Below are 106,380 nucleotides of genomic sequence, written 5' to 3'. Positions count from 1 at the left end.
GGTGGGTGGTTCACAGAATGTAGACCACTGGCAACACCCAACCATGGTTTTGCTGGAGTGATGCGTACATGTTCTAAAACGCAAGTTTTGTGTTATAATCGTGGACAATGGGTTGTGTTGGGAGTGGGTTGACTGGGGTTGCATGGTTCGTGGGTTATGCTTGTTGGATGGTTAGATGTCGGCTTTGTGTTGCAGGTTCTCTCTTGGCGGTGCTGGTGCAGGAGTCTCTTGTTTTGGAGGTTCTCGGAGTGTGTAAGTGGTGTGCGGGTGCGCTGGTAGCCACACCAACTTCCTTAAAGGTGTGTTGATGATCAAAATCCTAATGATAGAAGATGATGTGGAGTTAGCGGAAATTTTAAGCGAGTTTTTCCTCCAGCATGGCATTGAAGTTGTGAATTACGACGAACCTTATACGGGCATTAGCGCAGCTACGACACAGCCCTACGACCTCTTACTCTTAGATTTGACTCTGCCTAATTTAGATGGCCTTGAAGTGTGTAAGAGAATTTCCAAGCAAAAAGACATTCCTATTATTATTTCTTCTGCCCGTAACGATATTGATGACAAGGTCAAGGCCCTAGAGTATGGGGCAGATGATTATATCCCTAAGCCTTATGATCCCAAGGAGCTGTTAGCGCGTATTCAATCTCTTCTACGCCGTTACAATAAAAAAGTTGCCCATGGAGGTATGGATACACCCAAGAATACCCTTTTTAAAATTGATAAAGACGCGCGTGAGGTTTATATGCGCAATAAAAAGCTCGATCTTACCCGTGCCGAATATGAAATTTTAACCTTGCTCATTAGTAAGAGGGGCTATGTTTTTTCCAGAGAATCCATCGCTATCGAATCAGAGTCGATCAATCCTGAAAGCTCTAATAAGAGCATTGATGTGATCATCGGGCGTTTGCGTGCTAAAATTGAAAAGGATCCTAAAAAACCTCAGCACATTATCTCTGTACGGGGGGTGGGCTACAAATTGGAATACTAGCCCACAATGCCCTTGTCCATTTTCAACAAGATTGTTTCTCTGTTTGTGGTTTCCCTAGCGAGCTTTGGGGCGTTTTCTTATTATTTTATCCGCTCGCAAATCGACCACGAGAACTTTCAAACTCAAATTCGCCACCAGCAATTTGTTACCACGATCAATCAGGTTTTAGCCGACAAACACAACCGCTATTCAGCGGAGGTGTATCTGCATGAATTGGGGTTTAAAGAAATTAGCTCTAAAGAGCTTCGCGAAGTGCTTGCGCCCCAGCAAAGTGAAGATATTGAACGGAATGACAACCCCTTGGCCAACATTCTCAAGGTAGGCAATAAGATTTTTATTTCTCTCAAAAGCAATGGGAATACCATTCTCTACAAAGAAATCCAAAAAACCTCTTATCACAACTATTATTTGGCCATTTTCATAGGGGGGCTTTTGATTGTGATGATCTTTGTCTTCGTGATTCGTGGCTTTATCCCCATTAATGAGCTACGCAAAAAGGTTCATCTTTTTTCCGGAGGTAAGATGGATATCGAATGCAAAATTGATCAACAAGATGAGATTGGGGATTTAGCTGCGGCCTTTGATTCTGCCATTAAAAAAATCAGAGGCTTGAATGAATCGCGTATCTTGTTCTTGCGCGCAATCATGCACGAACTGCGCACACCCATCACTAAGGGCATTATTGTTGCAGAAATGGTAGAAAATCAAATTCAAAAAGAGCGACTACTACGCACTTTTCAAAGACTAAATGCTCTCATCGAACAATTTGCCCGCATCGAGCAACTCTCCTCTAAAAACTACAAAATTGCCAAAGACATGTTCATGATGGATCAATTATTAGAACGCGTAAAAAACATGTTGTTACTAGAACATAACAGCACCTCCATCCATGCCGATGTTCCTAATTGCGCTTTCCATACGGATTTTGATCTCTTCGCCTTAGTGCTTAAAAATCTTCTGGATAACGCTCTCAAATACAGCCCAAACAAACAGGTCCATGTTGAAATCACAGGTAAAAATCTTGTGGTATCCAATCAAGGTGAACCCATGAGAGAAGACCTGGCGCATTATTTCAGACCCTACTTCCAAGATGAAAACCAAAGCGATGGGCATGGCTTTGGCTTGGGGATGTATATCATCAAGAGTGCGCTCGACACCCTGGGTTTTACGCTGGCTTACGCACACCATGACGGGGTGAATTTCTTTAGCATTGAAAATTGTGTTCTCAAAGAATTTTACCCTATATTTTCTACCAAGGACAGCTAAAGGATTTACATGTTTAAACGCCTTAGACGCTTGCGCTCCCATGAGATTTTGCGCGATCTCGTGCGTGAAACGCGCCTACACCCCCAAGATTTCATCGCTCCCCTCTTTGTGCGCGAAGGACAGGGGATTGAGTGCCCCATTGCCTCCATGCCCGGGGTGGCACAAATGAGTATCGATGTGCTCTTAAAAGAGTGTGCAACTCTGCAAAGTTTAGGTTTATCAGCCGTGTTATTATTTGGGATTCCCAGCCAAAAGGACGCACAGGGGAGCGCAGCCCTAGATGATAACCACCTCATCGCCCAAGCCGCACGCGCAATCAAGGACAAATTCCCCCACATGTGCGTGATCGCCGATCTGTGTTGCTGTGAATACACCGATCACGGACATTGTGGAGTGCTCAAAGGGGAAAGTGTGGATAACGATGCCACGCTAGAGTTACTCGGGCAACAAGCCCTAGTGCTAGCTCAAAGTGGGGTGGATATGCTCGCTCCTAGTGCCATGATGGATGGAATGGTAACTAGCTTGAGATATACCCTAGATACGCATGGCTTTAGCATGTTACCTATCATGAGCTATTCGAGCAAATTTGCTAGCCATTATTATGCTCCCTTTAGGGATGCAGCAGCTAGCGCACCCAGCTTTGGGGATCGCAAGGGGTATCAGATGGATTATGCTAACCGCAGGGAGGCAATTTTAGAGAGTTTAAACGACGCTTCTGAGGGCGCAGACATTCTCATGGTCAAGCCCGCTCTAGCTTACTTAGACATCGTGCGCGCGATCAAAGAGCGCACCCTTTTACCCCTTGCCCTTTACAATGTGAGCGGAGAATATGCCATGTTCAAGCTCGCCCAAGCCCATAACTTGATGGATTACGATCGCCTGCTTTTAGAAACCATGACAGGCTTTAAGCGCGCGGGGGCAGATATCATCATCAGTTACCACGCTAAAGAAGTCACACGACTTTTACACACCTAAAGGAGATACATGGGACGCGCTTTTGAATACCGCCGTGCCGCTAAAGAGAAACGCTGGGACAAAATGAGTAAGATTTTCCCCAAACTCGCCAAAGCCATCACCCTAGCAGCTAAAGCAGGGAGCGATCCAAGTAGTAATGCCAAATTGCGCACTGCCATTTTAAACGCCAAAGCCCAAAATATGCCCAAAGATAATATTGACGCGGCCATCAAGCGCGCCAGTAGTAAAGAGGGGCAACTGGTGGAGGTGAGCTATGAGGGTAAGGCTAACCATGGAGTGTTGCTCTTCATAGAATGTATGACAGACAACCCCACGCGCACTATCGCCAATTTGAAAAGCTATTTCAACAAGAGCCCGGGGGCTAGTATTGTGCAAAATGGATCGTTAGAATTCATGTTTACGCGCAAAAGCGTGCTAGAGGGCGTGCTAGCAGATTTGCAAGCTTTGGGCTTAAGTATAGAAGATGTGGAGTTAAGCTTGATTGACTATGGTTTAGAAAGCCTAGAGATGGATAGCGAGCGCTTTTTTGTTATTGGGGATTATCAAGATTTCAAACAACTCAGCGATGGGTTTGAGGCTCTCAAATTACCCCTTCACAAGGCTTGCTTGCAACGCCTGCCCACCACCCCTATCCGCTTAAGCCCAGAGGCTCTAGCGGAGACAGAGAAACTCCTCGATCGCATTGAAGAAGATGAAGACGTGATCGCGTTGTATAGCAATATCGAGGATTAAGACAGCTTTGCTATAGTCTGATATTTTAAATGAAGGAGCTAGTATGGAAGGATTGGCAGGTGTTGTAGCGGGGTCTTCAGCTATTTGTAGCGTGGGCAAGGGAGAGGGATTGTTGTATCGGGGCTATTCCATTGAAGAGCTCGCGCGTAGAGCGGAGTTTGAAGAGGTGGCGCATTTGCTGGTTGTAGGGCACTTACCTACAGAGCGCGAATTAGCCCATTTCAAACAAGCTTTACAGGTTTATAGAGAACTACCTCTGATCGTAAAACAGGTTTTGCAAGCTTTACCTGTCAGCACACACCCCATGGATGTGATGAAAGCGGGCGTGGTAGCTTTGGGCTGTGCGTATCCGGAGGAGTTGGATTTCTCCAACCAGGACACTTGTGCCTTGCGTCTATTGGGCGCGCTACCATCCATTCTGATTTATTGGCATAATCTTCATAAGTTGGGCAAGCATGCCGGCCTAAATTCAGACAAAAGCATGGCGCACTACCTTTTAGAAGGTTTACGTACGGGTACTCCTTTAGAAGAAGAAGTGAAAGCGATGGACGCGATGCTAACTCTCTATGCCGAGCACGAGTTCAACGCCTCCACCTACGCCAACCGCATTACGGCTAGCACACTCTCAGACCTGTATTCTTGCGTTTCCACGGGCATTAACACACTCAAGGGGCGTTTGCATGGGGGGGCTAATGAAGTGGCGATTGCTTTTGTCTTGCGTTTTCATAGTGTGCAAGAGGCCCTGCAAGAAGTCGACGCATTGTTTGCCAAGAAAGAGAAGATCATGGGCTTTGGACACCGCGTTTACAAGAAAGCCGATCCTAGGAGCGCGGTAGGTTTTGAACTTGCCGAACAACTCAAGCATTTAGGCGATCCTAAACTCTTTGAGATTGCCATAGCGATTCGCGACAAAGTCAAGCAAGAAAAAGGCTTGCCTGATAACATCGATTTCTTTGGTGGGTTAGTTTATCACTATATGCGCCTTGAGCGACTTTACTACACGCCTTTCTTCGTGATGTCCAGGGCTGTAGGCTGGATGGCACACGCCTTTGAGCAGCGCGCCCATAACCGTATTATCAGACCCACATCCACCTACACTGGCGCATCTAAACGCTCTTTTATCCCACTTCAAGATCGCTAGTTAACATCCAAAAGACCTACCTCTTGTGCGCTAGCATGCCTCAAAGAGGTATCTTAGCGCTCCACAAACAAAAGCACCATCTCTTCTATTGGAACTTCACAGGCGCTATTTATCCAGCCATTGATCAGCTTGTTTGACAGATAATTTTACCCACAGGTTTCTACATTGTGCTATGTAAAATGGAATTTTAAAGGTCTGTATCCATGGTAGTTTTATATTAATAATTGTCGCTGATAGCAAATTTTATTAGTTAAAAATCTTAGGTAAGTTTATGATACTTATATCAACTTTGGAATTTTTGAGGTAATAGAACCCCCTAAAATGCGTAAAATTTAGCAATATTTTATAAATATTGCTAAATTCTGTAAATTTTATGCTATCATGTGTTCAAATTCAGAGAAAGGATGGCGATGGGTTCTAAAACAGCATGGCTCTTGGAGACTTTGATCAAGACCTATTTGAGAAACCGCGCGCCTGTGGGCTCAGAGAGTTTGCGCCACGCCATCCAAGAGCACCATATGTTGGCTATCTCTTCAGCCACCATCCGCAATCATTTCAAGCGACTAACAGAGCAGGGAGTCTTGTGCCAAAGCCATAGCAGCGCGGGGCGTATACCCACCACCCAAGCTCTCAAGGATTATTGGCGCGCCAGGCTCAATCCCTATGATTGTTTGGAGATCGATTTAGAGCGTTTACAAGAGGCGAGCGCGCGTTATGGAATTTTCAGTGTGGTGGAGTTTTACCAAAGGGCGTGTTTGCAAGCTGTGCATAACCACGCACACAGGTGGCTCATTTTGGACTTTGGAGCACTCCAGATTGCCCTAGATTATCACAGGAAGCTGGAACGCTTTGTGGGGGAGCTGGTGGGGCTGGAATGTCGGGCGATCCGTCAAATAGCACTCTCTGTATGCGCGATGCGACTGGTTACGCAGATTGAGAATTTTTATCAAAAGCGTCTTTACTTTGGCTTGGAGTTTTTAACGCAATTGGGTGCACATTGTGATGAAACATTGCTATTAAACATCTTGGAGGGGCATATCTTTAGACATCTCAAGGAAGGCTTGTATTTTGAAAGTCTGTTTCCCTGGGGCTTTTTAGGAATTTTACAGCCTATTAAAGCCCAAGGGGAGGAGACTAAAATGCTGTGTGTAGGAGGCTTAGAGCAGAATTTTGAGGGCTTTTACCACGCGATTGCGCAAGCATCTTAAGAGAAGGGAAGACATGACGACAACTGAACAAGTGCAAGAAAATCCAGAGGAGCGGGGAGCAGAAACCCTCCCAGAGGAGGTAGGGAGCAAACCTGAAATCGATTATCAAATGAAGTTCAAGGAGGCCCAAGACCTCTATGTGCGCACCCATGCGGATTTTGAGAACGCCAAAAAGCGGCTGGAGAAAGACAAGGCTATGGCCTTAGAATACGCCTATGAGAAAATTGCCCAAGACCTTTTGCCTGTGATCGATGCCCTGCATGGAGCTTTAGAGAGCGCACAGAAGGAAGGTGCACAAGCTATTGCCAAAGGCTTAGAGCTCACTTTGCACAAAATGCATGAAGTGCTAGCAAAACACGGGATTGAGTGTGTGGAATGCGCTACAGAATTTGACCCCAATGTGCACAATGCGGTCATGCATGTGGCCACAGAACACAAGGAAGAAGGAGAAATTGTGGAGGTGTTTCAAAGAGGTTATAGGTATAAAGAGCGCTTGTTGCGCCCCGCGATGGTCAGCGTCGCTAAAAATAATTAAATTTAATACAAAGGATTCAGCATGGCAAAAGTAATTGGAATTGACTTAGGGACAACCAATTCAGCAATGGCAGTTTACGAGGGCAATGAGGCAAAGATCATTGCCAATAAAGAGGGTAAGAATACCACCCCCTCCATCGTTGCCTTCACGGATAAAGGTGAAATTCTTGTGGGTGAGAGCGCTAAACGCCAAGCGATCACCAATCCTGAGAAAACCATTTATTCCATTAAGCGCATCATGGGCTTGATGAACAATGAAGACAAGGCTCAGGAGGCTAAAAAACGCCTACCTTACAAAATTGTGGATCGCAATGGGGCATGTGCCATTGAGATTGCAGGCAAAGTCTATACCCCTCAAGAAATTTCGGCTAAGATTTTGATGAAGCTCAAAGAGGATGCGGAAAGCTATTTGGGCGAGGAAGTAAACGAGGCGGTGATCACCGTGCCTGCCTATTTCAATGATAGCCAGCGCAAAGCCACTAAAGAGGCAGGCACTATCGCGGGCCTAAATGTCTTGCGCATCATCAATGAACCCACCTCAGCAGCTCTTGCTTATGGATTGGACAAAAAAAGTTCTGAGAAAATCATGGTTTACGATCTAGGAGGAGGAACCTTTGATGTAACCGTGCTAGAAACTGGGGACAATGTGGTTGAGGTCTTGGCCACAGGCGGGGATGCTTTTCTAGGCGGAGATGACTTTGATAACCGCATCATCGACTTTATTGCCAAAGAATTTGAAGGCGAGAGTGGCATTGACATTAAAAAAGACATCATGGCCTTGCAACGCCTCAAAGAAGCCAGCGAAAATGCCAAAAAAGAATTGAGTTCTGCCAATGAAACAGAAATCAATTTGCCCTTTATCACTGCCGATGCCAGCGGACCTAAACACCTTGTTAGGAAGCTTACGCGCGCCAAATTTGAGAGCCTGATTGAGGACTTGGTGGAGGAAACCATTACCAAGATCGACAGCGTGATTGAAGATGCAGGCTTGCGCAGAGACGACATCGTTGAAGTGGTGTTAGTGGGCGGTTCAACTCGTATCCCCAAAGTACAAGAGAGGGTCAAAAGCTTCATCAACAAAGAGCTCAACAAATCTGTGAACCCTGATGAGGTGGTGGCTGTGGGCGCGAGTATCCAAGCGGGCGTACTCAAGGGAGATGTGAAAGATGTCTTGCTCTTAGATGTGATCCCTTTGAGTCTGGGCATCGAAACCCTTGGGGGTGTAATGACTAAAGTCATTGAAAAGGGGACCACTATCCCAGCCAAAAAAGCCCAAGTGTTTTCCACCGCTGAGGACAACCAACCCGCCGTGTCGATCTTGGTCTTGCAGGGTGAGCGCGAATTTGCTAGGGACAACAAGTCTTTAGGTAAATTTGATCTCACAGGCATTGCGCCTGCACCTCGTGGCATGCCCCAAATTGAGGTGACCTTTGACATCGATGCCAATGGGATTCTCACGGTTTCAGCCAAAGACAAGAACACGGGCAAATCTCAGGAAATCAAAATCTCTGGCTCTAGTGGCTTGAGTGAGAGTGAGATTGAAAAAATGGTCAAAGATGCGGAGTTGCATAAAGAGGAGGATACACGTCGCAAAGCGGTGGTAGAGGCTAAGAATCAGGCTGAGAGTTTAGCCCACCAAACTAAGAAGAGCTTAGAAGAACACAAGGCCAGTTTAGAGCCCAGCGAAGTGGAAAAAATCCAGCAGGCTTTGAGCGACTTAGAGGCCACTCTGAAAGATGAGAGCACCACAAAAGAAAACATCGAGGCAAAAATGAAAGCCTTGGCTGAGGTTTCTGGCAAATTAACCGAAGCCATGATGCAAAAGGATCAAAGTGCGCAACAAAAACAAAAAGACGAAGATGTAATCGACGCAGAGGTCGAAGAAACAGGCAAGTGACAATTATCTAAAGCCCTCTAAGAGGGGGCTAGAAACCCTATCTGCTACCATGGTGCTTTGGGTTGCTGATTTTGGTAGTGAGACGTTGTTGAGTTTATACTATCGTGAAACATTCCCCCTAAAGAGAACGACTTTCTAACTAAAGCGTCCCTAACGGACACCAACTCGAAAGGCTTTGTATTTTATAGCCCGCGTGGCTATGATGCACGTATCCAACTCTTACCACCCGGGTCTTCACCAGTCTCACTTACTTGTTGCCCTAAAGGACAGAGCTTCACGCGTTGGGGGATAAAAATGACTAGCTGCTTACGTCAATTGGATAAAATACACAAGGCGTTTCCCATATAGGGTGCATAAAGTTACTCTCGTGAAGCACCCAAATGCTAAAGACATTTGGGCTTCCTAGGCTGATGTTGCCCGTAGGGAGAGTTTGGTTTTCACTCTGTGCCCTATAGTAGGGATTTTACAGAGTTTGAGCTCCAACGCACTCCCTACAGGTCTCACACATCGTATCTCCAAAGGCGTAACTTTGCACACTTCCTGCGCTAGATACGAATGTATGGGGACACTATACCACAAATTAGTGGTATTCATCCCACCCGCTAAAGACGAGTGGGATTTCTGCCGGAGAGTCTTAAAGGTCATTCGATGAAAATGCGCATTTTTGCTTGTTTTTTGGCGACTTTTGTGGCTAATGGGTTGGCGCGTTTTGGATATGTGGTGCTTATTCCCATGCTCATTATCTCGGGCAGACTGAGCCAAGATCAAAGCATTCAACTAGGCATCGCAATTTTGGTGGGCTATATCTTTGGAAGCTTTTGGATTGGTATTTTGCAAAGATATATGAGTTTAGAGAATATCGCTAAAATCAGCCTTTTCTTGATTTCCTTGAGCTTTTTTGCCTGCTTCTTAGATTTTTTGCCCTTTATTTGGGCATGGATTTGGCGTTTTATTGCAGGATTAGCTGCTGCAGCATTAATGGTCTTAGCCGCACCCTTGTCTTTAGGTCTTGTACAAGAAAAACAGCGCTCCAGTGTGAGTGGGTTTATATTCAGTGGGATTGGAGTGGGAGCGGTCTTTAGTGGTTTTGTATTGCCCCTCTTTGCATCTTCAGTCCACTGGGCGTGGATTTTATTAGGGACTTTGAGTTTGATAGCTTTTGGCTTTGCATGCGCAACACTCAAAAACCTCCATCCGCCCCGCCCTAACCAAGATCAACAGAGGTTTAGACCTTCTTTTTTCTTTGTCTTATTGCTGGTTAACAACATGCTCAATGCCATCGGGTATTTACCCCACACCCTCTTTTGGGTGGATTATTTAGTGCGCACCCTACATTTTAGCAATGCAAAGGCAGGCGCTTCATGGGCATTTTTTGGATTTGGATCGGCCTGTGGTGCGCTTTTAAGCGGGTTATTGGCCAGGTGGATTGGCTTAAAACAAGCTTTTATCGCCGTGCTTGCGATCAAGACTATTGGGTGTCTAATGCCGGTGTATTCTTCTCATACTACTTGGCTCAATCTCTCTATTTTCTTGATGGGATGCACCACTACGGGCCATATCACACTCATTAATGCCATGGCTTTGCACCTAGTAGGCAAGGATTGCTTTGCGCGCGCCTCCGGCTGGCTCACCTTTAATTTTGCGATCGCTCAAGCTATTTTTTCCTTTGCTTTTAGCATCGCACTGCATCACATTAGTTTTACCAGTTTGTTTATTTTCTGTGGAATTGCCCTGTTTTTGAGTCTTGCCGTGTTGTTGCCCATTAAATAAAATGACTCATACATCTAAGTGTTTGACATCTTTAGCGTGTGCGTGGATATATTCGCGTCTAGGTTCCACCTCGTCGCCCATGAGCAAGTTAAAGGCTTCATCGGCTTTTACCTCATCTTCTAAAGACACTCGCAAAAGGGCGCGGTTTTCTAGTGCCATCGTGGTCTCCCAGAGTTGATCAGGGTTCATCTCGCCCAAGCCCTTATAGCGTTGAATATACGCCCCTGCCCTTGCACTTTGCTCGACCTTGTCCAAAAAGCCCAACGCATCCATGCCTAAAACCTCCGTATCGATCTCGCTAATGCGTGCAAAGAGAGCTTTAGCCTCTAAAAACAACGCATCTTTAAAAAGCGAATCATCGACCCCCACTTCTACAAGCCCCAAAGAAGTCTGCACAAAGAAATGCGCGCTTTGTTCTGAAACCTGCTGTGTGAGAATGCGATAATGCAAACTCTCTAAAAGCCCCTCAAGGCGTTCAGCTAGAGTGGGGAAACTCAAGCCCTCGATGTCGTGTTCGACTAAGTAGCGCAACACCTCCATTAAAAGGGGGCGTTTTTCTAGCTCCTGCAAGATAGAGCGATACGCGCTTAAAGTTTTAAGTAAATCTAGCAAGTCATTGCGCCCTATGCCCTCGATGTCCATGCTGTCGATCCCATGTTCGATCAAGAAGTGGTTGAGCTCCCGCTCATCACGCAGGTATCGCTCGATCTTCTTTTTCTTAAAGCGATACAAAGGAGGCTGGGCAATATAGACATGCCCATTTTCAATCAAGGGCTTTAAATGGCGAAAGAAAAAGGTCATTAACAAGGTTTGGATATGACTTCCATCCACATCCGCATCGGTCATGATGATAATCTTGTGGTAGCGTAACTTCTCTAAATTAAATTCCTTGCCCACCCCGCACCCAAAGGCGGTGATCATGTTCTTGATCTCCTCAGATTTGAGGATTTTGCCCAAATGCGCTTTTTCGACATTGAGGATTTTGCCCCGCAGAGGCAAAATCGCCTGAAAGGCGCGATCTCTGCCCTGTTTGGCTGACCCACCCGCGCTATCCCCTTCCACCAAATAAAGCTCAGATTCTCTGGGGTCCTTACTCTGACAATCGGCTAGTTTGCCCGGTAAAGTCCCCACACTCAAGGAATCTTTTTTACGCGTGATCTCGCGCGCCTTTTTGGCTGCCTCGCGTCCGCGTGCAGCTAAGAGCACTTTTTGCACAATCGCCTTAGCGATGCTAGGATTCTCCTCAAAGTATTTAGCCACCTTTTCATAGACAAGTTTAGCCACGATAGGACGCACAAAAGAGCTTCCTAGCTTAGACTTAGTCTGCCCCTCAAATTGAGGGTCTAAGAGTTTAAGGCTAATGATCGCGCTTAAGCCCTCCCTAACATCCTCTTGCACCACGCTAGCACTCTCTCTAGAAGAGCCACTCTCTTGGATATAGTTCAAAATAGCCTTGCTCAAACCCATCTTAAATCCGCTCTCATGCGTGCCCCCTTCGGTGGTGCGGATATTATTTACAAAGCTAAAGGTCTGTTCTTCATAACTCTCATTATAGGCCAAAGCCACCTCCACCTCCATGCCCTCGACCTGCGCGCTAAAAGCGATAATCTCAGAGATGAGCGGGGTTTTTTGACTATCTACAATGAATTGTTTCAGGCCGTCTTGATAGTGGTAGCTTTCATGCACTTGGGCGGGCTGGTCATGGAACTCTAGGGTGATTTTGTTGTTCAGATACGCCATTTCTTGAAAACGGCGTTTGAGTACCGCACTATCAAAAGCTACCACTTCCATGATTTGGGGATCGGGAAAAAACTCGATCGTGGTCCCGCGCTTTTTAGTTGTGCCCACCACTTCTAGGGGGGTGGTGGGGATTCCCTTTTCAAATTCTTGTCGGTAAATCTGTCCCTCTCGATAAATGGTCATAATAAGCTTGATAGAGAGCGCATTGACCACACTCACCCCCACGCCATGCAAGCCTCCAGAAACTTTATAGCTCTCTTGATCAAACTTACCCCCCGCGTGCAAGATAGTGAGCACCACCGTGGCGGCTGGAATGCCTTCTGTGGGGTGGATGTCCACAGGAATCCCCCGTCCATTGTCCTCTACAATGCACGAGCCATATTGACTTAAAGTTACTTTGATGTGATCGCAAAAGCCGGCCATACTCTCATCGACCGCATTGTCCACCACTTCATAGACCATGTGGTGTAAACCATTGACTCCCGTGTCGCCAATATACATGCCCGGGCGTTTTCTGACCGCTTCTAAACCTTTGAGAACCTTGATTTTATCGCCCATGTAAGAGTGCATCATCTGCCTTATTTGAGAATTAAAGATGAGAAAGCCTATTATAACATAGCTAGTTATGGGTTTGGAGCTTGTGTGCCATCTCTTCTAAGAGGAGTTTAATCTGTGTGTCTTCTAGCATAGCATCTTGGATGAGGCGCAGGGATTTGCTCACCGCGCTATGGTCTTTGAGTCCTAGAAACTGCGCGATCACGCTGGAGGAGTTGGGGGTAAGCTGGCGCGCTAGATAGATCACGCTTTTTTTAGCCAAACTGACCTGACGCGTGCGCGCGTTGCTTTGAATTTGAGAGGATTTGAGATTGAGAGTGGAGGCGACCACGCGTAAAATGCGCTCCAAACTGATCTCTTGGGCACGCTCCCTGGTAGTTTCTTGCACTATGCTTTGTGCCATTTGCAAGGTGATAGGCTGGTGGCTGAGGGTGGCAGTGGCACTCAGGCGTAAAAGCGTGCCCTCAATTTGGCGGATATTCTCATTTAAATGGCTAGCTAGATAGTGCAACACCTCTTGGGGGAGAGTGATACTATCTTGGGCGCATTTTTGTTCAATAATGGCGATCTTGGTCTCTAGGGTAGGGGGGTGCACGCTGGCCAACATGCCCATCTCAAAGCGCGAGAGGAGTCGCTCGGCTAGCCCCTTGATGTCTTTGGGGGGTTTGTCAGAGGTCATCACAATTTGCTTATTTTGGGCGTGCAGGGCGTTAAAGGTGTGAAAAAACTCCTCTTGAACTTTTTCCTTGCCCGCGAAAAATTGCACATCATCAATCAAGAGATAATCACAGGAGCGGTATTTTTCTTGGAATTTGTCCATGCTCCGACTATTAAGCCCAGACACATAGTCATTGAGAAATTGCTCGGCTGTAACATAGAGCACGCTTTTGAGCTGATCGCAGGCGTGGTTGCCTATGGCGTTGAGCAAATGGGTTTTGCCCAAGCCCACCCCCCCAAAGAAGAGCACAGGATTATATACACCTGCTTGGCGTGCCACTTGGGTGGCAATCTTGACTGCCATTTGGTTACACGCCCCCACTACTAAGGTATCAAAGCGGAAAACGGGGTTAAGGGTGGGGTTATTTTTGGCCAAAATGAGGGGCTTGGGAGGGGTAGTTTGTTGTTGGCTTTTAGGGCGCACCTGTACCTGCACCTTATAGCCCTTGTGCGCGCCGATGGTAGTTTCTAAAAGTGTGCGGTATTTGGCACTGATATAGTGGCATAGCAACACATTGGGCGCGTAAAAGACAAAAAGATCGGCTTTAGAGGCATGCGCGTCGTAGTGTAAAAGCTGCATGTAAGTCTTGAACTCATATTCGCTCATGTTCAATTTTACAGCCTCCCAAATCTGCTCGATCAAGCTCACTCTTTAAATACGCATGGTACGCATAGAATTAGCCAGCGCAATCAAAGTTACGCCCACATCCCCAAAAACTGCTTCCCAAAGGGTTGCAATCCCAAAAAAGCCCAGGACAATAAACATCGCTTTGATCCCCAGCGCAAAAACAATATTTTCAATGATGATTCGCTTGGTTTTCTTGGCGATCTTAAAGACTTTGAGCACGGATTCTAAAGAGTTATTGGTGATTACAATGTCCGCGCTCTCCTTGCTAATTTGGCTCGCCGAGCCCATGCTCATGCTCACATCTGCGCGCGCTAAAGTGGGCGCATCGTTGATTCCATCGCCCACAAACACGCTTTTATGCGCGTGTTTAGCTTGAAACTCTTCAAAAGCCTTGAGTTTGTCTTCAGGCAGGAGATTAGCGTAATAAGGGCAATCCAATTCTTCAGCCACGCGCTTGGTGCTGTATTCATTATCCCCGCTCAAAATACACATGTGCTCAACACCCGCATGTTTGAGTCCATCTAGGCATTCCTTGGCATTGTCTTTGAGCATGTCTGCCACCACAATATAGCCCACATGCTGCCCATTGGCAGCCACATGCACAACGGTGCCCTCTAAACTGCAGGTGTCATGAGGGATATTGTATTTGTGCAACATCTTATCATTGCCTGCAATGATGAGGTGAGAGTGGCAACTAGCCTGCACACCCAGCCCGCCGATCTCTTGATAGTCTTTGACCTCGTGTTGGCATTGGCGTTTGTAGGCTTTTTGGATGGAAATGGCGATGGGATGGGTGGAGAGAACTTGCGCACAAGCAGCGTGGGTGAGTACATCTTCTTTAGAAAAAGGGGCAATGGGCACAACATCCACAACATTAAACTCTCCCTTGCTCAAAGTGCCCGTCTTGTCAAAGGCGATATTTTTCACCTGACTAAGTGCCTCCAAAGTTTGCACGCTCTTAATCAAAATGCCCGCACGGCTAGCCGCCCCCACGCCCCCAAAATACCCCAAAGGCACAGAGATCACCAGCGCACAAGGGCAACTTACCATCAAGGCAAAGAGTCCGCGATAAATCCAAGTGTCAAAATCTCCATGTCCTAGCAGGGGGGGGACAAGGGCGATCAAAAGAGCGATCACGAAAACAGCAGGGGTGTAGTAGCGCGCAAAAGTGGTGATAAATTTCTCGGTTTGAGATTTCTGACTCACCGCATTAGAGACTAAATCCACGATCTTAGCCACCGAAGAGTCTGCGTAAAGCTTACTGACTTGGATTTCTAGCACGCCCTTAAGATTGATACTTCCCCCTAAAACGGGACTATGCTCCTTGACATTCACGGGCAAGGATTCGCCTGTGAGGGCTTTTTGATCTAGCAAGCTCTCCCCACTGAGCACCATGCCGTCCGTGGGGATTTTCTCCCCCACTTTGACAACGACTATATCCCCAATAGCTAACGCGTTAGGCTCGACCTCTTGCATTTCCTGCCCTACTTTGCGCACCGCGCGATTAGGCGCGACATCTAGGAGCGCGTGCAGGGATTGTTTGGAGCGCGCGATGGCCAGCTGCTGTAAAAACTCCCCTGCGGAGTAAAAAACCATGATGGAGACGGCCTCTTCATGTGCGCCCACACCAAAGGCGGCAATGGTGGCACTGAGCATGAGCGTGTTTTCATCAAAAAATTGCTTATTTTTAATGGCACGCAGTGCGCCCAAGAATACATCTTTGCCCGCAACTACATACACCCCGGCTAAAACCACATAGCTTAAATAAAGTGCCCAATTTTGGGTGCTAAAATGGATGGTGGCTATCGCTATTAAGTAGAGCGCGATGCTAACGAGTAAGGGTGTCGCGCTGGGTTTGGACTCGCTTTGAGCTTCAGCGGAGAGCTCCATCTCGGGTTCTAGTTGTTTGATGAGGGCTAGGGCTTTGGGCATGTCTTGGGTTTTAAGATAGAGCGTATTGGTGTTGAAAACCACACGCGCCTCTTGGACATAGCTTTGTTTGTTGAGTGCGCTCTCTAGTTTATTGGCGCAATCGGGGCAATCTAGCCCGGTGAAGTGGTATTTTTGCATCGCTCAAACCTTTCTAAATTGGAGTGCCTGTAAGATGTGCGCTTTTTGGATTGCCACACAGCTCGCTAAATCGGCGATGGTGCGCGCAACCTTTTTAGTGCGCTCAATCACACGCTCAGAGAATCCATAGCGTAAAATTGCTTGTTCTAAAATATGTTGCGCCTGTGAATCTAAAGGACAATATTGAGCGATCTCTTGCTCGGAGAGTTTGCCATTTAAGCAGGTTTGCCCTCTGGATTTTTGCATCTTAAAGGCTTCTAAGACTTGTTGGTGCATGTGTGCGGAAGTCTGCGTGCTTTTAGCTTGCACATCTGTAGGAGTCATCTGCACGAAGAGGTCGATGCGTTCTAAAAAAGGCGCGCTTAGGCGGTTTTTATACGCGATAATGTCTTTTTCTAAACAACGGCAGACCTTAAAACTATCCATCAAATTGCCACAAGGGCAGGGATTCATTGCCCCCACAAAGAGAAATGAAGTATCATAAGCGATCTTGCTAGCCACCCTAGAGATTACAAGCTGGTTATTTTCCATCGGCTCTCTTAGAGCTTCTAAAATGTCCTTTTTGAAATGGGGCAATTCATCAAAGAATAAAACCCCATTGTGGGCGAGCGCAATCTCCCCGGGTTTAGGGTTGTTGGCTTGTGTCGAGCCTAAAATGCTAGACTTAGACGCACTTTGGTGCGGGTTTCTAAAACTTCTTAAGGGCGTGTAGGTGCCCTCTTGGTGGCTCAAAATGCGCAATTTTGTAGAGGCGATCATTTCATCTAGGGTGCTGGGGGGTAAAATGTAGCGCATGCGCTTGGCAATCATGCTTTTTCCACAACCCGGGCTACCCTCAAAGATAATATTGTGCATCCCCGCAGCAGCAACAAGCGCGGCTTGTTTGGCGCGCTCTTGTCCCTTGACATCGCTAAAATCTAGGGAAAAATCTCGTGTATAGTAGTAAGGCATATCACCAATGTGCAAATACTCAAAGGGGAGTTTAGGGGTATGGGTACGCGGGACTTGGCTGTTCTGAGTGACAATTTCTAAAGCTTGCTTCAAGTGCTCTACAAAGTGCAAATGCAGGTTGGGGATCAAACTAAAGAGTTCTTGCCCAGCCTGGGGCAGGATCACATGGGCATTGGGGGCTTGCAGGGCAATATCCAAGAGCATGGGAAAAATTGCATCACTATGCTTGATTCTACCATCTAAACCTAATTCCCCAAAGGCAAACCAAGTATGTTTAAGGGGGTTTCTCTGTAAAGCGATCAAGAGCGCCATGGGTAGGTCAAAATGACTTCCACTTTTAGGCAGATCGGAGGGAGAAAGATTGATGGTGATTTTCAAGGGTGGGAAGGCAAAACCGTTATTTTGCAGCGCCCCCTGTACGCGCTGCCTAGATTCCTGGATTGCATTATTGGCAAGACCAGTAATCACAAAGGCAGGCAGGGCACGCGTAAAACTCCCCTCTACCTCTACAATTTTAGCGCTTGCGCCATGCATCGTAGAGCAATAAAGGGTATTGACATGCACTTGTGCGTGCATTAACTCTCGCTCTTGAGGGCTTTTTTAAATTCCTTTTCAAATTTTTTACGCTTGAGCATGGAGAGTTTATCCACAAATAAAACCCCATTGAGGTGATCCATCTCATGCTGAATTGCTACGCTTAAAAGCTCGCTGGCTTGCAACATTTTAGGCGTGCCGTGGCGATCTTGATAGGCTAGAGTGAGGTTAGCATGTCTTTCGATTTCCTCGTAAAATTCAGGTACGGACAAACACCCCTCCCGCCATAAAACACTCCCCTCTGTATGCGTGATCACGGGGTTGATGATCTCTAGGCAATCCTCGGGGTGCTGCGTCTCCTCCTCTCCCTGGGGTAAGTTGATGATGAGGATGCGCTTGGGCACACCTACCTGAATAGCTGCTAAACCAATGCCTTTACGGGCTAGCATGGTTTCGTGCATGTTGTCCAAGAGTGTATGCAACTCCGCATCAAACACACGCACCTCGCTAGAGCGCATACGCAACTTCTTATTAGGATATTGTAAAACTTCTAAAATCGCCATCTAAGCCTGCTTAGAACTTTTGACTAACACTTCATCTACAAGCCCATATTCCTTAGCTTCTAGCGCACTCATGAAAAAATCGCGATCGGTATCTTGTTCGATCTTTTCTAGGGGTTGTCCGGTGTTGGTTGCCATGATTTGATTGAGTAAATCTTTGAGGCGCAAAATCTCCTTGGTGTAAATGGCGATATTGGCAGCTTGACCGTGTGTACCCCCTAGGGGTTGGTGGATCATAATCCTAGAGTGGGGCAGAGAAAAGCGTTTGCCCTTAGCTCCACAACTGAGCAAGAACGCGCCCATCGAAGCAGCCTGACCAACGCAGATGGTGCAAATATCTGGATGGATGTAGTTCATGGTGTCATAAATACTAAAGCCACTGGTAACAGAACCCCCGGGGGAATTGATATAGAGATTAATATCTTTCTCAGGGTCTTCGGCCTCTAAAAAAAGCAACTGAGCGACAATTACCGACGCTACAGCATCATTGATTTCTCCGCTGAGCAAGACAATGCGATCTTTGAGAAGACGCGAATAAATGTCGTAACTGCGCTCCCCACGCCCTGTTTTTTCAACAACAATGGGAACATAATTCAAGAAACCCTCCTTTTTAAGCTTTGGCTAGATGCTTGTCGAGCAAGAAAGTGAGCACACGATCCTCGACCATCGCCATTTTAACAGCGGGAAGCATGTTGTTTTTTTGATAGTGTTCGATGAACTGCTGGGGGTTTTGATTAGTGGCCATCGCCTCATAATAGAGGGTTTGGAACACCTCATTGTCCTGCACCTCAATCTTTTCTTGTTTAGCCAAAGCATCGATGATGAAAGTTACCTTGACGCTTTTGAGTGCATTTTCTCTGAAACTCTCGCGTTTTTTTTGCACCTTGGCAGGATTTTCCTGAAGTCTTTTAATTTCTTCTGCAGGCATGCCCTGTAAAGACTGACGCAAAGACAGATCCATTTCCTGCTCTACAATTGTGCTGGGTAGATCAAAGGAGAGTGCATTATCCAAATTGTCGATGAGGCGTTCCTTCAACTCCTGATTATAGAGCTTGGTTTTAGCCTCTAAGAAAAGTTGATCTTTAATTCTTTGCTGGAGCAATTCTAAAGTGGGTTCCTTTTCTTGATTGAGCACGGCCTTGACAAACTCTTCATCAATTTCTGGAATTTTGCGCACTTGAATCTGGTGGAGCTTGACACGGAAAGAAACCTCCTTGTCTGCTAAAGTGGTGTTGGCATAATCTTTGGGAAAATGCACTGAAAAATATTTTTCATCCCCCACTTTCATCCCTACCAACTCTTTCTCAAAACCCTCTACAAGTCTACCTTCTCCCACGATGAGAGCAAAATTCTGTGCCCGATTGCCTTCAAAGGGCTGATTATCCAGTAGGCCCTCAAAATCTACAACTACCCCATGCCCTTTGCTTACAGCGCTCCCCTCTGGAGCATCTGAAAAAGTAGATCGCTCTTTGGCCAAGAGATCCAAACGCTCTTGCACCTGAGCTTGAGTAATCTCCTCTACGGAAAAACTGGGAATACACGCCTCTACGCCAGAAAGATCAATAGTGGGTCTAAGCCCAATGCCCAATTCAATTTCAAAGTGCGTGTCCTCCCTGCTAAATTTGAGAATAGCTGGATTCCCAATCATTTCTTGCGGAGCGAGTTCCAAGGCTTCCACACCCGCGCGCAAGACGGAATCGAGCAATTCTTTTTGCGATTCTTGTTCAATATGCCCTTGATAGCGCTGTCTGACAATGTCTAGAGGAACTTTACCTTTTCTAAAACCATCCAATTTAGTGCTTTTGGCGATTTTTTGGGCAATCTTTTTGGATTTTTCTTCAAAATCCTGCATAGAAGGCTTGGCATGGATGCGTGCGTTAGCTCCATCTAGCCTTTTAGTCTCTAAATCCATCCACAACTCCTTGAGGTTTGAGTATAATAAAGGGGTCATTCTAACTAAATATGCGTTAATCCACAATAAAATCTTGGGAGGATCATGTCTTCTTTAGAAGCACTTAAAGCCCGTCTACAACTCGCGCGCGATCTCTCACCTCGCTATGGCATGGTTTGCAAAATTTTGCCCAATATGGTGTTTGTGCAGGGGTTTTTACCTTCCGTGGGAGATGTGGTTAAAGTGGAACGGGGTGATGGCAAGGAATGCCTAGGAATGGTGGTGGTGGTTGAACAACATCAATTTGGCTTCACACCCTTTTCCTTTGTAGAGGGGTGTAAGGTGGGAGATCGGGTGCTCTTTGCCAAGGAGGGGTTGAGCTTTCCTGTGGGAGAGGGCTTACTAGGGCGCGTGCTCGATCCTTTGGGTAATCCCCTAGATGGACTAGGTTTTGTGCGCGCCACCAGCTTTGCACCCGTGATGGTAGAGCCGATGAAGCCTTTAGATCGAGGTGTGATCGATGAACCCTTTGGGGTAGGGGTTAAGAGCATTGATGCTTTGCTCACCTGTGGCAAGGGACAGAAATTAGGTATTTTTGCGGGGAGCGGAGTGGGTAAATCCACACTCATGGGCATGGTGGTGCGCGGATGCAACGCTCCCATTAAGGTTATCGCGCTCATTGGAGAGAGGGGGCGTGAAATTCCCGAATTTATCTACAAAAACTTACGGGGCAATTTGGATAACACCGTGCTTGTGGTTGCTACCAGCGACGATTCACCCTTGATGCGCAAATACGGCGCGTTCTGTGCGATGAGTGTAGCGGAGTATTTCAAAAATCAAGGCCATGATGTGCTATTTCTCATGGACTCCATTACCCGCTTTGCGATGGCCCAGCGCGAGATTGGACTGGCAATGGGCGAACCCCCCACGAGCAAAGGCTACCCTCCTTCTGCTCTCACCCTATTGCCCCAACTGATGGAGCGCGCGGGCAAGGAGAAAAACAAGGGGAGTATCACGGCATTTTTTACCGTGTTAGTAGAAGGTGATGATCTCTCTGACCCCATCGCTGATCAAGCGCGCAGTATCCTAGATGGGCATATTGTGCTCAGCCGTGAACTCACCGATCATGGTATTTACCCGCCCATCAATATCTTAAACTCTGCTTCTAGGGTGAGCAAGGAAGTGAGTGCGCCAGCACACATGCTAGCCGCGCGCAAATTTCGTAAACTTTACGCCTTGCTTAAGGAAAACGAAGTATTAGTCCGTATTGGCTCCTACCAACAGGGTTTTGATGCAGATTTAGACGAGGCGATCGCCAAAAAGGCAAGTATGGAAGCGTTCATGTTACAAGAAGAGGAGGAAATTGTGCATAGTAACACAAGTATCCAACAGTTAATCGCGCTCATGCAAGAATCTTAAGATTGGCTAAAGGATAGCGTGGTATACCATTTTCATCATGAAAATGACCATTATACATACAAACTCTACTTCAATTAGGATTTTTCGATGGAACGTATTTATTTAGACAACAATGCAACAACTAAAGTTGACCCTGCGGTTCAGGCCTTGATGCAGCCTTATTTTGGGGCACAGTATGGTAACCCAAATTCTCTGCATAAATTTGGGACAGAGACTCATCCGGCTATCTTAGAGGCATTCGACAAACTCTACGCGGGGGTGGGAGCGCGCAATGAAGATGACATTATCATCACTTCTTGTGCTACAGAGAGTAATAACTGGGTGCTCAAATCCATGTACTTTGATGCTTATCTCAAGCATGGGAAGAGCCACATTGTTACCACAGAGGTCGAGCACCCGGCCGTGCATGCTACATGCGAATTTCTGGAAAGTGTGGGGATGGAGGTTACCTATTTACCCATTAACGCACAGGGCACCATTAGCGCAGAACAGGTCAGAGAAGCCATCACCGATAAAACCGCTTTGGTGAGTGTGATGTGGGCAAACAATGAAACCGGGCTTATCTTCCCCATTGAAGAAATTGGAGCAGTGTGTAAAGAGAAGGGTGTATTGTTTCACAGCGATGCGGTGCAGGCTATTGGCAAGATTCCCGTGGATATGCGCCGAGTACATGTGGATTTTCTCTCCTTCTCGGCCCATAAATTTCATGGACCCAAGGGCATTGGGGGGCTTTACATCCGCTCTGGTGTGGAGCTCACTCCCCTGTTACACGGCGGAGAGCACATGCATGGACGGCGTAGTGGCACTCTGAATGTGCCCTACATCATAGGGATGGGTGAGGCGATGCGTCTAGCTCAAGAGCATTTAGAGTATGAAAAAAAGGTGGTTGGGGAATTGCGCGATAAGCTTGAGGATGCGTTGTTAGACATCCAAGATGTTTTTGTGATCGGGGATCGCACACACCGCGTGCCCAATACGACTTTAGTCAGTGTGCGTGGAATCGAAGGCGAGGCGATGCTTTGGGATTTGAATCGCGCCAATATTGCTGCTTCTACGGGGAGTGCGTGTGCGAGTGAGGATTTGCAGGCCAACCCAGTGATGGTAGCCATTGGTGCAGATAAGGAGCTTGCCCACACCGCAATTCGCTTTTCTCTGAGTCGTTTTAATAAGACGGAGGAGATTGATTATACCATCCAAGCTTTCCAAAAAGCGGTGAAGCGTTTGCGCAATATTTCTAGCTCTTATGGCTTATAAAAGAAAGGAGATCGCATGGCAAAGAAGAATTTACTCGGTGGCGCTTTGTGGGATGCTTATTCTAAAGAAGTGAGCAGACGCATGGATAACCCCACACATTTGGGGGTTATTACAGAGGAGGAGGCACAGGTTAAAGGGGGGAAGCTCATTGTTGCAGACTATGGTGCAGAGGCTTGCGGGGACGCGGTGCGCCTTTATTGGTTGGTAGACCCCAAGACGGACGTGATTGTGGATGCTAAGTTTAAAAGTTTTGGGTGTGGCACAGCCATTGCGAGCTCGGACATGATGGTTGAACTTTGCTTGGGTAAGCGGGTGCAGGATGCCGTCAAGATCACAAATTTGGATGTGGAGCATAGCCTGCGCGATCATCCCGATGTGCCTGCTGTGCCTGGGCAAAAAATGCACTGCTCTGTGATGGCTTACGATGTGATTAAACAAGCCGCCGGGCAGTATTTAGGCAAGAACCCCGAAGACTTTGAGAGCGAGATTATTGTGTGTGAATGTGCACGGGTAAGTTTGGGAACGCTCAAGGAGGTGATCGCACTCAATGATCTCAAGAGTGTGGAGGAGATCACCCAATATACTAAGGCGGGGGGTTTTTGCAAGAGTTGCGTACAGCCGGGCGGGCACGAAGCTAGGGAGCATTATTTAGTGGATATCTTAAGAGATGTGCACGCCGAAATGCAGACGGAAGCACTCAAGCAGAATGCACAAAAATCCTTGAGTGGGGATTTGGCTTTTGTAGACATGACGATGGTGCAAAAAGTCAAGGCCATCGACCAGACCATTGATGTGCATATTCGCCCCATGCTCATGATGGACGGAGGTAACTTGGAAATCTTAGATATTAAAGAGGGCGGAGGGTTTGTGGATGTGTATATCCGCTACATGGGTGCGTGTGATGGGTGCGCGAGCGCATCTACAGGAACCTTATATGCCATCGAAGGAGTGTTGCAACAGTATTTAGACGAACACATCCGCGTGTTGCCTATTTAAGTGAGAGGGGGGCCTGATTATCAATTTTGTGCTATAATGAGGCTTGCCAATTTCAACGATGTATTTGAGGTGTTTTTAGATGCAAAGAATGAAACAAGGGGTTATGCTTGTGGGAGCTACACTGACTTTTTCGGGCTGTCTCTTCATGGCCAAACAACCCTCAGAAACGCAAGTCCCAATGAACGAACCTAGCGCCGAGCCTGTCGCTAAATCCACGCAAAAATTCGCCAACAAAAATAAACTAGGTCGGACCACCGGCGATACTCTCCTAGATTTTAACTACCCAATCAATATCGTTCAAGAACCCATTAATAATCGTTTCGTCGGCATTCTTGCGCCACATATGCAGGTGAGTGATAATCTCAAACCCTATATTGCGCAGTTTCAGGAAGCACTGCTCAGTCAAATTCAAGAGATTTTCCAAAAACGAGGTTATCAGGTTCTGCATTTCACTACAAGAGAGGCACTAACACCGGCACAGAGACACAAAACATGGGCTGTTTTAGACTTGAATGCTTGGGTGGGTGTCTTAGAAGATATCAAAATGCAGACAAGCGATCCAGCTAAACAAAACCTAGATGTCATGGTGGATCAGAGCTCGGGTTCGCTTTGGTTTAATTTCTTTGAACCGGAAACGGGCAGGGTAATTCACAACTTTGGTGTCGATGTGAGCAATTATCAAGCAGTTACTCATACCTACAGCTACCGCAGCACTAACTCGGGGGGATTTTATGCTCCCGGTGTTACTAACAAAGTCCAACTCATTAAGGATAAGGACGATGCGATTCGCAGGATTCTCAATGAGATGTATGTGAAGGTGATACGATCGTTGGTGGCCGAGCTTACGGATTCCAATGTCAATCGCTATAGCAACGCCATAGAAAAAATTAAAAGGTAGGTTTCCGCCCTCGTAAGGTGTACTATGAACAAGCTGAGTATATCTCAGAAGCTCTATGGAGGTTTTGGGATTGTAATCATTCTAATGATAGTTCTGAGTATTGTGGGTGTGACTCGAGTGCGCACTATCAATGATATTTTAACTGAAATTACTAATTACAATGCTGTCAAACAGCGCTATGCCATCAATATGCGCGGGAGTGTGCACGATCGTTCTATTGCCGTGCGCGATGTGGTAATCACCCAAGATCCCCAAGTTTTGGAGTCCCGTGTCAAGATGATTGCCAAACTTTATGCAGACTACCAAGGTGCCAAAAAGTCCATGGACGATCTCTTTGCAAATCTGGGCGAGCGTTACATTAGTTCGGAGGAGCGCAGGCTATACGCTCAGATCAATACGATTGAAACAGCCACTGTCGCACAGATCAATCAGATTATCGCCTTGAAAGAGGAAAACACACAACGCGCAGCAGATTTTTTAAACCAGGGTCTAGCGCAGAATTTTGTCAAGTGGCTTGCAGCCATCAACGCCTTTATCGATCACGAAGAAGGTCTTAATAAGGAATTGACCTCGCTTGCCATGCACATTGCCGATGGTTTTAGTCGCCTCATGATCACCTTGACACTCATTGTGCTGGTCATTGGGGTTGTCGTGGCCATTGCTATTGTGCGTTACATACAGGCTTCTCTAGGTGCAGAACCCATTGCAATCAAAAAGGTTGTGTGCACCATTGCGGAAGGTAATCTCTCTAATACGATCCGAGCGAGCTCTGAGGGTAGCGCACTGGATGCCATTAGGGAGATGCAGACTTCTATGACGGATATTATCAGACAGATTAGCCAGTCTTCTGACGATGTTTCTGTGAAATCTGCCTTGGTATCTAATCTCTCGCGCATTTCTCAAGAAAATGCCAATAAGCAAGTGAACATGACCACAGAACTCATTAAAAATATGGGGCATGTACAAGATAGCATTCAGGGCGTGAGTAATATCATTGCCCAAACAGAGGAGAATTCCTTGCAAAGTGTAACATTGAGCCAAAGAGGCAAAGAGGCTGTGTATAATACCGCGCAGAGCATGGTAGGTATCACTCAAAGCGCGCGCGCTGGAGCAGCACAAATCCAATCTTTGGACAAATATGTCCAGAACATCGGCCAAAGTGCTGAGATCATTCAGGGTATTGCCGATCAAACCAATTTACTTGCGCTTAATGCAGCGATTGAAGCAGCCAGAGCGGGTGAACATGGGCGTGGTTTCGCCGTGGTAGCCGATGAAATCCGCAAATTAGCCGAACACACTAGCGGGGCCACTCAGGAGATCGGCTGTATTATCCAGATGATTCAAGAGGAAACCAAAAAGTCTGTGGCCAGCATAGAGAATATGGTGCTTGAGATTGCTAAGAGTCAAGAACATGCCAACCAAGCTTCTAATGCCTTAGAGGCCATTTACAATAAGGCTACCAGTTCCCTAGAAGATGCCAAGAATGTAGTGATGCACTCTGAAAACCAGTACCACAATATTGCCAACATTGCCAATCAAATCAGACAGATTGCTCAAATTGCCCGTGAGGTCGCTACCTCCATGAGTGGGAATACTCAAGAAATCCGTGTATTGGAGCGTACAGCGCAAGACCTGCAAAAAATCGTGCATAATTTTACACTTTAGTTGTGCTATAATCCCGCATATTTATACCAAGGAGTTTCGATGAAGATTTTAGTGATTCAAGGACCCAATTTGAACATGTTAGGACACCGCGATCCTAGACTTTATGGGCCTGTTACCCTTGATCAGATTCACGAGAACATGGAGAATCTCGCCAAGCAAAATAATGTGGAGCTGGAGTTCTTCCAAACCAATTTTGAAGGGGAAATCATCGATCGCATCCAGGAATGTGTAGGGAGTGATTTTGAGGGGATTATTATTAATCCCGGAGCGTTTTCGCACACTTCCATTGCGATTGCCGATGCCATCATGCTTGCGGACATACCCGTCATTGAAGTGCATTTGAGCAATATCTTTGCCCGCGAAGAGTTTAGGAAAACTAGCTACACAGGTGCGGCAAGCGCAGGTGTTGTAACTGGCTTTGGGGCTTTTGGTTACCATGTGGCACTGATTGCCATGATGCAGTTTGTAGCCGAAATCAAAGCCATGAAAGAGAATCAAGCGCAGGCGGGCTCTGCTCCCAAAGAGTTGGACGAGGTGAAGTCTTGAGTGTAACCTCCCATTTCACCACAGACGAGAACGCCCAATACTTTGCATGCGGTTATAGCTGCGATCATGGGGTGTTTTTGCAGTTAGAGGAAAGGGCATTTTTCATCACCGATGCACGCTATACTTTGGAGGCGCGTGAGGGAGTACGCGCGGGTGTAGAGGTGGTGGAAAGTGCTGATTTATGGGGCAAGGCGATTGAGCTGGCTCACAAGACTCCTCGACTTTATTTTGACAGTGCCCAGATCAGTGTGCAGGTTCATCAGCGGCTTTTGGCTGGTTTGAAAAGTTGTGAGCTAGTAGGGGAAGTGGATTATCACAGAAAGCAGCGCGTTACAAAGAGTGAAGAGGAGATTGCGCTACTCAAACGTGCGCAGGCGCTGAATGTAGAAGCGTTTGAAAGTTTTGCGCGGCATGTGGAAAGTGCGCAGGGGCATGTGGAGCAGGCCTTGCAGTTTAAGAGTAAGGAATTTTTAACGCATGGAGGGAGTTACGATCTGAGTTTCGAACCCATTGTAGCCATCAATGCCAATGCCGCTAAACCCCATGCGCTCCCCAGTCAAGAGCGTTTGCGAAAAGGTGATTTGCTCCTAGCTGATATGGGGATGAAATATCAACGCTATTGTGCTGATCGCACACGCACAGCCTTTTTCAATGGAGAAAACTTTAGTTTTGGTAGGGATCAGCGTTTCAAAGACCCGGAGTTGCAAAAGATTTACGATGTGGTGCGCAAGGCGCAGGAAAGCGTCATCGAAAACTTGCGTGCAGGCATGACGGGCAAAGAAATCGATGCGCTCGCCAGAGAGGTAATTACGGAGAACGGGTATGGAGCGTTTTTTGCGCACGGCACTGGGCATGGTATCGGGCTAGACATCCATGAATTACCCTTTATTTCGCCTAGAAGCGAGATGGTGATTGAAGATGGCATGGTGTTCTCTGTAGAACCCGGAATTTATATCCCAGGACGGTATGGGGTGCGTATCGAAGACTTGGTAGTGGTGAGGCATTCTAGGGCCGAGGTTCTTTGATGGGGTGATGTGCGCACTGGTCTGTACGCGTTTTTTTCCTTGTAGGGGTGTGCGCACGCACTCTTTGAGGAATGTAGCAACTTTGGGTATAGGGAGCAATGTGGGCGATTCTAAGAAAGTTTTTGAGGCGTTGTGGGTGTGGTTTACACGCCATAGCGCATTTTCACGAGTGTGTTCCTCACCTCTGTATATCAATCCCGCTTTTGGCTACACAGAACAGAGGGATTTTACAAACGCCACCTTGTCTTTTCACACAACTTTAAGTGTACTGGAACTCTTCGCACTCGTCTTTTATTTGGAAAGACGCTGGGGGAGAGAACGCAAGCGTTCTTTCAAGAATGCACCTAGAACACTTGATATCGACATCCTTTTTTTTAACAATGTCGTGTATAAACAGTCTTATTTGACATTACCCCATCCTAAGTGGGATCAGCGCACCTCCGTGCTTGTGCCTTTGATTTTGCAACATGCGGTATGGAGACAAATATGAAACTCTACACCTATAGCGGTGAGACAACCGCTGAGGCGCTCAAACGCGCCCAAAGTGAACACGGGCATAATGCTCTAGTGGTGAAGGCACAAGAAATCCGTAAGAAAAGTTTGACAGAACCCGGACTCTACGAAGTTGTGGTGGCGGTGGATAAACCCAAGGAAGACAGCAAACCTAAAAGCAATAATATGCAGGAACGCCTAGAAAGCGCGTTGCAGGCCGCTCCACGCTCTAAAGAACCCCCACCTCCTCCTGAAGAGGAGGTGAGCATTGACCTCTCAAAAACCTTGGAAGAGATGCGTAAGCTTGCTGGAGTGAGTCCTCTTCCCCCTCCTGCTCCTACCCAAGCAAGTGTGTCCGATGCAGATGCAAATGTTCCTAAAGAGGTCGCCTCTCCAAAGAAGGATGTGGATGGGGTAGGCCTGCATTCTATCAATGGTGAACTCAATAAAATCAACGATAATCTTAAACTCATCCAGAACATGGTGTGGAATGATAGCAAGGAACCCGACTTCATCATTCCTCAAGAGTTTGCCGAAATTTATCGTTTGGCGAAAAATAGTGGCATGCACAAGACACACCTAGATGAGATCATGCGTTTGAGTTTGGAACTCATGCCTGTGAAAATGCGTGAAAATTCGGTTACTGTGAAGCGTTATTTTAGAGAGGTCTTGCGCAAAATGATCTACTGTCGCCATGAGAGCTTAGATCCCAATTATAAGAAAATTCTCATGTTAGTAGGACCTACTGGTGTGGGCAAGACTACCACTCTAGCTAAATTGGCTGCACGTTATTCTAAGCTACTAGACAAAAAATACAAGGTGGGAATTTTGACCTTGGATACTTATCGTATCGGCGCTGTAGAGCAGTTAATGTGGTATGCCAAAAAGATGAAAATCAGCATTGAAACCGTGATGGACTCGGAGGACTTCACCAAGGAGATGAGCACATTGGAATATTGTGATGTGGTGCTCATCGACACAACGGGGCACTCTCAGCACGATAAAAAGAAAATCGAAGCCTTGAAGAAGTTCACTGCTAGTGGGTATAAGATTGACACAACTTTGGTGCTCTCACTCACTACAAAGTACGAGGATCTGAAGGACATTTATAACGCTTTTGGTCCCTTAGAGATTGATAGCCTGATTTTCACTAAACTAGATGAAAGTCGTGGGTTTGGAAATTTATTTTCTCTAGTTTATGAGAGTAAAAAACCCATTAGTTACCTATGCATCGGGCAGGAAGTACCCATGGACCTATTGGTAGCCAGTAATGATTACTTGGTGGATTGCATGCTCGATGGGTTTGTACACCCTGATAGGAAAAAAGCATGACGCATAACCAAGCAAGCGGTTTGGAACATATCATGGAGCCTAGAAGTATTTTTAATAAAAATGGCAAGACTAAATTCATCGCCATCACCAGTGGTAAGGGGGGCGTGGGTAAGTCGACCATCAGCGCTAATCTAGGCTATAGTCTATTCAAGAATGGGTATAAGGTGGGGGTATTGGATGCAGATATTGGGCTGGCTAATTTGGATATTATCTTTGGAATCAAGACCAATAAGAATATCTTGCACGCGCTCAGAGGTGAGGCGCGCTTTAATGATGTCATCTACCCCATTGAGGAAGGGTTTTATTTAGTGCCCGGGGATAGTGGAGAAGAGATTTTTAAATATGTAAGTCAAGAAATTTTAGATAGTTTCGTGGATGAAGAAAATGCGCTAGACGATCTAGATTACATGATTATTGACACGGGGGCGGGAATTGGGGAATTTACCCAGGCTTTCTTGCGCGCGAGCGATTGCGTGGTGGTGATCACCACTTCTGATCCAGCGGCTATTACCGATGCCTACACAACCATCAAAGTCAACTCTAAAACAAAAGATGATGTGTTTGTTTTGGTCAACATGGTAGACTCCGCAGACAAGGCTATGCAAATTTTTACGGGTATCCAACGCGTGGCCCGAGAAAATATCCCTCACATGACCTTGAATTATTTGGGCTATATCCAAAATAGCAATGCTCTCAAACAAGCCATTAAAAATCGTAAACTCTTGTGTAAGAGTGAACCTTTTAACACTTTTTCCTTCTCTATAGGTCAGGTTTCTAAAATTTTGACCATGAAGATGGAACACAATGTGATAGAAACGCCTAGAGATAATTTTGTCGGGTTTTTTAAGCGCTTACTAAAATATTTATGAGGTGGTGCCATGAGAGTGGATAACTTTGTAAACTTTGCCATCGTGGGAGGCTTTTTTATCGGGTTGATTCTTTCACTTATCAAATTTGACCAGCCTGAGTACATGCTTTTTGGGACTTTAGTAGCCACAGCGGGCTTTTACATGATCATGCTCTTGTTCGCGTCCATCTTCATGAATTTTGTCTACCCACGCAAGCGTTTCTTAAACAAGGTGGATTTGGAGCGCAAGTTGAGTTCTTTTAACAAAGAGTTTGTGGAAAGAGAGAGAGAGATAGATAGTCTTTTGAAGTACGTGCATAATTATGAATTCGATGAGAAATAAAGTGCTCAAAAAATCTAGTTACGACGCACAAATCCAAAGTTCTCAGGATGCCTTGGCGATTCAATACTTGCCCGCCGTGCGTGCCATGGCATTTCGTTTAAAAGAACGCTTGCCTAGTTGCGTTGATTCCAATGACCTAGTGTCCGTAGGCACTGAGGAGCTGATTAAGCTCGCACGCCGTTATGACACTGCGCTCAACGATTCCTTTTGGGGTTATGCTAAAACCCGAGTCAATGGTGCCATGCTGGATTATTTACGCTCACTGGATATAGTTTCGCGCACTTCTAGGAAGCTTATCAAGAGAATTGATCATGAGGTGTCTAAATATTATAATGAACATGGGCAGGAGCCCGATGATCTCTATTTGGCTCAGACTCTACAAGAGAGTATTGAAAAAATTAGAGAAGCCAAGGTGGCCTCTGACATCTATACTAATGTGCCCATAGATGAGCAATTTAACGCGATTGAACAGGACACTGTTGGTGTTAAGTTAGAGTTGGAAGAACTGATGGCGCACATCTACGATATCTTAAAGACTATGTCTGAGCGCGAACAATTAATCATCCAACTCTATTTTTTTGAAGAGCTTAACCTGAGTGAGATTAGAGAGGTTCTAGGGGTTACAGAATCTAGGATTTCCCAAATCATTAAGGAAGTAATCCGCAAAATCCGTATGAGCTTAGGAGGTGCGCATGGCTGATATTTTAAGCCAAGAAGAAATTGATGCGCTCCTAGAAGTAGTCGATGAATCTGAGGATGTCAACACACTTCAAAAAAAGGAGATCATGCCTCAAAAGCAGATCACCCTTTATGACTTCAAACGCCCTAATCGGGTCAGTAAGGAGCAATTGCGTTCTTTTAGAAGTATCCACGACAAAATGGCCCGCAGTCTTTCGAGCCAGATTTCAGCCATTATGCGCAGCATTGTAGAGATTCAATTGCACAGCGTGGATCAAATGACCTATGGGGAATTTTTGATGAGTTTGCCCAGCCCTACCAGCTTCAATGTGTTTTCCATGAAACCGGTTGGAGGCACGGGGGTTTTGGAGGTCAATCCTAGTATTGTGTTTCCAATGATTGATCGCTTGTTGGGAGGCAAGGGGAGTTCCTATGATCAAACTCGCGAATTTAGCGATATTGAACTCAATTTGCTAGATACAATTTTAAAGCAGGTGATGCAAATCCTCAAGGACATTTGGAATCCCGTCACTGAGTTTTTTCCCACCATTGATGCCAAAGAATCGAGCGCAAATGTGGTGCAAATTGTGGCGCAGAACGAAATCGTGATCATGGTAGTGATGGAGATTTTGATTGGACATAGCCGGGGCATGATGAATTTGTGCTACCCTGTGATCTCTATTGAGGGGATTTTATCCAAAATGGGTAATCGCGATGTTATGCTCACTGAAACAAGCTCCAAGAAGAGTCGTAATAAGGAACTCCAAGCCCTCGTGGGTGGGGCTAGTGTGGATGTGTCGGCATTTTTAGGAGGGGTCAAGCTCACACTTAAAGAGGTTTTGGATCTCGTGGTGGGAGATACAATTCGCCTTAATAAAGTCGCCAATGACACTGTGGTGGTCAACATCGACAAAAAAGAGCGCTATTTAGCTACAGTGGGCTATCAGGGCTATCGCAAAACCATTAAAATCAAGGAAGTCATCTATACGGAAAAAGATAGAGTGAAAGAGGTGTTAGAGGTATTAGAAAATCAGCGTAAAATCAAGATTGGTAATATCAAGAAGGAAGAAGAATGATTGAGGATTTTTTAAAACTCTTTGTCCAAGAATGCACTTCGACTTTGAGTGGACTGCTGGGCAAGAGTCCAGCTGTAGAACTCAAAAATGAAATTTCTGTGGGGGATTTCATTTTTATCGAGCATGCCTCTATTGTAACGCACGTCAAGCCTGAAACCAATGTTACAATTACCTTAGCTGTTCCTGTCCCTATGGCAAGTGCGCTAGCAGACCTGATGATAGGGGGTGAAGGAACTAGCAAAGAAACTTTAGAAACAGATGACTTAGATGCTGTTAAAGAAATCGGTTCTAATATCTTTGGGGCTCTTACCACTGCTTTGCAAGCTCAAGAGGTGCTTCCTAAGCTTTCTTTTGAAGTGAGTGAAGCAATTGATGCCCAGGATGCCTCTTTGCTCGATCCCTATAGCGATGGCTTTGAATTTGGTTTTGAGCTCGATACGATTAAATCCAGCTTCTTCATTTTCTGCGGAGGGGTCTTTTTAGACCTTTTCAAGAAAAAAGTTATTCCTCAAAATACTTCTAAAATTAGACATTCTCCCTCAATGCCTAATTTGCCCGTTGTACCCAAAAGTGAGCGTGCAGAGGGAGATAACCATCTTGAACAGCTGGAAGTGCGCAATATCAATATGCTCTTGGACATCAAGCTCAATGTGAAAGTGCGTATTGGACAAAAGAAAATGATCCTAAAAGATGTCGTTTCTATGGATATTGGAAGCGTCATTGAACTCAATCAGATGGTTAATGATCCACTAGAAATTTTAGTGGACGACAAGGTAATTGCCAAAGGAGAGGTTGTGATTGTGGATGGGAACTTTGGAATCCAGATCACAGACATTGGCACCAAAAAAGAGCGCTTAGAACAACTCAAAGATAGTTGATACGCACTCGCGTCCTCAAACCCCTTTTCAGATATCAAACTCACAAGGTGTCACAAGGAGGTTGCCTCGCGCGTCTAAAGCCCGCAAACAGCCAAACCACATGAGAAGTGTCAAAACCCCGCCGTACGCAGTGCACACGATCCAGACTGACTCAATGTGCAGAAATTTCTAAAAACCTTTGGGCAGCTCTGAGTTGGCGCATTTGCACGCCAAGGGCCTGCTGCTCGTCCTTAAGCTTCTGAAGGGTTTGCAAAATTAGTTCCCGGGCAACTTGAAGAGTTTCTAAATCCGTGCCATCCCCCTCCTCGAAAGGAAAAGCCTCCACTAGAACAGAAGCTTTGGGAAGATCGTCTTCCAAGAGTGCAATCTTAAGCTTATCGACCCAATTCGTGTTGGTGAATCTCACGCCACGCCTCCAAGAGTCCTCGAGCTACACGCATCACCAATCCAATTTTCTCACTATCATTTTCTAAATTCGCTTGAGTGAGCACTTTAATTTGGTGGGTGTAAAGTCCGGTTAGATAAACAGCCACTTCACCCCCGCGTTCATAATCCAAGACATTCAGGAGCTCGGTAAAGATGTCGGTCACTTTATTCAAGTAAAGAATCTTCTTTTCAATGTCTCCTGCTTCAATATAGCGCTGCGCCTGTGCGCAAAACTTCAAAATACCCTCATAGAGCATCTCAATGAGTCTAGCCGGAGACTCTACGGTCACAGAATTTTGTTGGTAAATATTGTATGCATTCGCCCTAAACATCTCTTCCCTTTTCAAGCGTGGTATTGGCGCTAATTCTTCTTAGCGGCAGCCTGATCAATCATCATCTGTACCGTGTTGAAAGACTTATTCGCCCTAGAAATCTGCTCATCATAGGCGGCAAAACGCTCCGCCATGGTGTCATAGCGCGTTTTTAAAAGCTCCATGGCGTTCTCCTTATCCTTTTTCAGGGCTCTGACATCCTGGTTTAAAGAGTCCTCATAGAGTTTCAAACGCGCATTACCACCATCGACTAAATTCGCCAAAACTTTATCTACGCGTTCAAAAATTCCATCTTGGTGAATTTCTTTACCTCCGATGGTCTTATTATCACTTCCATAGAAAAAGTCCTGTGTGCCTTGAGGATCAGCACTGATTGCACTAGAGAGGCGATTTTCATCAAGACTCATTTTGCCATGTTCATCGAGCATGATTCCGTATTTCATCAGGCTATCCACCCCTTTACTGGTAGTGAGCGTAAATGTAACTGCATTGGTTAAGGACGAGCGAATGGTGCGGATATCACTCACTCCATTGAAAATCCCCGCGATTTTAGTGTCGGGATCGTAACGGGTTGTCTCATCTAATTTAGGGATGAGTTCATTATAGGCTTTGACAAACTCTTTTACATTATCCACAATCGCCTTATCATCTCTAGTAATGCTCACAATGGCAGGCTTGCCCGCCTCCGTTGTGCCCAGCAAGCTTAAAGATACCCCATTGATCACATCATTCACTTCATTGGTGGGGCGGGTGATAGTCGCGCCATTATAGGTAAATCTAGCATCCTCAGCACTTTGGAGGTTTTTGATGGCGAAGAGTTCTTGCGCATTAGCATAGGAACGACTGAAACCCTCAGAAAGGCCCAAAGCGCTGAGTCCTAGCTTGCCCTGCGCATCTGCCCCATTCAGGCGCAACTGCCCACTAGCACTATTGAGAACAAGCTTGCCATCATTGCCCACGGAGGCACTGACACCTTCTAACTTACTCAGGGCCTGCGCGATAGCTTGGGCATTTTGCTCGCTAGAATTGCCAGACTTAGTGATCGCCCCCAAGTCCAGGCTTTGACCATTGACACTGATAGTCCCCTTGATTGTCCCTGATTTAGGAGCGGTTACTGCCTTGAGTAAATCCCCCTCCGCTTGGGATTTCTCTTGGATAAAACCCAGTTCACGCGCCTTGTCCCCTCCCACCTCCACAGCCAACCCTCTTTTATCGTTGATGACTAAAGACTTGCCATCATTAATCACCCCTACATTTAGCTGTCCATCCTCCACAAGAGCCTTCGTAGCAGGATTGTCCTCTAAGGCTTTTTGGATCGCCCCGCGTAAAGCTCTATTCTTGCTTTCTATAGAATTCTGTGCACTTAACTCTAGGGCAATGGGAATTTCAAGTGCATTATTGTGTTCATCATAGACTCTGATAAAAAAGTCGTCCTCGGGCTTGGTTTCACTTTTGAGCGCCAAACTGATGGGGGCATCACTACTCAGATGAGAAATCACGTTTGAACCAAAATAGATGCGGTTGTCCGCACCCGTATTTTTGCCATTGATCATCAGCTGATAGGGTTTGTTCCCCCCAGTTTTCATGACAATCCCCATGACATTACCATCAGTGGCATCTGTGATAGCTTGTGCAACATCTCCCACACTCATACCTGCTTTGATGTTCACATCGTAATCTTGATGGTTGGTGTAAAAATGCAAAGTGGTATCGAATTGACTGAAAGCGTCATCGCGAGAGCTAAAATGCGTTCCAACTTCATTGATATCCCCCTGTGCCAAACTCTCCACATCTACTCTAATGTTTTGAATGGGAATGCCAGGACTTACATTTGCCTTGAGCGCGTCGCCAGTTACATTGCTATTGCGCGCAGTGTAAGTAGAATAGTCGCTCAAGGCCTTGGTGGGGGCTCTGAGATTGGAAATGAGGGTCTCAATCTCTATAAGGGCTTTTTGCTTCTCTAGGTTAGCTTCCATTTTTTTCTCAATGGGCTTAACCATCATATTTTCGTCTGCTTTTTTAAGCTTATCAATCACATCATAATTTAGGACCTTACTCCCAAGCCCCAAGGAACTCAACTGTCCTATCGCCATGCTTCACTTCCCATTCTAAGCTCTCTTTAGCCCTTTTTGTCGAAGAGAATCCCTACAATGTCACGCATTTTCTTAGTCAATTTGATCGCTTCCTGCGGAGGAATTTCGCGAATCACTTTACTACCACTATCATTCTTGATCACCACCACCAAACCCTCGATGTCCTCGTTATAGCTGAAGGTGATGTCTGAATGCATGCGTTTCATCTTCTCATTGAGGTCTTTGCTAATCTTCTGCAAATCCTGTTCCCTCAGTTCATGAGCCTGTAGATCATGTGCTTGTGTGATGGGATCATCATCTGGCTTTTTGACTATCTCGTGCTTGAGTGCCTCTGCACCTAAATCACGCTTGCTTGCTGGGTTAACAGGCAAGACATGGGGCTTTATCTCAGAGATGCTAGCGATACCGCTTGACATAGACTCTCCTTAAATACCACTACATCGACACTACCCTTTTATTTTTTAATGATATTTGATGCGATGGCGTGCTAAAAAGGCTTATGGTAAAATTGCAGTATAATGTGATCGCTGGGGTTCCTCTTGGAACATTGTGACAACCGGTTATAGTTGCTGGGGATATTGATAATGCTCCACAGCGCTTTGCATTGGAGGGAAGCGCGATGAATAAAACTACCTTAAATGCCCTGTCTTGGATTGGCATTGGTTTAGGGTCTTTAGGTGCGGAGAGCAATGGCTTTTATACTGATATGGGGTTTGAGTTCTCACGCGTGCAAACCATTGAGCGTTCCAACACCCCTGCCTCTCTTGCGTCATTAGACTCTAATGCCAAGACTTCCATTCTTTATAGCCTCTTTAAACCCGGCGCAAGCAAGGAAAGTATTGCTGCAGCTGCGCACCAAATTGGCATAGTAGAAGGGCTTGTTAAAAATAGTGGGTGTGCCTCGAAGGGATGCCTAGTGAGCAATGCGCAAATGCAAAATTTCCTCGACGCAACGACAGATGCTGCCTCGATGAGTTTGGCAATCTCTGCTCTTTTGGCGGTTTTAAAGGATGTGGGTGCTACATACAATGGAGCTGCTATTTCTTCAGAGAATATTGGAAATGTTTTGTACGACTATATGTCTCGCAATGGAGTAACTGATGGCACCCTACACTCCATCAGAATACCATTTTCTAGCATCATTGATGTTCCCAGAAGACTGACCCCAAGGGAGATTAGGCCTATACGCAGCAGCCTTTACTGGCTCTTTTCTCCCATAGGTCGTGCCAATGCCTCTAGTCTCATGAATAATTTTGCCGGCCATCTTTATGAACAAGATTCCTTTGCGAATCCGACAGTATTTAAGGCCATGCTTGCGAGTGCAGCGCGTATACAACAGGCACAAACAGCTCTTAATGGTGTATTAAAGAGCGATCTGAATAACATGAAAACTTCTGAACCTCAAAAGCTAAGAGAGTTGTTGAGCTATTATCAAGAACTCGACATTAGTCCTGCCACCCCCACTCTTGGGATTTTAAAGCAGTTCATCAATATGGGCAGCAACGATGGTAACATGTATGGTGTGAATATCCAGTTTGGATTTAAGCATTTTTTTGGTGCTAAACGGCGTTTTGGCTTGCGTTACTATGAATATTTTAGTTACCAACATGGCAATAACCATCTGAATGGTGCGCTCAATAATTTTATCTATGGAGTGGGGATTGATATGTTGTGGAATTTCTTTGAGAGTACCAATGAAACCTTTACCACAGGCTTTTTCACAGGATTGATTTTTGCAGGGAGCTCATGGCTGGTGCAGGGATCGAATAATTGGCAGGTTCTCGCGGACAATGTCGAGGATTTAGGAGGGAGTGCACACCTTCGTAAAACTTTTTTTCAATTACCCATCAATGTAGGTTTGCGCACCAACATCGGCAAAGAAGGATTTGAGATTGGAATGCGTTTTCCTGTGATTAATAACACCTATTTTAGAGGCACTATTGGCGGGTTCTCGGAAACTTTGACTTATAAAACTCAGATGAGTGTTTTCTTCAACTGGGTGCACAATTTCTAGGGTAACACAAAGCTTCCGACTATGGGATCTGTGCAAGTGAGCCTTGATAACACTAAACCTCCTAGCTTTAGCTGCGGAGAGTATGTCGATAAACTATTTAAACGCGTCTTTAAGTGGGTTATTAAAAAGCATGAGGCGGTTAGACTTCTCCAAAGATGACTTGGAAAACCCCTTGGGAATCCGAGTTAAAATTTCCTTGATACTTCTGTGGCGCACCCCCGTATTCCCGATTACCTCTTTGAGCGCATTGGGCACAAAGTGATTGCTCTCTGTAATGTGTGCCACAAAAACCTTGCACCCCTCCTGCTTAGCATATTCTAAAGGGGGTACCATATCCGTATCTTTGCTAAAAAGCAAAATGCGATCAGCTAACTCCTTGCAACTTACACGTACCATGTCAGCAGTCAAATAGGTATCCGCTTGCTTTTGCTTCAATCTTGGTTTGATCTTGATAGTTCTGACACTTTTACCAATATCTTTAACATATTCTTCACTATTGCGCTCTTCAAATTCTACCTTGAGCTTTACCTGCCGCACCTCAAAGAATCCAGATAGGCGCATCTCTTGGTTAAAAATTTTAGTGATATCAGACTTACGCCTGGCTAGCTTATATTCCTCAGGATTTTCCTGTTTGTAACTCTCCAACTTGTAGCCATCTTGGCTATGATCTAAGATCTGCCCTTCCCATTCTTTCAGAGGAGTGGAAACATACAGAAAAATCTTATGATCCATTAATTCTTCATCTTCTTCCATGAAAGCTTCGCAAAAGGCACGCAGATGATCCTGATCATTGAAGCGAAAAAACTGCTCTCCAAATTCTTTATGATACCGTTGGATACTCTCCAATTCAATACGCAAATTCTCCCAATCCACAAAAATGGCTAATTTCTCCATCAAATTCCTCGCTATTTTTTCACTAAATCCTGCCACCATCGTTTGACCTTGCCATAGCAAACCTCAAACACGCTTTTATAGGGTTCACTTTGATAGCCAAAGCTCTCATGCAATTTGAGCAATAGTTCTCTTTGTTTGTCATCCAAGCGTTCAGGGTAGACAATCTTAATCACCGCGATTAAATCACCATGGCGCGCGCTATTCACATCCTTCACCCCTTGGTTTTTAAAAATAAATTGCGCGCGATTAGCGGTATTGGGCGGAATCTGAAGTTCTAATTCTTGTTTAAGAGAGGGCACCATAATCGTGCTTCCTAAGGGAATAGAAGTAAAGAACACAGGCACTTCAATGAACACATGCATGCCTTCACGCACAAAATGCTCATCGGCACCCACGAGCGCCTCTAAGTACAAATCTCCGCGCTTTCCAGCTTGGTATTCATTGCCTCGTTGCGCTACACGGATTCGATTGCCTGCATCAATGCCTTCAGGCACATCCAGGCTAAATTCCTCGCTAGCCATCACGAAGCCCTCTCCCTTACAAGACATGCACTTATCTGTCGCAATCTGTCCACGACCTTGGCATCTGGAGCAGGTACTGCTCAAAGTCATAAAACCCTGTTGCACATAGGTTTGTCCCTTACCCTTGCACAGCCCACAAGTACTGAGCTTCCCCTCTTTTGCTCCACTTCCCGAACAATCTTTACATAGAGTTTTATAAATATTTTTAATCGATTTCTTACACCCAAAAACCGCCTCTTTAAAGCTCAGTTCTAAAGACAGCAATGTATCCTTGGGAATCTTAAAACGAGTCTCTGGTTTGCTAAAGCCAAAAGCATTTCCAAAGATAGAATCCTCACCAAAAAAACTCGAAAAAATATCATTAAGATCGCTAAAGTTAGATCCTGCGCGCCCTTCTAACCCCTCTTTCCCATAACGATCGTAAATTTGGCGTTTCTGTTCATCTCCTAAAACACCGTATGCCTCATTAATTTCCTTAAATTTTTCCTCTGCTTCTTTATCACCTAAATTACGATCTGGATGGTATTTTAGGGCGAGCTTTTTATAGGCCTTTTTGAGCGTTTCCTTGTCTGCTCTCTTGTCTACGCCCAAGACTTCGTAATAATCCACGACAACCCTTCATGTGTATTGTAGAAATCCATTCTAGCTCAAAACCCTTAAGCTTCTCGTTAAAGCCCTCCTAGCTCATAACAAGCAGAAAACAATGCCTTAGTTATCCTCAAACATGGGGCACAATTTGGGGAAACATGTAGGCGATAACGCTAATGGCAATTCCCATAAGAACGATAAAGAGAATGGAGTATTTAACCGTGAATTTGAAGAGATCGGATTCCTTGCCCGTTAGTCCCACCGCTGCGCAGGCGATGGCAATGCTCTGAGGACTGATCATCTTGCCCAAGGTTCCACCTACAGTATTAGCAGTGAGGGTCAACACTTCGGGAATTTTAAGGTGATGGGCTGTGAGTTGTTGCAGAGAGCCAAAGAGTAAGTTAGAACTCGTATCGCTCCCTGTCAGGAAAACTCCTACCCAGCCAATGAGGGGAGAGAAGAAAGTAAAGGCCGGACCGGTGTGAGTGAGTGCTAAGGCCATGGTGGCGGAGATTCCGCTGTAATTAGAAACGAAAGCAAAACTGAGCACCAAACCAATGGTGAGAATGGGATAACGCATCTCTTTAAGCGTATCGCCAAAGACATGCACAGCCTCGCTCACCTTAACGCGCAGCACAAAAATACTTAGGATGCCGGCCACAAAAATTGCCGTGCCTACAGTGTTGAGGAGAGGAAGTTTGTAGATGACACCAAAATCCGCGCTTTTACCCTCTATCACAAAGGGCGTGCTTTTAAAAATTTTATGGCTAATGCTTTCAAATTCAAAGTAAAAACTAGAAAAGGCAAGGGGTCCACCCTTGGCAAAAAGGGATTTAAACCAGGGTTGAGTCCAAACGATGATGGCTATAATCAAGATCAAAAATGGAGCCCACGCTACAAAGACTTTGCAAATATGGTGTTGTTGGGTTGTGGGTTGCACTGGTTTGCCATCACTTCTAAAAATGTGCTTGGGTTGCCAAAATTTCAAGAATATCCCGGTGAGCACCAAAGAAACCACGGCTGATAAAATGTCAGGTAATTCAGGGCCTAAATGATTAGAGCTAAAATATTGCGTGATCGCAAAACTCCCAGCAGCGACAAGCACGGCTGGGAAAGTTTCTCTAATCCCGCGCATGCCATCCATCAAAAAGACGATGAAAAAAGGCATCCCTAAACTCACCAGCCATAACACTTTGCCCGTCATGGCCGAAATCGCTGTGGCTGGCACACCCACTGCTCCAGCCATTGCCGTGATGGGGATGCCCACCGCTCCAAAGGCCACTGGTGCGGTGTTAGCAATTAAACATAACCCGGCCGCATAAAGAGGCGTGAGACCCAAACCCACTAAAATAGCTGCCGTGATCGCCACAGGTCCCCCAAAACCAATAGCTCCCTCTAAGAATGCCCCAAAACAAAAGCCTACCAAGATCACCAGAATGCGATGATCAGGGGTGATGGATTGCACACTTTCCTTGAGAATCTCAAAATATCCAGATTTTACGCTGAGTTTGTAGAGGAAGATGGCGGCGATAATAATCCATGCGATGGGCCAGAGACCATATAAGAAGCCATAGACAAAACTAGCGCCCACCATCATTACTGGCATTTTGTAGATCGTGAGCGCAATCAGCACGGAGAGTGCTACACTCAAAAATGCCGCGACATATCCTTTGAGCTTGAACACGATCAAGGAGACAAAAAACAGCGCAATAGGCAAAACCGCTACCAGTGCGCTCAACCATATACTACCCCCTATAGGGGCATAAGTCTGGTGCCACATACAATACTCCTAGAGAAATTACCCTAAGTATAGCATGGGGTTCAGGGGGGAGGGGGGCGAGCGCCCCCCTTAGAGCGATACTTCCCTAGAGACTGTAAACATAATTCACAAAGACGGACACATTGCGCTTGTAGCTAATATCAAGACTCTGTTCACCTCTTGTACCCTTAAGATAGCTGTCCATCAATAGGGGAATGCGCAGACCCACTTCAAAGCCGTGGTGTTTGCTCAGATTACTTCGAAAGCCAATATTTAAGGGGATTTGAAAATAGGTAGTGTGTTGGCTTACCTGCCAGTTCTGATCTTTCATGAAGCGGGCAAGGGTTTGGTAGGCGTGGGCGTTTTTGAGAAGCCAAGTGCTACCCGCCAACATAAAGCCCACGAACACCCCCGTGGTGTAGTGCCCCTTAGCACTTTCATAGAAGTTATAGAGCGCATCCATCCCTGCGCCATAGACAACATTGCTCAAAGGCGTGCTACCTATGAGTGCGCCGTATTGGTAGCTAAAACTTCCATAATAACGCAACCCTACGCGTTTTTTCTTACCAAAGAATTGTTTATAGCCCAGTTGAGCGTTCACTCCATACAAATTTCCATTGACCTGACCACTCCGCATGGTGCTCAGAGTAGTGGCAACAGATGAGAGCGCAAGCAAACTGGGGTTGTTGCTGGCATAGGTCTTGAGCTTGCTTTGTGTGGCTTGTAGATAGGCTAATAGTGTACCTAAGTCTTGAATCGCTTTGCCCTTAGCTTGCCGGCTTTGCGGACTTAGATTCTCTGGGGGTGTTGAGGCGAGCAAGCCATCTGGTCTTTGAGCATGGATGGCAGTGGTCGCAAGAGTGTTGAGCAAGCTCCGTTGTAACTGCTCCACTTGCGCGATGAGTTGGCTTAAATTAGCCTGTAGACCGGCTACATCATGGCTTGTGGTGGAGGCCAAGCTATAAAAGCCCTTGAATGTGTCTTTGAGGTTTTGAGTGATATTAGGATTGCCTGATACCTCGCTAAAGAATTTGTTTGTCCCAGCCACCAAAGAGCTCACCGCCGCAGCGTCATCTGCACCGCTGTTTTTCACAAGGGTTAAAAGCGCGTGGGTGTTGACTTGTAGAGTGTTTTCTTGATCGGCTTGATAGCCCCCTACAGCTCCCTGCACGCTGTCCCCATCTATCAAAGCCTGTAGGTAGGTTTTAGAAGCGAGAGAGGGGGCGCTATTGCCCGTTTGTGGGCCTGTGTTTTGGGCACTATTGTCCCCTGCGCCCTTGTTCCCTATGCTGGGTTGTTGGGGTGGCATTTTCCCTTGTGCACTAGGATTTTGCGGGACTTTCCCTTGTGCGGCATTTCCCCCTGTATTGGGCTGGGGGGCTGTAGCTGTGGTGTTAGGATTTGAGGGCGTTTGCACGCTGGGGGGCATGGGGTTTTGAGGCTTAGGAACTTGGATGATTGGAGGCTTGGGGGTGTTTTGGGCACTATTGTCCCCTGCGCCCTTGTTCCCTATGCTGGGTTGTTGGGGTGGCATTTTCCCTTGTGCACTAGGATTTTGCGGGACTTTCCCTTGTGCGGCATTTCCTCCTGTATTGGGCTGGGGGGCTGTAGCTGTGGTGTTAGGATTTGAGGGCGTTTGCACGCTGGGGGGCATGGGGTTTTGAGGCTTAGGAACTTGGATGATTGGAGGCTTGGGGGTGTTTTGAGTGCTGGGATTTTGGGGCAGAAATGTGGGGGTTTTTTGGGGCTTTTGCACATTGGGTTTATTGGGCGTGGGGTTAAAATCTGGGCGTGCCCAAATGGGGGGTTTGGGAAAAGATTTCCCATCTGGAGTGCAGCAGTAGATTACATCGGTACGCTGAAAACCATCCTTATCCACATCCGGGACATCGGCGTTTAAAAAGGGCGCGCTAAGAGCTGTGCTTAAACTGAACGCGAAGTGTTTGTAAGAAGACATGGCGCTCCCTTAGCTCCCCGCTTTATTTTGGGGGACTTGGGGATTTTGTAAGATCAGGGGTGTGGCATTTCGCACATTAAAAAGTGGGGCTTGTTTGATGAGCTCGGGGGCTTTATTCTGTGTGCTCTGCGTGATGTTAGAGTATTGGAAGCCCACAGCTCCATAAAAACCATTGTTTTCTGCTCCTAAAAACGAGCCATAACCTAGAATTGCTGTGATTAAAGCTAATTGTAAAAATCGCATGAAACTCCTTTATATTTGTGTAAGTTGCTAAGTAAACCCAGCAGCTTATTTTATCATGTATTAGATAAAAACAAGAAAGTTTAAATATTTTAAGTAGTTTGTATTGTATTCAAAAAATATTGGATACCCGCAAAACCTCTAATATTGAGATTGTCTAACAACTCTCTGTTTTGAGAGGTGATTCCACCCAAGGCAAAGACATGGGATTTGAGCGCAGGGCTGAGGGTTTTAAAGTAGTCTAAGCCCAAAGGAGGGGGTTTGTTGGGGGTGGAAAAAATGGGGCTCAGAGTGATAAAATGCGCGCCTTCCTCTAGGGCTTCTTGCACCTCTGAAACACCATGTGCGCTATAAAAACTTGAGAGCGTGGGAGGGATGATTTTTAGCTCGCCTAGCGCCGACCCCTTAGCATGCACTCCCATAAACCCATGTTCTAGGGCCTTTTGGATGCTTATTTGTAAATGTGCTAAGTTGATATAAGTGATAACGCCAAATTCTTGGCAAGTAGAGACAAAACAAGCTAGTAAGGTATCACTGGCGTGAGTGGCGCGCAAACACGCACGAGTGGGGTGATGCGTGCGCAAGATACGCGATAGAGCGATCTTAAAATCCCAAGGATTAAGCGTGCTAAAAAAGGATGGGGTGATACAATAAGATTCTAAGTTCAAATACGCTCGCGCACACTATCTTTCAGCAAGGCGGCGATGGACTTGGAGAGTAGGGCAAAGAAAGCAAAGAGGCCAAAAACAAAAAGAGCAAAGAAAATCGCCACCATCAAACCCAACTCCCTGAAGATAAAAATACTCAGTCCTCCGCAGGCAAGCGCAATCCCCGCGAAGAGACCTGCGAAAAAATCTAAAAAGGCGATGAGAGTGGCTTTTTTCATTGACTAATGATCTTCATCTACAAGAACTGCACCTGCCAAGTAGACATAGGTCAAGATCATGAATACAAAAGCCTGCAAGATACCCATAAAAAAGAGCACCATAAAGGGAGCAATGGGGATAACCCATGGCACGAGCAAGAGCATGATGAGCAAGAACATATCATCTCCCTTGATATTCCCAAAGAGACGGAAAGAGAGCGAGATAATCCTAGAGAGGTGAGAGACAATTTCCACAGGCAACATAATGGGGATGAGCCACTTCACAGGCCCTAGAAAATGGCTAAAGTACTTGATCAGACCTTGGGTGCGAATACCCTCAAAATGGTAGTAGAAAAAGACAATGAGAGCCAACACGAGAGTAAAACTCCAGTTAGCCGTAGGGGCTTCAAATCCTGGAATAATTCCAATCATGTTGCAATAAAAGACAAAAAGCGCAATTGTGCCCGCTAAGGGGAAATATTTACGGGCTAATTCCTCTCCAATGACATCTTTAGCTACATGTAAAATCCCTTCGATAGTGGCTTCATAGACATTCTGCAAGCCGAAAGGCACCATTTGCAATTTACTCGCGGCAATCTTGCCAATCAAGAGAGTGGCAAGCGCACACACGATCGTGTAAAACCCAATGATAAAGCTATGATCTGAACTCAATAATCCTGCAAAAGTAAATAACCGATGCTCCATGTCCTACTCCTCAGATTTAGATTTGGTGCGCCCTTTGCGCACAGCTGCATGGCATGCCTGCATTAAAATGCCTTTAAAAGCCTTCTCTTCGAGCACGCTCAAACCCGTGATGGTTGCACCCCCGGGGGTGCAAATGCTATCGATGATCTCTTGAGGACTCTGCTCTTCTAAGAGTTTAGCAAATCCTTTAAAGCTTTGCTTAACCAAGCTTGAGGCCTGATCTACACTTAGCCCCTCTCGCACGCCCGCACTCACTAGGGCTTGGGCTACCATGCTTAAAAAGGCTAGAGAGCTCCCACTTGTAGCCAGCGAGGCATCGATAAGATTCTCTTGAGCCACCTCCACCACACTCCCTAGGCACTCTAAAAGGGTGTGGGCTTGCTGTTTGATATGCTCGCTTTCATGGGGCATCTTCAACAAACATGAGAAATCTACATACATACTGGTCGCAGAAAGGTGGTGTTGAGCGGCAATATTGGGCATGCAACGCACATATACACTACTTTCAAGATGTTCTTTTAGTGTGTCTACGCCAACCCCTGCCAAGACACTCAACACCATGCACGCCCTTCCCTTGTAGGAGAAATTCCCCAAAGCATAAGGTTTCACAGCTAAGAGCACATTTGCATTATCTATATCAAGTGTGTGCGATGGGGGCAAAGTTTCCATCTCAAGGGGCAAAGATTTTAAGAAATCATGGACTTTGTTGGGATTACGCCCCGTGATTTGGATTTGATAACTCTCTAATTTATGGGCGTTTTGGGCAAAGCCCTTCAACATGGCCTGCGCCATGCGCCCATAGCCAACAATGAGCAAGCGCGTTTTCATGGACACTCCTGCTCTTGGTAAAAGTTAGCAATCTTTTCAGAGATATGATAGTGGGGATATTGGGAGCTATCCAGCACCACTTGCGCCATGAGTTGGTGATCGAAGTTAAATACTAAAGGGGCTAGAAAATTAATCGTGGATTCTTTGAGGGGGTTTTGAATAACCATGATATTGGCAATCAAAATATTTTGGGCCTGATCGAGGTTGAGCAAAACCTGCAGGGCAATGGGAATATTAAATTCATAATTGCGTAGGGCAAAGGGATTGACTAAAGTAAAGGTGGGGGCGATGTCATCAGCGTTGCGCAAGCGCATAAAAATCTCATCAATTTTTTCTAGCTCCATTTTAGAGACCTGCTCAAACCCTAAAATGGGGGATTTGACACTAAACAACATTCCAGCCCTTGCGCATAATGTAAAAGTCCTGATTTTACTACAATCCACTCTAAAAATCAATTCTAGGGCTTAGTGAGTGGGTTTTTTGGTATAATGAGAGTTTTAGAGAATAAGGAATCTGTATGCGTGTGTTGTGGCTCTCGTTAGCGTGTGCGGTGCTGTGGCTAGGTTGTGCCAAGAAAGGCAAGGATGCAATTTACAACCGCCCAGCAATCTTTTGGTATAAAGGGATTTTGCGCGAAATTTTGTTCATGAATTTAGAAACTGCAGACAATTACTACTCTTCCCTGCAGAGCGAACACATCAATTCGCCCCTTGTGCCTATAGCCATGCTTGCTCTAGGACAGGCGCATTTAAAGAAAAAAGAGTTCGTTTTGGCAGAATACTATTTTGATGAGTATATCAAGCGATTTGGCAATGAGGATAATATCGACTACCTCAAATACCTCAAGCTTCAGGCGCGTTATTACTCCTTTAAAAACCACAGCAAGGATCAGGAGTTTATGTCTAACACTATTGGCATGCTCAATGACTTTGTAGACAAATACCCTAATAGTCGCTTTATCAACCAGGTGGAGTATATGCAGGTTAAATTCATTCTAGGGCAAAACGAATTAAATCGCGCCATCGCCAATGTTTACAAAAAACGCCACCAGAAAGAAGGAGTAAAGCGTTATTTAGAGCGCGTGGACGAAGTATTAGAAAAAGAGACTCATCCCAAGAAATCCTATATGCCTTGGTATGTAGCGATATTTAACTGGTAAGGGACAAAATGACAGAAAAATTTCCAAGTGTAGTGCCCGTGATTGTCGATGAAGAGAATTTTATGTATCCCTTCATGATCGCGCCCATTTTTATCAATAGCGAAGCCAATATCAAGGCAGCCAATAAGGCTACTCAGGATAAAAACGATCTGATTTTCGTGAGTTGTGCCAAAAATGGGACAGATAGTGGGACAGAAAAGTTCTACGATGTAGGTGTGATTGGGAGCATTGTGCGCAAGGTAGTGTTACCTGATAACCGCATGAAAATCCTCTTTCAAGGGATTTGCAAGGGTAGGGTTTTGAACATTCAATCGCATGATCCGCTAGAGGCTATGGTGGAGGTGATTACCTACAAGGATTACGATCACGATAAGACCCACGCCATTTTAGAGATTCTCAAAGAAAAAGTGGGTAATCTAGCTAATATTAGCCAGTTTTTCCCCCCCGATCTCTTGCGCGCCATTGATGATAATAGCGATCCTAACCGCATAGTTGACCTGATCGCTTCCGCGTTGCGTCTCAAAAAAGAACAATCCTATAAACTCTTCGCCAACGACAACACCGAAGAAAGACTCTTGGACCTCATCGATTTGGTGATGGAAGAAATCAAAACCCAGAAATTGCAAAAAGAGATCAAGAGCAAGGTCCATAGCAAAATGGAGCAGGTAAATAAGGAATACTTCCTCAAGGAGCAGCTCAAACAGATTCAAAAGGAATTGGGCATTGATAAGCAGCGTGATGAGGAAATCCAAGAATATACCCAAAAGCTCAAGGCGATTGAACCTTTCATCACGCAAGAAATCCACAAGGAGATCAAGAAGCAGATTGAGCGTTTAAGCCGTATCCACCAGGATAGCTCAGATGTAGGAATTTTACAAAATTACATCGAATGGGTGTTAGATATTCCCTTTGGGCAATATAGCGAAAAACAGCTCTCTATTAAGGATGTCGAAAAACAACTCGATGTCGACCACTATAGCTTAGAAAAGCCTAAAGAGCGTATTGTCGAGTATTTCGCCACAATGGAGTTAATGCGCTTGCGCAAACAGGAGAATAAAGAAACTAAGGGCACAATTCTATGTTTTTATGGTCCTCCTGGAGTAGGTAAAACCAGCTTAGCTAACTCCATTGCTAAGGCAATTAGCCGTCCGCTTGTGCGCATTGCTCTAGGAGGATTAGAGGATGTCAACGAGTTAAGGGGACATCGGCGCACTTATTTAGGTTCTATGCCCGGGCGCATCGTGCAGGGCTTGATTGAGGCTAAGAAAATGGATTGCGTGATGGTGCTTGATGAGATCGATAAGGTGGATAAAAGCATGCGTGGCGATCCCGCCAGCGCACTTTTAGAAATCCTTGATCCTGAACAAAACACCAGTTTTAGAGATTACTACACTAACTTTAACATTGACCTTTCTAAGATCATCTTCATCGCCACTGCCAACGACACAGCAACCATTCCCCCACCCTTGAGGGATCGCATGGAATTTATCAGTGTATCTAGCTACACCCCCCAAGAAAAGGAACAAATCGCGCTCAATTACCTCATCCCTCAGGAGCTCAAAAAGCACGCCCTCAAACCTGCTGAGGTCGTGTTTGCTCCCGAAGCAGTGAAACTCATCATTGAAAAATACACCCGCGAGGCAGGGGTGCGTGGGCTTAGACGCTCCATTGCGACTATCATGCGCAAATGTGCTAAGAAAATCCTGCACGATCAAGAGGAAAAAGCTCCTAAAAGCTCTTCTGAAGACCAAATAGGCGTGCGTAAACGAGGCCGTCCCAGCCGCAAAATCCACATCACTCCCCAGAATATCCCTGCTTTCTTAGACAAAATTGTCTTTGAAATCGATCCGATCGATCAAAAGGACGCTTTGGGAATCGTCAATGGTCTGGCATGGACGAGTGTAGGCGGAGATGTGCTCAAAATCGAGGCAATCAAACTCAAGGGCAAAGGGACTTTAAAGCTTACTGGAAGCTTAGGTGAGGTGATGAAGGAGTCTGCCCAAATCGCCCACTCTGTGGTGAAAGTGCTCATCGATGAAGACGCGCTCACTCCCAAAAAGAAAAAGAGTAAAGAGGGTAAAATCTATAATCTCTATGACATCCACCTGCATGTGCCAGAGGGGGCTACCCCCAAAGATGGTCCTAGTGCGGGGATCACGATGGCCACGAGCATTGCCTCTATTCTATGCGATAAGAAGGTGCGTGCAGATGTGGCAATGACGGGCGAGCTCACTTTAAGTGGGCGGGTTTTACCCATTGGTGGGTTAAAAGAAAAACTCATTGCCAGTTTCAAGGCAGGCATTAAGACTGCTTTAATCCCCGAAAAAAACTACCAACGAGATTTAAAAGACATTCCTCAAGAAGTGCAAGAGAATATGGAAATTAAAGCCGTGTGCCATATTGAAGATGTGCTAGAAATAGCCTTGGTGCCTTAATGCGTCTTGGCATTATTGGGTTAGGTTTGATGGGAGGTTCAATGGGGTTAGCCTTGCAGGAAGTACGCACCCAGTTAGGGATTAGAAGCCTTGTGGGCTTTGATCGTAACCCCGTACACGCCCAAATGGCCTTGAGTTTGGGACTTGTGGAGGAGTGTGTAGAACTGGCTCAAATTCAAGAGTGCGATCTCATCATTTTGGCCACTCCCATAGAGGGTATGATTGAGATTTTAACCCACCTCAAACCTGCGCCCACGAGCACTATCATCGAGTTAGGTGGAGCAAAAATGCAGATGATTCGTGCCATTCCCCAAGCCATCCGCCTCCAGGTGGTAGCAACTCACCCAATGTGTGGCACAGAATTTCATGGTCCCAAAGCTGCCCTGAAAGATTTGTATAAACATAAAATTGTGGTGTTGGTGGATAGCGACAGAAGCGCGCCCCTCCACCTACAACGCGCTAAGGAGCTCTTTAGTGCCATTGGCATGCAGATGGTCAAAATGGGCGCATCAGAGCATGATCGTCATGTCGCCTTTGTAAGCCACTTGCCCCATGCGATTAGTTATGCTTTAGCCAATGTGGTTTTAGCCCAAGAGAGCCCGCAAAATATTCTCTCTTTAGCCGCTGGAGGGTTTAGGGACATGAGCAGACTTTCTAAGAGTTCCCCTGACATGTGGCGGGGGATTTTTGTGCAAAATCAGGGGCATATTTTGGAGGCCTTGGAGCTCTTTATTGCAGAGATACAGCAGGTGAAGGGCTGGCTGGAAGCCCAGGAGTGGGACAAACTCCGAGCGTGGATGCAACAAGCTAACCGCCTACAAGAATTCATGTGAGGACGCGCATGGAAGCCCAGCTCATGAAACTTGCCATTGAAACTTATAAGATCACCTTAATGATCTCCTTGCCCGTACTCTTGGTGGGTTTGGTGGTGGGGCTCTTGGTGAGCATTTTTCAGGCAACCACACAAATTAACGAGATGACCCTATCCTTTGTGCCTAAAATCTTGGCTGTGATCGCCGTGATTGTAATTACCATGCCTTGGATGCTTAACATGCTTTTAGATTACACCAGCATGTTGTTTAAATTGATTCCTAAACTCGTATCTTAAATGGTCTTGGATTTTTCTAAATATTCCAGTGTGAAAATCGGGGGCAGAGTGGAGGTGGCGTTGTTGCGCGCTTGCGGGAGCTATGAGGTGCAGATGGTAGGCTTGGGCAATAATCTCTTAGTTTCCCCCCATGCGCGCAATCTAGCGATTCTAGATCGTTGCTTTGACTATATAGAGGATATGGGAAGTTTTGTAGAGGTGGGGGCGAGGACGAGCGCGCAAAAACTCTTTGGCTATTTTAGAGATCACAATTTAGGAGGACTAGAATTTTTAAGCGCGTTGCCTGGAAGTGTGGGCGGATTGCTTAAGATGAATGCAGGAATGAAAGTCCATCAAATGAGCAATGTCGTGTTACAAGCCAATATCAATGGGACATGGGTGGACACAGAAGCGTTAGGTTTGGCGTATCGTACTAGCGCGTTTGAGGGCGTGGTCTTTGGGGTACGCTTGCAAAAGAAGCGTGGTTTTAGAGAAGGCATTTTACAAGAATGTAAACAAATGCGCGCCTACCACCCCAAGAAGCCCAGTTTTGGGAGCTGTTTTAAAAACCCGCCCGGGGATTTTGCCGGCAGGCTATTAGAGGCGGTGGGGCTTAAGGGGTTTAGCTTGGGACGGGTGGGCTTTTCTAGTGCGCATGCCAATTTTCTCATCAATATAGGGGGCGCGCACTTTGAGGAGGCCCTAGATTTGATTGCCCTAGCTAAAGAACAGGTTTTTGAATCTTTTGGGATTTTATTACAAGAGGAGGTGTGTATTCTCACTTAAAAGTTCCAAAAAGTCTACACAAGTAACAAGAAATATCAAATCATTATTCGATTCTTGCCAATATCTTAACAAAATTTGCAATTATTACGATGTAGGTACTAGCCACTATCCGCGTTCTTTCAGGGTGTTGTGGATCGTTGGCTGGAGCCTCAAAAATTTTAGTCTAATATAAAGGAGAGTAGATGGCCTATCATATAGAAACAAAAGCTTTTAGCGTAGAACCCACTTCTTATTCCCAACGGCTCTTACAAGTTACTTTAAGCCAAGACACTATCGAGAAATTCCTCGAAGAAATTGCAGTGTATCCCGTGCAAGCTTTGGAATATAAATCCTTCTTGCGTTTCAGGGTAGCGCAAATTTTAGACGCGCTTTGCGAGCACAAACTCAAACCTTTCTTAGAAAAATCTCTGGGGGATCGCAACACGGGTGCGTTATTGGTCAACCCACAGGGAGTTGATCGTGTTGAACAGGGCGATGAAATGGTCAAAATTGCCACGGCTTTTGTGCATCTGATTGGACGCTCTAATTTTGACTTGATGACCGGGCAGTTCTATGCCCGTTGGGCCGTGCTCAACACCGACAATTCAGATAGCTATCTGAGAAAGCCTGATAGGCCTTTGGAATTACACAACGACGGGACTTTCGTCAACGAGGTGACCGACTATGTGTTGATGTATAAGATTGACGAACAAAACATGGAGGGGGGAGATTCGCAACTTCTACACCTAGATGATTGGGAGGAGCTAGACAAGTTCTACAATCACCATTTGGCTAAGAGAGTGATGCGCTGGTCTGCGCCTCCTAGCAAGAATGTTACCAGCGATGTTTATCATCCCGTCTTTGAAGCCGATAGCCATGCCAACCCCGTCATGCTCTACATCGATCAGTTTGCACAGCCCAAAGATTACGAGGAGGGCGTGTATTTGGCTGACTTGGGCGATTCCTTGGAAAACTCCAAGGCTAAGTTATCTTTTCCGGTCCCAGTGGGGCAGTTCTTACTCATCAATAACCTTTTTTGGTTACACGGGCGGGATAGGTTTCAGGCGCATCCAAATTTGCGGCGGGAGTTGATGCGTCAAAGAGGCTACTTTTCTTTTAGCACCAATCCTTTCAGCCGCTATAAAGACTTTAAAAACTTCTAAAGCATGGCTGTGATTTACGATTGCGCCATCGTGGGGGGGGGAATCTTGGGGCACTCTGTCGCGATGCAGTTGCTGGAGAGATACCCCGACTTCAAGGTAGTGCTCTTGGAAAAGGAATCCCAAAGTGCCATGCACCAAACAGGGCGCAATAGTGGCGTGATCCATGCCGGCGTATACTACACCCCTGGCACGCTCAAAGCCCGTTTTTGCTACGAAGGCAATAGGGCGACTAAAGAGTTTTGCGCCAATCACGCCATCCCTTACGAAGAATGTGGCAAGTTATTGGTAGCTAGTGATGAATTAGAGATGCGTAGAATGCAGGACCTCTTGGAGCGCACAAAAGAGAACGGATTAGAGAGAGTGTGCTTAGATGCCCAAGAGCTCAGAGAAATGGAAAAAAACATCGTGGGTTTGGGAGGCATATTTTTTCCTACAAGTGGTATTGTAAGCTATGTAGAAGTTACACAGACAATGGCCAGGTGCTTTAAAGAGAGAGGTGGAGAGGTCATTTACAATGCCCAAGTGGTGGGTCTTAGCGAGCACGCTAGAGGGGTTAAGATCAGCACATCAAATGGGGTATTCGAGAGTAATTATCTCATTTCGTGTTGTGGTCTGCATAGCGATCGCTTAGTGCGCATGTTGGGCATTGTGCCAGATTTCACCATTTGTCCCTTTAGAGGAGAGTATTTCAAGCTTATTAGTCAGCATAATCAAATCGTCAAGCACTTAATCTATCCCATTCCCGATCCGAGTATGCCTTTTTTAGGAGTGCATTTGACAAAGATGATTGATGGGAGTGTAACCGTTGGCCCTAATGCAGTGTTGGCCTTTAAAAGAGAGGGATATTTAAAGAGTGATGTGGGTTTGCAGGATTTGAAAGAGATGATCATGCATAGAGGGGTGAGAAAGGTAATTGCCAAATATTTCAGTGCGGGTCTCTTAGAGCTCAAGCACTCCTTTTGTAAGAAGAGTTATCTATCTTTGGTGCAAAAGTATTGCCCCTCTTTGCGCTTAGAGGATTTGCAACCCCACCCAGCTGGAGTGCGTGCGCAAGCGGTGAGCAATGAGGGGGAGCTCATTGAAGATTTTCTCTTCTGTAATACGGAACGCAGTGTAAATGTATGCAACGCCCCTAGCCCAGCAGCCACTTCGGCATTGCCCATTGGCCGTCACATTGTGCAACAACTGGAAAATCTTTTAGCGTGATATTTTTTTGAGGCGGTATATGATATATTTGACGAGATTTGTTATAAGTGTCTTAGAATGAGCCCTAGGGAGTGTTGATGGAGAAGTTTGTAGATAAGAATTACTTTTTGGTGACTAAAACCAACACCAAAGGTGTGATCACCTACGCTAACAAACCTTTTATAGACATTGTAGGAGGAAATGGAGAAAAGGATTTGTTGCACAAGCCACACAATGTGGTGCGCCATCCTGACATGCCTAAGTTAATCTTCAAGATGATGTGGGGGGCTATCAAGCAGAAACAGGAAATTTTTGCCTATGTCAAGAATAAAACTTTCAACGGAGATTTCTACTGGGTTTTTGCAAATGTGACGGTGTCCGTGGATGCCAATGGTATGGTGGTGGGCTATTATTCCGTGCGCCGTGCACCCAATAGGAAAGCTGTGAGTATTGTAAGTGCCTTGTATAAAAATTTGTTAGATGCGGAAAAGCGTGGAGGGATACAAGCGAGCACAACGCTCTTGGAAGATACTCTGCAAGAAGAGGGCTGTGACTACCATGCTTGGGTCAATAGATTACAACGACTATAGGGAGCGTATATGCTGGGTTGGTTGACAGCGAAGAAGGATGATTCTCTGCGAAAAATCGCAGATTGTGTGATGGCTGTGCGCGATGGTCACTTGGAGCACCGCATTACAGAAATTGATGAAAAAAGCCCTTATGCAGCGATCGCGCATGGCCTCAATGATTTGCTTGATCAAATCGAATCGGTGTTTAGAGAAATGGATGCCTGCGTCAAAGCAGCGCACGAAGGTAGGGATTATCGTAATATTTTCCATGAAGGCTATCGTGGAGTGTTTAAGCAGTACGCACAGCATGTAGAGACTCATGTTAAAGGAATCACGGCAATTAACAATAGCGAGATTGTGTCGAAATTAGCGAACATGGACGGGGGAGCTAAGGGAATCAGGGATGTGCTCGCCAAGCTTGATGATAAAGTCAAGCAGTCTGCACAAAACAAAGAGTTGGTGCAACACATTGAAGAAAACTCTTTGACAAGTCAGAAGCAAATTGAAACCATTCGTGCAGATTTGGCACATTTCAGTGATAATTGCAATAATGTGAATGTGGTCATGGATGATTTACGCAATAAGATGGACTTTGTCATGCAGGTTACTAATGTGATCAGCGACATCGCTGATCAGACCAATTTATTGTCCCTAAATGCAGCCATTGAAGCGGCTAGAAGCGGGGAGCACGGGCGCGGGTTTGCCGTCGTGGCTGATGAAATCCGCAAATTAGCTGAAAAAGTGACCAAGGAAGTGAGCAGTATTAAGGCGAGTTTTAGTCACTTTCAAGAGGATATTGTCAAGTTAGGCAAGGAATTTAGCGAAGTGAGTTCTCTGAGCTCAGGCATCCAACAACACTTTGAGGAATTTCTAAAAGTGCTCAAAACCTTTGTGGATAATAGCCATGAGAGTTTGGATAAATCCAAAGAGCTGGAGAGTGGGCTAGAGCACATCATGCGCCATATCGAGTGGATTGTGTTAAAAATGAATGTCTACCGAAGTGTGGTTACCAATAGTAAAGACAATATTGAGCTGGAAAAGGCTTTGGGATCGGAAAGTTTGGTGCTCATTCACGAAATTTTGGACAGCCTCAAAGACCATTACAATCTTGGAGAAGTGAATACTATGGTGACGCGCCTGCAGACCTTAGATGCCATAGAAGTTCCCTAGAACTTCATAGACATGTTAGAATGGTATAAAAAGGACGCGTATGAAATATGTGAAATTGGCGGTGGCTGTGATTGTAACCCTGGGATTGTTCATCGGGGGGTTGGCATTTGAGCGTTTCGTGTTGGGAAGGCATAGCGTTAGAGCTCCGGCTAGTCAGATCAACTTAGAGCTTAAAGAAAGCCAACAGGTTACTCCCAAAGCTTACAGCGTGCAGTTGCTTTTTAGCAGTGGGAGCGCGCTGTTGAATGCACAGAATTTGAGCGTTGAACAAGAAGAGAGCATTAAAAATGCCTTCAAGCAGATCAACCTTTTGGCCAAGGAGAGCAAGTTATGTCAAGAGACCAGTTATAGCTTGCGTCCTAGTTATAATTTTGTCGAGCACAAACAGGCATTGTCAGGCTATCGGCTGTATGCTGGTATGGCTTGCGAGTTTGATGTGACAAAGGCAGGAGCCTATGAAAAATTGCGCGATCAGATCGCTAGGATTGCTGCAGAAAACACTTTTTTTGTGCTCAACACACCCGCCCTGCACCTGCGAGTCGACGCAAAAGATCGTGCCGGTCTGCAAACTTTGCTCTTAAATAAAGCGCAACAAGAGCGCGATCTCTTTGCAAAGACTTTAGGTAAGCAATGCCTCATCAGAGACCTCAGCTTTTACTCTGCTGAAGATAACTTTACCCGTTTTGCTCTAGCCCATGAGAGTGCGCCACGCCGCATGCAACTTAGCTTGAGCGCTAAACTTACTCTGCGTTGTTTTTAAAGGTTTAATCGCCGGGCAGAATTCCGCTCTGCAAGCGTGTGGCTTGTGTTTGAGCGGGTGTGGGTTCTCAGCGCACCTGGTGGTAACGCGCAATCACGATCTAGATTCTTTATCGTTAGTGGCGGTGTGTTTTAACTCTACAAGCAGTTTTTCTACTTCTTGTTGGAGATGTCTAAGGTCTTTGGAATTGTCCAAAATAAAAGAACTAAGAGCCTTTTTGGTTTCAATATCCATCTGCGCGTTAAGGCGCTCCAAAATTTGATCTAGATTGAGTTTATCGCGCTTGGCTACACGCTGGATTTGCAAAGTTCTAGGAGCATAGACTAACACCACATCAGAGATGCCGTAACTTTCTGGTCCCTTTACTTCAAAGTAAAGAGGAATGTCCAAAAAGTAGAGTTGGCGGTGGGCTTCTAGCTGTTGGGCTTGATCGAGTATTGCCGCACGCACTTTGGGGTGAAGCAGAGCTTCCAGTTTAGCACGCGCTGCCCCGTCGCTAAAGATAAGGGGAGCTAGGGCTTGACGCGTGATGGTGTCTTTGATTGCCACTTGAGGAAAGAGATGCGCAATTTCTGCATTGTGTTTTTCAAAGAGGTCGTGGGCGATCTGATCCGCATCTAGCACGTGGTAGCCATGCAAGCGCAAGAGGTTGGCTACAGTGCTCTTGCCTGTGCCAATCCCCCCGGTGAGCACGAGCGCATTTTGTAGATTCAATTTTTGAGCAATCTTGCGCACGCACCCTTGAGCCACTGAGGTTGAGCAAAGGCAGCGTGGTGGATTTCAGCATTGTAATAACGCAATCCATCGAGCATGTCGATTTTTTGGAGCAACATGTCGGCCAAGGGGTGATAGTGCTTGGAGATGAAGAGATAAATTTGAGGAGTAGGCGCATAAGGAGTATTAAAGGGCATTAAAATCTGCGCACACGCCTGTAGATCCTTCAAAGTGTCTTTAAAGGCTTCTTGTTCCAGAAGAGGACTGGGGGCTGTGGAAACCATAAAACCTTTGGGAGCTAGCATGCGCTGCAGCCCATCCACTTGATGAGCCGTGGGAGTGCTCAATAAAATGATGATATCATAGGGTTGCAAGTCTAAATCGAGGATTTTACTATAGAGCTTGAAGCGGGCATGGGTTTTGGTCTCTTTAAACTGAGGTAGAAAAGCGTGCAAATTCTCCAGCATTGCATGGTCTTCCTGCACAAAATCCACATGTATGTCTTCATGTTTGAGCAATTCAAAGGCGATTTGCGTATCAAACCCCCCAGTAATGAGCACGCGCTTTGGGTTAGGGTGCACACACGCACTCCCATGCGCTAACAACTCACTCTGGATAAAGGGGTAACTTTGAAAAAACATCCACTCTTGCGTGTTATTGCGCACAATCCCCACCTGCGCACAATCCGTTCCAACGATTTCTAACTGGTGTGCCATTAGAACTCTTTACGGGGGTCTTGCGCCCCATACATCACACGACTTTTCTGATCGACAACAATCGCATTCACATCACCCATCACGGGTTTTACCACAATTTTATAACCCATCTTCTCCAAATTCTCTTGTACATCTTTGACCATGCCAAAGGGCTCCGTGCGGATTTCATCAGGCAACCACTGCATGTGAAAGCGCGGAGCACTCACCGCTTGAGAGATATTCATTCCATGGTCGATCACATTGCTAATCACCTGTAAGACCGTGGTAATAATGCGCGCTCCCCCAGGACTGCCCACCACCATAAAGACCTTATTGTGTTTGAGCACAATGGTAGGCGACATGGAGCTAAGGGGGCGTTTGCCCGGCTCAATAGCGTTGGCATCGCCCCCGATTAATCCGTAGAGATTGGGTACACCGGGTTTAATGGAGAAATCATCCATTTCATTATTGAGCAAAAAGCCCGCTCCATTGATCGCAGCCGCACTGCCGTAGTAGTCGTTCACGGTGTAGGTGATGCTCACCGCATTGCCCCATTTATCTGCGACAGAATAGTGCGTGGTATTCTTGCCCTCATGGATCTGTCCTAACCCTGGTTGTACTTTGGCACTATCAGTAGCCTTGTTGGGTAAAATATCCTCATAGATTTTCTTCGCATAAGCCTTGCTAGTGAGCTTTTCGGTGGGAACGGTGGTGAAATCTGGATCGCCCATAAAAACCGAACGATCTGCGTAGGCTTGGCGCATGGCTTCTGCCATGACATGGATTGTTTGGCTGGAGCCAAAACCTAACGCGCTAATATCAGCGTTTTCCATCGTATTGAGAATTTGAATAATGTGCGTACCCCCTGAACTGGGAGGAGCCATAGAGATGATTTTATAGCCTCTATAGCTGCCTTCAATGGGTTTACGCCACACCACTTTGTATTGGGCCAAATCCTCTTTAGTGATAATCCCCCCATTCTTCTTCATGTCTGTTGCAATCAAATCTGCGATTGCACCCTTATAAAATGCCTTTGCGCCCTCATTCTTGATGAGAGTGAGGGTTTTAGCTAAATCCTTTTGCACCAAGAGATCTCCAGCACTATAGGCAACTGAACCCTTTTTGAGGAAGTACTTGCGACTACTAGCATACTTGGCAAAGCGAGGCTTGGCATCTAACATAGTTTCCCCCTGCCGTTGCGTGAGTCTAAAACCCTTTTGAGCCAAGTCAATGGCGGGTTGAATCAAGGTTGCTAGTTTACGCGTGCCGTATTTCTTTAGCATGGCATCCATGCCAGCTACGGTGCCAGGCACTCCTGCAGCTAAATAGCCATCGGTACTTAATTTGGGAATTACATTGCCTTCTTTGTCTAAATACATATTTCTAGTTGCTTTGAGTGGAGCTTTTTCTCTAAAATCTAAAGTGATATTCTCCCCATTGGCTAGATGAATCACCGCAAAGCCCCCACCCCCTAAGTTACCCGCTGCTGGATGCACCACCGCCAACGCATAGCCCATTGCTACTGCTGCATCGATCGCGTTCCCCCCCTCATCTAAGACGCGTTGGGCAATTTTATCAGCTAGAGGATGACTAGAGAGAGCTAATGCCTTGCCCTTAATAGGAGGCAAGCTCGCCGCAAGCGCGCTGGAGCTAAGCCCGATGCCCACACAAAGCACCGCCAACACACGCCACATTTTAACCATATAAAAACTCCTGATATCTAAATGCGCTATCCTAACATGACTAGACTTACAGCCAGCACAATTAGGTTATAATAGCCCAAATCGATAAAGGACGCTTGTGGTCTTGGCTCTCAAATACCGCCCTCGGCATTTCAAAGATTTAGTCGGGCAAGAAAGCGTGTCTCAAACCCTGAGCTTGGCTTTAGAGCAGGGGCATTTAGCGCATGCTTATCTCTTTAGCGGACTCAGAGGCTCTGGTAAGACCTCCAGTGCGCGCATTTTTGCCCGTGCCTTGCAATGTGAAAAAGCTCCCACCAGTGTTCCCTGCGATGTTTGCACAAATTGCATCGACGCGTTACAAAATAGACATGTAGATATTATCGAGATGGATGGCGCATCTAATCGCCGCATTGAAGATATCCGTGATGTGATTGAACAAACCAAGTATAAGCCTAGCATGGGAGCTTATAAAATCTTCATCATCGATGAAGCCCACATGCTCACTAAGGAGGCATTCAATGCACTCCTAAAGACCTTAGAAGAACCTCCCGCGCATGTCAAATTCATTTTAGCTACCACAGATGCTCTCAAATTACCCGCGACGATTTTAAGCCGCACCCAACATTTCCGCTTCAGAAAAATCCCTCTCAAAGCCATTGTAACGCACTTACAAAGAGTCTTAGAGGTTGAGGGTGTGAATTATCAGGAAGGGGTATTAGAGATGTTGGCTAGAAGTGCACAGGGGAGTTTGCGCGATACTCTCACTCTCACGGAGCAGGCCATCAATTACTGCAACGCTAGCTTGACCATAGAAGCTACCGCGCGGATGCTGGGCATGGTGGATAGCAAGGTATTAGGAGATTTTTTTGAGGCGCTTCTCAATGAGTCTGCGCGCGTGCGCACCCTCCTACAAACCTTTAATAGCTACGATCCTCATACGGTCTTAGATGAGATGGCGCTCTTTCTTAAAGACGCACTCTTAGAGGAGAAATTCCCCCTTGTCTTGTTAGATCGCTGGATGGGTATTTTAGCCCAAGCCAAAAGTCTCTTGCATATGGGTGCAGATGGGGATTTTGTGCTGACCCTAAGCGCACTCAAAATGCAAGCTACCCACAATCCTCCCAGCACTCAGGCTATGTCTGCTCCTACAGCCTCTAAAGTAGTAACACCTCCTCCTGCTCCAAGAGTAACTCTTGCCCCGCAGGCAGCCCAACAGCCGCCCTCCGCCCCCAAAGAGTTATTTCATCAGCTCGTCGCTAAACTTTACGCGCATGATCAAGAGTTAGGTACACTCTTTCAAAGACATATACATTTCTGTAGTTTTCAAAATAAAACCCTACAATGGCAATCGGATGCACCCCCGCATGTAAGGGAGGTGTTTAAGAAACACTATGATGCGATGAGGCAAAAGGTACAAGAGGTTTATGGCAGTGGTGTGGAGATTCAAGCGGTTAGAACAGCCTCCACACCCCCCTATGCACCTTTAAACTCACCCCACCAGGATATTATAGGGGCGGTGCGTGAACACTTGGGCGTTATAGAGGTTAAGGTGGAGGATTCGTGAATATCCAAGCCAATTTAGCACAACTAGATTCTGTGTTAGTGCGTCTTGACTCCTGGATCGAACGCCACGCTCTGCCCGTGATTATTCTTTTACAAGGCACGCTAGGGAGTGGTAAAACCACTTTGGTGCAACACTTCTGCCAAACCCACCACGCCCCGCAAGCTACCTCACCTACCTTCAGCCTTATGCATACCTACCCCGCTGAGGATTTTTGCATTTACCATTACGATTTTTATCTCAAGGAAATCCATGAGCTCTTGGAGATGGGGGTGTTGGAAAACTTGGAATGTGAGGGGGTACACTTTGTGGAGTGGGGTTCTGAGGCACTTAAAGAGATGTTGGTCAAGTTGGGTTTTAGTGTGCTCACACTGAAGCTACAAACCCATCAAGAAGTGCGCACTTATAGGTTTAGTGATGGATAAACTCAGCGCGATTCACTTGAGCAAACAGATCAAAAAGACCATGATCGTGCATGATGTTTCCTTAGAAGTAGAGAGCGGGCAGGTAGTGGGTTTGCTAGGACCTAATGGAGCAGGCAAAACCACCACCTTTTATATGATCTGCGGGTTATTGCGTCCTAGTGGGGGGAGTGTGGCGCTCAATGATATTGATCTCTCCAACTACCCTCTGCACAAACGATCCAATTTAGGTATTGGTTACCTGCCCCAAGAGTCGAGTATTTTTAAAGATTTAAGCGTGTTAGATAATTTGATGCTAGCTGCCCAAACCACTTTTAAAAGCGCTAAAGAAGCGATGCAGCGCATTGAAGAGATGTTAGAAGCATTCAATATCCAAGCGATTCAAAAGCGCAAGGGCATGTCTTTGAGTGGGGGGGAGCGCCGACGCGTGGAGATTGCGCGCGCACTTATTAAAAGTCCTAAATTTATTCTGCTCGATGAACCCTTCGCAGGAGTTGATCCCATTGCGGTGTTAGATATTCAAAAGATTATCGAACGCCTTGTAGAGATGAATATCGGAGTGCTCATCACCGATCACAATGTGCGCGAAACCTTGAGTGTATGCCACCACGCCTATGTGATCAAGAGCGGCACTCTGCTGGCCAGTGGTAGTAGCGATCAAATTTATGAAAATGAATTGGTCAGAAAGCACTATTTGGGCGAGCATTTTAAAGCATGATGGCAGTCCTACGCCCCAAACTCGCGCCTAAGAATAAACTATCTGCTACTCTGAAAAGTTGGCTACCCATTTTACAGAGTGGACCACTCGAAATAGAAGAGACTTTGCAAGCTTATGCAAAAGATAATCCTTGCGTGCAAGTGCAAAGTGCTTTGAGTGCGGATTTTAGCACATGCCAAATGCATAAAGTCGCCCGCTCCAATACTCCCAGTCTTAAAAATACGATGAGTGATAAGATTGAGAGCTTGAGCGTGCGCGAATCTACGCTTTATGAAACTTTAAACCAACAGCTCTTACCTCCCCTCTTTCCTACAGAGATTTCTGTGCAAATTGCTCAAGACATCATCGACAACATCAATCAAGAGGGTTATTTTGAAGGCGATGTGTGCGATTTAGCTTTGGCTTTAGGTGTTTGCGTAGAAGATTACGAAAAGGTACGCCAACGCTTTGCCTACCTAGACCCTCCGGGCGTGGGCGCGCGCGATCTGCAAGAGAGTTTTTTCTTCCAACTAAGCCAACATAGCGAATTGGACGCGCCTATTTACGAATTATGCACTCAAATTTTGGACGATCTAGCACAACATAGAGAATACAGCCATGTTGCTGGCTATGCGCAAGCCATGAAGATCATCACCTCTTTTAAAAACCCTCCCGCCCTAGATTTCCACGACCCCTCACCCTTGGTAATCCCTGATATTTTGGTGCTCGAAGAACAAGGGGAAATTTCCGTGCAACTCAACGATAGTTACTACCCTAAAGTGGTCATTGAAGAACCTAAAATTAAAGAATCCCATGACTATCTCAAGGAAAAACTCAAAGAAGCACGGGATTTAATTGACGCCTTGCAGATGCGCCAACAGACTATTTTAAAAATTGGCTTGATGCTGGTGGAATACCAATACGATTTTTTCAAGGGCAAAGAGATCAAACCCATGCGTTTGGTGGACATTGCTAATGAGTTTGGCTATTCCCCTAGCACGATTTCCAGAGCCATCTCCAACAAATATTTAGAGTGCACGCGCGGGATTTTCCCCATTAAGAGTTTCTTTACAACGGCTCTGGAGGGCGATATTTCCAATGCCTCAATCAAGGATTTTATCTTAGAGCGTATCAAAACCGAAGATCCTTTGAAACCCTTGAGCGATCTGAAGATTTTAGAGCTCGTAGAGGCTAAGTTTAATCTTAAGATGGTGCGGCGCACCATTACCAAGTACCGCAAGCTTTTGAATATTGCCAGCTCTTCAGAGCGTAAAAAACTCTATGGCATGCGCGCCAAGCATTAAGCCTAAGCGTGCTAGAATACTCCTTCCAAAAGGAGGCGCATGGTACCCATTCAGCGTAACACTAGAACGCGTGCAAACCACCATTCTTTGAGCGATGATGCACTGCTAGAGATGTTCCATCTCTACAATGCCACCTCCCAGGATCAGCTTGCTCCGCACCGTCTCCACAACTATTTGAAAGCCTTCAAGCTCTATAAGCAAATTATTCTAGGAAAAATCGCGCATGGAAAGGTCTTTTATCATTTAGCACAGATGTATGAAAAAGGGGAAGGCGTGCCTCAAAATGAGAAGAAAGCTTTGGATTGCTACAAAGGGGTTGTACAACATAGTCCTACAACCCAATGGATTTACATCAATGCGCTTAACAAGCTCATCTATGCCTACGAGACGGGTTGTGGAGTGCCTCAGGACACACAAAAAGCCCTAGAATACAAGAGCAAACTACAGACCAGTAAGTCTGAAGTGATGGGTACTCTATTGCGCCTCTACCTTAAAAAGGGTGCACCCAAAACCCCCAAGAAGATTTCGTATTAAAGGACACGCATGCCAAATAACTTGAAACAACTCAGCGACGACGCACTGCTCGCTCTCTTCAACCGCTACAACCAAAATGCGCAGTTGGGCGCGCCCCACCAAGTACATGCCTACCTCAACGCTTTTGGGTATTTTAAGTGTATCGCACTGGGCGAGACGGACTTTGGCTACGAGTTTTACGCACTGGGCAAAGCCTACGAAGAGGGCCTGGGCGTACCTCAAGACCCCTCCAAAGCCCAAGCCCTCTACACCGAAGCCATCAAGCACTACCAAGTCTACGAGGGCGACGAGGACAAGCACTTAGAGGTCATTCGCCTCCTAGAGAAATGGCTCTGAAGTGCCGTCATGACCTTGACCTTTCTTATGGCGGTGTGTACGCCCGTGCTCATGTCCATGTTCGTTGTGTGTCCTATGATCCCGCTGATGCGTATTGAGGGGATCGTAGTGGGAGTTACACATTCTACTAGGTTGCCTGTGGTGGCCACTGGACTCTAGCCTTGCACCTTCTTGTGGGACGGGTGTCGCGCCATCAGTAGGCGTGTTAGCAAAGACTTCCAAATGATCGCATGGTGTGTGTGCGACCAATACCTCCAAAGAACCCTCCAACCTCTCCGCGAGTTCCTGAAAGGCTTTGAGGTCTTCTTGTTTGATGTTTTGGATCAAAATATCCATACAACCTCCTTGATGGACTGGAGTTTAGCTCCAGTTACACTGAATATTAGTCTATAAAAAATAATTAATCCTTAACCACACCAGCCCTAAACATGCTATAATGCGCGCATACGATCGCGGAGAAAATATGGATATCAAGAGTGCCTTTCTGCAACATTTTGAGCATTTAAACCATGTGCGTGTGCCTAGCTCTAGCCTTGTGCCCGATGATTCCAGCTTGCTTTTTACCAATGCAGGCATGGTACAGTTTAAAGATATTTTCCTAGGCAAGGTCGCGCCTTTCACCCCGCGCGCCACCAGTGCCCAGCTGTGTATGCGCGCTGGGGGCAAACATAACGACTTAGAAAATGTGGGCTATACCAACCGCCACCATACCTTGTTTGAGATGTTGGGAAATTTCTCCTTTTTTGACTATTTTAAAGAAGAGGCAATCGCTTATGCCTATGATTTTGTGCATAAAACTCTAGGCTTTCAAAATAAAGATATTTACATTAGTGTGCATGAAAAGGACACGCAAGCTTATAAGTTGTGGCAAAAATTCGTGCCTGAGAGTCATATCAAGACAATGGGGGATAAAGACAATTTTTGGCAGATGGCAGATACAGGGCCTTGTGGGTATTGCAGTGAGATTTACATCGATCAGGGCGCGCAGGCTTTCCATTCTGATCAGGATTATTTCGGGGGCGAGGGGGATCGCTTTTTAGAAATATGGAACTTAGTGTTCATGCAATACGATCGCTCTAAAGAGGGTGGGCTCACCCCTTTAAGTCAACCTTGTATTGACACGGGCATGGGATTAGAGAGGGTGCAAGCTCTGCTAGAGGGCGTGCAAAATAATTTTGACAGCTCTTTATTCAAGCCCTTGATGGCGTGCATTGAAAAGGTCTTTGAGTTGCCCTACAGCGCGCATAAGGAATCCTTTAGAGTGCTGGCCGATCACGCTAGAAGCGTGGCGTTTTTATTAGCTATGGGGGTGTATTTTGACAACACGGGGCGGGGCTATGTCTTACGCCGTATTTTACGCCGTGCACTAAGGCATGGCTATTTGCTCGAACATGCCAAGGGGCGCGGACTAAACGAGCCCTTTTTCTATAAAATCTTGGGGAGTGTGTGCGCGTCCATGCGCGATTATTCCATTCTCCAGGAACAGCAAGAGAGCTTGCAAGCCGAATGCAAGGCAGAAGAAGAGTTGTTTTTAAGCACCTTAGAAAAGGGCATGCACCTTTTTGAAAGCGCGCTGGCAGAAAGCAATGAGATTTTCAGCGGAGCAGTGGCATTTAAACTCTATGACACTTATGGATTTCCCCTAGATTTGACCATGGACATGCTTAGAGATAAGGGAATCGAGGTCGATTTAGCCGGCTATGAGGCGTGTATGCAGGAGCAAAGAGCGCGTTCACAATTTAAACAGAGTGGAGTAAAAGACGGCTTAAAAACTTTGGATTTGAGCAAATTAGAGCCAAATGCTTTTGAGGGTTACCACCACGAGAGCTTGAAAGCGAGCATCCGCGCGCTGTATGCGCCCGATGTGCAAGGGGGGTTAGTTTCTGTGCAAAGTGTGACACAAGATACAAAAGCCTATGTCGTGCTGGACAAAACCCCTTTTTATCCTCAAGGTGGGGGGCCCATTGGAGATAAGGGCGTGTTGTTAGACTTGGAGCACAACCCCATCGCACATGTACTAGACACCCAAAAGGTGGGTGCGATCAATGTTAGTCTTGTGGAGTTTAAAAGGGAGGTGCGTGTGGGAGATTATGTGGTCGCGCAGGTGATTGATCGCGCTGAGATTGCCAAACACCACAGCGCGACCCATCTATTACACCTAGCCCTTAAGGAAGTTTTAGGAAAAGCAGCACAAGCTGAGGGTAAAAACGCCCAGATTCAGCAAAAGGGGAGTCATATAGAAGCCACGCGCCTACGCTTTGACTTTAGTTTCTACCGCGCCTTGAGCGATGCGGAGATAGAGGCGGTGGAAGAGTTTGTAAATACCCAAATTAGCATGGGGGCTGGCACTGATATTGAGCACATGGGAGCAGAAGCTGCCAAGCAGAGCGGGGCGGTGATGTTGTTTGAAGATAAATATTTAGAAGAAGTGCGAGTGGTGCGTATTGCCGATAGTTTGGAGGCATGCGGAGGGGTGCATGTGCGTGATAGCGCACATATTGGAGGCTTTGCCATTACCAAGAGCTCGAGCGTGAGTGCTGGGGTGAGGCGCATTGAGGCGGTGTGTGGGAAGGCGTATTACCAATTCATCGCCCAAGAGCGCGCCACTCTCAGACAAGCGCGCCAAAAGTTAAAAACCTCCGATCTGCTCAAGGCTTTAGACACGAAGGCGCAATCTGCTACGCCCAAGCCAAATTGTGCGCACTTGGTGCAGTGGCATTCTATCCGCAATAAACAACTCGCCCTTTTGCACGCCCAAAAAGAGCATCTTAAGGAGTTTTTCGCGCTTGTGGATGAGCATAAAAAGCAGCAAAAGAACTTGGTCGCGCTTTTTCTTTATCCTAATTTACAAAAACAGGGCTTGGAGTTGTCGCTTAAATCTGTCGGGAATGAGGATATGTTAGCTCTGTTGACTCTCTTGAAAAGTCAGCTAGAAACTCTAGGTTATGGACATAAAGGAGGAGGCAAACGCGATTATGTGTCTTTGCTCATTCAAAAGCAAGAGGGTGCGCTCACCTCTGAGGAAATTGACCATTTAGTCCAAACACTCAAACAAAGCACTTTGGAGTTTATGGCAGGCTGATGCATACTAACACGCTCTTTTTGATGCTCTTTGTCTCGCTCATCTTGGGATTGGTTGGGTTGCTCATCTTTTTATGGGGGCTCAAAGGCAAGCAGTTTAATGATGAAAAGAAGATGTTAGAAGTCTTGCTTTATGATGGCCCTAGCGATCTGCGCACTGCCAAACAAGAGGAAGTTAAGTCTAAAAAGAAAGGATAACATGGGCGAGTTGTATGATGTAGTGGTAGTGGGGGCAGGCCCTAGCGGAATTGCCACAGCTGTGGAGTGCAAACTCAATGGAATCCCTAAGGTACTCTTATGTGAAAAAGAGGTACAGAGTTGTGGCATGATACGCAAGTATTACAAGGCCAACAAGCGCGTGGACAAGGATTATCGCAAGCAAGTTGTAGACATTAAAGGACATATCCCCTTTAGCGACACTGACAAGGAAGGTGCGCTAGAGGTCATGGAAAAGGCTCTACACGAGCATGCCATTGAAGTGGCCTACCAAACCAGTATTGAGGGCGTGGTCAGAAAAGACGGTCACTTTGAGGTGGTGAGTGGATCTAATCAGGTTTTCAAGGCTAAAAGTGTGGTGATCGCCATTGGTAAGATGGGGCAACCCAACCGCCCCTCTTATCCCATCCCCGTAGAGGTGATGCGCCAAGTGGTTTATACGATCAATGATTGCAGAGAAAAAGAAGATGTTTTAGTAGTGGGTGGAGGCAATTCGGCCGTGGAATACGCCATCGCGCTCTCCAATACCAATAACACCACCCTCAACTACCGCCAGACCACTTTTGGCCGTGTGAATGAGGACAATTTGAGGAATTTAGAGGAAGCCTTTGAGAGGAATTTGAATCAAAAATTGGGCGTAGATATTGAAGGCTTGAGTGGACTCGAGGGAAAAGTGCAGGTGCATTTTAAAGATGGAACACAAGCCCTCTTTGATCGTGTTCTCTTTGCCATTGGAGGCTCAACTCCCCTAGAATTTCTCAAAAAATGTAAAGTTGCCTTGAGCGAGAGCAATTTACCCCTTGTGAGCCCTGAACATGAAAGCAGCATTGCTAATTTGTACATTGTAGGCGACATTGTCTACAAATCAGGGGCGAGCATTGGGATCGGACTGAATGCGGGCTTTGAAGTGGCACAGGTGCTCAAAGAGCGCTTGATTTAGTTTGCTCAAAGCTCTTTTTTTGGCCTGCGCTTTAATAGGGGCTGCAAGCTCTCAGTCGCGTGCCATGACGACACAATACAAAGGAGAACGGATGCAATTTTTTAAAGTTTTTGTCAAAACAGATGCGCAGGGTTTTTTGGACCTCAAATTCGGAGGCAATGCGAGCGCAGAATTTTTAGATCAGGGCTTACCTAAACGATCGCCTGAGATTAGCTGGGAAGCCGTGCCTGGAGCTAAGAGTTATGCCCTAGAAATTGTGGACGATGATGCCACTCCCGTGGTGGGTAAACCCTTTATCCACTGGGTGGTGGGCAATATCACAGGCACTAAGTTAGCTGAAAATGCCTCTTTAGAAAATAAACAGATCGTTCAAGGGATCAATTCGCTCACGGAAGGGTATTTGCGCTCTTCCTTGAGTCCAGAGGAAAAACGCGCCTCCAATTTGGCCAATAGCACCTATATTGGACCCATGCCCCCCAATGCCGATCATCACTATTTAATCCAAGTTTACGCTTTGGACATTGTGCATGTTGATTTAACCCCTCCCTTTTTTATTAACGATCTGCACGATGCAATTCGCGGACATATCCTCGGCTTGGGACGCGTAGAGTTCAAATACCCTCAAATGCGTCGCTAATGGAGTTTTAAACTTGGACATGTTAAAGTCGGGGCTTTATCCGAGTTCCATGCAAAGGCCCTAAGACATGCAAGATTGTGTGTTAGAGATGGATATTCATGCCATCGCTCAGATCCTCCCCCACCGCTACCCATTTTTGTTGGTGGATCGGGTGGTGTGCCTGCAAACCTATAAGCAGGTGCATGCTTATAAAAATATCACTTATAACGAAGAAGTGTTCACCGGGCATTTCCCTAGCAAGCCCATTTACCCTGGTGTGCTCATTGTAGAGGGCATGGCGCAGGCGGGTGGGCTTTTAGCATTTGTGAGTCTTTTTGGAGTCGATCCAGAAGTGGCGTGCACAAAGCTCGTGTATTTCATGACCATCGATCGGGTAAAATTTAGAAATCCTGTTGCACCCGGCGATCAACTCCATTACCATTTAGAAGTGCTCAAATACAAGGGTATGATCTGGCAGGTAGGGGGTGTAGCTAAAGTGGATGACAAGGTCGTGGCAGAAGCGGAGCTAAAGGCCATGATTGTAGATAAAGAGAGTGGCAAACGGGGTGTGGGGGAGGCGCAATGATTGCATCCACAGCCGTTATCGATCCTAAGGCCTGCATTGCCCCTTCTGTACGCATTGGGCATTTTTGCGTGATAGGACCCAATGTAACCTTAGGAGAGGGCGTAGAGCTTTACAATAATGTAACCATATTAGGGCACACTACGATCAAGAGAGATAGCAGAATTTTTCCCTACACCACTTTGGGCACAATCCCTCAGGATCTGAAATATAGCGGAGAAGAGACACAACTTGTCATCGGAGAACGTAACCTGATTCGAGAGTATTGCATGATCAATCCGGGCACTCAGGGCGGGGGGGGTGTTACGTGTATAGGTGATGATAATCTCTTGATGGCATATGTGCATGTGGCCCATGACTGCCAAATTGGCAGTCATTGCATTTTGGCTAATGGCGTAACTCTAGCAGGGCATGTTGAAGTGGGGGATTATGTCAACATCGGTGGACTTACAGCCATCCACCAATTTGTGCACATCGCCAAGGGTTGCATGGTGGCTGGAGCCAGCGCGCTAGGTAAGGATGTGCCCCCCTATTGTATTGTAGAGGGGAATCGTGCCTTCATCAAGGGGATCAACCGCCACCGCATGCGCAAACTCTTACAGGGAAATGAAATCGATTTTATCAATGCACTTTACAAGCAGCTTTTTATGTGTACGAACACCTCGATTCGCGATAACGCCACCAAATTACTTGAGATGTATGCAGACAATCCCCATGCGCAAGAAATTTGTGGCTTTGTCTTGAGGAGTGAGCGCGGCGTGGCTTTCAAGGCTGCATATTTGACCCAGGAGGATATATGAATACCCGTTATTGTAGCTTTTGTAATAAACCTGAGAGCACTTTGGGTTACCAGCGTCGCCTCGTGTTTTCCTCTAAGAAATCTGGTAAGGATACCCATGTGTGTGAGTATTGCATCGAATATCTTTACAAGGAGCTCCACACCGATTTGCACCCCAATGTGTTAGATAATCAGAGATTAGAGCTTATCGAGAGTGCACTTCCCAAAGTCAATAAGAGTGTGAGTGCGACTCTCGTGCCCTCTCCAAGTGTGCTCAAGGAGTATTTAGACAATTATGTAGTGGGACAGGAGGAAGCAAAGAAGGTCTTTAGCGTCGCTGTTTATAATCACTATAAACGTCTTAGTCATCAGGAAAAACAAAAACAAAAACAGAATAACAGAGGTGCTGATTTTATTGAGAGTCATTCCCTCGAGGATGTGGAGATTTCTAAATCTAACATTTTATTGGTGGGTCCGACAGGAAGTGGTAAAACCTTGATGGCCCAGACTCTAGCGCGTTTTTTGAATATTCCCATTGCTATTAGCGATGCAACTAGTCTTACAGAAGCAGGTTATGTGGGCGAAGATGTGGAAAATATCTTAACGCGTTTATTGCAAGCTAGCGATGGGGATGTAGAACGCGCTCAAAGGGGAATCGTTTTTATTGATGAGATCGATAAGATTGCACGCCTCTCAGAAAATCGCTCTATCACACGCGATGTCTCCGGTGAAGGGGTGCAACAAGCCCTCTTAAAGATTATTGAAGGGAGTGTCGTAAATGTCAGCCCTAAGGGTGGGCGCAAACACCCCAATGAAAACTTCGTCCAAATTGACACGACCAATATCCTCTTCATATGCGGAGGGGCGTTTGACGGGATTGTTGACATTATCAAGCGGCGGATCCATAGCAATGTTCTAGGCTTTGGGAATGAGAAAAAGACCAAGGAACAATTAGAGGACATTTTGCACTTGGTGGGCCCAGAAGATTTGATCGGTTATGGTCTCATTCCTGAACTCATTGGTCGTTTGCCCGTTATCTCCACGCTCAAGCCTATTTCTAAAGAAGCTATGGTGGACATTTTGCTCAAGCCCAAGAATGCACTGATCAAACAATATCAACAGCTCTTCAGGATGGACGGGGTGGAGCTGATCTTTGAACCTAGCGCGATTGAAGAGATTGCTAATCTCGCCATCAAACGCAAGGTGGGCGCGCGAGGCTTGCGTTCCATCATCGAGAGCTTTAGCATGGATGTGATGTTTGATTTGCCTAATCTTAAAGATTACCAGGTAATCATCACTAAAGAGTGCGTTTTACAACAAGAGAAGCCTCTTTACATTAAGAAGAATAAACCTTTGCCCATGCCATCTTAACAGAAAGAAGTCTATGATACTGGATAAACTAATCGGCGTTTTCTCGCATGATGTTGCCATCGATTTGGGAACAGCTAACACGGTGGTGTCCGTTAAGGGACAAGGGATCATCATTAATGAACCCTCCATTGTAGCGGTTAAACTGAACAAATACGATCGCATGGAGGAAGTGCTCGCGGTGGGGAGTGAAGCTAAGGAGATGATTGGCAAAACCCCAGCCGGAGTGCAGGCGATCCGTCCCATGAAAGACGGGGTGATCGCCGATTTTGACATCACTGAGAAAATGATTCGCTATTTCATTGAAAAAGCCCATCAACGCAAGACTTTGATTCGTCCGCGTATCATGGTCTGTGTGCCCTATGGTCTGACAAGCGTGGAGCGCAAAGCAGTCAAAGAGAGTGCAATGAGTGCGGGTGCGCGTGAAGTTTTTTTGATTGAAGAACCTATGGCAGCAGCCATAGGGGCGGGTCTACCCGTTAAAGACCCGCAGGGAAGCTTGATTGTAGATATTGGGGGAGGTACGACGGAAATTGGCGTGATCAGTCTTGGCGGGCTTGTGGTGAGCAAGAGTATCAGAGTGGCAGGCAATAAATTAGATGCAAGCATTGTGGATTATGTGCGTAAAACCTACAATCTTCAAATTGGCGAGCGCACCGGTGAGGAGATTAAAATTGCCATTGGTTCGGCGATCGAGCTCAACCCTCCTTTGACAATGGAGGTGAGTGGACGCGATCAGGTAAGTGGAATTTTAAATACTATTACTCTGAGCAGTGAAGATGTGCGTGAGGCTATTAAAGAACAAATCCGCGAAATTAGCAATGCGCTCAAGGCGGTCCTAGAAGAGGTCAAGCCTGATTTAGCAGGAGATATTGTCGAAAATGGGGTGGTGCTCACGGGTGGAGGTGCGCTTATCCGAGGTTTGGATAAGTATTTGAGTAATATCGTCAAACTCCCCGTCTTTGTAGGCGAAGAACCCCTTTTAGCCGTAGCACGAGGCACGAGTCGTGCCATTGAAGATTTAGATTTATTGAGCAGTTTAGGGGACTTATAAATTCAGAATGATTAGCAAGCGCACGGTGCTGATCCTAGTTGTATTGGTGTGTGCGCTGTGGGTGCTAGATATCAGGGGCTCGCGCAGTTTTGTGAGCGATAAGGTTAAGATTGCGTTTTTAAATCTCAAGGGCGCGATAGTTTCCGCCTATCAACGCCATTTTGATCAAGCCGATACCATCGCGCGTTACCAGAGACAACTAGAGGCCTACCAATATTTGCAGTTTTCTTATGCTGACTTGGATGCGCGTAACCAGGCTTTAGCCCTAGAAGTACAGGACTTAGCCACCCTTCAAGCTGCTACGCCCGCACCCATCCAAACTCCAGATGCCATGTCCCTTTTCTCCAGCTATACTCCTGCCACTTGTGCACCCGATCCCAAACTAAGCACACTCTATACCCCGCCCAAATTTACCCTCACACGAGTCTATGGTTTTGCTCAACTCAATAATACCCACGAGGTGCTTTTAGATGTTCAAAAACCCTATCCGCAGGATAAAATTTTAGGAATGGTGGCTTTTGAGCGCGCAATTGGAATTGCGGTGCAAAAAGAAGGTCGTTTTATCGGGCTTTTACACGGCGATGCGCGCGCGAGCTACAGCGTCATGATTAAGAGCGGGGGTAAAGTGTACTATGGCTTTATCACTAATCAAAACTTTAAAACCTATGTTAACTTTTTACCTGCTTACGCCCCCATTAAAGCCGGAGATACAGTGTTAACCAGCGGTTTAGATGGAATCTTTAGCGCGGGCATTTATGTGGGCACGATTGCCGATGTGGAAAATCACTACACCTATAAAAAGGCCCTGCTTAATTTAGAAGAGCTCAAGAGCATGCTCTTTTACACCATCTTGGTCTCAGTGCCCTAGTTTGTTTAGTGTATCAGTCCTCTCATGAATAAGATTGCTCTAATAAACCTAATGTCTTGAGCATTTGGACACCTTGCTAATGCGAATCCCTATCAAAAAATTAAGTTAAACTGCTATATAATGAGGATGATAAAATATAAAGGATTGGTATGTTTTTTTCTAAAGAGAAAAACAGGCAAATGGATGATAAAGACGCGCAAATTCGCTCCTTGCAGAAGAAATTAGATATTTACAAACAGCTCGTGGAATTATGCGCTTACGAAGGGTTGATCGGAGTTAAGGATGGTAAAGTCGTATTCAAGAGTGGGGCTGTGGCTGGGGCAGAGGATTTGGAGCAGAGGGCGGGCGCTCTGACACAGGTTGATAAGGATTTTAATTTCAATAACCGCCTTTATAAACTCAGGAGTAAATGTGTTGAGGACACATTCTACTATGCTTTAAGTCGGGATTTTGAAACTCTGGTGGAATTTGGAAAGGATAACATCTTTAACATCTATTACAATAGCATGAAATCTGGCGTGGAAGGAATCCAGCAAACTTTACAGAGTATTCTCGAGGACTCCAATACTCTAGTAGAAGGGGCCAGCAATGGTAGTAAGCACTCTCAAGAGACTTTAAAGCAGGTGGCTAAGACGAGCGAGAAGATTGATACTCTCTATGATAAAATGCAAAACGCCATCGTGCTTGCTGATTCCCTCAACCAGCGCAGTAGCGAAATTACCCAAGTTATTTCTCTTATCGATGATATTGCTGAACAAACGAATTTATTAGCCTTGAACGCTGCCATTGAAGCTGCGCGCGCAGGTGAACATGGAAGAGGTTTTGCTGTGGTAGCTGATGAAGTACGTAAATTGGCCGAAAAAACCCAAAAGGCTACCAAGGAGATTGCCGTGGTAGTTAAATCCATGCAACAAGAAGCTAGTGATATCCAAAGCAACACACATGACACCAATGGTATCGTGGGAAGTATTAAAGACGATGTGAGCAATATACAAGTTTTTGCACATAATAATAAGATCGTGGCCAATGCGGCATTGTTTTCCATTGAAAATTCTAACAACCGCGCTTTTTGTGGATTGGCCAAAGTGGATCATATTGTCTACAAAAGTAATCTTTATGGTTTGGTTTTTGGAGTGCCCAATGCCTTTAAGGTCATCAATGGTAGCGAGTGCCGTCTGGGTAAGTGGTACCATGAAGGCAAGGGTAAGGAGCATTTTTCTAACACGCCTAGCTATCGCGCGCTGGAATCTTGCCATAATGGGGTGCATAACGAGGCCAATGCCTTGGCTAGTCTGCTCAAGGAATCTGATAAGGCCACTCCTAGTAATATTGAACATGGAATCCGTGCAGTGGAGCAGCACGCTCAGGTTGTGCGCGACACCATTGATAAAATGTTTCATGAAAAACAAGATGAGCTCAATCAGAAGGTTGCTGCGCTGCTTGCAGAGATTAAAGAAGTTTCCGAGCACTGATTGGCGCCTTATACATCTGCGCTGCGCGCGCTTGAGCGTGCGCACCTATATCGAAAACGCCATCTCTACTCCCCTCATTTGATTGACTTTGCCTCCAATGACTATTTAGGTTTGAGTGCGCATGCTCAGCTCCTGGAACAGACTTTTGAAAAAGTGCGCACACACACATGCCATGCCCCCAAAGCCTCCATGTTGCTCAATGGCTACCATCCCTTGCATGTAGAGCTTGAAGAGTTTTTACGCGCGCATTTAGGTTATGAAGCTTGCTTATTGGTGGGTAGTGGCTTTTTGGGCAATATTGCTTTGATCGATGCGTTAGTGCGTAAGCAAGATGCGCTTTTCATGGACGCACACTATCATGCCAGTGGGCAATTCTTGGCAAAAAAAATGCCCAATGCCTACTTTTTTACCCATAATGATGTGCAGAATCTGTCTCAACAACTTCAAAAATACCGCAAACAGCATGCCAAGGGACGGATTTTTATCGCCATTGAGGGGGTGTACTCAATGGAAGGACAAGTTGCCCCCAAGGAATTTTACCACCTAGCCCAAGAGTATGAGGCCTACTTGATTTTAGATGAAGCCCATAGCTTGGGTGTCCTAGGGCAGGATTTAGGAGGGTACTTGAGCTATTATCATTTAAAACCATTTCCTCGTCTCATTGTCCTAGGCACTTTATCGAAGGCCTATGGGAGTTATGGGGCTTTCATTGGAGCGGATATACAAGTGGTAGAATTTTTATGCAACCGAGCCAAGAGTGTCATCTATACAACGAGTCTATCCTTGTTGGATAGTGCACTGGCTTTAGTGCATCTGCAATATCTCTATGCGCATTTGTCTAATTATGTTGCCATGCTAGATCGCATGCGCGCCCTGTGTGCGCAAGTGTTGGGCTTTAGCACGCCTAGCAATATCTTAACACTTTCCTTTTCAGATGTACAATCCCTCCTAAAGGTGCATGCAAAGTTGCTCGAGCAAGGTTTTCTATGCGCCCCTATCCGTCCCCCGACCACTCCAAAACCTCTCCTGCGGGTATCTTTGAATATACAGCCTCAAAACACCTTAGCAAAACTAGATGCCTTGTGTACTTCTTTAGAAAGCGCATTGCACGACGCGTGATTAACCACTAGTGGACGGACTTAGTGACGCACTCCTCACAGCTGAAAGCTTGTGGGCTTTAGCACGCCGGTAACAATATTGCAGATATGGAAAGCAATCAGTGTGAAGGGGCGTTATTAGCCAGCTGAACGCGTTGGATAAGGAGGTTTTTGACTAAACTGGGCTGATCTACACCTAAGATAATGTTGCGCGCTAAGCAGGCTTCTTCAAGCGTGGTCGGACATTCCCCATGAACTCCATCGTTACGGATTTTTCTAAATTTATTCAGCAATTCACCCATGCGGGTGAAATGAAAATGAGAGAAATAATCTTTGTATTGGGTGAGCTTGTGAGTCAACAGAATTTGATAGGAGAATAAGGTAGGCTTGTGCTTATCTAGATCAGCCAGCGTACACGTATTCCTGTGTGAAAGGGGATAATTTACACTTAACACTTCAGGGTGGTCTATACAGATGCGTGCCACCACACTTTGGATAAATAAAAAGAGCTCCTGTTCCAACATCTTGGAGTATTTAGCAACGACACTGCCAAAGTCATAAAGGGGGTCCTGCTTGTTATGTTGGTATTCCAGCTCGGCGTATACAATATTCTCTAAACTCATATGGTGCATCGCATGGGTGAGTTGTTGGCCGAAGACAAATTGAATTAAATACTTGCGGGTGTCAATGAACTCGTCCTCTTTAAACACATTGGGGTAGTGAAGTTGTCCATCGTCAAAGTGATCAATCTCGTTTTTCATATCGATGATCAGAGGGTAAACATAGTTGCTGCCATAGATAGCAAAAGTATGGGAGCCGTAATTAGGGGTGGTAAAATTTGGAAGGTAGTGCCTGCGCACCTCTTCAAAATCATTTCTAACCAATTCCCTAAGGTCAGCAAGAATAAACCAATGTTCCACTTCAATCCGATCATTTTTGTAATAGTATTCTGGGGCTCTAGCTTGGGTGAGCGTGGTTTCTACTCCAACCACTTTAGCGACAAACAAGTTGGCATAATCGCTCAAAAAAAGTTGTAAGGTATGGTTGGGGTTGGTTTGTGCATAGATAGCCTCCAGCATTGGGGTGTACTGATTCACAATGTTTTTAGATTTTGGCTTGAGCTTGCCAAAGGCAACTTTCTTGTCTTCTTTCAGAATCGCCAAATGATCCTTGATCACACTTTCATTGTAGTAGGGATTATAGAGAATGAGTAAATGGGACATGGAAAACCTCTCCTTTGTGATTTTTCAGTCTTATCTTTCAATGAAAACTAGCCATGAGCGGAGCGGCACATCTGCCTGCTAAAGCCCACAAGAGGCAGAGCTCCCGTGCAAGCACAGATTAGACCTGCAGAAACAAAGTGCGCCGCACGCTTCGCGCAGATCAATGTGTTACGCTTGCTTACGCACTTCTGTAATACTCTTGCCTCCCAAGCCGTAATTATCCGTATCAACTTCTTCGATGATCACCACCGTAGACGCTCTATTTCTATGCGCCACTCGGGCCAACAAGTCTGTAACTCCCGCAATCAACGCTTCCTTTTGCTCTTTAGTAGGTCCATTTTCTTTCGTGATCTTAATATTGACAAAGGGCATGGAAACCTCCATTATAAAGATTACAAGTAATCCGAAGCATAATCCGTTCCTGCAAGCTGATCCGTTCAGGTTCGCAAGCTTTGGCACATAGGTGGCAAAAATGGCATTTTTGTATTATAATGTGCCCTTCATATACGAACATAAGGAGTTCTTGTGAGTCATGCATTCTTGAGTTTGGATTCTGTGCACGCGCTCTTGCACCGCCGTTTTTCTTCTAAGAAATTTGACCCCCATTACCACCTACCCAAAGAGCTGTTGGAGGAAATCCTCGAAGCGGGTAGACTAGCCCCCAGCTCTTATAATACACAGCCTTGGGAATTCTTGGTCTTACAGGGTGCGCTAAAAAATCAGCTCGTACCTCATGTTTACTACAATGATCAACTAGTGCAAGATGCCAGTGCTCTAGTCGTCGTAGGTTATATGCATCCTAGCGCACTCAACGCACATTATCTGACAAGTTTTTGCAAACCTCAATACCACGAACGGGTGGTCAATGGCCTCAACGCTCTTTTTAAAACCAAGTTTCGGGGTGATGAAAAACTGATTGATGCCTATCTCAAAGAACAATGTTATATTGCCGTGGGGCAAATGTGCTTGAGCGCTACCTTATTGGGAGTGGATACATGTATTTTAGGAGGGTTTGAACCTGAGGCAGTCAAGCGCGTGCTCAGTGCACATTGCAATCCACCTAAAATTGCCTGTCTGATTGCTCTTGGCAAAACAGCTATGACTATTACCCGCAAGGCGCGTAAGTCTAAAGAGAGCACCATTAAGTGGCTTTGACAAAATACATTGGATTTTTTGTTTTTTTGTTGCTGCTAGGTTGTTCAGATCAGAAACATAAAGATGATCAGGGGCAAGCTCCTCAGAAAGCTGACATGTCTGCTCCAAAAGTCCCTAAAGTCTGGGAGTTTTTAGACCAAAAAAGCGGGCATATCCATCTTGAGCACACGCCAAAGGGTTTGAGTATCCAATCCTTAACCCCTGCACCCATGTTAGTAGCATTTTTAAGTCTAGACTCTCAGTTTGCGCCCTATAGTGCACTACTTAATCACTTGGAGAGCATGTTCAAGGGAATGCGGTTTGTGGCCGTGTTAGATAAACCCTATCCTCAGGAACAATTTGAAAGCTATGTGAAAGCACATGCACCCAAGTTTATCTTGCTCAATCCCACCAGCGATCTTGGGACTTTAAGCATGGTGTTGCAAACAAGTACTTGGACACTACCCTACTTTTTACTTTATAGCCAAAATGGTGTTCTGCAGCAAAGCTATCGCGGTGCAATTGTAGAGGAAATGCTGACCAAAGACATTCAAGACTTGCTAAAGAGATGAGTTGTGTTTAACTTTTTCAAGAAAACTGTGCAAAATGTCGCCTCTTTGTTAAAAAGTAAGAGTGTTGTCTTCAACAAGGAGGAGCTGGAGGAAATCTTGATTGCCTTTGATGTGCAATACGATCTAGTGGAGAGCTTATTACTCCATCTCCCCGAACAGGTCAAGCGTAATCACTTGGAGGTTGCTTTGATGCGCTTCTTGCGTAAAGAAAGTTACTATGACAAAGTGACTCTCAAGAGTATAGAAACGCGTCCCCTTGTAGAGTTAATCGTGGGTGTAAATGGCGCAGGTAAAACAACTACCATCGCTAAACTTGCACAGCAATACCTACGCCAGAAGCAAAGTGTGATCTTAGGAGCGGGCGATACCTTTAGAGCTGCGGCCACCAAGCAATTACAATTGTGGGGGGAAAAGTTGGCACTGGAGGTGATCAGCGCTGCTCCTAATAGCGATCCTAGCGCGCTGGCCTATAACACTATTCAGGCAGGAATTGCGCGCCGTGTCGATCATATTCTTATCGACACGGCGGGGCGTTTGCACAACCAAACCAATCTCAAAAATGAATTGATTAAAATTAGTAAGGTTTGTAGTAAGGCTCTTAATGGAGCACCCTACTACAAGTTGTTAATTTTAGATGGTACCCAGGGAAGTTCAGCCTTAGAGCAAGCTCGGGTATTTCATGAAAGTCTTGATCTAGATGGAGTGATTGTAACTAAGTTAGATGGCACAAGCAAGGGGGGGTGTATTTTGAGCATTCTCTACGAGTTGCAATTACCCATTTTGTATTTAGGGCTGGGTGAAAAAGCCTCCGATTTAGTTGTCTTTGATGAACAAGCGTATGTGCAAAACTTACTAGATGCCATCTATGGCTAAACGCACGCGTGTCTTTGAGTGCCAACATTGTGGTTTTAGTAGCCCCAAATGGATGGGCAAGTGTAGTAATTGCCAAAGCTGGGAGAGCTTTGTAGAGCTCGCTTCTGATGCGCAGGTGCGTTTTAAAAACGCTAATAGTGTGCCTGAAAATGCGGCCGTGCGCATTACAGAGGTGGAATATGAAAGCGTGGTGCGCTTTAGCTCCACGCAAAGGGAATTAGACATTGTTTTAGGGGGGGGAATTGTCCCGGGGGGATTGTATCTTGTGGGCGGAAGTCCGGGAGTGGGGAAGTCCACTCTGCTCTTAAAGGTTGGGGGAGGATTGGCTCTGCAGGGGCATAGAGTGTTATATGTGAGCGGAGAGGAGAGTGCAGGGCAAATTCGCCTGCGTGCAGAACGCTTAGATTGTATGCAAGAGGATTTGTTTTTACTCAACACCATCGACCTAGAACAGATCAAGGCACATCTATGCACACAAACCTATGGTGTGTGTGTCATCGACTCGATTCAAACACTCTATTCTAGCAATATCGGCGCAGCTCCAGGCTCAATCTCGCAGGTACGCGAAAGCACCTTTGAACTCATGCGCCTAGCCAAACAGCAAAATCTAGCGATCTTTATCATCGGACACATCACCAAAGAGGGTTCTATCGCAGGACCTAGAGTGTTAGAACACATGGTAGATAGCGTGCTCTACTTTGAAGGGGACCCTAGTAAAGAATTGCGTATCCTGCGTAGTTTTAAAAATCGCTTTGGGGCAACTAGCGAGGTGGGGATTTTCCAAATGCGCTCAGAGGGTTTAGTGAGTGCTAAAGAGGCTTCTAAACTTTTTTTCTCGCAACAAGAGAGTTTAGCAGGCAGCGCTTTAAGCGTAGTGTTAGAGGGGTCCAGGGCATTGATTTTAGAAATCCAAGCCTTGGTGTGTGAGAGTAATCTCAATAATCCTAAGCGTTTAGCTACGAGCTTTGATACTAACCGCTTGCACATGCTCTTAGCTTTGCTAGAGAAAAAACTAGAAATCCCCTTGAATCGCTACGATGTCTTTATCAATGTTGCAGGTGGTATTAAAATTACTGAAACAAGTGCGGATTTAGCGGTGATTGCGAGCATTCTTTCCAGCTTAAGAGAACGCCCCATTAGCAATAAAACCGCCTTTATTGGAGAAGTGAGCTTGAGTGGTTCGGTGCAGGAAGTGCCTGATATCAATATGCGTATCAAAGAAATGGAAAACTATGGTTTTCTCAAGGCGATTGTGCCCAAAAAACCTACATTGGCAACGACCATCACATGTTATGAAACAGCAGAAGTGTCCAAAATTTTGGAGTGGATGTAGCGCTGTTTGGGACTAGCAGAACTTTAATTACAAGGCAATAGACTACTTAATGATTTGTGAGATTGTCTTAAAGTTAGGGTGTGTGTAGGTTTGCATGCACTCAAAGGCAACCATTTCCGTGCTGACAATATGCGCTCCGCAATTTTGTAAATCTGTCAGGGCAAGCTTCTTATTGTGCGTATCGCGAGAGCTAGTGCAATCTTCTAAAACACTCACGGTAAAACCTGCTTGCAAAAAATCCTTAGCGCTTTGGTAGACGCATACATGTGCCTCAATGCCCAGCAACACCAAGTGGGCTTGGGGTGGCAACATGGATATAAGCACAGGAGCTGCGCTAAAGTGTTCTTTGACATAGGGACTACCAAAAAAAGCTCGTAGAGGTGTTATGCTTGAACCCAGCTTAATCGGATTTTGTTCGGTAGCGTGGATGGGCAGTTTTAAAATTTGAGCAATGCGCAGAAATTTCAGACAATTAGCCAATAGTATATCAGACTCTGCCATGGCGGGGAGTAATTTTTCTTGTATATCAATCACAATAACATGAGGCATGCGCAATCCTTTTTGAGCCAATTCTACCATCGATACCCTAATGAGGCTGAAAAAATACGCAATTGCCCAATATTTTTGGATTGGTAGTAGCTATCACGATTGCTTTTAAAGGTGAATGTGCCTCCCCAACCAATGTCAAAACCCCTAAAATTGTATTTGGCTCCAAAAGCAATAGAGTAGCCATTGGAATCGGGGATTCCAATGGCATCTTGGGGGCTGGGAGCTTGATCGAAGCTCAATGCGCCCATTAGGCGCAAACTTCTACCCATGTAGGTTGTGCCAATCCTAAAGGTATTGGTATCGCGCCACCCATTGCCCATGTTCATCACTCCGCTAAAATCTGCCAAACCCACCATTTCTTTAAGCGTAGACGCGCTCAAAAACTGCACCGTGCCCCCAATACCTTGATAAGATGCGTTGGCAAAGTCAGGGGTTACTAAAAACTTATTCCCCTGGGACCAAAAAGTGCGCTCATACACACCCTCCACCCGCAGGCGGTGCTTGAAAAACTCATGCGCGTAAGCGATGTTGATCACCTGGGGTAGAGAAACATTGATATTTAAGTGTCCCCTAGTGAGCACATTCCCTAGACTTGGTCCTAGCTTAGTGAGCGCAGTTAATCCCCCCCGCATATTAAAGGTCACACTGCTGTTATAGACGACAGAAAACATGCCACTCTCAAACACGCGCATGCTCGCCCCGATCTTATACCCCCCTCCCCACGAACTTCCATTACTTTCTTGAACGACTTGGGAAGTGCCATAGAGGTCTGAAACTGCTTTTTCTAATCCGCTATAGCGCATAATCTGTTTGAGGCCGTTGTAGTAGGTTTCGCACACTGGGCTATTTTGATCCATAGTAGCGGTGCATTGTTCAGCAGGACGATAACCGATGCTGGCCAATTGGTCGCGCATGGAACTGGGCACTTGCTGGCTAAAAACATTATTGGGCAAGCCTACAATCTGGCTGCCTTTGAGCGTAGATGCGCCATGCAGGGGCACATAGACGGTGTTATTAAATTTGCCTGTCGCATAGAGCCCACGCCCACTCACTCCTACAGAAAAGCGATCGCCAATGGTATAACTCACACTAGGGGCAAGCTCGACCATCATGATAAAGACATTTTGTAAAAACTCTCCCCCCTGCCCATTCCACTTCATTCCCAAGCCAGAGGGAGCGGTAAAACTCCCCCCGAAGGTGAAGCCATTATGGTTGCGTGTCTTGTAAAAGAATTTAGGTAGTACGAAATTAGTCGTGCCCGTCCAACCACTCACCACCTGTGCGCTAGGCATGGAGGCCACTGTCGTCACCTTTTTGCTAGTCAGTCCTTCCAGACTATTGATCAGCTCTTTGAGAGCGGGAATGCCTCCATCAATGAGTTTCTGGGCTGCAGAGGTGGCGACCCCTCCTAGGCCTAAAATATTGATGATGGCTGCATTATTGCGCTGACCACCCATCACTAAACTGGTCGTGGAATATAGGCCTTGGTTGGTGCTAGGAACCATGAACTTAAAAGCAGGGATATTGATCACGGTGCTGGTCACTTCAAACTCGCTCTCATTCTCGCCCCAATCATTGTCAAAACCCATGTTAGCGGGGTTATAATAGGCTGCATCCGCGCCCCGTGCTCCAGCAATATAAGCAGAATTGAGCGCAGTGCCGTTCAAGCTTTGCTCAGAAATCTTAAAACCATTGGCCTGTGCCAGCACAGGTGCCAAAACTACCAGTGATCGCCACCACAAATGCACACGAGCCTCACTTAAGGATGGTATTGTTGAATCACAATTGCCGTGCCCGTGCTCATGTTTTGGAAGAGGATTTTATCGGGTTTACGCTCATAGAAGATCAGTTCACCATTTTGCATAAAACGCTGGATAACAGCACCACCGGGTTCAATGCGTTTGCCAACACCCTGGAAAATATCGCGCCCCAGCACAATATCATCAAAGAGGTCACCATAACTCACTTTCCCGAAGAGATCCCTAGCCGCACTCCACTTCGCCGAACAAATGCCAGAAAAGCAGAGGTAATTTTTCTTAATCAAAATCTCCCCTGCCTTCTTGCTCAGCTGGTAGAGCACAATCCGCAGATCGCCCTCTTTAGTGTGCTCAATCGTCCCATAATCGTAAAAACGCAACACGGGTGTATAGATGTAGATAAGTTTAAATTGTTCCAAAGCTTTTTTACGCGCGGTCTCCGCCTCTTGTTTGCGTTGCGCCGCGCTCTTGGCGATAAACAATTTCTTGTGAGTACTCTTAGGCTTGGGAGTTTTTGGCTTTTTGTGTCCACAAGAAACTAAAAAAAAACCTAGAAAAAGCACCCCCAAAATCTGCAGGGTGCGCTGCCACTTAACTAGCAAAGCGATCACGCAACAAGGCTATCCTCTTGCCTGGTTGAAGACACTGTACCAAATGCGCCCATCTAACTTGAGCTCCATGCTCACTTGACATAGCCCATCTTTATAGATGGTCTCGGTAATCTCCGCATTGCGAATCAAGGCATTGACCTTGGTTTTAATCACGGAATTTTGCAAGATCATATCTTTCACCGTATCGGTGGCATTCACTCTAATCCCATACATTTTTTCGCCTAATTGGCGGTAACCGTCCACGATTGCCGCGCGCTTAGCTAGAGCCAAAGCCTGAGAAGGAGAAATTGTAGACTCTGGAGCCACTCCCATACCCACTGCACTCAGTTCGATCACATTGGTAGGAGTGAGAATAGGGGTATTGGGCACCATGGCCGGTGTCCCCCCTCCACTAGAGAGGTTCCCCTGAGAAGAATTATCAAAGCGCGTCTCAATCTGAGGCTGAGACTTAGGGAAAGCGGGCATGGGCGGCTTGCTGGTGCTGTTAAAGGTAGTTGGAGGATAGATGGGAGCCTGCAACCCTGTAGCGGAGGGGGGGATGAGCTGAGTCGTGCCCGCTCGTTTGAACATCCCACAACCCGCCACTGCAAGGGCTAACCCTATAGATGCACATAGGGGGACGATTCTCAAACTCTCAGCACCGCCACCCACACACGCCTTTCTCTTCATCCTGATAACCTTTAAGTAATTTAGCCCGCCAGTATAGCATAAAAACCCTAACTACGCCTGAACGCTTTTGGCTTTGGGCTTTAAACTCCTTAGTACCCATGTGCTATAAGTCCCTGAAAAGATATAGAGCAGAGTGAAGACTCCCAACAAACCCTGATACCATAACAAAGGTAGCACAGCCAAGAAATCCACGCTACCTTTGGCAAAACCTAGCAAAATGAGCATCTGCGCACCATAAGGAATTAGGCCCTGAAAAATGCAAGAGAAAATATCTAAAATCACCGCCCCCTCGCGCCGATCCACGCCAAATTTTATGCTAATTTTTTTAGCGATCTCTCCTACAATCACAATCGCCACCGTGTTATTAGCCACCGCTAAATCTACCACACTGACTAGACCCGCAATGCCCACTTTCGCGCTTTTAGGACCTACGATCAATTTTTCGATCTTGGAAATCACCCATGCTACCCCACCCTCTCTAGTAACCATGAAAGCAATTCCGCCTGTTAGCATGGAGAGGAGGAAAATCTCTTGCATGCCAGAAAAACCATTGTAAATTTCCTTGCCAAAGCTCAAGAGTGTGAAATTGCCATAGTAAAGCCCGATTGTTCCAGAGAGCAAAATCCCTACAAAGAGCACTAGAAAGACATTAAGACCTAGAAGAGCTAATACTAAAACACAAACATAGGGTAGGGTCTTGACAAACTGAAAATCATGGGTACCCAGCTGCGCTACATTCTCTGGCCGTCCATAGATCAAGAGTAAAACAATGGTCAGTAAACTTGCTGGCAGAGCGATGTAGAGATTGATTTTGAATTTATCCTGCATCTCCACGCTCTGGGTGCGCGTACTTGCAATCGTCGTGTCTGAGATGATGGAAAGATTATCCCCAAACATCGCCCCTCCCATCACGGCTGCTAGGGCTAATGCCATAGAGAGCCCGCTCTGTTCAGCCAAACCTACAGCAATGGGTCCAAGAGCAACAATGGCACCCACACTGGTGCCTATGGCTGTGGAAATAAAAGAGGCGATCACAAACAAACCAGCTGCTAAATACTCTACGGGAATATAGGTAAGTCCTAGATTGACCGTGGAATCCACCCCGCCCATCGCCTTGCTCACCACGGCAAACGCCCCAGCTAACAGGTAGATCACGCACATGGTCATGATGTTCTTATCTCCACAGCCGGCTAAAAAGTCATCAAATTTCTGATTGAGATCACTCTTGAAGAGCAAAAAAGCTGTGGCGACTCCTACACTCGCGGCAACAGGCCCTGGGAGCTGGTAAAAGCCCATTTTAGTCCCGGTCAACTCTAAATAAATACCCGCGCCCAAATAGACAACGATAAAAACTAAAAAGGGAACAAGACCTAGCGCGCTAGGTTGGGGGTTGTAAGTATCCTGTTTAAACTCCTGCATGTATATCCTTTGTGCGTGAAATGGGTGTAAAAGAAAAGGTCACCCATGCACATCAGATCGCTAAGGTGCAAAGAAAAACGCCTAGCTCTCTGTGCCACGACAAAAGACACCATGAAAACCCTTTCGCAAGTTGGGATTGACGGCGAAATCCTAACACAAAGAAACTTTAATTAAGCTGGGATAAAAACCATCCCCCACGCGCGTGGGGGACAACAACCCTTAGTCTTGGTTGTTACTATTTTGGCTATTGTTGCTGTTCTGGCTATTTTGGCTGTTTTGATTCTGACTATTGTTGCTGCTACCACAGCCACAGCCACCGCTATAGCTGCTGTTATTGGTGTCACAGCTATTATTGTTGTTGTTCATAGCACTCTCCTTACTTTGTATTTGGAGAACTTTATATCTCCATGCTCGCATTATAGTCAAATTTATTTTAAATTATTCTCCACAAATGTCTGGCTCCATGCATTTAGTTGTGTTTTGACCTGTGCATGGTGGTCTGCAAATTCTTGATGCGCATGGGGTCCCACATAATTACTGACACAAAACACCCCCATACTAGGGATTTGAAATGCCTGTCCTACACTGAGGACACTGAAAAATTCCATATTCTCCAGTAAAATGCCCGCGTTTTGCATCTGTTGTGCAAAGGCGCAATCTGTATGGATGTAATTACTGGAGTTGACTTTAGCGTTGGGTAAAATTATCGATTCAAAAAGCGCACTCTGCACCTCTAGGCAATTATCCAGGGGTGTATAGCTACGACCTTGTGCAAAACTCTGCTCAATTTGGTAGGCCTCCTGGCTCTTAAAAAAACTCAGGAGAGGGGTTTCTTTAGAATACGCCCCTGCGCTGCCTATGAAGATTAGTTCTGCAGGTCTTTCGAGTAGACACAATCTAGTGAGAGAGATGGCGCTTTGCACAAGTCCCACTCCAATGCTCCTAACCCCTAGTAAACTTTCACTCTTGCCTGCACACACAAGCATGGTCGCCCTTTTTAAGCAGTTATTAGACTATTTTATACTAAAGTTGCCCACAATGAAAGCCAAAGACGCTTCGCCGTTTAAAAAAGCCTTTAGAGACCTCCAGAGAGACAATGTCAAGATCACCTTGGCGGTCGTATTTGTCGTTTGTATTGCAGGGATGGCTCTTGTTCTAGGGCATGCCAAGATTCATCTCCCCTTACTTGCGTTGGCCACTGTGGTGGGAGGGTACATGGCGATGAATATCGGAGCCAACGATGTCGCCAATAATGTGGGGCCTTTGGTGGGTTCCCAAGCAATCACTTTGGGTATGGCCATCTTGTTGGCGGCTATCTGCGAGGTTCTAGGCGCAGTGCTAGCGGGCGCAGATGTGGTGCAAAGCATCAAGGGCAAGATCATCAACCCTGCTCATATCCAGGATAGCGTCGTATTTGTTGGCATGATGCTCTCAGCTCTACTTTCTGGGGCACTGTGGTTGCACTTAGCTACAGCGATTGGTGCGCCTGTTTCTACCACGCATTCCATTGTAGGTGGAGTGCTGGGGGCAGGCTTGATGGCTGGGGGTATGAAGGTTGTGGAATGGCGTTTTTTGGGGGGTATTGTGGCTAGCTGGGTCATTTCTCCCCTGATGGGAGGAGGCATCGCGATGGGCTTGCTAGCTGTTATCAAACATGTATTGAGCGATAAAGAGGATAAGAAGCAAGCGGCTCTGTATGCCATGCCTGTGCTGGTTGCGCTGATGGGTGCGGCGTTTTGTTGGTACATGCTTGCCAAGGTTTTGAATAAGCACATGTCCTTGCTTGCGTGGCAAGAAGTCGCCTTGAGTGGCGTGCTAGGGTTATTCACTTGGAAACTCTTTAAGACTTATGTGCATAATAGGCTTCCTCATTTGGAGAATACCCGTGAAAGTGTGCACACCCTCTTCACCTATCCTCTGATCTTTGGGGCGGCCTTGTTGAGTTTTGCCCATGGAGCTAATGATGTTGCCAATGCTGTGGGGCCTCTGGCAGCCATCGTGCAAAGTCTGCAAGAATGGGGCAACCATACCATTCCCACTAAAGCTTATGCCCCCACATGGATTATGTTTGTGGGAGGCATGGGGATTGCGCTTGGGTTGAGTTTATACGGCCCCAAACTCATCAAAACCGTGGGGAGTGAGATCACCGAGTTGGACAAGATGCAGGCTTTTTGTATTGCGATGGCAACTGTAATCACCGTGCTCTTTGCCTCTAAATTGGGCTTGCCTGTGAGCTCGACACATATTACCATCGGAGCGGTTTTTGGAGTGGGTTTTTTACGCGAATTCTTGCAAAGACGCACTTTGCAAACCCGTCAAATGATTTTAGATGCGCATGTCGGGGAGGATGCTAGCGTAATTAAGAATTTCTTAGAGCGGTTCGAGAAGGCCAACCCTAAGCAGAAAAAAGAAATGTTAGCCTATCTAAAAGCCCTCAAAAAGGATAATAACACGCTAGAGTATTCCATTGGATTAAGCAAGAAGGAACGCAAGACATTGAAAAAAGCTTATAAAAGTGAGTTGGTCCAACGCTCTGTCATCAAGAAAATTATCACGGCGTGGCTAGTAACTGTGCCTATTTCTGCCCTCTTGGGGGCATTGGGCTATTATCTAATTGATCTCTTTAATATTGTAGAACGGCTTTAAAATGGGTGTTAGTCGCACACTCACTCGAGTTTTCCATCTCTAAGGAGAGCCCTTGGGGCTTTACGAACCGCTTTTAATGTTCACGCTAGCGTTGTTGTTGGTGTTACTCAATGCGTTTTTTGTGCTCTCGGAATTTGCCATTGTCAAGGTGCGCCGCTCCAAGCTTGAAGAGCTGAGTTTGCATAATAACCAGAATGCTGTCTTGGCTCTCAAAATCAACGCTTCTTTGAACACCTATTTGAGCGCAACCCAATTGGGAGTCACACTCTCTTCCTTAGGTCTTGGCTGGTTAGGAGAGCCTGCTATCGCGCACTTTATCACGCTATTTTTGCAAAAATGGGTACATTTTGAGAGCCTATACATCGTGGTGCATAGTCTGAGTGTGGCAATCGCCTTTAGTTTCATCACTCTTTTGCATGTGATCTTGGGAGAAATCGTGCCTAAATCTATCGCCATCGTGCGCTCGGAGAGTGTGGTGCTTTGGATCGCACGCCCCCTGCACGCCTTTTGGCTTATCTCCTACCCCATTGTAAATCTCTTTGACTTCTTAGCCAAGATTGTGCTCAAACTCTTTGGGATCGAACCCCAGCACGATAGTACGCATTCTGAAGAAGAGTTGAAGATCATCGTAGGAGAAAGCCTGAAGGGGGGGGTGATTGATTTTGTCGAAGAAGAAATTATCAAAAATGCCGTGGACTTTTCTGACACGAGCGCCAAAGAAGTCATGACTCCTAGAAAAGACATGGTGTGCATTGACTTGAAGTGCTCTTATAAGGACAATATTCAAATCATGCTCAAAAACCCTTTTACGCGCTACCCGTGCTGTGAGGGCAATAAGGACAATATTTTGGGTCTTGTCCACATTAAGGATGTGCTTTCGGCTTCTCTACTCGATTCGGAAGATGTGCAAAATTTTAGGCATTTGCTCAAAGAGATGCTCATCGTGCCTGAGAGCGCGTCTATTTCTCAAATCTTACTTAAAATGAATAATAAACGGGTCTACACCGCCTTGGTGGTAGATGAATATGGAGGTACTTCCGGCCTACTCACAATGGACGACATCATTAAGGAGATCATGGGTAATATCTCAGACGCGCATGACTTGAGTAAAGAGGGCATTAAACGCCTAGATGAGAATACTTTTGAGTGCGATGGCATGGTGGATTTGGAAAACATGGCAGAGTTGCTTAAGATCAAATTCGATCCTGATTACGAGCAGGTAACCTTGGAGGGGTATGTTTTTAGTTTGCTGGAGCGCTTGCCCGAAGTGGGCGATGTAGTGGGCGATGCACATTGTATCTTTGAGGTGTTGGACATGGACAAGGCGCGTATCAAAAAACTCAAGCTAATGAAGAAGAATCTTTGATAAGGTGGGCAAAGTGAAACAGAGGATCATCACATACCTGGCTTGCGTGCTTTGCATGGGGGGTTTACAGGCTCAGGAGTTAACACTCTCTGAAATGCGCCCTTCTGGGGTTTCTCTTAGACAAGCATGGAACATGGTCTTGGCTAATTACGATGGGATTAAAGCGCAGGACTATGCAGAACAAAAGGCTAAAAAACTCAACACAGCGGCCAAACTCTCTTTTTTGCCCCAAATTGACTTGAGCGCCTTTTATGTCCATTTGGCTAAACCCATCGAAATGAACCCCATCAGTAGTGGCAACCATGCTAAAATCCAGGAATTTGTCGGGGGGCTTAAGCATGTTTTAAACCAACCTCCCTTGCAGGCACTAGGAGGAGGTGCACTCGCTCAGGGAGCTTCTAGCATGCTGGGAGCTTTGGGTCAACCTCTGCTCTTTTCTAAAGAGAATGTCGTTTTGGGAGCATTGAGTATCGTTTATCCCCTTTACATGGGTGGGGCCCGTTTCTACATGAATAAACTTGCTTCTTTAGCACATAAAGAATCTGTGGAAGTTTCGCGCCTCAAGCGGCTTTCCACTTTCCAAGAGTTGGTAAAAGTTTACTATGGCTTGGTGCTAAATAGGGAAGTGCTAGCCGTGCTCCAAGATGTAGAACAGGGGCATTTAAAACACTATCAAAATGCCCTGAAACGCCAGCAAGCAGGGCAAATCGCGCGTGTAGAAGTGCTTAGTGCCTCCGTTGCCTATGAAAAAAGCAAGATCAAAACCATGCAGGCTAGAGATGCCCTTGAAGTTTCTACACTAGCATTTAGCACCATTTTGTCTAAACAAGATGCTACAAAAGTGCATTTCACCCCCACGGCTAATCTAAACATCCGTCCCAAGAATTTACCCCATCTCAATTTTTTTATACAAGAGACCTTGAGTTCTTATCCAGCGCTTAGAAGTCTTGCCCTCAAACAAAAAAGTGCACATGAAATGGTCAAACTCGAGGTTTCTAAATTTCTCCCTCATTTTAATTTCTTTGGGGCCTATCTGATGAAACAAAATAATTCTACCCTGACGGACATGGTCCCCGAATGGTTTGTGGGTGTGGGAGCGCGCTTGCCCATTTTAACCCCCACAGGGCGCATCATGCACTACCAAGCTGCTAAGATCGATGAGCTTCAAACCAATGCGCTCCAAAGTCAAGCCAAAAAGGACATGGAGCTCTTAGTGCACAAAACCTATCTACAATGCCAGTCTTACCTAAGAGAGTATCAAAGTCTTAATATCAGTATTGAGCTGGCTAAAGAGAACCTTAAGTTACAAGAAGAGGCGTTTAATCAGGGCATGGGCACAAATGTTTTAGTGATTGATGCGCGCAATTCGCTCTCAGGGATTTTAGTCGAACAAAAAACGAGTGCGTTTAAATACTTGAGTGCGTTGGTGGACTTGATGGCTCTTGGGGATCACATCGATCTCTTCTACGATTACGCGCATTAGGAATCAGCATGGTAACCTCGCAAAGACGATCTTTAACTCTCTTTATTACTCTTCTGTTTATTTTAGGCATTCTAGGGTGGCTAGGCACCCTCTACTACCAAGCCTACAGCCATAGAGTCGAACGCCTGCAGGGGTTCATTGAGGCGCGAGAATACAGCGTGAGCTCTAAACTGGCTGGGCGCATTGAGAGCGTGGCAGTTAAAAAAGGGGATCAAATTAAAAAGGGCGATCTAGTTTTTAGCATCCACAGCCCCGAAGCCGAGGCTAAACTTTTACAAGCCAGCTCAAGCCATAAGGCAGCCCAAGCCCTGCGCGATGAGGTCTTAAAGGGAAGCCGTAGCCAGACCATTAAAAGTGCGCGCGATGTCTACCAAGCTGCCAAAGCCCAAAGTAATTTAGCTGAGGAAACCTATAGACGCGTGCAGGAACTCTATGACAAAGGTGTAGCAAGCCTGCAAAAACGTGATGAGGCCTATGCCGCATTTCAAAGTGCAAACTACCACAAACAGGCTGCTTTTGAGCAGTACCAGCTTGCGCGCGAGGGGGCTAGTCATGAGAGCAAAATTGCCGCCAAAGAAAAGGAACAGGCTGCTCTAGGACAACTTAATGAGGTGCAGGTATTTTTGCGCGATAAAAACGCGTATAGTCCCATTGATGGGGAAGTGAGCAATGTGTTGCTCTATAGTGGGGAATTAAGCCCTAAAGGATTTCCCGTTGTCTTAGTAACCGACACCGCACACGCGTGGCTCAACCTCAGCGTGCCTGAAAAATATTTGAGCAAATTTAGCGTAGGCTCTGTATTTAAGGGTTATGTGCCTGCTCTAGATCAGACTTTGGACTTCAAAGTTACCTATGTAAGTGTGATGGGGGATTTTGCTACATGGAAGAGCACAAGCGCGAGCAAGAGTTATGACATGCGCTCCTTTAGCATTGAAGCAACCCCTTTAAGTGAGATAGCACGCTTACGGGTGGGCATGAGCGTGTTGGTCAACCCCTAATGTGGCAGACATTAAGAGAAGACAAATTTACATGGATTTTGTGCTTGGGCGCACCCTTTTTCTTATGGGCGATCATGGTGGGAGTGTTTTATAGAGAACTCCCTACCAAGCTACCTATTGGGATCGTGGATTTGGATCACAGCCATTTGAGTCAAGAGATTATCAGTGCTCTCAATGCAAGCAGTTATCTTGACCTGCAACATTTTTACCCCTCTTTGAGCGATGCCAAAGCAGATTTAGATCGTAAAAAAATTTATGGGGCTGTGGTGTTCTCTAAAGGTTTAGAACGCCACATCAAGCTACGCATTAAAACCCCCGTTGTGCTGTATTACAATGCCGAGTTTGTGTTGGTGGGTAAGGCGATAGCTAGCGCGTTCACCCAAACCCTCATGACCTCGAATGTAAAGAATGATGTTGCCACCAATTTAGGCACGCAGGGCGATCTCAACACCGCCAAAGCTCTAGCCTTCCCCCTACATGCCAATATTCACCCTCTCTATAACGAAACTAATAACTACGCGCAATTCTTGCTAGGGGTGATCTTGCCCTGCATGTGGCAAATCTTAGCGGCGTTGGGCATGCTCAATCTGCTAGGGCATGCCCAAAGTCTTAAACAAGCTCTCAGCGTGTTGTGGCTGAATACGCTGATTTTTAGTCTCTGGGGTGCACTGATGCTGGGATTTTTAAAGCCCTATTACGCACATTTATGGGTGCTCTTGGGCGGGGTAGTGCTCATGGTGCTGAGTGTTTCCAGTGTGGTTTTAGCCCTGTATGCCTTGCTGGGCGATCCCATTAAAAGTGCTTCAGCCATTGCCGCCTATACCGCTCCCTCGCTCGCCTTTGTGGGAGTTACCTACCCGGTGAGCAATATGGGCGTGTTAGGAGAATTTTGGGGTTCTTTATTGCCCGTGAGTTATTTTATCAAGGTTTTAATTGCCCTATCCACTTACAGCGATAGCCTAGTGCTGGCATGGCAATCTCTGCTCAAAATGGGCTTCTTTCTTCTATTTTTACCTTTGGGGTTGTGTCTGTGGTCTTTGAAAGAGAAAAGAGCATGCACGCGTTTTTAGAAGAATTTAGAACCATTTTCGCCCACGCGGGAGTGCGCTTTATCATTATTGTAGGCCCTCTCTTCTATGCTTTTCTCTACCCTCTACCCTACAAAAACGATATTGTAACGCGCCAAAGCGTGGCACTGGTGGACATGGATCAGAGCACTCTCTCAAGGCGTTTGATTGCTATGTTAGAGAGCGCACCGGGTATTCACATTGCTCATTTTCCTAAATCCCTACAAGATGCCAAAAAATTACTCGAAGAAGAGAAAGTCTTTGGGATTATTTTAGTGCCCGCTTTTTTTGAGCGCGCTATTTACACCAGCACCCCCGTGCATGTAGAACTCTACGCCAACGCCAATTATTTCTTAATCTATGGTGCGATTGCCAATGCAAGCATAGATGTGCTTAACGCTTTAAGCGACGCGATCAAAACCCATAAAAGCCTTTTTGAAGCCCAGATTGCCAAAGAACATAATTTACTTTCCTTACAAACTATTCCCTTGTATAACCCCTCAGTGGGTTACCTCAACTATGCGATTGCCAATGTATTTATCTTTATTTTACATCAAACTTTGCTCATTGGAGCGAGCATGCTTACCTGCGCGCAAGCGCGTTTTATTCCCCATTTTTTAGGGGCTCTTAGCTTGGTTTGGGTGCGTTGCCTCTGCTTTAGCGTAATCTATATCTTTTTAGCCCTGCTTTACTCTGGGGTGCTCTTCCCCTATTATGGTATCCATATCCATGCTAACCCCTCCGCTTTATTGGGGTTTACATCCCTATTTCTCATGGCTACGGCAAGCTGCGGAGTAGTTTTAGGCACTTTTTTAAGAAAGCCCATGCAAGCGACTCAAATTATTTTACTCTCCTCCTTGCCCCTAGTATTTATGGTGGGTTTTATTTGGCCCTTAGAACTTTTGCCATCCTTTCTACATGCGCTTTTGCAAATCGTGCCTGCCTACCATGGCATTTCTGCAATGGTCATGTTCAACCAACTAGGTGCGCCCCTGCAAACCACTTTACCCCATTGCATTGCCTTAGTGGGGATTTTAATCTGCGCCTCTCTGCTAGGAGCATGGCGACTCTCTAGAAATAATCATGAAACTCGCACTTAAAGAAGCCTTCCCCCATACCATACCCATGCTATTGGGTTTTATTTTGGTGGGAGCAACCTTTGGGGTGTTGGTGCAGCAGGAGGGGTATGGCTTTTGGGTAGCCATGTTTATGAGCCTTTTTATCTATGCGGGGGCGGTGCAATTCTTAGTGGTGGGACTCTTAAGTGTGCACGCAAGCCTACTCAATATCTTTCTGTTGGTGGCTTTACTCAATGCTCGTCAGATTTGCTATGCCATCTCTATGCTTGAACCCTTTAGTAAAACAGGGGGGCGCATTTACTACCTAGCCCACACGCTTACGGACGAAACTTTCATGCTTTTAAGTTTTGCCAAGCCTAAGCAGAGCACGCAGGAGGATTTTACGCTCGCCATTGCCCTGCTCAATCAAATTTATTGGGTCGCGGGTACAGCACTAGGAGCGATCTTAGGAGATGGGTTTAGCCTCAATGTGGAGGGCATCTCTTTCATTGTTGTGGGGACCTTTTTGGTAATCTTTATTGAGCAATGGAAGAGCACCAAACGCCATGCCCCTGCTCTCATCGGATTTTTCAGCGCGTTGGGCTGCTTTATCTTCTTTGGTAAGGTGCATTTTCTCTTGCCCACTTTAATTCTCATGGTAGGTCTTTTTATCATGTTTAAAAGGCGTTTAGAATGAGCGATTTGTATGTTTGGGGAGCGTTGATCATCGCAATGGGGACAACCTACTTGATCCGTGTTTCTCCCTTTTTACTTTTTAATGCCAAACGCCCAGCGCCTAAAATGTTACTCTATTTGGGGCGTGTGTTAAGTTTGGGGGTGGTAGGCATGCTCATTGTCTATAGCCTTAAGGATACGCCCTTTTCTAGTTCACCTTATGGCCTTAATGAGGTGTTAGCAGCGGGAATTGTCGTGATCTTGCATCTGATGTTTCGCGTGTTTGCACTCAGTGTGATAGGGGGCACAGCACTCTACATGGGATTGGTGCAAAGCAAAATACTCAATGGTCTATTTTAGAATTTGTAAAGATACATGCAATTGAACATTAAAGAGGTTTCAAAGCGCTCAGAGGCGAGCAAGGTTTTGTTTGTGGGCAAGAGTTTGACTCCTAGTTCAATGCGGTGTTTGGTATAAAGGGTGAGTGTGATGCCTCCCTGGGCGATTAGGCCTGCGGTGTAGATAAAGTGTTTATCTTTGAGGCTAAAATTAGCGTTATCGGCATAAAGCACAGCCCCCATCCCCACTCCCCCATAAAGGCCCAGAAAGTGTTTATATGAGTGTGATAGACTGATTTCTAGGGGTATTTCCAGTCCTATACTCACCACTCCGTAGAAAGAATTGGAAGGATTGTACTTGGAACGCCAGTTAACCCTGGAGGTGGCCAAATCAAGCGCTAAAAAGCCCCGCAAGCCGATATAATTCCTGAAAAAAGTTTGCAATCCCCCTTTAACACTCAAAATAGCCGGAAAACTCTCTAATTTAGTATTTTTATAGTCCTTTTTGATGTTGATGACTCCAAAACCCATGCCAAAATACCCCCCATTTTTTATTTTCAGCTGCTGGTACTGATTGTAAAGACGCGCGTAAGTATCTTGTTCTTGTAGCCATCTTTCCTGTGCACCCAAAGCGATCTCTAAACTCCAGCTCAACAAGACAACCCGCACACACCTCAAATCCACTACCCATTATGCTTTTATTGTATAATAGCACACAGACCCCATGATTTAAATGTGGATTATTTTCGCGTTAAGGGACCTTGTGATTGCACCCGTAGGTTATGTGAAATCTGACACGCTTTTTTTATGCGGCAATTGGGATTTTAAAACCCCCGCAGATGCACTAAAGCAATTAGAGCATGTGATCAAAAATGCTCCTCCCATCAAGGCCATTGACTTTAAAGAAGTGGAAAGTTTAGATTTTGTCTTTTTGATGTTACTCTACGATCTTCTAGGACGTAGAAAACCCGTCTTTGTAAATGCCAATATCTACAATGGGCGTGTGTTGGAAGTGGTGGAGAGCTGGGTTAGAGAAGATCCAAGCATTTTGCGCAGAGAACAGGCATTGCGCCCCAAACGCAATCCTTTAAACAAATTGGGCAAGAGTGTAGTGGCGTTTGTCAATACCATGCTCAATACCTTTAATTTTTGCGGAATGGTGCTCTATTTTCTAGGGCATGCAATCATCAAACCTAAAACCTTGTGTTTCACGCCCTTGATACACCACATCTATGAGAGTGGGTTTAAGGTCCTCCCTGTGAGTATTCTCACCGTTTTTGTTGTAGGTTTTGCAATCGCGCTGCAAGGGGCAATTCAACTCCAGGAGCTAGGCTTCCCCTTGATGAGTATTGAAATGACAGCCAAGCTGGCCTTAAGAGAGATGGGGCCCTTTATTTTAACCCTTGTGGTCGCAGGGCGCAGTGCCTCTAGTTTCACTGCCCAAATTGGGGTAATGAAGATCACAGAAGAACTCGATGCCATGCACACCATGGGGCTTAACCCCTTTGCGTGGTTGGTGTTGCCCCGTGTTTTAGCCCTAGTGATTGTGATGCCCTTGATGGTCTTCATTGCCGATGCGTTTGCACTACTGGGAGCCATGGTGGCCATTAAATACCAGTTGGGAGTTACTTTTAGCCACTATGTAGCACGCCTGCATGAAAATGTAGGGTTGACACATTTCTTTGTGGGACTTATCAAGGCGCCTTTTTGGGGCTTTGCCATCGCTTTAGTGGGGTGTATGCGTGGCTTTGAAGTGAAGGGTGATACGGAATCTATAGGCACCTTCACCACCATCAGTGTTGTGAATGCACTCTTTTGGATTATTTTCTTAAACGCCCTCTTTTCTGTTATCTTTAGCAGACTTGATATGTAGGCCTGCCATGATCCACCATATCCCCCGTTTAATCGAAGTCAAAGACCTCTACACTGCCTATGGCAACCATACTATCCACAGAGGGGTGAGTTTCTCAGTCTATAAGGGGGAAGTCTTAGCGATTCTGGGAGGGAGTGGGAGCGGGAAGAGTACGCTATTGAGAAGCATGATCTTGCTCAACAAGCCCACCAAAGGCATAATTCGTATTTTTGACATGGATATTTGGAAGCTTAAGGATTCAGAGCGTCACAAACTCTTTCATCGCATCGGAATGCTCTTTCAATTTGGAGCACTCTACAGCTCCTTGAGTGTGCTAGAGAATGTGGGCATTATGCTTGAGGAACACAGCGCTTATCCCAAGAGCAATATTATCGAAATTTCTAAGATGTGGCTGGATCGTGTGGGGTTGAGCAAGAAAGTTTATCATCTCTACCCCTATGAGTTGAGCGGGGGGATGAAAAAGCGCGTGGGGTTAGCGCGCGCCATGGCGACCAACCCAGATATTTTATTCTTAGACGAACCCACGAGTGGACTCGATCCCTACTCCGCCGATAAATTTGATGCTCTCATTCTTTCACTCAAGGAAGCCTTGAAACTTACCGTGGTCATGATCACACACGATTTAGATTCAATCAAAAACGCCGTAGACCGTTTTATTATGCTCAAAGATGGTTTGATCAGCTTTGATGGGAATTTGGAGGAGTTTGTGCAAAGAACTAAGGAGATCCCTCTTGAAGAGGGGAATTTATTCAATTCGACACGAGGAGAAAAATTTTGGAAAGACATGTAAATTACACATTAATTGGGGGAATTTTTTTAGCATGCATGGTTTGTATGGTTATCTTTATTCTATGGTTAGGGCATGTCAACTTTAAAGAAGAAGATTATTTGCGTTATGTGGTCTACACAGACAAGGATTTAGGCGGCATTGGAGCTAACACGCCCATCAACTACAAAGGAATTCAAATAGGCACGATTAGAAGTGTAGGATTTGACCCCCAACACTTGGGAATTGTCAAGATTGCCATTGACATTAAAAGCAAGGTGCCCGTGAGCAAAGATGCCACTCTCAAGGTGGAATCTCAGAGCTTAGTCGGGCTGAAATACCTGAGCTTAATTCAGGGTAAATCTAAGGAGTTTTACAGCAAAAACGACTCTGAGCGCATTTTACACTACGAACAGAGTTTTTTAGAAAGGCTTAGCGATAGTGCAGGGCATATCTCTAATGAGGTGTTAGGGATTATTAAAAGTATCGATCGCATTCTAAGCCCTGAAAATATCAATAATTTTGGCAAGATCATTGCTTCTGTGCAACAAATGGCACAAGGTTTAGACACAACCAAGGCAGATTTAGATCGATTACTGGTCAAGGCCCGCCAAACTTTAGATAGGACAGATACGCTTTTCAGTAAGGGCGATACTCTCTTGGCTAAAGGTAATCAGTTGATCCAGCATAGCGATCAATTGATTTTGGATGTGGATTACAAAGTCCAAAAGGGGCAGTTTGATTTGAAAACTATCTTGACACCTTTATTGATGCAGGCAGAGTTGAGCTTGCGTAACATTGATCAATTTGTGCAAAAGGGCTCCTTATTCATGGATAAATTCGATGCCAACCCTTATAAAACTCTCTTTGGGGAGCACAAATGAAAACCAAATGGAGTTGGATTCTAGTGCCTTTCTTGGGTGGTTGTTTGAATCTCAATCTTAAACAGACCCTGCCTGAAATCAGCTACTACGATCTCAACACGCAAGAAATTCCCTCTGTATGTGCAAACCCTAAAAGTCTAGCATTAATAGGGGTTTTGGGTGCAGACCTTGTGAATACTAAGGATATTTTGCTCAAGCGCGCCAATGGACAAATTGAACGCAGTGTGAAAGAAAAATTTGCAGACCTACCTGCCAATATGCTTAAAAACATGCTAACCTTAGAAGCGATGCGTCAATGTGTGATCCTGAGTGTACCCCCTAACAGCGCTCATGTGAGTTTGAAGCTCAATGTCCTTTTTCTAGGAATTGTTGAGCACGAGGGGGCTTACAGCGCACAGATTGTACTCTCTGCAGACATGAATAACCAAAGCTTTATGGCCCTTGAAAGCCAAAAGGTGAGCCTCACATCTAAGGACAAGGAATTGGACATTCCCCCTGAAGCACTCCAGGCATTGCAACAGATCAGTGCACAAGCCATTGCTAAAATCATCACGCAAGTTAAAGCTAACCTATAAGGATCGTGGATGCAAGAAGACGAACGAATAGTCACTCATACGCAGGACCTCTTCGAAGAGGCTCTACAGGAGGATTTAGAGTCAAAGGACGAAGAAGATCAGTCCGGTCTCTATAATGAATTCCTTGTCATGGCTCATCAAGCTTATCAGGCGCGCCACTACGAAGAAGCCTTAGCCGGCTACCAACATGCCGCCGAGTTGGGTAGCTCCAGAGCACTGATTTATTTAGGTGTGATGCATGCCAATGGACGGGGGGTGCCCCAAGATAATGCGAAGGCCCTAGATTATTTTCATCAAGCCGCAAATTTAGGAGATAGTCAGGGGTTTGTAAACTTAGGCGTGATGTATAACCTAGGCAAAGGAGTTAGAAAAGACTATCAGAAAGCTTTAGATTACTTCAAGCACGGGGCAAGCTTGGAAGATGTCAATGCGCTCAATTATATGGGCTTGATGTATCGCACTGGGAATGGAGTGGGGGTAGATTATGCCAAAGCAATCGAGTTTTATCAACACGCTATGGAACGCGGGAGTACCAAAGCTTTAGTGAGTTTGGGGAGCATGTACTACGCTGGACAAGGTGTCTTCAAAGACTATGCTAAGGCTCTTGAGTATTTCCGCAAGGCTGCAGATTTAGGGAATGCACGGGCTTGTTACAATTTGGCAATCATGTATGAAAATGGAGAGGGGGTGGAAAAGGACATCGAGAAATCCCTCAAGCTTTTTAAAGAATCCGCACAGGCCGGTTTTACCAAGGCCACCTACACCTTAGCCAGCATGTATGAGAGAGGAGAGGGAGTAGAAAAGGACATCGATAAGGCCATCGCGCTTTATCAGGAGGCAGGCGAAATGGGAGATGTCGATGCGCTCTCCAGTTTGGCCACCCTCTATCGCACCGGCAAGGGTGTAGAGCAGGACAAATACACGGCAATTGCCTACTATAAAGAAGCGGCTGATTTAGGCGACACCCACGCCTTTGCCAATCTAAATGCCATGAATACCCAGGTGAGTGAGCAAAAAGCACAAACCCTATACAATTTGGGTGTGGTCTATGTTAATGGGCAGGGGATGCCCAAAGACGAACAAAAGGCACTCGACTATTTCCAGCAAGCTGCTAAACTCGGACATGCTAAGGCAAATTACAATTTGGGAGTGATTTATAACAGGGGTGTGGGGGTGGATAGGGATGCTGCACTGGCCTTTTCTTATTTTCAAGAGGCCGCTAAATTGGGTGATAGCAAGGCCTACTATAGCTTGGGAATCATGTGCGAATATGGCAAGGGAACTGAGCGAGATATTCTTCAAGCTATCTTTTATTATCAGGAAGCAGCTAAAATGGACAATGCGAGCGCATTGCATCATCTAGGATCACTCTACCATGTAGGCAAGGAAGTAGAGAAAGATGTTCCCAAGGCATTTGCTTACTTTCACCGCGCCGCTCAGTTGGGAAGCATTAAGGATTGTTACAATGTAGGGGTCATGTATAGCAAGGGCGAGGGGGTAGAGCGCAATATCCAACAGGCCATCATTTTTTTTCAAAAAGCAGCTGAAGAGGGCAATTCCAATGCTTTGTATAATATGGGGGTGATCTATTACCAAGGGGAGGGCGTGGCACAAGATATCCCCAAAGCCCTAGAATGTTTTAAGCGTGCAGCCAGTCTAGGGAATAAAAGAGCCAAAGGGGCTCTAGTATCTCTAAAGGAACTCAGCTAGGAGTTTCTGTGCTTGTTCAATGACCTCTTCAGGGGTGATATCTTCCATACAGGCGTGGGGTTTTATGGGACCTCCACTTTTAAGCGGACAGACACGCTTTTTACAGGGAGCACAGGGCAGGTTTTTGGAGATTAAGCGTGCGTGTGGATGTTGCCATGGATGCGTTTCTTGCATGTCAGTGGGGCCAAAGAGGGCAATTAGGGGGACTTGCAGGGCTGTAGCGATGTGCATGGGCCCGCTGTCATTGGTGATCAAGAGTTCAAGGGTAGCTAGAGTGTCAATGAGTTGTTGCAGGGTGGTTTGGTTGCATAGGTTATGTAAATGCTGATTTGGAGGGATTGAGCGCACAATCTCCTCCACCACTTCTAAATCCTTTTGTGTGCCAAAGAGATAGACCTCGTAGCCTTTCTCAAGAAAATATGCCCCCACCAGGGCAAAGTACTCAGGCTTCCAACGCTTCGCACGCCCATAAGCGGCTCCAGGATTCAAACCGATACGCTTACAAGACTTTTTAGATGTGGAGGCATGGAGTTTAAGGGGAGGTGGAGTTGTGTCAAGATGGGGTAAGCAGACAGAGAGTAAGTGATAGTAGCGCTGCACTTGATGGGCGTGCAAGAGGGTTGGGAGGGCATGGGTGAGCAGAAATGTACGCCCAAATTGGGCATACCCAATGCGCAGAGGGCTCCTGGTCCAGTAGAGCAACAACGCGCTATAAAAGTGATTGGTGAGCGTGATGGCTAGATCACAAGGGCCAATGCGCCTGGCAAGCTGGTAGGTAGCCCAGGCACGGCTTTTGGCATGCTTGGTCGTGTCAGGAATGCTCAGCGTGTTTTCATCTTGCTCAAAAAGCGCACAAGCAACTGCAGAACCTACCATAATAAATGAAGCATCCCTATAATGAGACCTTAAGGTCTCAACTAAAGGCGTCGCCATCACGCAATCCCCTAACCAATTAGGTAAACGCAGCAGAATCCTCACCCTAAGCCTCTCTTATTTCAATGATAATCCAATGCGCGTAAAAATCACGGGCAGCCCTTTATAACTATCTTTTGCAATAACACCGCCATGTTCAGGGCTCTTGTACCACAGCTTCTATTATTTTGACAATATTTTCATATGTATATTCCTTGATCTTACCGTGCAATTTCTGAGAGATTTGATTATAGTAATGAGGATTGCCCAAGAGTGCATCGATTTTATGCGCCATTTCCAAGGGCGTGTTAACCACTAATTCTGCGCATAAATCCCTAATGACACCCACATCAGTGCAAACAAAGGGGGTGCCAAACTGCATGCTTTCCAGAATAACTAAACCAAAGGACTCATAGGGAGCTCGACTCCCATGTACAAACAGAGTGGCTTTTTTAAAACAATCCAACACCTGATTTCTTTCCAAGTTATAAAAAAAACGCACATCTTTGAATTCATGTTCTTGGTCTAATTGGGTTTTGAGACTTTGAAGGCTCTCTAAAGTGCGATCGGCGTTCAAAGAACCTATAAACACTAAAGGAATGTTTGCTTGACTAAGATAGTAGGCCTTGAGCACAAAATCTTGCCCTTTTTCCTTGTAGTAGTTAGAAACATTGAGCAGATAGGGCTCACTGACAAGACATTCTAATGATTTGTTGTGTTGCTGTGTTGTTGTGTTGTGCAAACAGCTTTTCAGCAATGTCTTGGGTGGGTGAATATCCTTTTCAAACACCCCATTGGGCAAAATATTCACGCTGGTACAATAAGGTTTGAGGTAATCATACCCATGGCTGTGCCGGCTCAAGAGGAAGACGCAATCGTAATACTTAAGAAACTTTTGAAGTCGATAACGAAGCCACCATGGATAAGTACCCTGGGGCATTAGGCGCAAGTGCACCAACATAAACTTCAGCGCATCTTTGAAAAAACGCTTCCATCCAAAGCAAATGCTCATGAAAGGCTGTTCTCCATGTGATCTCAGGATTTTTTTCTTAGCCATGAGTTTGGGGAGTTTGTCGTAAATAAAATCTGTGTTCCAGGTGAGTAAAGAGACATTGACGAGCAGATCGCATGGAAAGGAAACAACAAAGTTTTGATAATCTTCTAGCTCGCCATCCCATCCATTCCCTTGAAAGTTGATCGCAAATTCAATCACAAAGAGATTGGGGGCTATTTCTATAGCAATTTTATTCAAATCACCACTGGACACGGAGTGAGTGGGGCCCCCTCTGGCCAATTGTTGTTGATTAAACAAGCTGCTTGTGATGACATAAACCTGGTGGCCAGCTCTTGAGAGAGCTAGCGTCAGACCATAATCCGCGGTGGCTACGCCAGTTTGCAAAGGATAATACTGCTCCGTGCAATAAAGAATAACCACACTCATACCTCGTATTTTTTGAAAGAGTATGCCTAAAAAACCATTAATCCTTTTAACAACAAACCAGCTAGTAACCAATATGGCAAACACAAGAAACCAGCCCCTCCCTCCAATCCCCCAAACCAAACTAGGGGTTATAGGAACGATATACTTCTTGCGGTTATATCTTCATCTCACGCCTCATATTTCTCAGTGCTGGTCATGTTGTAGTAAAACATGACCAGCACATGATATGCTATACTCTACAAACTTTCTAAGAACGAGGTACATTTGACTATTCTCTACTGTACGGAGCAGTATTACCCTCTACAAACAGGCACGGCCACTGCAGATTATGGCCTAACTCTAGCTCTCTCAAGAGCTGGTTATCGAGTTTATGTCATCACGAGCAACATGTTTAATCACCAAAAATTAATAAGAGAGGGATCTGTTCACTCTGTGTCTAGTGGTGGTTTGAGCAGAATAGCTATAGAAATTGCCCCCAATCTCTTCGTGATTGAATTTCAAATCACCTCTGGGAGGGGCGGTTGGTATGGAGAAACACAATACTATCAGGATTTTGTACAAACATTTGAGTGTGATCTGCTTGTTAATGTTTCATTACTCACATGGAATACAGATTTTATTTGCGACAAACTCCCTAGACTCAAGGCTAAGAAAAAAATCTTAAGAACACATGGCGAGTACGCTTTTATGAGCATTTGTTTTGGGTGGAAGCGCTTTGTCAAAGATGTTCTAAAATTTGTTTTAGTGCATCTGCGCTTAATGCCTCAAGGCACTTACCCGTGGTGGCTTCGTCGTAAACTCCAAAAATCTCTTAGATATTACAACCGTGTTTTTCTTCTGCACCAAGGTAGCCATGCATACAACTATCTTAAACCTTATTGTACAAGCATGGGAATTTTACCTAATGGGATTTTTGCAAAAGACATATGCGCCCCCAAACACCTTGTAGAGAGTTTGCTCCGTTCTAGCACCTCTCCATCACACTCCAAAAAGTCCCTCAAAGATTTCATGAATACACCGTATCTACTCAATGTGTCAAATTTTTACAAAGAAAAAGGTCAAGAATTTGTTCTAAGGGCCTACTATTTGGGTCAAGCCAATATTCCCTTAATTTTTATTGGTTCCTTAAACGCCGATAACACTCTAGAGAGCCTTGAAAGCCTCAAAATCAAACTGGATCACGAACACGGAGTCAGAGAAGTGGTGTTCCTCTATGGTATTGAGAGAGAGCAGGTCTTAGCATTTTACCAAAACGCAACACTATTTTTGCACGGCAGTCAAGCTCTCTATGAAGCCTTCCCTATGG

General features: G+C 45.9%; 105 protein-coding genes and 1 pseudogene. 69 read left to right on the top strand and 37 right to left on the bottom strand.

Features of this window, described 5'->3' with window-relative positions; all coding sequences use genetic code 11:
- Positions 1-307 precede the first annotated feature (307 nt).
- The 8 genes from arsR (at position 308) to dnaK (ending at position 8,744) form a co-directional block, all read left to right on the top strand.
- Positions 308-991 carry an acid response regulator transcription factor ArsR gene (gene arsR, locus C6H04_RS04210; protein WP_104695081.1) on the top strand — a complete coding sequence of 228 codons (684 nt, stop codon included), beginning with the start codon at positions 308-310 and terminating at the stop codon, positions 989-991.
- 6 nt (positions 992-997) lie between these two features.
- Entirely contained in the window at positions 998-2,257 is a 1,260-nt protein-coding gene (locus C6H04_RS04205; RefSeq protein ID WP_104695080.1) for an ArsS family sensor histidine kinase, read from the top strand.
- Positions 2,258-2,266: 9 nt separating this feature from the next.
- The gene (gene hemB, locus C6H04_RS04200; protein WP_104732400.1) at positions 2,267-3,232 is read left to right on the top strand and encodes a porphobilinogen synthase; all 966 of its coding nucleotides are present in this window, start codon (positions 2,267-2,269) and stop codon (positions 3,230-3,232) included.
- A gap of 9 nt (positions 3,233-3,241) precedes the next feature.
- Positions 3,242-3,964, top strand: coding sequence for a YebC/PmpR family DNA-binding transcriptional regulator (locus tag C6H04_RS04195; protein ID WP_104732399.1), 723 nt, complete (start codon positions 3,242-3,244; stop codon positions 3,962-3,964).
- Positions 3,965-4,007: 43 nt separating this feature from the next.
- Positions 4,008-5,105 (top strand): citrate/2-methylcitrate synthase, encoded by a 1,098-nt coding sequence (locus C6H04_RS04190; RefSeq protein WP_104732398.1) that lies wholly within the window; start codon positions 4,008-4,010, stop codon positions 5,103-5,105.
- A 410-nt stretch (positions 5,106-5,515) separates the two neighbouring features.
- Complete coding sequence (locus tag C6H04_RS04185; RefSeq protein WP_104732397.1) at positions 5,516-6,313, top strand: HrcA family transcriptional regulator; 798 nt, start codon at positions 5,516-5,518, stop codon at positions 6,311-6,313.
- Positions 6,314-6,326: 13 nt separating this feature from the next.
- Positions 6,327-6,848, top strand: coding sequence for a nucleotide exchange factor GrpE (gene grpE / locus C6H04_RS04180; protein WP_104732396.1), 522 nt, complete (start codon positions 6,327-6,329; stop codon positions 6,846-6,848).
- Between the two features lie 21 nt (positions 6,849-6,869).
- Entirely contained in the window at positions 6,870-8,744 is a 1,875-nt protein-coding gene (gene dnaK / locus C6H04_RS04175; protein ID WP_104695074.1) for a molecular chaperone DnaK, read from the top strand.
- A 298-nt stretch (positions 8,745-9,042) separates the two neighbouring features.
- On the opposite strand, the pseudogene C6H04_RS08355 reads toward dnaK, so the two are convergent.
- Positions 9,043-9,248: pseudogene (locus C6H04_RS08355) on the bottom strand (hypothetical protein).
- Positions 9,249-9,398: 150 nt separating this feature from the next.
- On the opposite strand from C6H04_RS08355, the gene C6H04_RS04160 reads away from it, so the two are divergent.
- Entirely contained in the window at positions 9,399-10,514 is a 1,116-nt protein-coding gene (locus tag C6H04_RS04160; RefSeq protein WP_104732408.1) for a YbfB/YjiJ family MFS transporter, read from the top strand.
- Positions 10,515-10,520: 6 nt separating this feature from the next.
- Here the strand turns inward: C6H04_RS04160 and gyrB are convergent, their stop codons facing one another.
- Genes gyrB through tig form a run of 7 tightly spaced genes read right to left on the bottom strand, consistent with a single transcriptional unit; the run spans position 10,521 to position 20,181 of the window.
- Positions 10,521-12,824 (bottom strand): DNA topoisomerase (ATP-hydrolyzing) subunit B, encoded by a 2,304-nt coding sequence (gene gyrB, locus C6H04_RS04155; protein ID WP_104732394.1) that lies wholly within the window; start codon positions 12,822-12,824, stop codon positions 10,521-10,523.
- A gap of 49 nt (positions 12,825-12,873) precedes the next feature.
- A complete protein-coding gene (dnaA, locus tag C6H04_RS04150) occupies positions 12,874-14,175 on the bottom strand; it encodes a chromosomal replication initiator protein DnaA (protein WP_233711848.1) in 1,302 nt (433 codons plus the stop codon).
- 3 nt (positions 14,176-14,178) lie between these two features.
- Positions 14,179-16,224 (bottom strand): heavy metal translocating P-type ATPase, encoded by a 2,046-nt coding sequence (locus C6H04_RS04145; RefSeq protein WP_104732392.1) that lies wholly within the window; start codon positions 16,222-16,224, stop codon positions 14,179-14,181.
- Between the two features lie 3 nt (positions 16,225-16,227).
- The gene (locus tag C6H04_RS04140) at positions 16,228-17,751 is read right to left on the bottom strand and encodes a YifB family Mg chelatase-like AAA ATPase (RefSeq protein ID WP_104732391.1); all 1,524 of its coding nucleotides are present in this window, start codon (positions 17,749-17,751) and stop codon (positions 16,228-16,230) included.
- Entirely contained in the window at positions 17,751-18,272 is a 522-nt protein-coding gene (def, locus tag C6H04_RS04135) for a peptide deformylase (RefSeq protein WP_104695069.1), read from the bottom strand. Before def ends, C6H04_RS04140 begins: the two co-directional genes overlap by 1 nt.
- Positions 18,273-18,866, bottom strand: coding sequence for an ATP-dependent Clp endopeptidase proteolytic subunit ClpP (clpP, locus tag C6H04_RS04130; protein WP_104695068.1), 594 nt, complete (start codon positions 18,864-18,866; stop codon positions 18,273-18,275).
- A gap of 13 nt (positions 18,867-18,879) precedes the next feature.
- Positions 18,880-20,181: a trigger factor gene (tig, locus tag C6H04_RS04125; protein ID WP_104695067.1), complete on the bottom strand. Its 1,302-nt coding sequence runs from the start codon at positions 20,179-20,181 to the stop codon at positions 18,880-18,882.
- A gap of 84 nt (positions 20,182-20,265) precedes the next feature.
- On the opposite strand from tig, the gene fliI reads away from it, so the two are divergent.
- The 14 genes from fliI (at position 20,266) to fliY (ending at position 33,609) form a co-directional block, all read left to right on the top strand.
- Positions 20,266-21,579, top strand: a complete 1,314-nt coding sequence (gene fliI, locus C6H04_RS04120) for a flagellar protein export ATPase FliI (RefSeq protein WP_104732390.1) — start codon at positions 20,266-20,268, stop codon at positions 21,577-21,579.
- An 87-nt stretch (positions 21,580-21,666) separates the two neighbouring features.
- Positions 21,667-22,833: a NifS family cysteine desulfurase gene (locus C6H04_RS04115; protein ID WP_104695065.1), complete on the top strand. Its 1,167-nt coding sequence runs from the start codon at positions 21,667-21,669 to the stop codon at positions 22,831-22,833.
- 15 nt (positions 22,834-22,848) lie between these two features.
- Complete coding sequence (locus C6H04_RS04110; RefSeq protein WP_104695064.1) at positions 22,849-23,829, top strand: iron-sulfur cluster assembly scaffold protein; 981 nt, start codon at positions 22,849-22,851, stop codon at positions 23,827-23,829.
- A 79-nt stretch (positions 23,830-23,908) separates the two neighbouring features.
- The gene (locus C6H04_RS04105; protein ID WP_104732389.1) at positions 23,909-24,727 is read left to right on the top strand and encodes an HpaA family protein; all 819 of its coding nucleotides are present in this window, start codon (positions 23,909-23,911) and stop codon (positions 24,725-24,727) included.
- 24 nt (positions 24,728-24,751) lie between these two features.
- Positions 24,752-26,392 carry a methyl-accepting chemotaxis protein gene (locus tag C6H04_RS04100; protein WP_104732388.1) on the top strand — a complete coding sequence of 547 codons (1,641 nt, stop codon included), beginning with the start codon at positions 24,752-24,754 and terminating at the stop codon, positions 26,390-26,392.
- Positions 26,393-26,431: 39 nt separating this feature from the next.
- Positions 26,432-26,938: a type II 3-dehydroquinate dehydratase gene (aroQ, locus tag C6H04_RS04095; protein ID WP_104695061.1), complete on the top strand. Its 507-nt coding sequence runs from the start codon at positions 26,432-26,434 to the stop codon at positions 26,936-26,938.
- Complete coding sequence (locus C6H04_RS04090; protein WP_104695060.1) at positions 26,935-27,963, top strand: aminopeptidase P family protein; 1,029 nt, start codon at positions 26,935-26,937, stop codon at positions 27,961-27,963. Before aroQ ends, C6H04_RS04090 begins: the two co-directional genes overlap by 4 nt.
- Before the next feature lie 7 nt (positions 27,964-27,970).
- Positions 27,971-28,453 carry a 2-amino-4-hydroxy-6-hydroxymethyldihydropteridine diphosphokinase gene (folK, locus tag C6H04_RS04085; protein WP_104695059.1) on the top strand — a complete coding sequence of 161 codons (483 nt, stop codon included), beginning with the start codon at positions 27,971-27,973 and terminating at the stop codon, positions 28,451-28,453.
- Entirely contained in the window at positions 28,450-29,787 is a 1,338-nt protein-coding gene (flhF, locus tag C6H04_RS04080; protein ID WP_104732387.1) for a flagellar biosynthesis GTPase FlhF, read from the top strand. Before folK ends, flhF begins: the two co-directional genes overlap by 4 nt.
- Complete coding sequence (locus C6H04_RS04075; RefSeq protein WP_104695057.1) at positions 29,784-30,656, top strand: MinD/ParA family protein; 873 nt, start codon at positions 29,784-29,786, stop codon at positions 30,654-30,656. Before flhF ends, C6H04_RS04075 begins: the two co-directional genes overlap by 4 nt.
- Positions 30,657-30,665: 9 nt before the next feature.
- Positions 30,666-30,977: a hypothetical protein gene (locus C6H04_RS04070; protein ID WP_104695056.1), complete on the top strand. Its 312-nt coding sequence runs from the start codon at positions 30,666-30,668 to the stop codon at positions 30,975-30,977.
- Entirely contained in the window at positions 30,967-31,677 is a 711-nt protein-coding gene (locus C6H04_RS04065) for an RNA polymerase sigma factor FliA (protein ID WP_104695055.1), read from the top strand. Before C6H04_RS04070 ends, C6H04_RS04065 begins: the two co-directional genes overlap by 11 nt.
- Positions 31,670-32,731 carry a flagellar motor switch protein FliM gene (gene fliM, locus C6H04_RS04060; RefSeq protein WP_104695054.1) on the top strand — a complete coding sequence of 354 codons (1,062 nt, stop codon included), beginning with the start codon at positions 31,670-31,672 and terminating at the stop codon, positions 32,729-32,731. The genes C6H04_RS04065 and fliM overlap by 8 nt, the downstream gene beginning before the upstream one ends.
- Positions 32,728-33,609, top strand: a complete 882-nt coding sequence (gene fliY / locus C6H04_RS04055) for a flagellar motor switch protein FliY (RefSeq protein WP_104695053.1) — start codon at positions 32,728-32,730, stop codon at positions 33,607-33,609. Before fliM ends, fliY begins: the two co-directional genes overlap by 4 nt.
- Before the next feature lie 151 nt (positions 33,610-33,760).
- Here fliY and C6H04_RS04050 read toward each other — a convergent pair whose 3' ends face one another.
- The 4 genes from C6H04_RS04050 to C6H04_RS04035 are packed head-to-tail and all read right to left on the bottom strand — an operon-like array spanning position 33,761 to position 36,876.
- Positions 33,761-34,015 carry a hypothetical protein gene (locus tag C6H04_RS04050; RefSeq protein WP_104695052.1) on the bottom strand — a complete coding sequence of 85 codons (255 nt, stop codon included), beginning with the start codon at positions 34,013-34,015 and terminating at the stop codon, positions 33,761-33,763.
- Positions 33,984-34,367, bottom strand: a complete 384-nt coding sequence (gene fliS, locus C6H04_RS04045; protein WP_104695051.1) for a flagellar export chaperone FliS — start codon at positions 34,365-34,367, stop codon at positions 33,984-33,986. Before fliS ends, C6H04_RS04050 begins: the two co-directional genes overlap by 32 nt.
- A 29-nt stretch (positions 34,368-34,396) precedes the next feature.
- Positions 34,397-36,460, bottom strand: a complete 2,064-nt coding sequence (fliD, locus tag C6H04_RS04040; RefSeq protein WP_104732386.1) for a flagellar filament capping protein FliD — start codon at positions 36,458-36,460, stop codon at positions 34,397-34,399.
- Between the two features lie 26 nt (positions 36,461-36,486).
- Positions 36,487-36,876: a flagellar protein FlaG gene (locus C6H04_RS04035; RefSeq protein WP_104732385.1), complete on the bottom strand. Its 390-nt coding sequence runs from the start codon at positions 36,874-36,876 to the stop codon at positions 36,487-36,489.
- A 203-nt stretch (positions 36,877-37,079) separates the two neighbouring features.
- On the opposite strand from C6H04_RS04035, the gene C6H04_RS04030 reads away from it, so the two are divergent.
- Positions 37,080-38,474 carry an outer membrane protein gene (locus tag C6H04_RS04030; protein ID WP_104732384.1) on the top strand — a complete coding sequence of 465 codons (1,395 nt, stop codon included), beginning with the start codon at positions 37,080-37,082 and terminating at the stop codon, positions 38,472-38,474.
- Between the two features lie 93 nt (positions 38,475-38,567).
- Here the strand turns inward: C6H04_RS04030 and C6H04_RS04025 are convergent, their stop codons facing one another.
- From C6H04_RS04025 to fliW, 10 genes are all read right to left on the bottom strand, one after another.
- Positions 38,568-39,368, bottom strand: a complete 801-nt coding sequence (locus tag C6H04_RS04025; RefSeq protein WP_158653011.1) for an NYN domain-containing protein — start codon at positions 39,366-39,368, stop codon at positions 38,568-38,570.
- Between the two features lie 11 nt (positions 39,369-39,379).
- Positions 39,380-40,498: a molecular chaperone DnaJ gene (gene dnaJ, locus C6H04_RS04020; RefSeq protein WP_104732383.1), complete on the bottom strand. Its 1,119-nt coding sequence runs from the start codon at positions 40,496-40,498 to the stop codon at positions 39,380-39,382.
- 109 nt (positions 40,499-40,607) lie between these two features.
- On the bottom strand, positions 40,608-42,257 hold the full coding sequence (locus tag C6H04_RS04015; RefSeq protein ID WP_104695046.1) for an L-lactate permease: 1,650 nt from the start codon (positions 42,255-42,257) through the stop codon (positions 40,608-40,610).
- Between the two features lie 85 nt (positions 42,258-42,342).
- Positions 42,343-44,193, bottom strand: a complete 1,851-nt coding sequence (locus tag C6H04_RS07905) for an outer membrane protein (protein WP_158653808.1) — start codon at positions 44,191-44,193, stop codon at positions 42,343-42,345.
- Between the two features lie 9 nt (positions 44,194-44,202).
- Positions 44,203-44,436, bottom strand: a complete 234-nt coding sequence (locus C6H04_RS04005; protein ID WP_104695045.1) for a hypothetical protein — start codon at positions 44,434-44,436, stop codon at positions 44,203-44,205.
- 89 nt (positions 44,437-44,525) lie between these two features.
- On the bottom strand, positions 44,526-45,101 hold the full coding sequence (locus C6H04_RS04000) for a thiamine phosphate synthase (RefSeq protein WP_104732382.1): 576 nt from the start codon (positions 45,099-45,101) through the stop codon (positions 44,526-44,528).
- Positions 45,098-45,319 (bottom strand): hypothetical protein, encoded by a 222-nt coding sequence (locus C6H04_RS03995; protein WP_104695043.1) that lies wholly within the window; start codon positions 45,317-45,319, stop codon positions 45,098-45,100. The genes C6H04_RS04000 and C6H04_RS03995 overlap by 4 nt, the downstream gene beginning before the upstream one ends.
- Positions 45,320-45,322: 3 nt before the next feature.
- Positions 45,323-46,003 carry a F0F1 ATP synthase subunit A gene (locus C6H04_RS03990; protein WP_104695042.1) on the bottom strand — a complete coding sequence of 227 codons (681 nt, stop codon included), beginning with the start codon at positions 46,001-46,003 and terminating at the stop codon, positions 45,323-45,325.
- Positions 46,004-46,006: 3 nt separating this feature from the next.
- The gene (proC, locus tag C6H04_RS03985; protein ID WP_233709779.1) at positions 46,007-46,831 is read right to left on the bottom strand and encodes a pyrroline-5-carboxylate reductase; all 825 of its coding nucleotides are present in this window, start codon (positions 46,829-46,831) and stop codon (positions 46,007-46,009) included.
- Positions 46,828-47,226: a flagellar assembly protein FliW gene (gene fliW / locus C6H04_RS03980; RefSeq protein ID WP_104695041.1), complete on the bottom strand. Its 399-nt coding sequence runs from the start codon at positions 47,224-47,226 to the stop codon at positions 46,828-46,830. Before fliW ends, proC begins: the two co-directional genes overlap by 4 nt.
- A gap of 122 nt (positions 47,227-47,348) precedes the next feature.
- On the opposite strand from fliW, the gene bamD reads away from it, so the two are divergent.
- The 10 genes from bamD (at position 47,349) to C6H04_RS03930 (ending at position 57,124) form a co-directional block, all read left to right on the top strand.
- Positions 47,349-47,990: an outer membrane protein assembly factor BamD gene (bamD, locus tag C6H04_RS03975; protein ID WP_104695040.1), complete on the top strand. Its 642-nt coding sequence runs from the start codon at positions 47,349-47,351 to the stop codon at positions 47,988-47,990.
- Positions 47,991-47,998: 8 nt separating this feature from the next.
- The gene (gene lon / locus C6H04_RS03970; protein ID WP_199766149.1) at positions 47,999-50,425 is read left to right on the top strand and encodes an endopeptidase La; all 2,427 of its coding nucleotides are present in this window, start codon (positions 47,999-48,001) and stop codon (positions 50,423-50,425) included.
- Positions 50,425-51,258 carry a prephenate dehydrogenase gene (locus tag C6H04_RS03965; RefSeq protein WP_104732381.1) on the top strand — a complete coding sequence of 278 codons (834 nt, stop codon included), beginning with the start codon at positions 50,425-50,427 and terminating at the stop codon, positions 51,256-51,258. Before lon ends, C6H04_RS03965 begins: the two co-directional genes overlap by 1 nt.
- Positions 51,259-51,266: 8 nt before the next feature.
- Positions 51,267-51,533, top strand: coding sequence for a flagellar biosynthesis protein FliQ (fliQ, locus tag C6H04_RS03960; RefSeq protein ID WP_013469567.1), 267 nt, complete (start codon positions 51,267-51,269; stop codon positions 51,531-51,533).
- Positions 51,534-52,298 carry a UDP-N-acetylmuramate dehydrogenase gene (locus tag C6H04_RS03955; RefSeq protein ID WP_104732380.1) on the top strand — a complete coding sequence of 255 codons (765 nt, stop codon included), beginning with the start codon at positions 51,534-51,536 and terminating at the stop codon, positions 52,296-52,298.
- Positions 52,299-52,480: 182 nt separating this feature from the next.
- Positions 52,481-53,440, top strand: coding sequence for a glutarate dioxygenase GlaH (gene glaH / locus C6H04_RS03950; RefSeq protein ID WP_104695036.1), 960 nt, complete (start codon positions 52,481-52,483; stop codon positions 53,438-53,440).
- Between the two features lie 3 nt (positions 53,441-53,443).
- Positions 53,444-54,646: an L-2-hydroxyglutarate dehydrogenase gene (lhgD, locus tag C6H04_RS03945; protein WP_104695035.1), complete on the top strand. Its 1,203-nt coding sequence runs from the start codon at positions 53,444-53,446 to the stop codon at positions 54,644-54,646.
- A gap of 77 nt (positions 54,647-54,723) precedes the next feature.
- The gene (locus C6H04_RS03940) at positions 54,724-55,215 is read left to right on the top strand and encodes a PAS domain-containing protein (protein ID WP_104695034.1); all 492 of its coding nucleotides are present in this window, start codon (positions 54,724-54,726) and stop codon (positions 55,213-55,215) included.
- A 9-nt stretch (positions 55,216-55,224) separates the two neighbouring features.
- Positions 55,225-56,364, top strand: coding sequence for a methyl-accepting chemotaxis protein (locus tag C6H04_RS03935; RefSeq protein ID WP_104695033.1), 1,140 nt, complete (start codon positions 55,225-55,227; stop codon positions 56,362-56,364).
- Between the two features lie 40 nt (positions 56,365-56,404).
- Entirely contained in the window at positions 56,405-57,124 is a 720-nt protein-coding gene (locus tag C6H04_RS03930; protein WP_104695032.1) for a hypothetical protein, read from the top strand.
- A 93-nt stretch (positions 57,125-57,217) separates the two neighbouring features.
- On the opposite strand, the gene coaE is transcribed toward C6H04_RS03930, so the two are convergent.
- The 3 genes from coaE to ggt are packed head-to-tail and all read right to left on the bottom strand — an operon-like array spanning position 57,218 to position 60,227.
- Positions 57,218-57,859 (bottom strand): dephospho-CoA kinase, encoded by a 642-nt coding sequence (gene coaE, locus C6H04_RS03925; RefSeq protein WP_411709975.1) that lies wholly within the window; start codon positions 57,857-57,859, stop codon positions 57,218-57,220.
- Positions 57,835-58,554 carry a spermine/spermidine synthase domain-containing protein gene (locus C6H04_RS03920; protein WP_104695031.1) on the bottom strand — a complete coding sequence of 240 codons (720 nt, stop codon included), beginning with the start codon at positions 58,552-58,554 and terminating at the stop codon, positions 57,835-57,837. The genes coaE and C6H04_RS03920 overlap by 25 nt, the downstream gene beginning before the upstream one ends.
- Positions 58,554-60,227, bottom strand: a complete 1,674-nt coding sequence (gene ggt / locus C6H04_RS03915; protein ID WP_411709977.1) for a gamma-glutamyltransferase — start codon at positions 60,225-60,227, stop codon at positions 58,554-58,556. Before ggt ends, C6H04_RS03920 begins: the two co-directional genes overlap by 1 nt.
- Positions 60,228-60,333: 106 nt before the next feature.
- Here ggt and C6H04_RS03910 point away from each other — a divergent pair, with 106 nt between their 5' ends.
- Genes C6H04_RS03910 through C6H04_RS03885 form a run of 6 tightly spaced genes read left to right on the top strand, consistent with a single transcriptional unit; the run spans position 60,334 to position 65,069 of the window.
- Positions 60,334-61,779, top strand: a complete 1,446-nt coding sequence (locus C6H04_RS03910; protein ID WP_104732379.1) for a DNA polymerase III subunit gamma/tau — start codon at positions 60,334-60,336, stop codon at positions 61,777-61,779.
- Entirely contained in the window at positions 61,776-62,201 is a 426-nt protein-coding gene (gene tsaE, locus C6H04_RS03905) for a tRNA (adenosine(37)-N6)-threonylcarbamoyltransferase complex ATPase subunit type 1 TsaE (protein ID WP_104732378.1), read from the top strand. The genes C6H04_RS03910 and tsaE overlap by 4 nt, the downstream gene beginning before the upstream one ends.
- On the top strand, positions 62,194-62,916 hold the full coding sequence (lptB, locus tag C6H04_RS03900) for an LPS export ABC transporter ATP-binding protein (RefSeq protein WP_104695027.1): 723 nt from the start codon (positions 62,194-62,196) through the stop codon (positions 62,914-62,916). Before tsaE ends, lptB begins: the two co-directional genes overlap by 8 nt.
- Positions 62,916-64,199 (top strand): RNA polymerase factor sigma-54, encoded by a 1,284-nt coding sequence (locus C6H04_RS03895; protein ID WP_104695026.1) that lies wholly within the window; start codon positions 62,916-62,918, stop codon positions 64,197-64,199. The genes lptB and C6H04_RS03895 overlap by 1 nt, the downstream gene beginning before the upstream one ends.
- Positions 64,200-64,238: 39 nt before the next feature.
- Positions 64,239-64,733, top strand: a complete 495-nt coding sequence (locus tag C6H04_RS03890; RefSeq protein ID WP_104695025.1) for a tetratricopeptide repeat protein — start codon at positions 64,239-64,241, stop codon at positions 64,731-64,733.
- A 9-nt stretch (positions 64,734-64,742) separates the two neighbouring features.
- On the top strand, positions 64,743-65,069 hold the full coding sequence (locus C6H04_RS03885; protein ID WP_104695024.1) for an SEL1-like repeat protein: 327 nt from the start codon (positions 64,743-64,745) through the stop codon (positions 65,067-65,069).
- Here the strand turns inward: C6H04_RS03885 and C6H04_RS03880 are convergent.
- A complete protein-coding gene (locus C6H04_RS03880) occupies positions 65,052-65,405 on the bottom strand; it encodes a hypothetical protein (protein ID WP_104695023.1) in 354 nt (117 codons plus the stop codon). The genes C6H04_RS03885 and C6H04_RS03880 overlap by 18 nt on opposite strands.
- Positions 65,406-65,532: 127 nt before the next feature.
- Between C6H04_RS03880 and alaS the strand changes: the two genes are divergently transcribed.
- The 11 genes from alaS to C6H04_RS03825 all read left to right on the top strand — a co-directional run bounded on the left by alaS (position 65,533) and on the right by C6H04_RS03825 (position 77,164).
- Entirely contained in the window at positions 65,533-68,151 is a 2,619-nt protein-coding gene (alaS, locus tag C6H04_RS03875) for an alanine--tRNA ligase (protein ID WP_104732405.1), read from the top strand.
- Positions 68,151-68,348: a cbb3-type cytochrome oxidase assembly protein CcoS gene (gene ccoS, locus C6H04_RS03870; RefSeq protein ID WP_104732377.1), complete on the top strand. Its 198-nt coding sequence runs from the start codon at positions 68,151-68,153 to the stop codon at positions 68,346-68,348. The genes alaS and ccoS overlap by 1 nt, the downstream gene beginning before the upstream one ends.
- Position 68,349: 1 nt before the next feature.
- A complete protein-coding gene (locus tag C6H04_RS03865; RefSeq protein ID WP_104732376.1) occupies positions 68,350-69,306 on the top strand; it encodes an NAD(P)-binding domain-containing protein in 957 nt (318 codons plus the stop codon).
- Between the two features lie 91 nt (positions 69,307-69,397).
- Positions 69,398-69,943 carry a YbhB/YbcL family Raf kinase inhibitor-like protein gene (locus C6H04_RS03860; RefSeq protein WP_104695020.1) on the top strand — a complete coding sequence of 182 codons (546 nt, stop codon included), beginning with the start codon at positions 69,398-69,400 and terminating at the stop codon, positions 69,941-69,943.
- A 67-nt stretch (positions 69,944-70,010) separates the two neighbouring features.
- Positions 70,011-70,508 (top strand): 3-hydroxyacyl-ACP dehydratase FabZ, encoded by a 498-nt coding sequence (gene fabZ, locus C6H04_RS03855; RefSeq protein WP_104695019.1) that lies wholly within the window; start codon positions 70,011-70,013, stop codon positions 70,506-70,508.
- Complete coding sequence (gene lpxA, locus C6H04_RS03850; protein ID WP_104732375.1) at positions 70,505-71,305, top strand: acyl-ACP--UDP-N-acetylglucosamine O-acyltransferase; 801 nt, start codon at positions 70,505-70,507, stop codon at positions 71,303-71,305. The genes fabZ and lpxA overlap by 4 nt, the downstream gene beginning before the upstream one ends.
- Positions 71,302-72,654 (top strand): ATP-dependent protease ATP-binding subunit ClpX, encoded by a 1,353-nt coding sequence (gene clpX / locus C6H04_RS03845; protein WP_104732374.1) that lies wholly within the window; start codon positions 71,302-71,304, stop codon positions 72,652-72,654. The genes lpxA and clpX overlap by 4 nt, the downstream gene beginning before the upstream one ends.
- A gap of 13 nt (positions 72,655-72,667) precedes the next feature.
- Entirely contained in the window at positions 72,668-73,705 is a 1,038-nt protein-coding gene (locus C6H04_RS03840) for a rod shape-determining protein (RefSeq protein ID WP_104695016.1), read from the top strand.
- A gap of 7 nt (positions 73,706-73,712) precedes the next feature.
- On the top strand, positions 73,713-74,573 hold the full coding sequence (locus tag C6H04_RS03835; RefSeq protein ID WP_199766148.1) for a rod shape-determining protein MreC: 861 nt from the start codon (positions 73,713-73,715) through the stop codon (positions 74,571-74,573).
- 149 nt (positions 74,574-74,722) lie between these two features.
- A complete protein-coding gene (locus C6H04_RS08310; RefSeq protein ID WP_104695015.1) occupies positions 74,723-76,045 on the top strand; it encodes a methyl-accepting chemotaxis protein in 1,323 nt (440 codons plus the stop codon).
- The gene (locus tag C6H04_RS03825; protein ID WP_104695014.1) at positions 76,046-77,164 is read left to right on the top strand and encodes an aminotransferase class I/II-fold pyridoxal phosphate-dependent enzyme; all 1,119 of its coding nucleotides are present in this window, start codon (positions 76,046-76,048) and stop codon (positions 77,162-77,164) included.
- A gap of 97 nt (positions 77,165-77,261) precedes the next feature.
- Here C6H04_RS03825 and C6H04_RS03820 read toward each other — a convergent pair whose 3' ends face one another.
- A complete protein-coding gene (locus C6H04_RS03820; protein WP_104732373.1) occupies positions 77,262-78,365 on the bottom strand; it encodes an HP0729 family protein in 1,104 nt (367 codons plus the stop codon).
- A gap of 168 nt (positions 78,366-78,533) precedes the next feature.
- A complete protein-coding gene (locus C6H04_RS03815; protein ID WP_104695012.1) occupies positions 78,534-78,737 on the bottom strand; it encodes a 2-hydroxymuconate tautomerase family protein in 204 nt (67 codons plus the stop codon).
- Between the two features lie 153 nt (positions 78,738-78,890).
- Here C6H04_RS03815 and C6H04_RS03810 point away from each other — a divergent pair, with 153 nt between their 5' ends.
- From C6H04_RS03810 to radA, 4 genes are all read left to right on the top strand, one after another.
- Entirely contained in the window at positions 78,891-79,520 is a 630-nt protein-coding gene (locus tag C6H04_RS03810; protein WP_104732372.1) for an NAD(P)H-dependent oxidoreductase, read from the top strand.
- A 95-nt stretch (positions 79,521-79,615) separates the two neighbouring features.
- Entirely contained in the window at positions 79,616-80,071 is a 456-nt protein-coding gene (locus C6H04_RS03805; RefSeq protein ID WP_233710421.1) for a hypothetical protein, read from the top strand.
- Between the two features lie 3 nt (positions 80,072-80,074).
- Positions 80,075-80,944 carry a signal recognition particle-docking protein FtsY gene (gene ftsY / locus C6H04_RS03800; RefSeq protein WP_104695010.1) on the top strand — a complete coding sequence of 290 codons (870 nt, stop codon included), beginning with the start codon at positions 80,075-80,077 and terminating at the stop codon, positions 80,942-80,944.
- Complete coding sequence (gene radA / locus C6H04_RS03795; protein ID WP_104695009.1) at positions 80,937-82,277, top strand: DNA repair protein RadA; 1,341 nt, start codon at positions 80,937-80,939, stop codon at positions 82,275-82,277. Before ftsY ends, radA begins: the two co-directional genes overlap by 8 nt.
- A gap of 42 nt (positions 82,278-82,319) precedes the next feature.
- Here the strand turns inward: radA and C6H04_RS03790 are convergent, their stop codons facing one another.
- The 6 genes from C6H04_RS03790 to C6H04_RS03765 form a co-directional block, all read right to left on the bottom strand.
- A complete protein-coding gene (locus C6H04_RS03790; protein ID WP_104732404.1) occupies positions 82,320-82,826 on the bottom strand; it encodes an isochorismatase family protein in 507 nt (168 codons plus the stop codon).
- Between the two features lie 23 nt (positions 82,827-82,849).
- Positions 82,850-84,574 carry an OmpP1/FadL family transporter gene (locus C6H04_RS03785; RefSeq protein ID WP_233710890.1) on the bottom strand — a complete coding sequence of 575 codons (1,725 nt, stop codon included), beginning with the start codon at positions 84,572-84,574 and terminating at the stop codon, positions 82,850-82,852.
- 11 nt (positions 84,575-84,585) lie between these two features.
- On the bottom strand, positions 84,586-85,161 hold the full coding sequence (locus C6H04_RS03780; RefSeq protein WP_411709976.1) for an HP0838 family lipoprotein: 576 nt from the start codon (positions 85,159-85,161) through the stop codon (positions 84,586-84,588).
- A gap of 42 nt (positions 85,162-85,203) precedes the next feature.
- On the bottom strand, positions 85,204-85,863 hold the full coding sequence (locus C6H04_RS03775; RefSeq protein ID WP_104732371.1) for an LPP20 family lipoprotein: 660 nt from the start codon (positions 85,861-85,863) through the stop codon (positions 85,204-85,206).
- Between the two features lie 51 nt (positions 85,864-85,914).
- Positions 85,915-87,282: a Na+/H+ antiporter NhaC family protein gene (locus C6H04_RS03770; protein ID WP_104732370.1), complete on the bottom strand. Its 1,368-nt coding sequence runs from the start codon at positions 87,280-87,282 to the stop codon at positions 85,915-85,917.
- A 428-nt stretch (positions 87,283-87,710) separates the two neighbouring features.
- On the bottom strand, positions 87,711-88,268 hold the full coding sequence (locus C6H04_RS03765; RefSeq protein ID WP_104732369.1) for a nucleoside phosphorylase-I family protein: 558 nt from the start codon (positions 88,266-88,268) through the stop codon (positions 87,711-87,713).
- A 52-nt stretch (positions 88,269-88,320) separates the two neighbouring features.
- On the opposite strand from C6H04_RS03765, the gene C6H04_RS03760 reads away from it, so the two are divergent.
- From C6H04_RS03760 to C6H04_RS03725, 8 genes are all read left to right on the top strand, one after another.
- Positions 88,321-89,928, top strand: coding sequence for an inorganic phosphate transporter (locus tag C6H04_RS03760; RefSeq protein ID WP_104695005.1), 1,608 nt, complete (start codon positions 88,321-88,323; stop codon positions 89,926-89,928).
- A gap of 76 nt (positions 89,929-90,004) precedes the next feature.
- A complete protein-coding gene (locus C6H04_RS03755) occupies positions 90,005-91,294 on the top strand; it encodes a hemolysin family protein (RefSeq protein WP_104732368.1) in 1,290 nt (429 codons plus the stop codon).
- Positions 91,295-91,349: 55 nt separating this feature from the next.
- A complete protein-coding gene (locus C6H04_RS03750) occupies positions 91,350-92,777 on the top strand; it encodes a TolC family protein (protein WP_104695085.1) in 1,428 nt (475 codons plus the stop codon).
- An 8-nt stretch (positions 92,778-92,785) separates the two neighbouring features.
- Positions 92,786-93,775: an HlyD family secretion protein gene (locus C6H04_RS03745; RefSeq protein ID WP_104732367.1), complete on the top strand. Its 990-nt coding sequence runs from the start codon at positions 92,786-92,788 to the stop codon at positions 93,773-93,775.
- Positions 93,775-94,845, top strand: coding sequence for an ABC transporter permease (locus C6H04_RS03740; RefSeq protein WP_104732366.1), 1,071 nt, complete (start codon positions 93,775-93,777; stop codon positions 94,843-94,845). Before C6H04_RS03745 ends, C6H04_RS03740 begins: the two co-directional genes overlap by 1 nt.
- A complete protein-coding gene (locus tag C6H04_RS03735; protein ID WP_104732365.1) occupies positions 94,830-95,942 on the top strand; it encodes an ABC transporter permease in 1,113 nt (370 codons plus the stop codon). The genes C6H04_RS03740 and C6H04_RS03735 overlap by 16 nt, the downstream gene beginning before the upstream one ends.
- On the top strand, positions 95,926-96,597 hold the full coding sequence (locus C6H04_RS03730; RefSeq protein WP_199767077.1) for an AzlC family ABC transporter permease: 672 nt from the start codon (positions 95,926-95,928) through the stop codon (positions 96,595-96,597). Before C6H04_RS03735 ends, C6H04_RS03730 begins: the two co-directional genes overlap by 17 nt.
- Positions 96,594-96,935: a branched-chain amino acid transporter permease gene (locus tag C6H04_RS03725; protein WP_104732363.1), complete on the top strand. Its 342-nt coding sequence runs from the start codon at positions 96,594-96,596 to the stop codon at positions 96,933-96,935. The genes C6H04_RS03730 and C6H04_RS03725 overlap by 4 nt, the downstream gene beginning before the upstream one ends.
- Here the strand turns inward: C6H04_RS03725 and C6H04_RS03720 are convergent.
- Entirely contained in the window at positions 96,932-97,597 is a 666-nt protein-coding gene (locus tag C6H04_RS03720; protein ID WP_233711846.1) for an outer membrane beta-barrel protein, read from the bottom strand. The genes C6H04_RS03725 and C6H04_RS03720 overlap by 4 nt on opposite strands.
- 79 nt (positions 97,598-97,676) lie before the next feature.
- Between C6H04_RS03720 and C6H04_RS03715 the strand changes: the two genes are divergently transcribed.
- Genes C6H04_RS03715 through C6H04_RS03695 form a run of 5 tightly spaced genes read left to right on the top strand, consistent with a single transcriptional unit; the run spans position 97,677 to position 102,721 of the window.
- Positions 97,677-98,786, top strand: coding sequence for an MlaE family lipid ABC transporter permease subunit (locus C6H04_RS03715; protein ID WP_233709788.1), 1,110 nt, complete (start codon positions 97,677-97,679; stop codon positions 98,784-98,786).
- A gap of 7 nt (positions 98,787-98,793) precedes the next feature.
- Positions 98,794-99,576: an ABC transporter ATP-binding protein gene (locus C6H04_RS03710; protein ID WP_104694997.1), complete on the top strand. Its 783-nt coding sequence runs from the start codon at positions 98,794-98,796 to the stop codon at positions 99,574-99,576.
- A complete protein-coding gene (locus C6H04_RS03705; protein ID WP_104732362.1) occupies positions 99,561-100,436 on the top strand; it encodes an MlaD family protein in 876 nt (291 codons plus the stop codon). The genes C6H04_RS03710 and C6H04_RS03705 overlap by 16 nt, the downstream gene beginning before the upstream one ends.
- Positions 100,433-101,011 carry a hypothetical protein gene (locus C6H04_RS03700; protein WP_104694995.1) on the top strand — a complete coding sequence of 193 codons (579 nt, stop codon included), beginning with the start codon at positions 100,433-100,435 and terminating at the stop codon, positions 101,009-101,011. Before C6H04_RS03705 ends, C6H04_RS03700 begins: the two co-directional genes overlap by 4 nt.
- A 9-nt stretch (positions 101,012-101,020) precedes the next feature.
- Complete coding sequence (locus tag C6H04_RS03695; RefSeq protein ID WP_104732361.1) at positions 101,021-102,721, top strand: tetratricopeptide repeat protein; 1,701 nt, start codon at positions 101,021-101,023, stop codon at positions 102,719-102,721.
- On the opposite strand, the gene waaF is transcribed toward C6H04_RS03695, so the two are convergent.
- Both waaF and C6H04_RS03685 read right to left on the bottom strand, forming a co-directional pair.
- The gene (waaF, locus tag C6H04_RS03690; RefSeq protein ID WP_104732360.1) at positions 102,704-103,699 is read right to left on the bottom strand and encodes a lipopolysaccharide heptosyltransferase II; all 996 of its coding nucleotides are present in this window, start codon (positions 103,697-103,699) and stop codon (positions 102,704-102,706) included. The two genes, C6H04_RS03695 and waaF, sit on opposite strands and share 18 nt — an antisense overlap.
- Before the next feature lie 91 nt (positions 103,700-103,790).
- Entirely contained in the window at positions 103,791-105,068 is a 1,278-nt protein-coding gene (locus C6H04_RS03685; RefSeq protein WP_233711845.1) for a glycosyltransferase family 4 protein, read from the bottom strand.
- A 270-nt stretch (positions 105,069-105,338) separates the two neighbouring features.
- Between C6H04_RS03685 and C6H04_RS08120 the strand changes: the two genes are divergently transcribed.
- Positions 105,339-106,380: glycosyltransferase (locus C6H04_RS08120; protein WP_233711844.1), on the top strand; the 1,042-nt coding region annotated here is incomplete at its 3' end.

The sequence above is a fragment of the Helicobacter salomonis genome, from assembly GCF_900197775.1.
Lineage (GTDB): Bacteria > Campylobacterota > Campylobacteria > Campylobacterales > Helicobacteraceae > Helicobacter > Helicobacter salomonis.
Note: the sequence above shows the minus strand (reverse complement) of the source record. Positions and strands in the feature narration are given on the sequence as shown.

What these genes read in the sequence shown, in the direction of transcription:
- arsR (WP_104695081.1), top strand. Translation starts at nt 308, where the DNA reads ATGATCAAAATCCTAATGATAGAAGATGATGTGGAGTTAGCGGAAATT.
- C6H04_RS04205 (WP_104695080.1), top strand. Translation starts at nt 998, where the DNA reads ATGCCCTTGTCCATTTTCAACAAGATTGTTTCTCTGTTTGTGGTTTCC.
- hemB (WP_104732400.1), top strand. Translation starts at nt 2,267, where the DNA reads ATGTTTAAACGCCTTAGACGCTTGCGCTCCCATGAGATTTTGCGCGAT.
- C6H04_RS04195 (WP_104732399.1), top strand. Translation starts at nt 3,242, where the DNA reads ATGGGACGCGCTTTTGAATACCGCCGTGCCGCTAAAGAGAAACGCTGG.
- C6H04_RS04190 (WP_104732398.1), top strand. Translation starts at nt 4,008, where the DNA reads ATGGAAGGATTGGCAGGTGTTGTAGCGGGGTCTTCAGCTATTTGTAGC.
- C6H04_RS04185 (WP_104732397.1), top strand. Translation starts at nt 5,516, where the DNA reads ATGGGTTCTAAAACAGCATGGCTCTTGGAGACTTTGATCAAGACCTAT.
- grpE (WP_104732396.1), top strand. Translation starts at nt 6,327, where the DNA reads ATGACGACAACTGAACAAGTGCAAGAAAATCCAGAGGAGCGGGGAGCA.
- dnaK (WP_104695074.1), top strand. Translation starts at nt 6,870, where the DNA reads ATGGCAAAAGTAATTGGAATTGACTTAGGGACAACCAATTCAGCAATG.
- C6H04_RS04160 (WP_104732408.1), top strand. Translation starts at nt 9,399, where the DNA reads ATGCGCATTTTTGCTTGTTTTTTGGCGACTTTTGTGGCTAATGGGTTG.
- gyrB (WP_104732394.1), bottom strand. Translation starts at nt 12,824, where the DNA reads ATGCACTCTTACATGGGCGATAAAATCAAGGTTCTCAAAGGTTTAGAA.
- C6H04_RS04145 (WP_104732392.1), bottom strand. Translation starts at nt 16,224, where the DNA reads ATGCAAAAATACCACTTCACCGGGCTAGATTGCCCCGATTGCGCCAAT.
- C6H04_RS04140 (WP_104732391.1), bottom strand. Translation starts at nt 17,751, where the DNA reads ATGCACGCACAAGTGCATGTCAATACCCTTTATTGCTCTACGATGCAT.
- def (WP_104695069.1), bottom strand. Translation starts at nt 18,272, where the DNA reads ATGGCGATTTTAGAAGTTTTACAATATCCTAATAAGAAGTTGCGTATG.
- tig (WP_104695067.1), bottom strand. Translation starts at nt 20,181, where the DNA reads ATGGATTTAGAGACTAAAAGGCTAGATGGAGCTAACGCACGCATCCAT.
- fliI (WP_104732390.1), top strand. Translation starts at nt 20,266, where the DNA reads ATGTCTTCTTTAGAAGCACTTAAAGCCCGTCTACAACTCGCGCGCGAT.
- C6H04_RS04115 (WP_104695065.1), top strand. Translation starts at nt 21,667, where the DNA reads ATGGAACGTATTTATTTAGACAACAATGCAACAACTAAAGTTGACCCT.
- C6H04_RS04110 (WP_104695064.1), top strand. Translation starts at nt 22,849, where the DNA reads ATGGCAAAGAAGAATTTACTCGGTGGCGCTTTGTGGGATGCTTATTCT.
- C6H04_RS04105 (WP_104732389.1), top strand. Translation starts at nt 23,909, where the DNA reads ATGCAAAGAATGAAACAAGGGGTTATGCTTGTGGGAGCTACACTGACT.
- C6H04_RS04100 (WP_104732388.1), top strand. Translation starts at nt 24,752, where the DNA reads ATGAACAAGCTGAGTATATCTCAGAAGCTCTATGGAGGTTTTGGGATT.
- aroQ (WP_104695061.1), top strand. Translation starts at nt 26,432, where the DNA reads ATGAAGATTTTAGTGATTCAAGGACCCAATTTGAACATGTTAGGACAC.
- folK (WP_104695059.1), top strand. Translation starts at nt 27,971, where the DNA reads ATGTGCGCACTGGTCTGTACGCGTTTTTTTCCTTGTAGGGGTGTGCGC.
- flhF (WP_104732387.1), top strand. Translation starts at nt 28,450, where the DNA reads ATGAAACTCTACACCTATAGCGGTGAGACAACCGCTGAGGCGCTCAAA.
- C6H04_RS04075 (WP_104695057.1), top strand. Translation starts at nt 29,784, where the DNA reads ATGACGCATAACCAAGCAAGCGGTTTGGAACATATCATGGAGCCTAGA.
- C6H04_RS04070 (WP_104695056.1), top strand. Translation starts at nt 30,666, where the DNA reads ATGAGAGTGGATAACTTTGTAAACTTTGCCATCGTGGGAGGCTTTTTT.
- C6H04_RS04065 (WP_104695055.1), top strand. Translation starts at nt 30,967, where the DNA reads ATGAGAAATAAAGTGCTCAAAAAATCTAGTTACGACGCACAAATCCAA.
- fliM (WP_104695054.1), top strand. Translation starts at nt 31,670, where the DNA reads ATGGCTGATATTTTAAGCCAAGAAGAAATTGATGCGCTCCTAGAAGTA.
- fliY (WP_104695053.1), top strand. Translation starts at nt 32,728, where the DNA reads ATGATTGAGGATTTTTTAAAACTCTTTGTCCAAGAATGCACTTCGACT.
- fliS (WP_104695051.1), bottom strand. Translation starts at nt 34,367, where the DNA reads ATGTTTAGGGCGAATGCATACAATATTTACCAACAAAATTCTGTGACC.
- fliD (WP_104732386.1), bottom strand. Translation starts at nt 36,460, where the DNA reads ATGGCGATAGGACAGTTGAGTTCCTTGGGGCTTGGGAGTAAGGTCCTA.
- C6H04_RS04035 (WP_104732385.1), bottom strand. Translation starts at nt 36,876, where the DNA reads ATGTCAAGCGGTATCGCTAGCATCTCTGAGATAAAGCCCCATGTCTTG.
- C6H04_RS04030 (WP_104732384.1), top strand. Translation starts at nt 37,080, where the DNA reads ATGAATAAAACTACCTTAAATGCCCTGTCTTGGATTGGCATTGGTTTA.
- C6H04_RS04025 (WP_158653011.1), bottom strand. Translation starts at nt 39,368, where the DNA reads ATGGAGAAATTAGCCATTTTTGTGGATTGGGAGAATTTGCGTATTGAA.
- C6H04_RS04015 (WP_104695046.1), bottom strand. Translation starts at nt 42,257, where the DNA reads ATGTGGCACCAGACTTATGCCCCTATAGGGGGTAGTATATGGTTGAGC.
- C6H04_RS07905 (WP_158653808.1), bottom strand. Translation starts at nt 44,193, where the DNA reads ATGTCTTCTTACAAACACTTCGCGTTCAGTTTAAGCACAGCTCTTAGC.
- C6H04_RS04005 (WP_104695045.1), bottom strand. Translation starts at nt 44,436, where the DNA reads ATGCGATTTTTACAATTAGCTTTAATCACAGCAATTCTAGGTTATGGC.
- C6H04_RS03995 (WP_104695043.1), bottom strand. Translation starts at nt 45,319, where the DNA reads ATGAAAAAAGCCACTCTCATCGCCTTTTTAGATTTTTTCGCAGGTCTC.
- C6H04_RS03990 (WP_104695042.1), bottom strand. Translation starts at nt 46,003, where the DNA reads ATGGAGCATCGGTTATTTACTTTTGCAGGATTATTGAGTTCAGATCAT.
- proC (WP_233709779.1), bottom strand. Translation starts at nt 46,831, where the DNA reads ATGAAAACGCGCTTGCTCATTGTTGGCTATGGGCGCATGGCGCAGGCC.
- fliW (WP_104695041.1), bottom strand. Translation starts at nt 47,226, where the DNA reads ATGTTGTTTAGTGTCAAATCCCCCATTTTAGGGTTTGAGCAGGTCTCT.
- bamD (WP_104695040.1), top strand. Translation starts at nt 47,349, where the DNA reads ATGCGTGTGTTGTGGCTCTCGTTAGCGTGTGCGGTGCTGTGGCTAGGT.
- lon (WP_199766149.1), top strand. Translation starts at nt 47,999, where the DNA reads ATGACAGAAAAATTTCCAAGTGTAGTGCCCGTGATTGTCGATGAAGAG.
- C6H04_RS03965 (WP_104732381.1), top strand. Translation starts at nt 50,425, where the DNA reads ATGCGTCTTGGCATTATTGGGTTAGGTTTGATGGGAGGTTCAATGGGG.
- fliQ (WP_013469567.1), top strand. Translation starts at nt 51,267, where the DNA reads ATGGAAGCCCAGCTCATGAAACTTGCCATTGAAACTTATAAGATCACC.
- C6H04_RS03955 (WP_104732380.1), top strand. Translation starts at nt 51,534, where the DNA reads ATGGTCTTGGATTTTTCTAAATATTCCAGTGTGAAAATCGGGGGCAGA.
- glaH (WP_104695036.1), top strand. Translation starts at nt 52,481, where the DNA reads ATGGCCTATCATATAGAAACAAAAGCTTTTAGCGTAGAACCCACTTCT.
- lhgD (WP_104695035.1), top strand. Translation starts at nt 53,444, where the DNA reads ATGGCTGTGATTTACGATTGCGCCATCGTGGGGGGGGGAATCTTGGGG.
- C6H04_RS03940 (WP_104695034.1), top strand. Translation starts at nt 54,724, where the DNA reads ATGGAGAAGTTTGTAGATAAGAATTACTTTTTGGTGACTAAAACCAAC.
- C6H04_RS03935 (WP_104695033.1), top strand. Translation starts at nt 55,225, where the DNA reads ATGCTGGGTTGGTTGACAGCGAAGAAGGATGATTCTCTGCGAAAAATC.
- C6H04_RS03930 (WP_104695032.1), top strand. Translation starts at nt 56,405, where the DNA reads ATGAAATATGTGAAATTGGCGGTGGCTGTGATTGTAACCCTGGGATTG.
- C6H04_RS03920 (WP_104695031.1), bottom strand. Translation starts at nt 58,554, where the DNA reads ATGGCACACCAGTTAGAAATCGTTGGAACGGATTGTGCGCAGGTGGGG.
- ggt (WP_411709977.1), bottom strand. Translation starts at nt 60,227, where the DNA reads ATGTGGCGTGTGTTGGCGGTGCTTTGTGTGGGCATCGGGCTTAGCTCC.
- lptB (WP_104695027.1), top strand. Translation starts at nt 62,194, where the DNA reads ATGGATAAACTCAGCGCGATTCACTTGAGCAAACAGATCAAAAAGACC.
- C6H04_RS03895 (WP_104695026.1), top strand. Translation starts at nt 62,916, where the DNA reads ATGGCAGTCCTACGCCCCAAACTCGCGCCTAAGAATAAACTATCTGCT.
- C6H04_RS03890 (WP_104695025.1), top strand. Translation starts at nt 64,239, where the DNA reads ATGGTACCCATTCAGCGTAACACTAGAACGCGTGCAAACCACCATTCT.
- C6H04_RS03885 (WP_104695024.1), top strand. Translation starts at nt 64,743, where the DNA reads ATGCCAAATAACTTGAAACAACTCAGCGACGACGCACTGCTCGCTCTC.
- C6H04_RS03880 (WP_104695023.1), bottom strand. Translation starts at nt 65,405, where the DNA reads ATGGATATTTTGATCCAAAACATCAAACAAGAAGACCTCAAAGCCTTT.
- alaS (WP_104732405.1), top strand. Translation starts at nt 65,533, where the DNA reads ATGGATATCAAGAGTGCCTTTCTGCAACATTTTGAGCATTTAAACCAT.
- ccoS (WP_104732377.1), top strand. Translation starts at nt 68,151, where the DNA reads ATGCATACTAACACGCTCTTTTTGATGCTCTTTGTCTCGCTCATCTTG.
- C6H04_RS03865 (WP_104732376.1), top strand. Translation starts at nt 68,350, where the DNA reads ATGGGCGAGTTGTATGATGTAGTGGTAGTGGGGGCAGGCCCTAGCGGA.
- C6H04_RS03860 (WP_104695020.1), top strand. Translation starts at nt 69,398, where the DNA reads ATGCAATTTTTTAAAGTTTTTGTCAAAACAGATGCGCAGGGTTTTTTG.
- fabZ (WP_104695019.1), top strand. Translation starts at nt 70,011, where the DNA reads ATGCAAGATTGTGTGTTAGAGATGGATATTCATGCCATCGCTCAGATC.
- lpxA (WP_104732375.1), top strand. Translation starts at nt 70,505, where the DNA reads ATGATTGCATCCACAGCCGTTATCGATCCTAAGGCCTGCATTGCCCCT.
- clpX (WP_104732374.1), top strand. Translation starts at nt 71,302, where the DNA reads ATGAATACCCGTTATTGTAGCTTTTGTAATAAACCTGAGAGCACTTTG.
- C6H04_RS03840 (WP_104695016.1), top strand. Translation starts at nt 72,668, where the DNA reads ATGATACTGGATAAACTAATCGGCGTTTTCTCGCATGATGTTGCCATC.
- C6H04_RS03835 (WP_199766148.1), top strand. Translation starts at nt 73,713, where the DNA reads ATGATTAGCAAGCGCACGGTGCTGATCCTAGTTGTATTGGTGTGTGCG.
- C6H04_RS08310 (WP_104695015.1), top strand. Translation starts at nt 74,723, where the DNA reads ATGTTTTTTTCTAAAGAGAAAAACAGGCAAATGGATGATAAAGACGCG.
- C6H04_RS03820 (WP_104732373.1), bottom strand. Translation starts at nt 78,365, where the DNA reads ATGTCCCATTTACTCATTCTCTATAATCCCTACTACAATGAAAGTGTG.
- C6H04_RS03815 (WP_104695012.1), bottom strand. Translation starts at nt 78,737, where the DNA reads ATGCCCTTTGTCAATATTAAGATCACGAAAGAAAATGGACCTACTAAA.
- C6H04_RS03805 (WP_233710421.1), top strand. Translation starts at nt 79,616, where the DNA reads ATGTCTGCTCCAAAAGTCCCTAAAGTCTGGGAGTTTTTAGACCAAAAA.
- radA (WP_104695009.1), top strand. Translation starts at nt 80,937, where the DNA reads ATGGCTAAACGCACGCGTGTCTTTGAGTGCCAACATTGTGGTTTTAGT.
- C6H04_RS03790 (WP_104732404.1), bottom strand. Translation starts at nt 82,826, where the DNA reads ATGCCTCATGTTATTGTGATTGATATACAAGAAAAATTACTCCCCGCC.
- C6H04_RS03775 (WP_104732371.1), bottom strand. Translation starts at nt 85,863, where the DNA reads ATGAAGAGAAAGGCGTGTGTGGGTGGCGGTGCTGAGAGTTTGAGAATC.
- C6H04_RS03770 (WP_104732370.1), bottom strand. Translation starts at nt 87,282, where the DNA reads ATGCAGGAGTTTAAACAGGATACTTACAACCCCCAACCTAGCGCGCTA.
- C6H04_RS03765 (WP_104732369.1), bottom strand. Translation starts at nt 88,268, where the DNA reads ATGCTTGTGTGTGCAGGCAAGAGTGAAAGTTTACTAGGGGTTAGGAGC.
- C6H04_RS03760 (WP_104695005.1), top strand. Translation starts at nt 88,321, where the DNA reads ATGAAAGCCAAAGACGCTTCGCCGTTTAAAAAAGCCTTTAGAGACCTC.
- C6H04_RS03755 (WP_104732368.1), top strand. Translation starts at nt 90,005, where the DNA reads ATGTTCACGCTAGCGTTGTTGTTGGTGTTACTCAATGCGTTTTTTGTG.
- C6H04_RS03750 (WP_104695085.1), top strand. Translation starts at nt 91,350, where the DNA reads ATGGGGGGTTTACAGGCTCAGGAGTTAACACTCTCTGAAATGCGCCCT.
- C6H04_RS03745 (WP_104732367.1), top strand. Translation starts at nt 92,786, where the DNA reads ATGGTAACCTCGCAAAGACGATCTTTAACTCTCTTTATTACTCTTCTG.
- C6H04_RS03740 (WP_104732366.1), top strand. Translation starts at nt 93,775, where the DNA reads ATGTGGCAGACATTAAGAGAAGACAAATTTACATGGATTTTGTGCTTG.
- C6H04_RS03735 (WP_104732365.1), top strand. Translation starts at nt 94,830, where the DNA reads ATGCACGCGTTTTTAGAAGAATTTAGAACCATTTTCGCCCACGCGGGA.
- C6H04_RS03730 (WP_199767077.1), top strand. Translation starts at nt 95,926, where the DNA reads ATGAAACTCGCACTTAAAGAAGCCTTCCCCCATACCATACCCATGCTA.
- C6H04_RS03725 (WP_104732363.1), top strand. Translation starts at nt 96,594, where the DNA reads ATGAGCGATTTGTATGTTTGGGGAGCGTTGATCATCGCAATGGGGACA.
- C6H04_RS03710 (WP_104694997.1), top strand. Translation starts at nt 98,794, where the DNA reads ATGATCCACCATATCCCCCGTTTAATCGAAGTCAAAGACCTCTACACT.
- C6H04_RS03700 (WP_104694995.1), top strand. Translation starts at nt 100,433, where the DNA reads ATGAAAACCAAATGGAGTTGGATTCTAGTGCCTTTCTTGGGTGGTTGT.
- C6H04_RS03695 (WP_104732361.1), top strand. Translation starts at nt 101,021, where the DNA reads ATGCAAGAAGACGAACGAATAGTCACTCATACGCAGGACCTCTTCGAA.